The organism is Halomonas flagellata (assembly GCF_022487945.1).
Classification (GTDB): domain Bacteria; phylum Pseudomonadota; class Gammaproteobacteria; order Pseudomonadales; family Halomonadaceae; genus Halomonas; species Halomonas flagellata.
The window spans coordinates 55,956-167,071 of record NZ_JAKVPY010000006.1; the positions used below are offsets into that span (position 1 = coordinate 55,956).

The 111,116-nt window shown below is 68.5% G+C and carries 104 protein-coding genes and 1 tRNA gene (1 of these 105 only partly in view); 46 read left to right on the top strand and 59 right to left on the bottom strand.

The window, feature by feature from the left end:
* Nucleotides 1–62: 62 nt before the first annotated feature.
* From MKP05_RS06405 to MKP05_RS06420, 4 genes are all read left to right on the top strand, one after another.
* Nucleotides 63–1,775 (top strand): glutamine--tRNA ligase/YqeY domain fusion protein, encoded by a 1,713-nt coding sequence (locus tag MKP05_RS06405; protein ID WP_240567515.1) that lies wholly within the window; start codon nt 63–65, stop codon nt 1,773–1,775.
* Nucleotide 1,776: 1 nt separating this feature from the next.
* Complete coding sequence (cysS, locus tag MKP05_RS06410) at nt 1,777–3,198, top strand: cysteine--tRNA ligase (protein WP_240567516.1); 1,422 nt, start codon at nt 1,777–1,779, stop codon at nt 3,196–3,198.
* A 219-nt stretch (nt 3,199–3,417) separates the two neighbouring features.
* Nucleotides 3,418–4,764: a type II toxin-antitoxin system HipA family toxin gene (locus MKP05_RS06415; RefSeq protein WP_240567517.1), complete on the top strand. Its 1,347-nt coding sequence runs from the start codon at nt 3,418–3,420 to the stop codon at nt 4,762–4,764.
* Nucleotides 4,761–5,084, top strand: coding sequence for a helix-turn-helix domain-containing protein (locus MKP05_RS06420; protein ID WP_110285075.1), 324 nt, complete (start codon nt 4,761–4,763; stop codon nt 5,082–5,084). The genes MKP05_RS06415 and MKP05_RS06420 overlap by 4 nt, the downstream gene beginning before the upstream one ends.
* On the opposite strand, the gene MKP05_RS06425 is transcribed toward MKP05_RS06420, so the two are convergent.
* Nucleotides 5,030–6,067 (bottom strand): DUF1853 family protein, encoded by a 1,038-nt coding sequence (locus MKP05_RS06425; protein WP_240567518.1) that lies wholly within the window; start codon nt 6,065–6,067, stop codon nt 5,030–5,032. The two genes, MKP05_RS06420 and MKP05_RS06425, sit on opposite strands and share 55 nt — an antisense overlap.
* A 92-nt stretch (nt 6,068–6,159) precedes the next feature.
* On the opposite strand from MKP05_RS06425, the gene osmF reads away from it, so the two are divergent.
* The 8 genes from osmF (at nt 6,160) to MKP05_RS06465 (ending at nt 15,832) form a co-directional block, all read left to right on the top strand.
* On the top strand, nt 6,160–7,071 hold the full coding sequence (osmF, locus tag MKP05_RS06430; protein ID WP_240567519.1) for a glycine betaine ABC transporter substrate-binding protein OsmF: 912 nt from the start codon (nt 6,160–6,162) through the stop codon (nt 7,069–7,071).
* Between the two features lie 8 nt (nt 7,072–7,079).
* Nucleotides 7,080–8,246 carry an ABC transporter permease gene (locus tag MKP05_RS06435; protein ID WP_240567521.1) on the top strand — a complete coding sequence of 389 codons (1,167 nt, stop codon included), beginning with the start codon at nt 7,080–7,082 and terminating at the stop codon, nt 8,244–8,246.
* Nucleotides 8,243–9,187, top strand: coding sequence for an ABC transporter ATP-binding protein (locus MKP05_RS06440; RefSeq protein WP_240567523.1), 945 nt, complete (start codon nt 8,243–8,245; stop codon nt 9,185–9,187). Before MKP05_RS06435 ends, MKP05_RS06440 begins: the two co-directional genes overlap by 4 nt.
* On the top strand, nt 9,180–9,935 hold the full coding sequence (locus MKP05_RS06445; RefSeq protein ID WP_240567524.1) for an ABC transporter permease: 756 nt from the start codon (nt 9,180–9,182) through the stop codon (nt 9,933–9,935). Before MKP05_RS06440 ends, MKP05_RS06445 begins: the two co-directional genes overlap by 8 nt.
* Before the next feature lie 206 nt (nt 9,936–10,141).
* Entirely contained in the window at nt 10,142–11,356 is a 1,215-nt protein-coding gene (locus MKP05_RS06450) for a thiamine pyrophosphate-dependent dehydrogenase E1 component subunit alpha (protein WP_110285080.1), read from the top strand.
* A gap of 1 nt (nt 11,357) precedes the next feature.
* On the top strand, nt 11,358–12,335 hold the full coding sequence (locus MKP05_RS06455; RefSeq protein WP_110285081.1) for an alpha-ketoacid dehydrogenase subunit beta: 978 nt from the start codon (nt 11,358–11,360) through the stop codon (nt 12,333–12,335).
* A gap of 29 nt (nt 12,336–12,364) precedes the next feature.
* Nucleotides 12,365–13,975, top strand: a complete 1,611-nt coding sequence (locus tag MKP05_RS06460; protein WP_240567526.1) for a dihydrolipoyllysine-residue acetyltransferase — start codon at nt 12,365–12,367, stop codon at nt 13,973–13,975.
* A 6-nt stretch (nt 13,976–13,981) separates the two neighbouring features.
* Nucleotides 13,982–15,832, top strand: coding sequence for a protein kinase domain-containing protein (locus tag MKP05_RS06465; protein WP_240567528.1), 1,851 nt, complete (start codon nt 13,982–13,984; stop codon nt 15,830–15,832).
* Between the two features lie 28 nt (nt 15,833–15,860).
* On the opposite strand, the gene MKP05_RS06470 is transcribed toward MKP05_RS06465, so the two are convergent.
* The 3 genes from MKP05_RS06470 to MKP05_RS06480 form a co-directional block, all read right to left on the bottom strand.
* Complete coding sequence (locus tag MKP05_RS06470; RefSeq protein ID WP_240567530.1) at nt 15,861–17,159, bottom strand: TRAP transporter large permease; 1,299 nt, start codon at nt 17,157–17,159, stop codon at nt 15,861–15,863.
* Between the two features lie 16 nt (nt 17,160–17,175).
* On the bottom strand, nt 17,176–17,727 hold the full coding sequence (locus MKP05_RS06475; RefSeq protein ID WP_240567532.1) for a TRAP transporter small permease: 552 nt from the start codon (nt 17,725–17,727) through the stop codon (nt 17,176–17,178).
* Between the two features lie 65 nt (nt 17,728–17,792).
* Entirely contained in the window at nt 17,793–18,797 is a 1,005-nt protein-coding gene (locus tag MKP05_RS06480) for a TRAP transporter substrate-binding protein (protein ID WP_240567534.1), read from the bottom strand.
* A gap of 235 nt (nt 18,798–19,032) precedes the next feature.
* Between MKP05_RS06480 and MKP05_RS06485 the strand changes: the two genes are divergently transcribed.
* The 3 genes from MKP05_RS06485 to MKP05_RS06495 are packed head-to-tail and all read left to right on the top strand — an operon-like array spanning nt 19,033 to nt 21,448.
* On the top strand, nt 19,033–19,788 hold the full coding sequence (locus tag MKP05_RS06485; protein WP_240567536.1) for a 5-oxoprolinase subunit PxpA: 756 nt from the start codon (nt 19,033–19,035) through the stop codon (nt 19,786–19,788).
* Entirely contained in the window at nt 19,785–20,513 is a 729-nt protein-coding gene (pxpB, locus tag MKP05_RS06490) for a 5-oxoprolinase subunit PxpB (RefSeq protein WP_240567539.1), read from the top strand. Before MKP05_RS06485 ends, pxpB begins: the two co-directional genes overlap by 4 nt.
* A complete protein-coding gene (locus MKP05_RS06495) occupies nt 20,510–21,448 on the top strand; it encodes a 5-oxoprolinase subunit C family protein (protein WP_240567542.1) in 939 nt (312 codons plus the stop codon). Before pxpB ends, MKP05_RS06495 begins: the two co-directional genes overlap by 4 nt.
* 18 nt (nt 21,449–21,466) lie before the next feature.
* On the opposite strand, the gene MKP05_RS06500 is transcribed toward MKP05_RS06495, so the two are convergent.
* Together MKP05_RS06500 and csiR are read right to left on the bottom strand one after the other, a co-directional pair.
* Nucleotides 21,467–21,679 carry a hypothetical protein gene (locus tag MKP05_RS06500; protein WP_240567544.1) on the bottom strand — a complete coding sequence of 71 codons (213 nt, stop codon included), beginning with the start codon at nt 21,677–21,679 and terminating at the stop codon, nt 21,467–21,469.
* Nucleotides 21,680–21,848: 169 nt separating this feature from the next.
* On the bottom strand, nt 21,849–22,535 hold the full coding sequence (gene csiR, locus MKP05_RS06505) for a DNA-binding transcriptional regulator CsiR (protein WP_240567546.1): 687 nt from the start codon (nt 22,533–22,535) through the stop codon (nt 21,849–21,851).
* A 152-nt stretch (nt 22,536–22,687) separates the two neighbouring features.
* Between csiR and lhgD the strand changes: the two genes are divergently transcribed.
* On the top strand, nt 22,688–23,884 hold the full coding sequence (lhgD, locus tag MKP05_RS06510) for an L-2-hydroxyglutarate dehydrogenase (protein ID WP_240567548.1): 1,197 nt from the start codon (nt 22,688–22,690) through the stop codon (nt 23,882–23,884).
* Between the two features lie 24 nt (nt 23,885–23,908).
* Here lhgD and MKP05_RS06515 read toward each other — a convergent pair whose 3' ends face one another.
* Nucleotides 23,909–25,621: a SulP family inorganic anion transporter gene (locus MKP05_RS06515; protein ID WP_240567550.1), complete on the bottom strand. Its 1,713-nt coding sequence runs from the start codon at nt 25,619–25,621 to the stop codon at nt 23,909–23,911.
* A gap of 266 nt (nt 25,622–25,887) precedes the next feature.
* On the opposite strand from MKP05_RS06515, the gene MKP05_RS06520 reads away from it, so the two are divergent.
* Entirely contained in the window at nt 25,888–27,573 is a 1,686-nt protein-coding gene (locus tag MKP05_RS06520) for a methyl-accepting chemotaxis protein (RefSeq protein WP_240567552.1), read from the top strand.
* On the opposite strand, the gene rarD is transcribed toward MKP05_RS06520, so the two are convergent.
* Nucleotides 27,461–28,348 (bottom strand): EamA family transporter RarD, encoded by an 888-nt coding sequence (gene rarD, locus MKP05_RS06525; RefSeq protein WP_240567554.1) that lies wholly within the window; start codon nt 28,346–28,348, stop codon nt 27,461–27,463. The two genes, MKP05_RS06520 and rarD, sit on opposite strands and share 113 nt — an antisense overlap.
* Before the next feature lie 127 nt (nt 28,349–28,475).
* Between rarD and MKP05_RS06530 the strand changes: the two genes are divergently transcribed.
* Together MKP05_RS06530 and MKP05_RS06535 are read left to right on the top strand one after the other, a co-directional pair.
* Entirely contained in the window at nt 28,476–29,291 is an 816-nt protein-coding gene (locus MKP05_RS06530) for an amidohydrolase (protein WP_240567556.1), read from the top strand.
* Complete coding sequence (locus tag MKP05_RS06535; RefSeq protein ID WP_240567558.1) at nt 29,291–29,992, top strand: pseudouridine synthase; 702 nt, start codon at nt 29,291–29,293, stop codon at nt 29,990–29,992. The genes MKP05_RS06530 and MKP05_RS06535 overlap by 1 nt, the downstream gene beginning before the upstream one ends.
* 8 nt (nt 29,993–30,000) lie before the next feature.
* Here MKP05_RS06535 and MKP05_RS06540 read toward each other — a convergent pair whose 3' ends face one another.
* From MKP05_RS06540 to gloB, 7 genes are all read right to left on the bottom strand, one after another.
* Nucleotides 30,001–31,746, bottom strand: a complete 1,746-nt coding sequence (locus MKP05_RS06540) for a GGDEF domain-containing protein (RefSeq protein ID WP_240567560.1) — start codon at nt 31,744–31,746, stop codon at nt 30,001–30,003.
* Nucleotides 31,747–31,759: 13 nt separating this feature from the next.
* On the bottom strand, nt 31,760–33,364 hold the full coding sequence (locus MKP05_RS06545) for an ABC transporter ATP-binding protein (RefSeq protein WP_240567562.1): 1,605 nt from the start codon (nt 33,362–33,364) through the stop codon (nt 31,760–31,762).
* The gene (locus MKP05_RS06550; protein ID WP_240567565.1) at nt 33,357–34,442 is read right to left on the bottom strand and encodes an ABC transporter permease; all 1,086 of its coding nucleotides are present in this window, start codon (nt 34,440–34,442) and stop codon (nt 33,357–33,359) included. The genes MKP05_RS06545 and MKP05_RS06550 overlap by 8 nt, the downstream gene beginning before the upstream one ends.
* A gap of 4 nt (nt 34,443–34,446) precedes the next feature.
* A complete protein-coding gene (locus tag MKP05_RS06555; RefSeq protein WP_110285101.1) occupies nt 34,447–35,520 on the bottom strand; it encodes a microcin C ABC transporter permease YejB in 1,074 nt (357 codons plus the stop codon).
* Between the two features lie 27 nt (nt 35,521–35,547).
* Nucleotides 35,548–37,389: an extracellular solute-binding protein gene (locus MKP05_RS06560; RefSeq protein ID WP_240567566.1), complete on the bottom strand. Its 1,842-nt coding sequence runs from the start codon at nt 37,387–37,389 to the stop codon at nt 35,548–35,550.
* A 119-nt stretch (nt 37,390–37,508) separates the two neighbouring features.
* Nucleotides 37,509–38,690: a transglycosylase SLT domain-containing protein gene (locus MKP05_RS06565; protein ID WP_240567567.1), complete on the bottom strand. Its 1,182-nt coding sequence runs from the start codon at nt 38,688–38,690 to the stop codon at nt 37,509–37,511.
* A 79-nt stretch (nt 38,691–38,769) separates the two neighbouring features.
* A complete protein-coding gene (gloB, locus tag MKP05_RS06570) occupies nt 38,770–39,537 on the bottom strand; it encodes a hydroxyacylglutathione hydrolase (protein WP_240567569.1) in 768 nt (255 codons plus the stop codon).
* Between the two features lie 157 nt (nt 39,538–39,694).
* Between gloB and MKP05_RS06575 the strand changes: the two genes are divergently transcribed.
* The 4 genes from MKP05_RS06575 to nudC are packed head-to-tail and all read left to right on the top strand — an operon-like array spanning nt 39,695 to nt 42,501.
* The gene (locus MKP05_RS06575) at nt 39,695–40,468 is read left to right on the top strand and encodes a class I SAM-dependent methyltransferase (protein ID WP_240567571.1); all 774 of its coding nucleotides are present in this window, start codon (nt 39,695–39,697) and stop codon (nt 40,466–40,468) included.
* Nucleotides 40,461–40,931, top strand: a complete 471-nt coding sequence (rnhA, locus tag MKP05_RS06580) for a ribonuclease HI (RefSeq protein ID WP_240567573.1) — start codon at nt 40,461–40,463, stop codon at nt 40,929–40,931. The genes MKP05_RS06575 and rnhA overlap by 8 nt, the downstream gene beginning before the upstream one ends.
* A 44-nt stretch (nt 40,932–40,975) precedes the next feature.
* Nucleotides 40,976–41,728: a DNA polymerase III subunit epsilon gene (dnaQ, locus tag MKP05_RS06585; RefSeq protein ID WP_240567574.1), complete on the top strand. Its 753-nt coding sequence runs from the start codon at nt 40,976–40,978 to the stop codon at nt 41,726–41,728.
* Nucleotides 41,728–42,501, top strand: a complete 774-nt coding sequence (nudC, locus tag MKP05_RS06590; protein ID WP_240567575.1) for an NAD(+) diphosphatase — start codon at nt 41,728–41,730, stop codon at nt 42,499–42,501. The genes dnaQ and nudC overlap by 1 nt, the downstream gene beginning before the upstream one ends.
* Before the next feature lie 27 nt (nt 42,502–42,528).
* On the opposite strand, the gene MKP05_RS06595 is transcribed toward nudC, so the two are convergent.
* Complete coding sequence (locus MKP05_RS06595) at nt 42,529–42,840, bottom strand: SCP2 sterol-binding domain-containing protein (protein WP_110285109.1); 312 nt, start codon at nt 42,838–42,840, stop codon at nt 42,529–42,531.
* A gap of 164 nt (nt 42,841–43,004) precedes the next feature.
* On the opposite strand from MKP05_RS06595, the gene sohB reads away from it, so the two are divergent.
* On the top strand, nt 43,005–44,045 hold the full coding sequence (gene sohB, locus MKP05_RS06600) for a protease SohB (protein ID WP_240567577.1): 1,041 nt from the start codon (nt 43,005–43,007) through the stop codon (nt 44,043–44,045).
* A gap of 9 nt (nt 44,046–44,054) precedes the next feature.
* Here the strand turns inward: sohB and MKP05_RS06605 are convergent, their stop codons facing one another.
* Nucleotides 44,055–44,384, bottom strand: a complete 330-nt coding sequence (locus MKP05_RS06605; protein ID WP_110285111.1) for an ArsR/SmtB family transcription factor — start codon at nt 44,382–44,384, stop codon at nt 44,055–44,057.
* A 381-nt stretch (nt 44,385–44,765) separates the two neighbouring features.
* Between MKP05_RS06605 and MKP05_RS06610 the strand changes: the two genes are divergently transcribed.
* On the top strand, nt 44,766–46,676 hold the full coding sequence (locus MKP05_RS06610; protein WP_240567578.1) for a propionyl-CoA synthetase: 1,911 nt from the start codon (nt 44,766–44,768) through the stop codon (nt 46,674–46,676).
* A gap of 144 nt (nt 46,677–46,820) precedes the next feature.
* Entirely contained in the window at nt 46,821–47,597 is a 777-nt protein-coding gene (locus MKP05_RS06615; RefSeq protein ID WP_240567581.1) for an alpha/beta fold hydrolase, read from the top strand.
* 7 nt (nt 47,598–47,604) lie between these two features.
* Here MKP05_RS06615 and MKP05_RS06620 read toward each other — a convergent pair whose 3' ends face one another.
* A complete protein-coding gene (locus MKP05_RS06620; protein WP_240567583.1) occupies nt 47,605–48,870 on the bottom strand; it encodes an ABC transporter substrate-binding protein in 1,266 nt (421 codons plus the stop codon).
* 165 nt (nt 48,871–49,035) lie between these two features.
* Here MKP05_RS06620 and MKP05_RS06625 point away from each other — a divergent pair, with 165 nt between their 5' ends.
* Nucleotides 49,036–50,742, top strand: coding sequence for a potassium/proton antiporter (locus tag MKP05_RS06625; RefSeq protein ID WP_240567585.1), 1,707 nt, complete (start codon nt 49,036–49,038; stop codon nt 50,740–50,742).
* Between the two features lie 28 nt (nt 50,743–50,770).
* Here the strand turns inward: MKP05_RS06625 and MKP05_RS06630 are convergent, their stop codons facing one another.
* The gene (locus MKP05_RS06630) at nt 50,771–51,325 is read right to left on the bottom strand and encodes a YaeQ family protein (protein ID WP_240567586.1); all 555 of its coding nucleotides are present in this window, start codon (nt 51,323–51,325) and stop codon (nt 50,771–50,773) included.
* A gap of 293 nt (nt 51,326–51,618) precedes the next feature.
* On the opposite strand from MKP05_RS06630, the gene MKP05_RS06635 reads away from it, so the two are divergent.
* Nucleotides 51,619–52,269, top strand: coding sequence for a metallophosphoesterase (locus MKP05_RS06635; RefSeq protein WP_240567588.1), 651 nt, complete (start codon nt 51,619–51,621; stop codon nt 52,267–52,269).
* Nucleotides 52,270–52,331: 62 nt separating this feature from the next.
* Here the strand turns inward: MKP05_RS06635 and MKP05_RS06640 are convergent.
* Nucleotides 52,332–52,421, bottom strand: a tRNA-Ser gene (locus MKP05_RS06640).
* 120 nt (nt 52,422–52,541) lie between these two features.
* On the opposite strand from MKP05_RS06640, the gene MKP05_RS06645 reads away from it, so the two are divergent.
* From MKP05_RS06645 to MKP05_RS06675, 7 genes are all read left to right on the top strand, one after another.
* Nucleotides 52,542–53,006 (top strand): NUDIX hydrolase, encoded by a 465-nt coding sequence (locus MKP05_RS06645; RefSeq protein WP_240567589.1) that lies wholly within the window; start codon nt 52,542–52,544, stop codon nt 53,004–53,006.
* A gap of 81 nt (nt 53,007–53,087) precedes the next feature.
* Complete coding sequence (locus MKP05_RS06650) at nt 53,088–53,756, top strand: Bax inhibitor-1/YccA family protein (RefSeq protein WP_110285118.1); 669 nt, start codon at nt 53,088–53,090, stop codon at nt 53,754–53,756.
* 67 nt (nt 53,757–53,823) lie between these two features.
* The gene (gene tusD / locus MKP05_RS06655) at nt 53,824–54,216 is read left to right on the top strand and encodes a sulfurtransferase complex subunit TusD (protein WP_240567590.1); all 393 of its coding nucleotides are present in this window, start codon (nt 53,824–53,826) and stop codon (nt 54,214–54,216) included.
* Nucleotides 54,217–54,242: 26 nt separating this feature from the next.
* The gene (locus tag MKP05_RS06660; protein WP_240567591.1) at nt 54,243–54,614 is read left to right on the top strand and encodes a DsrE family protein; all 372 of its coding nucleotides are present in this window, start codon (nt 54,243–54,245) and stop codon (nt 54,612–54,614) included.
* Between the two features lie 43 nt (nt 54,615–54,657).
* Complete coding sequence (gene tusB, locus MKP05_RS06665; protein WP_110285121.1) at nt 54,658–54,948, top strand: sulfurtransferase complex subunit TusB; 291 nt, start codon at nt 54,658–54,660, stop codon at nt 54,946–54,948.
* Nucleotides 54,948–55,301, top strand: a complete 354-nt coding sequence (locus tag MKP05_RS06670; RefSeq protein ID WP_240567592.1) for a TusE/DsrC/DsvC family sulfur relay protein — start codon at nt 54,948–54,950, stop codon at nt 55,299–55,301. Before tusB ends, MKP05_RS06670 begins: the two co-directional genes overlap by 1 nt.
* A gap of 12 nt (nt 55,302–55,313) precedes the next feature.
* Nucleotides 55,314–55,883 carry an acyl carrier protein phosphodiesterase gene (locus tag MKP05_RS06675; protein ID WP_240567593.1) on the top strand — a complete coding sequence of 190 codons (570 nt, stop codon included), beginning with the start codon at nt 55,314–55,316 and terminating at the stop codon, nt 55,881–55,883.
* A gap of 6 nt (nt 55,884–55,889) precedes the next feature.
* Here the strand turns inward: MKP05_RS06675 and MKP05_RS06680 are convergent, their stop codons facing one another.
* From MKP05_RS06680 to MKP05_RS06730, 11 genes are all read right to left on the bottom strand, one after another.
* Nucleotides 55,890–57,098 (bottom strand): molybdopterin molybdotransferase MoeA, encoded by a 1,209-nt coding sequence (locus tag MKP05_RS06680; protein ID WP_240567595.1) that lies wholly within the window; start codon nt 57,096–57,098, stop codon nt 55,890–55,892.
* 267 nt (nt 57,099–57,365) lie between these two features.
* The gene (moaB, locus tag MKP05_RS06685) at nt 57,366–57,896 is read right to left on the bottom strand and encodes a molybdenum cofactor biosynthesis protein B (protein WP_240567597.1); all 531 of its coding nucleotides are present in this window, start codon (nt 57,894–57,896) and stop codon (nt 57,366–57,368) included.
* On the bottom strand, nt 57,893–58,210 hold the full coding sequence (locus MKP05_RS06690; protein ID WP_240567599.1) for a DUF1244 domain-containing protein: 318 nt from the start codon (nt 58,208–58,210) through the stop codon (nt 57,893–57,895). Before MKP05_RS06690 ends, moaB begins: the two co-directional genes overlap by 4 nt.
* Before the next feature lie 99 nt (nt 58,211–58,309).
* Nucleotides 58,310–59,371: a formate dehydrogenase subunit gamma gene (locus MKP05_RS06695; protein ID WP_240567601.1), complete on the bottom strand. Its 1,062-nt coding sequence runs from the start codon at nt 59,369–59,371 to the stop codon at nt 58,310–58,312.
* Between the two features lie 9 nt (nt 59,372–59,380).
* A complete protein-coding gene (gene fdh3B / locus MKP05_RS06700) occupies nt 59,381–59,995 on the bottom strand; it encodes a formate dehydrogenase FDH3 subunit beta (RefSeq protein WP_110285129.1) in 615 nt (204 codons plus the stop codon).
* 10 nt (nt 59,996–60,005) lie between these two features.
* Nucleotides 60,006–62,858, bottom strand: coding sequence for a formate dehydrogenase subunit alpha (locus MKP05_RS06705; protein WP_240567602.1), 2,853 nt, complete (start codon nt 62,856–62,858; stop codon nt 60,006–60,008).
* 27 nt (nt 62,859–62,885) lie between these two features.
* Nucleotides 62,886–63,086 (bottom strand): twin-arginine translocation signal domain-containing protein, encoded by a 201-nt coding sequence (locus tag MKP05_RS06710; RefSeq protein ID WP_240567603.1) that lies wholly within the window; start codon nt 63,084–63,086, stop codon nt 62,886–62,888.
* Between the two features lie 96 nt (nt 63,087–63,182).
* Nucleotides 63,183–63,812, bottom strand: coding sequence for a TorD/DmsD family molecular chaperone (locus tag MKP05_RS06715; RefSeq protein WP_240567605.1), 630 nt, complete (start codon nt 63,810–63,812; stop codon nt 63,183–63,185).
* 4 nt (nt 63,813–63,816) lie between these two features.
* Nucleotides 63,817–65,538, bottom strand: coding sequence for a 4Fe-4S binding protein (locus MKP05_RS06720; RefSeq protein ID WP_240567607.1), 1,722 nt, complete (start codon nt 65,536–65,538; stop codon nt 63,817–63,819).
* A gap of 93 nt (nt 65,539–65,631) precedes the next feature.
* A complete protein-coding gene (locus tag MKP05_RS06725; RefSeq protein ID WP_240567609.1) occupies nt 65,632–66,180 on the bottom strand; it encodes a DUF3306 domain-containing protein in 549 nt (182 codons plus the stop codon).
* Nucleotides 66,177–66,608 (bottom strand): DUF3305 domain-containing protein, encoded by a 432-nt coding sequence (locus MKP05_RS06730; protein WP_110285135.1) that lies wholly within the window; start codon nt 66,606–66,608, stop codon nt 66,177–66,179. Before MKP05_RS06730 ends, MKP05_RS06725 begins: the two co-directional genes overlap by 4 nt.
* Nucleotides 66,609–66,702: 94 nt before the next feature.
* Between MKP05_RS06730 and MKP05_RS06735 the strand changes: the two genes are divergently transcribed.
* Complete coding sequence (locus MKP05_RS06735; RefSeq protein ID WP_240567610.1) at nt 66,703–67,542, top strand: formate dehydrogenase accessory sulfurtransferase FdhD; 840 nt, start codon at nt 66,703–66,705, stop codon at nt 67,540–67,542.
* Nucleotides 67,543–67,558: 16 nt separating this feature from the next.
* Here MKP05_RS06735 and MKP05_RS06740 read toward each other — a convergent pair whose 3' ends face one another.
* Entirely contained in the window at nt 67,559–68,194 is a 636-nt protein-coding gene (locus tag MKP05_RS06740) for a helix-turn-helix domain-containing protein (protein WP_110285137.1), read from the bottom strand.
* A gap of 172 nt (nt 68,195–68,366) precedes the next feature.
* A complete protein-coding gene (locus MKP05_RS06745; protein ID WP_240567612.1) occupies nt 68,367–69,302 on the bottom strand; it encodes a histone deacetylase family protein in 936 nt (311 codons plus the stop codon).
* 132 nt (nt 69,303–69,434) lie between these two features.
* Between MKP05_RS06745 and MKP05_RS06750 the strand changes: the two genes are divergently transcribed.
* Nucleotides 69,435–72,182 carry a bifunctional acetate--CoA ligase family protein/GNAT family N-acetyltransferase gene (locus MKP05_RS06750; protein WP_240567613.1) on the top strand — a complete coding sequence of 916 codons (2,748 nt, stop codon included), beginning with the start codon at nt 69,435–69,437 and terminating at the stop codon, nt 72,180–72,182.
* A gap of 39 nt (nt 72,183–72,221) precedes the next feature.
* Here the strand turns inward: MKP05_RS06750 and pdxH are convergent, their stop codons facing one another.
* The 5 genes from pdxH to MKP05_RS06775 all read right to left on the bottom strand — a co-directional run bounded on the left by pdxH (nt 72,222) and on the right by MKP05_RS06775 (nt 74,863).
* Complete coding sequence (pdxH, locus tag MKP05_RS06755) at nt 72,222–72,863, bottom strand: pyridoxamine 5'-phosphate oxidase (RefSeq protein WP_240567615.1); 642 nt, start codon at nt 72,861–72,863, stop codon at nt 72,222–72,224.
* A 91-nt stretch (nt 72,864–72,954) separates the two neighbouring features.
* Nucleotides 72,955–73,344 (bottom strand): DUF2069 domain-containing protein, encoded by a 390-nt coding sequence (locus tag MKP05_RS06760; protein ID WP_240567617.1) that lies wholly within the window; start codon nt 73,342–73,344, stop codon nt 72,955–72,957.
* Entirely contained in the window at nt 73,341–73,964 is a 624-nt protein-coding gene (gene wrbA / locus MKP05_RS06765) for an NAD(P)H:quinone oxidoreductase (RefSeq protein WP_240567619.1), read from the bottom strand. Before wrbA ends, MKP05_RS06760 begins: the two co-directional genes overlap by 4 nt.
* Before the next feature lie 42 nt (nt 73,965–74,006).
* Entirely contained in the window at nt 74,007–74,360 is a 354-nt protein-coding gene (gene arsC, locus MKP05_RS06770) for an arsenate reductase (glutaredoxin) (protein WP_110285143.1), read from the bottom strand.
* Complete coding sequence (locus MKP05_RS06775) at nt 74,357–74,863, bottom strand: gamma-glutamylcyclotransferase family protein (protein WP_240567620.1); 507 nt, start codon at nt 74,861–74,863, stop codon at nt 74,357–74,359. The genes arsC and MKP05_RS06775 overlap by 4 nt, the downstream gene beginning before the upstream one ends.
* Nucleotides 74,864–74,983: 120 nt before the next feature.
* Between MKP05_RS06775 and smrA the strand changes: the two genes are divergently transcribed.
* Nucleotides 74,984–75,577, top strand: a complete 594-nt coding sequence (gene smrA, locus MKP05_RS06780; RefSeq protein WP_240567621.1) for a DNA endonuclease SmrA — start codon at nt 74,984–74,986, stop codon at nt 75,575–75,577.
* Between the two features lie 62 nt (nt 75,578–75,639).
* On the opposite strand, the gene MKP05_RS06785 is transcribed toward smrA, so the two are convergent.
* The 4 genes from MKP05_RS06785 to metH all read right to left on the bottom strand — a co-directional run bounded on the left by MKP05_RS06785 (nt 75,640) and on the right by metH (nt 83,056).
* Nucleotides 75,640–76,170: a DUF934 domain-containing protein gene (locus MKP05_RS06785; RefSeq protein WP_240567622.1), complete on the bottom strand. Its 531-nt coding sequence runs from the start codon at nt 76,168–76,170 to the stop codon at nt 75,640–75,642.
* Entirely contained in the window at nt 76,163–77,815 is a 1,653-nt protein-coding gene (locus MKP05_RS06790; RefSeq protein ID WP_240567623.1) for a nitrite/sulfite reductase, read from the bottom strand. Before MKP05_RS06790 ends, MKP05_RS06785 begins: the two co-directional genes overlap by 8 nt.
* 127 nt (nt 77,816–77,942) lie before the next feature.
* Entirely contained in the window at nt 77,943–79,271 is a 1,329-nt protein-coding gene (locus tag MKP05_RS06795; protein ID WP_240567624.1) for an MATE family efflux transporter, read from the bottom strand.
* A 59-nt stretch (nt 79,272–79,330) separates the two neighbouring features.
* On the bottom strand, nt 79,331–83,056 hold the full coding sequence (metH, locus tag MKP05_RS06800; protein WP_240567625.1) for a methionine synthase: 3,726 nt from the start codon (nt 83,054–83,056) through the stop codon (nt 79,331–79,333).
* Nucleotides 83,057–83,415: 359 nt separating this feature from the next.
* On the opposite strand from metH, the gene nfuA reads away from it, so the two are divergent.
* Nucleotides 83,416–84,006: a Fe-S biogenesis protein NfuA gene (nfuA, locus tag MKP05_RS06805; protein WP_240567627.1), complete on the top strand. Its 591-nt coding sequence runs from the start codon at nt 83,416–83,418 to the stop codon at nt 84,004–84,006.
* Between the two features lie 23 nt (nt 84,007–84,029).
* Here the strand turns inward: nfuA and MKP05_RS06810 are convergent, their stop codons facing one another.
* Nucleotides 84,030–85,100 (bottom strand): DNA-binding protein, encoded by a 1,071-nt coding sequence (locus tag MKP05_RS06810; protein ID WP_240567629.1) that lies wholly within the window; start codon nt 85,098–85,100, stop codon nt 84,030–84,032.
* Nucleotides 85,101–85,343: 243 nt separating this feature from the next.
* Between MKP05_RS06810 and MKP05_RS06815 the strand changes: the two genes are divergently transcribed.
* Both MKP05_RS06815 and MKP05_RS06820 read left to right on the top strand, forming a co-directional pair.
* A complete protein-coding gene (locus MKP05_RS06815) occupies nt 85,344–86,588 on the top strand; it encodes a tyrosine-type recombinase/integrase (protein WP_240567630.1) in 1,245 nt (414 codons plus the stop codon).
* Between the two features lie 27 nt (nt 86,589–86,615).
* Nucleotides 86,616–87,041 carry a SufE family protein gene (locus MKP05_RS06820; RefSeq protein ID WP_110285153.1) on the top strand — a complete coding sequence of 142 codons (426 nt, stop codon included), beginning with the start codon at nt 86,616–86,618 and terminating at the stop codon, nt 87,039–87,041.
* Nucleotides 87,042–87,045: 4 nt separating this feature from the next.
* Here MKP05_RS06820 and yidD read toward each other — a convergent pair whose 3' ends face one another.
* From yidD to gorA, 10 genes are all read right to left on the bottom strand, one after another.
* A complete protein-coding gene (gene yidD / locus MKP05_RS06825) occupies nt 87,046–87,393 on the bottom strand; it encodes a membrane protein insertion efficiency factor YidD (RefSeq protein WP_110285154.1) in 348 nt (115 codons plus the stop codon).
* Between the two features lie 5 nt (nt 87,394–87,398).
* Nucleotides 87,399–87,851, bottom strand: a complete 453-nt coding sequence (gene hisI / locus MKP05_RS06830; protein ID WP_240567632.1) for a phosphoribosyl-AMP cyclohydrolase — start codon at nt 87,849–87,851, stop codon at nt 87,399–87,401.
* A 36-nt stretch (nt 87,852–87,887) separates the two neighbouring features.
* Nucleotides 87,888–88,343: a Fur family transcriptional regulator gene (locus MKP05_RS06835; protein ID WP_110285176.1), complete on the bottom strand. Its 456-nt coding sequence runs from the start codon at nt 88,341–88,343 to the stop codon at nt 87,888–87,890.
* A 146-nt stretch (nt 88,344–88,489) separates the two neighbouring features.
* Nucleotides 88,490–89,479 (bottom strand): alpha-L-glutamate ligase-like protein, encoded by a 990-nt coding sequence (locus MKP05_RS06840; RefSeq protein WP_110285156.1) that lies wholly within the window; start codon nt 89,477–89,479, stop codon nt 88,490–88,492.
* A 5-nt stretch (nt 89,480–89,484) separates the two neighbouring features.
* Complete coding sequence (locus MKP05_RS06845; protein WP_110285157.1) at nt 89,485–90,990, bottom strand: UUP1 family membrane protein; 1,506 nt, start codon at nt 90,988–90,990, stop codon at nt 89,485–89,487.
* 42 nt (nt 90,991–91,032) lie between these two features.
* Nucleotides 91,033–91,878 carry an ATP-dependent zinc protease family protein gene (locus MKP05_RS06850; protein WP_240567634.1) on the bottom strand — a complete coding sequence of 282 codons (846 nt, stop codon included), beginning with the start codon at nt 91,876–91,878 and terminating at the stop codon, nt 91,033–91,035.
* 292 nt (nt 91,879–92,170) lie between these two features.
* Entirely contained in the window at nt 92,171–92,581 is a 411-nt protein-coding gene (locus MKP05_RS06855; RefSeq protein WP_240567635.1) for an ectoine synthase, read from the bottom strand.
* Between the two features lie 100 nt (nt 92,582–92,681).
* The gene (gene ectB, locus MKP05_RS06860) at nt 92,682–93,947 is read right to left on the bottom strand and encodes a diaminobutyrate--2-oxoglutarate transaminase (protein ID WP_110285160.1); all 1,266 of its coding nucleotides are present in this window, start codon (nt 93,945–93,947) and stop codon (nt 92,682–92,684) included.
* 88 nt (nt 93,948–94,035) lie between these two features.
* Nucleotides 94,036–94,614: a diaminobutyrate acetyltransferase gene (ectA, locus tag MKP05_RS06865; protein WP_110285161.1), complete on the bottom strand. Its 579-nt coding sequence runs from the start codon at nt 94,612–94,614 to the stop codon at nt 94,036–94,038.
* A 312-nt stretch (nt 94,615–94,926) separates the two neighbouring features.
* Nucleotides 94,927–96,291: a glutathione-disulfide reductase gene (gene gorA, locus MKP05_RS06870; RefSeq protein ID WP_240567637.1), complete on the bottom strand. Its 1,365-nt coding sequence runs from the start codon at nt 96,289–96,291 to the stop codon at nt 94,927–94,929.
* 172 nt (nt 96,292–96,463) lie between these two features.
* Here gorA and can point away from each other — a divergent pair, with 172 nt between their 5' ends.
* From can to MKP05_RS06885, 3 genes are all read left to right on the top strand, one after another.
* Nucleotides 96,464–97,114, top strand: coding sequence for a carbonate dehydratase (can, locus tag MKP05_RS06875; protein WP_110285163.1), 651 nt, complete (start codon nt 96,464–96,466; stop codon nt 97,112–97,114).
* A 188-nt stretch (nt 97,115–97,302) separates the two neighbouring features.
* Entirely contained in the window at nt 97,303–98,607 is a 1,305-nt protein-coding gene (gene pepQ / locus MKP05_RS06880) for a Xaa-Pro dipeptidase (protein WP_240567638.1), read from the top strand.
* Entirely contained in the window at nt 98,594–99,655 is a 1,062-nt protein-coding gene (locus tag MKP05_RS06885) for a hydrolase (protein ID WP_240567639.1), read from the top strand. The genes pepQ and MKP05_RS06885 overlap by 14 nt, the downstream gene beginning before the upstream one ends.
* On the opposite strand, the gene msrA is transcribed toward MKP05_RS06885, so the two are convergent.
* From msrA to MKP05_RS06905, 4 genes are read right to left on the bottom strand one after another with little or no spacing between them, the layout of a single operon-like run.
* The gene (gene msrA / locus MKP05_RS06890) at nt 99,636–100,250 is read right to left on the bottom strand and encodes a peptide-methionine (S)-S-oxide reductase MsrA (protein WP_240567640.1); all 615 of its coding nucleotides are present in this window, start codon (nt 100,248–100,250) and stop codon (nt 99,636–99,638) included. The two genes, MKP05_RS06885 and msrA, sit on opposite strands and share 20 nt — an antisense overlap.
* Before the next feature lie 35 nt (nt 100,251–100,285).
* Nucleotides 100,286–104,284 (bottom strand): autotransporter assembly complex protein TamB, encoded by a 3,999-nt coding sequence (tamB, locus tag MKP05_RS06895; protein WP_240567641.1) that lies wholly within the window; start codon nt 104,282–104,284, stop codon nt 100,286–100,288.
* A gap of 20 nt (nt 104,285–104,304) precedes the next feature.
* Nucleotides 104,305–106,173 (bottom strand): autotransporter assembly complex protein TamA, encoded by a 1,869-nt coding sequence (gene tamA / locus MKP05_RS06900; RefSeq protein WP_240567642.1) that lies wholly within the window; start codon nt 106,171–106,173, stop codon nt 104,305–104,307.
* Between the two features lie 38 nt (nt 106,174–106,211).
* Nucleotides 106,212–107,123 carry a coiled-coil domain-containing protein gene (locus MKP05_RS06905; RefSeq protein ID WP_240567643.1) on the bottom strand — a complete coding sequence of 304 codons (912 nt, stop codon included), beginning with the start codon at nt 107,121–107,123 and terminating at the stop codon, nt 106,212–106,214.
* Between the two features lie 282 nt (nt 107,124–107,405).
* On the opposite strand from MKP05_RS06905, the gene MKP05_RS06910 reads away from it, so the two are divergent.
* Nucleotides 107,406–107,984 carry a superoxide dismutase gene (locus tag MKP05_RS06910; protein ID WP_110284852.1) on the top strand — a complete coding sequence of 193 codons (579 nt, stop codon included), beginning with the start codon at nt 107,406–107,408 and terminating at the stop codon, nt 107,982–107,984.
* 83 nt (nt 107,985–108,067) lie between these two features.
* Here MKP05_RS06910 and MKP05_RS06915 read toward each other — a convergent pair whose 3' ends face one another.
* Both MKP05_RS06915 and galU read right to left on the bottom strand, forming a co-directional pair.
* Nucleotides 108,068–109,375 (bottom strand): nucleotide sugar dehydrogenase, encoded by a 1,308-nt coding sequence (locus MKP05_RS06915; RefSeq protein ID WP_240567644.1) that lies wholly within the window; start codon nt 109,373–109,375, stop codon nt 108,068–108,070.
* 5 nt (nt 109,376–109,380) lie between these two features.
* Nucleotides 109,381–110,271 (bottom strand): UTP--glucose-1-phosphate uridylyltransferase GalU, encoded by an 891-nt coding sequence (galU, locus tag MKP05_RS06920; RefSeq protein ID WP_110284854.1) that lies wholly within the window; start codon nt 110,269–110,271, stop codon nt 109,381–109,383.
* 220 nt (nt 110,272–110,491) lie between these two features.
* On the opposite strand from galU, the gene ubiG reads away from it, so the two are divergent.
* Nucleotides 110,492–111,116, top strand: the 5' portion of a protein-coding gene (gene ubiG / locus MKP05_RS06925) for a bifunctional 2-polyprenyl-6-hydroxyphenol methylase/3-demethylubiquinol 3-O-methyltransferase UbiG (protein ID WP_110284855.1). The gene runs 101 nt beyond the window's last position; the window shows 625 of its 726 coding nt (coding positions 1–625); it begins with the start codon at nt 110,492–110,494; its stop codon lies off the right edge, out of view.

Here is a 111,116-nt window from a genome sequence, read left to right on the forward strand (position 1 = left end):
CACGGCCAAACCGCTCGGCTCTCCACGCCTGCACCTTTTAACCAGAGGCTGTTCTTCTCAACATGACCACCGATACCACCAGCGCGCCGAACTTCATCCGCAACCAGATTCGCGAGGAGATCGAGGCCGGCCGCGCCGGCAAGATCGTCACGCGCTTCCCGCCGGAGCCCAATGGCTTCCTGCACATCGGCCATGCCAAGTCGATCTGCCTGAATTTCGGGCTCGCCGAGCAGTTCGGGGGTGACTGTCACCTGCGCTTCGACGACACCAATCCGGCGAAGGAGGAGCAGGCCTACATCGATGCCATCAAGCAGGACGTCGCCTGGCTGGGGTTCGAGTGGGCCGGCCCGGTGCGCTTCGCCTCGGACTATTTCGACCAGCTCTACGCCTGGGCCCAGCACCTGGTGCGGGAGGGCAAGGCCTATGTCGACGACCTCTCGGCCGACGAGATCCGCGAGTACCGCGGCACCCTGACCGAAGCGGGGCGCCCCAGCCCCTATCGCGATCGCTCGCCCGAGGAGAGTCTCGACCTGCTCGAGCGCATGCGCATCGGCGAGTTCGCCGAGGGCGAGAAGGTGCTGCGGGCCAAGATCGACATGGCCTCGCCGAACATCAACCTGCGTGACCCCATCCTCTACCGCATCCGCCATGCCCACCATCACCAGACCGGCGACAAGTGGAAGATCTATCCCTCCTATGACTTCACCCATGGCCAGTCGGATGCCATCGAGGGCGTGACCCACTCGATCTGTACCCTGGAGTTCGAGGACCACCGCCCGCTCTACGAGTGGTTCCTCGACAACCTGCCGGTACCGGTGACGCCGCGCCAGATCGAGTTCGCCCGGCTCAACCTCAACTACACCCTGACCTCCAAGCGCAAGCTCAAGCTGCTGGTGGACGAGGGCATCGTCGACGGCTGGGACGACCCGCGCCTGCCGACCATCTCCGGCATGCGTCGCCGCGGCTATACCCCGGCGTCGATCCGCAAGTTCTGCGAGATGATCGGTGTGACGCGTGCCGACGGCGGCCTGGTCGATATCGCCATGCTCTACCACGCCATCCGCGCCGACCTCGAGGACAACGCCCCCCGCGCCATGGCCGTGCTCAAGCCCCTCAAGGTGGTGCTGACCAACGTGGCCGAGGACTTCAAGGAGGTCTATGAGGTGCCCGGGCACCCGGCCCGCGAGGACATGGGCGTGCGCGAGGTACCCTTCGCCCGCGAGCTCTATATCGACCAGGACGATTTCATGGAGGAGCCGCCGAAGAAGTTCTTCCGCCTGGCGCCGGGCAAGGAGGTGCGCCTGCGCAACAGCTATGTCATCCGCTGCGACGAGGTGATCAAGAACGAGGCCGGCGAGATCGAGGAGCTTCACTGCTCGGTGGATTTCGACACCCTCGGCAGGAACCCCGAAGGCCGCAAGGTGAAGGGCGTGATCCACTGGGTCAGCGCCGCCCATGGCGTGCCCATGGAGGTGCGCCTCTACGACAATCTCTTCCAGGTCGAGCAGCCCGACCGTGACAAGGACGCCGATTTCCTCGACCACCTCAATCCCGAGTCGCTGGTGGTGTGCCGGGCGATCGGCGAGCCGAGCCTGGCCGACGCCAGGCCCGAATCGCGCTTCCAGTTCGAGCGGGTGGGCTATTTCTGCGCCGACCGCCACGCCAGCCGGGGCGACAGGCTGGTGTTCAACCGCACCGTGGGGCTGAAGGACAGCTGGGCCAAGGTTCAGAAGCAAGAAGCCCAGAAAAAAGAGCAAGGCCAGAAGAAGGGGTGACATGCAGATCTACAACACGCTGACGCGTCGCAAGGAAGCCTTCACGCCCATCGAGCCGGGCCGGATCCGCATGTACGTCTGCGGCATGACCGTCTACGACTACTGCCACCTGGGCCACGCCCGGGTGATGGTGGCCTTCGATGTCATCACCCGCTACCTGCGCTGGCGCGGCTTCGATGTCACCTATGTGCGCAACATCACCGACATCGACGACAAGATCCTCAGGCGCGCCGACGAGAACGGCGAGTCGATCGATTCGCTCACCGAGCGCATGATCGCCGCCATGCACGAGGACGAGGCGCGGCTCTTCGTGCTGCGCCCGGATCACGAGCCCCGCGCCACCGGCCATATCGGCGAGATCGTCGCCATGATCGAGACGCTGATCGCCAAGGACTATGCCTATGCCGCGTACAACGGCGACGTCTACTACCGGGTGCGCCGGTTCGAGGGCTACGGCAAGCTCAACAACCGCGACCTCGACGAGATGCGCGCCGGCGCCAGGGTCGAGGTCGACGAGCACAAGGAGGACCCGCTCGACTTCGTGCTGTGGAAGGCGGCCAAGCCGGGGGAGGCCAGCTGGCCATCGCCCTGGGGCGAGGGGCGTCCGGGCTGGCACATCGAGTGCTCGGCGATGTCGACCTGCTGCCTGGGCGAGACCTTCGACATCCATGGCGGCGGGCCGGACCTGACCTTCCCCCACCATGAGAACGAGATCGCCCAGAGCGAGGCGGCCACCGGCAAGCCCTACGTCAACACCTGGATGCATGCCGGGGCGGTGCGGGTGGACCAGGAGAAGATGTCCAAGTCGCTGGGCAACTTCTTCACCATCCGCGAGGTGCTCGAGGTGCACGACCCGGAGGTGGTGCGCTACCTGCTGGTGGCGAGCCACTACCGCAGCCCGATCAACTACGCCCCGGAGTCGCTCTCGGAGGCGCGCAAGTCACTGGAGCGCTTCTACAACTCCCTTGAAGGCGTCTCGCTCGAAGGGCTGGCGCTCGAGGACACCGCAGCGGCCGAGGACGGGGTGGATGGTCGTTTCGAGGCGCGCTTCACCGCGGCCATGGACGACGACTTCAATACGGCGGAAGCGCTGTCGGTGCTCTTCGACCTGGCCCGCGAACTGAACCGGGCCAAGAAGGAGGCTCCCGGGCAGGCGCCGGCCCTGGCCCATGAGCTCAAGCGCCTGGGTGGGGTGCTGGGGCTGCTCACCCAGGACCCGACGGCCTTCCTCCAGGCCGGTGCCGGCGAATTGCCGCTGAGTGAGGACGAGATCGAGGCGAGGATCGCGGCCCGTGCCGAGGCCAAGAAGGCGAAGGACTTCGCCACGGCCGATGGCATCCGCGACGAGCTGGCCGCGCTCGGCATCATCCTCAAGGACGCCCGCGAGGGCACGACCTGGGTCTACGAGCAGCCCGCCGACTGACCCGCCCCCTGCCGCCTTGGCCACGACGCCCGGCGCCATCGACAGGATGGGCCGGGCGTTTTGCTGTCTGGCCGTCTGCCAGGGGAGAGGGCTAGCCTGGAAGGGGTGAGCAATATTCCGCTCAAAAAAGCTCGGATGCGTAGTTTTGGGGAATTATTTTTCTCAATATTGCCGAGAAGGCTATAATATGAGCAGAATAACTCACATCGATGGCCGGCCATGCAACTGACGCTACAACTCTATCTCGCACATCGCTGGCAGGATGCCGCCGTGCTGGAGTTCCCCGAGCCGGAGCGGGGCACCCGCGGCCGGGTCCGGCTGGGCTACCTGCAGGACCATGCACTGGAGTGGATGTTCCGTGACGATGAGCATGCCTGCAGCCTGACGCTGCCGGTGGAGCTGATGATGAAGCACCAGGCTCCGCGCTGGTTCGGCTTTCTCGAGGATATCATGCCGGCCGGCGCCAGCCGCCGTTACTGGGTCGAGCATCTCGGGCTCCAGGACGTACCGGTCGGCCAGCAGGACATGGCGCTGCTGAGGTACGGCACCATCGCCCCGGTCGGCAACCTGCGCATCAAGGAAGCCGTGCCGGAGGCTCCTGCCGGTTCCCGGTTGCCTCAACGGCGCTTCAGCCTGGCCGATGTCGTCGAGCGGCATGCGGACTTCCTCGAATATGCCCAGCAGATGGGGGCGGCCAGTGGCGGTGCCACCGGAGCCGGTGGCGAGGCCCCGAAGCTACTGCTGCGCCTGGGCCAGGGCGAGCAGGTGTGGATCGACACCTGGCAGGATGATCCCCGACAACCGGATCCGCATTACCTGGTGAAGTTTCCCCGCGGCCGCCGCAGCCAGGATGACTGTGACATCCTGCGCACCGAGTATCACTACTATCAGGAGTTGGCTTCTCTCGGTGTCGACACCATCGATACGGCTGCCATGCGCCTGATCGAGGGAGAGCGTTACCCGTCGCTGTGGTTGCCCCGCTTCGACGTCGAGATGCGTCCGGGGGGGCTGGTTCGTTGCGGACTGGAATCCATCTATGCCCTGGTCGGCGCCGCCCCCGGCACCCACTTGAACCACTTTACCGTGATTCGGCGGCTGGTCGAGCTGCTCGATGCCCAGTACCGCGTGGTGGAGCTTGGCGAGACGTTCGACAGGGAAGCCTTCGTCATCGAATGGGTCAAGCGCGACCTGCTGAATGTTGCCTTCGGCAACTCGGATAATCATGGACGCAACGCGGCGTTGCTGAAGCGACCGGAAGGTATCTGGCACTCTCCCGTCTTCGATTTTGCTCCCATGAAGGCCGACCCGGAGGGCGTGACGAGAACCACGCGCTGGGGCTCTCCCTTCGAGGAAGGCGGCGAGTTCGACTGGCAGGCCATCAGCGAGGCACTGGCCGACCTGGCGTCCCCCGCTCGGATGCTGCATGAGCTCATGGCCACGGCGGCAGGACTCGTGGGCCTCAGGGATCGCTTGCAGGACCGAGGGGTGCCCGAGCGTATCCTGACCATGCCGGCCGTCGGGTTGCGAGCGCTGGATGAGCGGCTCGGTCGATGGAGGCTGGCATGAAGCGTCGCGAGCATACGCCGGACGAGCGCGAAGCCAGGCTGGTGGCCCTGACGCGACAGCTGTTCGACGGCGAAATCAGCGAAGGGCAGCTGCTTCGAACCCTGCGCCGCGAGGTGCTGGGGTTCTCCCAGGAGGACTATGCGCGCCTCGTCGGCGTCAGTCGCCGCACCCTGTCGGACATGGAGGGGGACAAGGGGAACGTCTCGCTCGGCGTGATGAATCGCGTCTACCGGCCGCTCGGATTGCGGGTCGGGCTGATACCCCGTCAGTCGGCACTGCTCGAACGGCTACTTGGGCCAGACGAAGGCGCTACCGGATGAGCGGGGCGGGCATCGCGGTTCGGGGGAAGCGGAATCTGCCGCGGCCAGTCGTCGTCGACCAGGAAGAGTCGCTGCTTGCCGCCGCCCCTTCGTCCGAGCATGATCTGCACCGGTGGGGCGGGCTGGCCGAAGTGCTGTGCCAGCTGCGACTCGAGCTCGCGCAGTGGCAGCAGGTCGCCGGGACGGGGCAGGGCGAACCAGTGGGGCTTGTGCAGCCAGGCACCGCGGGTGCCGCGGGGCAGGCCGTCGCGGAACCGCCGCCAGTCGCGCCAGAACAGCCAGGTGCCGCGCAGGTGATCGACGGTGGCTTCTTCGGGTGGCGGCAGGTGGGTGTGCCAGGGGTAGAAGAGCACCCCGGGGATGGCCAGCCGTCGATGGAGCGCCGGCGCCCGGCGGGTGCCGGACATGTCGGGCTGCATCAGCGCGCGGATGGCCTCCCTGGCCTCGATGGTCTCGGTCAGGCGCAGTTGATGCTGATGCAGGTGCTCGCGCTTGGTAGCGAGGCTGTCGGCACCGCCGGGGCCGATCCAGCGTGCCTGGTCGGAGGGCGCCCCGGGGCCCTCCGGCAGGCCGAGATAGAACTTGATGGCGACTTCCAGGTGGACCGGTGTCGGATCCCCGCGATGACGATAGAGCAGGTCGAGCTCGCCCAGCGTCACCTTGTCCCGATGGATGCGCAGGTTGTGGGCCAGCAGCCGGGTGCCCGGTGCGGTTTCCAGCAGGAACTGCCAGAGGCATTCGTGGTAGAGGCCCATGCGGCCCCTGAGCGTCGCGCCGATACGGTGCGCCAGTGCGTCGGGGTTCGCCTCGAGCGCGTCGAGCCAGCCGGCCAGGGCCGCGTCGTCGGCGAGTCCCAGCTCGGCGCGGGTCGGTCGCCCGGTCCAGGGCATGTCGAGCAGGTCGGGGGCCAGCAGGACCCAGGCCAGGTCCCGGACCAGCGGGTCATGGCAGCGATCGAGCAGGTCGAGGGGCGACGGGATCATGATCGGGGGTTCCACGTTGAGTCCGCTGTCTGACAGTCAAGCTATACAGGCCTTATACTCCGGCTACAGTCACCAGCATACGGGTGGTACGCATGAACCGCACCCTGAACGGACTCGCGGCGCTGGTCGCCGGCACCTTCCTGACGCTAGCCACGGTTCGGGCCGATGATCCGGTCACGGTCTCCTCGAAGATCGATACCGAGGGCTCGGTGCTCGGCCAGCTGATCCTGCAGCGGCTCGAGGCCGGCGGCATCGAGGTGCAGGATCGCCTGCAGCTGGGTGGCACCAGCATCGTGCGCCAGGCGCTGCTGGCCGGCGAGATCGACCTCTACCCGGAATACACCGGGAACGGGGCCTTCTTCTTCGACATGACCGACAGCGACGTCTGGCACGATGCCGAGCGGGCCTACGAGACGGTGCGCGAACGCGACGCCGACAACGGCCTGGTGTGGCTGACGCCGGCCAGTGCCAACAACACCTGGGCGATGAGCGTGCGCGGGGACCTGGCCCGGGAACAGGGGCTCGCGACCCTCGAGGACCTGGCCGACTACCTGGCCGATGGCGGGGAGTTCAAGTTCGCCGCCAGCGCCGAGTTCGTCGAGTCCGAGCAGGCGCTGCCCGCCTTCCAGCAGGCCTATGGCTTCGAGCTCTCCGACGCGCAGCTGCTGGTGCTCTCCGGCGGCAACACCGCCGCCACCATGCGTGCCGCCGCCCAGCAGACCAGCGGGGTCAACGCGGCCATGACCTACGGCACCGACGGCGGCCTCGGCGCCCTGGGCCTGGTGGTGCTGGAGGACAGCCTGGGCGTGCAGCCGGTCTACCAGCCCGCCCCGGTGGTGCGCGAGAGCGTGCTGGCGGCCCACCCGGAGATCGAGTCGCTGCTGGCCCCGCTCTTCGAGGCCCTGGACCTCGAGACCCTGCAGCGCCTCAACGGCGAGGTGGCGGTCGACGGCCGCGATCCGCGTCGGGTGGCGGCGGACTTCCTCGACTACCTGGACGATTGAGCGACGCCATGCGCCGGGAGGTGCTGCGACCCAATCGGGTGCTGCCACTGCTGATGCTGGTCGCCCTGGCCGCCTGGCTGGGGCTCGAGGCGGTCAGCGTGGCGCCCAACCGCATCGTGCCCGGTAGCGGCTTCCGCGCCCATGAGGTGGTCGGCTGGACCGGGGCGCTTGCCGGCTGCCTGCCGCTGCTGGCGGTGGCGGCCCTGGCCTGGCGTCCCACCACGGGGCGGCTGCGCCTGGTGCTGGCCCTGGCCGTGCTGCTGCTGATGGCGATGCCGGCCTGGCTGGGTCTCGCGGTGACGCGGCTCGTCGACCCGGCCCAGCCCCAGGCGCGGCTGGGCCTCGGCGGCGCCTTCTGGGTGCTGCTGTTCCTGCTGCTGCTGGCGCTGATCGAGCTGCGTGCCCGGTTGCGCCTGCCGCGGCTCGCGGGCTGGGGGCTGCTGGTGCCGGTGCTGCTCGCCTGGTGGCTGGCCCTGGCGTCCTGGCTGGAGCCCCTGGCGCTGCTGCAGGAGTATCGGGGGCGCAGCGACCAGTTCGCCGCGGCGGTGGGGTACCACCTCGGCCTGGTCGGGGCGGCGGTGGGGGCGAGCCTGGTGATCGGGGTCGCGCTGGCGCTTCTCATGCGCCGGCATGCCGGCCTGCAGAAGGCCGGCTTCGGCGTGCTCAACTTCCTGCAGACCATCCCCAGCCTGGCGCTGTTCGGCCTGCTGCTGGCGCCGCTGGCCTGGCTGGCGGCCAATGTCGGGTGGCTGGCGGCCCTGGGCGTCCGCGGCATCGGCTGGGCGCCGGCCTTCCTTGCCCTGGTCGGCTACAGCCTGCTGCCCATGGTACGCAACACCTTCGTGGCGCTGGAGGGCGTGGACCCGGCGGTGATCGAGTCGGCCCGGGGGATGGGCATGAGCCCTCGCCAGGTGTTCCTGCAGGTGCGCCTGCCCCTGGCGCTGCCGGTGATGCTCGAGGGGCTGCGCATCACCACGGTGCAGGCCATCGGCCTCACGGCCGTGGCGGCGCTGATCGGGGCCGGCGGCCTGGGCGGCTTCATCTTCCTGGGGCTGGGCCAGGCCGCCATGGACCTGGTGCTGCTGGGGGCCCTGCCGATCCTCGTCATGGCGCTGGTGGCGGACGCGCTGCTGGGGGCGCTGACCGAACGACTGCACCCCGGGGGGACGAGATGATCGAGCTGTTCGACGTGACCAAGCGCTTCGGCAGCGAGACGGCCGTGGACGGTATCTCGCTGCGCGTCGAGCGGGGCGAGTTCTGTGCCCTGGTGGGCACCTCCGGCTGCGGCAAGTCGACCACCCTGCGCATGATCAACCGCCTCATCGAGCACAGCGCCGGCGAGATCCACCTCGATGGCCAGCCGGTGCGCAACTTCGACGAACAGACCCTGCGCCGGCGCATCGGCTATGTCATCCAGAGCACCGGCCTCTTTCCCCACTGGACGGTGGCCCGCAACATCGGCCTGGTGCCGCGGTTGCTGAAGTGGCCCCAGGCCAGGATCCAGGCGCGGGTCGAGGAACTGATGACACTGCTGGGGCTGCCGATGGAGAGCTTCGCCGACAAGTATCCCCACCAGCTCTCCGGTGGCCAGGCCCAGCGCGTCGGCGTCGCCCGCGCCCTGGCCGCCGACCCCGAGATCCTGCTGATGGACGAGCCCTTCGGGGCGCTGGACCCCATCACCCGGGACGCGCTGCAGGAGGAGCTGCGTGACCTCCAGTCGCGGCTGCACAAGACCATCGTCTTCGTCACCCACGACATGGACGAGGCGCTGCGACTGGCCGACCGACTGGTGGTGATGGATGCGGGACGCATCGTCCAGCAGGGGGTGCCGCTCGACCTGGTGCGCGAGCCCGCCGACGCCTTCGTCGCCTCGCTGCTGGGCGGCGACGACCGCGGCTTCAAGGAGGCGGCGCTGACCCGGGTCGGCGAACGGATGCTGCCGCTCTCGCCGCGGCTGATCGCCAGGGCCCGGGTGCATCGCGAGGCCTCCCTGCGCCAGGCGCTGGCGGTGATGTTCCGCGAGCACGCCGACCGGCTCACGGTGGTCGACGACGAGGACATGCCGGTGGGGGAACTCTCGCTGCGGCGCCTGGTGGGGGCGCGGCCGCATGAGTGAGAGGGCGCTGGCATTCGGCCTCGCCGCCGCGCTGCGGCACTGGTGGTTGCCCCTCGTGTGGCTCGGTTTGCTGTTGCTGGCGAGCCTGGGCATGGCCGAGCTGGAGGCCGGGTTCCGCTGGCTCGAGCCGGACTCGCGCGAGGTGATCTACCGGCGTACCGACTTCCTGACCCTGCTCGGCCGCCACCTGCTGGTGGTGGGGGTGGCCTCGCTGCTGGCGGGCTTGGCCGGGGTGGGGGCGGCGGTGCTGGTCACCCGCCCGTTCGGCCGCGATTTCCTGCCGCTGGTCGCCCAGCTCGCCTCCATGGGCCAGACCTTTCCGCCGGTGGCGGTCTTGGCGCTGGCGGTGCCGGTGCTCGGTTTCGGCACCCTGCCGATCATCGTCGCCCTGGTGCTCTACGGCCTGCTGCCCATCGTGCGCAACAGCCTGGCCGGGCTCCAGGGCATCGACCCGGCGGTGCAGGAAGCGGCTCGCGGCATGGGCATGAGCAAGGGGCAGGTACTGCGACAGGTGGAGCTGCCGCTGGCCGCACCGGTGATCCTGGCCGGGGTGCGCACCTCGGTAACCATCAACATCGCCACCGCCGCCCTCGGCGCCACCGTGGGGGCGAGCAACCTCGGCGACCCCATCATCTCCGGCATCGTCAACGGCAACACCGCCTATATCGTCCAGGGGGCGCTGCCGATCGGGCTGCTGGCGCTCACCGCCGACAGCGCCTTCGAGCGGCTGCTGCGTCACCTGCGTTAGCCGGGACACGGTCGTTGCCAGTGTTTTCACTTGGATTTCGCCTCGGGGCTAGCAAGATGGAGGCGTTTGATGGCATCTTACGTCAACGTCAACTGTTAGGCGTTGGCGGTGCGCTGGGGCAAACCTCTGGCGCCTGGCTACATTAGAGTCGACACTGCCCTCACAAGGGGCGGTAGCGCTCCTGCCACCACCCAAGGACCAGGACGATGACAACGACACAAGACATCCATTCGCCGGACTTCCTGGCCGGCGACGAGTTCACGATCCCCACCTTTCGCCTGCTGCAGCAGGACGGCACCCTGTTCGAGGGCGCCGAGGCGCCCGACCTCGAGCGCGACAAGGCGCGACGCATCTACCAGGCGATGGTCTTCACCCGGGTGCTCGACGAGCGCATGATGGCCGCCCAGCGCCAGGGGCGGCTGAGCTTCTACATGCAGTGCACCGGGGAGGAGGCCGCGGTGATCGGCGCCACGGCGGCGCTGGACGACGCCGACATGATCATGGCCCAGTACCGCGAGCAGGGCGCCCTGGCCTACCGCGGCTTCACCTTCGACGAGTTCATGAACCAGCTGTTCGGCAACGAGCTGGACTACGGCAAGGGGCGCCAGATGCCGATCCACTACGGGTCGCGCAAGCTCCACTACATGACCATCTCCTCGCCGCTGGCCACCCAGATTCCCCAGGCCACCGGCTATGCCTATGGCCAGAAGCTGGCCGGCGACGGCCACTGCACCACGGTATTCTTCGGCGAGGGGGCGGCCTCGGAGGGCGACTTCCATGCCGCCCTCAACATGGCGGCGGTGCACAAGGTCCCGGTGATCTTCTTCTGCCGCAACAACGGCTACGCCATCTCCACCCCCGCCGTCGAGCAGTTCGCCGCCGACGGCGTGGCGCCGCGGGCCTTCGGCTATCGCATGCACGTGATCCGTGTCGACGGCAACGACATCCTGGCGGTCTACCAGGCCACCCGGGAGGCCCGGCGCATCGCCGTGGAGGATAACCAGCCGGTGCTGATCGAGGCCATGACCTACCGCCTGGCGGCCCACTCCTCGTCGGACGACCCCTCGGGCTACCGCTCGAAGAAGGAGGAGGAGGCCTGGCGCGAGAAGGACCCCATCCTGCGCATGCGGCACTGGCTGAATGATCGCGACTGGTGGAGCGAGGACGAGGAGAAGGAACTCCAGGAGCGGCTGCGCCGCGAGGTGCTGGAGACCATGAAGCGCGCCGAGAAGCGCCCGCCGCCGCCGCTGGACAGCCTGGTCACCGACGTCTACGCCGACGTCACCCCGGCGCTGCAGCGCCAGCTCGATCACCTCAAGACCCATATCCGCCAGTACCCGGACGCCTACCCGCGAGGGGCGCGGTCGCTCGACCCCGACGTGGTCGCCGGCGATGACGCCGCCGTGAAGGGAGGGGAGTGAGATGCCGAAGATGAACATGCTGCAGGCGATCAACAACGCCCTGGACATCGCCATGGCCGAGGACGAGAAGGTGATCTGCTTCGGCGAGGACGTGGGCTTCTTCGGCGGCGTCTTCCGTGCCACCAGTCATCTGCAGGAGAAGTACGGCAGGGCGCGATGCTTCAATACGCCGCTGGTCGAGCAGGGGATCATCGGCTTCGCCAATGGCCTGGCCGCCCAGGGATCGGTGCCGGTGGCCGAGATCCAGTTCGCCGACTACATCTTTCCGGCCTTCGACCAGATCGTCAACGAGACGGCCAAGTTCCGCTACCGCTCCGGTGACCTGTTCAATGTCGGTGGCCTGACCATCCGTGCGCCCTATGGCGGCGGGATCGCCGGCGGCCACTATCACTCCCAGTCGCCGGAGGCCTACTTCGCCCACACCCCGGGCCTCAAGGTCGTGGTGCCGCGCAACCCCTACCAGGCCAAGGGACTGCTGCTCTCGGCGATCCGCGACCCCGACCCGGTGCTGTACTTCGAGCCCAAGCGGCTCTACCGCGCCTCCACCGGCGAGGTGCCCGAGGAGGACTACCAGCTGCCCATCGGCGAGGCCGAGGTGACCAAGGAGGGCGCCGACATCACCCTGCTCGGCTGGGGCGCGCAGATGGAGGTGATCGACCGCGCCGTGGAACTCGCCGAGAGGGAGGGCATCTCCTGCGAGGTGATCGACCTGCGCTCCATCCTGCCCTGGGACGAGGACACCGTCGTCGAGTCGGTGCTCAAGACCGGCCGCCTGGTGATCACCCACGAGGCGCCGCTGACCGGCGGCTTCGCCGGCGAGATCGCCGCTACCGTCCAGGAGCGCTGCTTCCTGTACCTGGAGTCGCCCATTGCCCGGGTGACCGGCCTCGATACCCCCTTCCCGCTGACCCTGGAGAAGGAGTACATGCCGGACCATCTGAAGATCTTCGAGGCGATCAAGGCCACCCTGGCCTATTGACGACCGATATCCGGACAGGAGAGGACGAGATGAGTGACTTCATGCTGCCCGATATCGGCGAAGGTATCGTGGAATGCGAAGTGGTCGAATGGCGGGTCGCCGAGGGCGACGCCATCGAGGAGGACCAGCCCGTGGTCGAGGTGATGACCGACAAGGCGCTGGTGGAAATCACCGCCCCGGAGGCGGGGCGGGTCACCCGGCTCTACGTGCCCAGGGGCGAGATCGCCAAGGTGCACGAGCCGCTGTTTGCCTACGAGAGCGAAGGTGAAGTGGAAGCCGCGAAAGCCCAGGACGAGCGGCAGACCGCTGCCGTGGGGAAGCCGACGCCTGCCGGGGCGGAACCGTCGTCTGCGCCCGTTGCCGCCGCCAAGGATTTCATCCTCCCCGATATCGGCGAGGGGATCGTGGAGTGCGAGGTGGTCGAGTGGCGGGTCGCCGAGGGCGACGCCATCGAGGAGGATCAGCCGCTGGTCGACGTCATGACCGACAAGGCGCTGGTGGAGATCACCGCCCCCGAGGCGGGCACCATCAGCCGGCTGCATGTGCCCAAGGGCGAGATCGCCCGCGTGCATGCGCCGCTGTTCGCCTATGTGCCGGCGCGGGCCGGGGAGGGCGAAGGTGCCTCGGCGGAACCGCCGGCGTCGACCGGGCGTCCGGCGGAACGCGCCGCGCCCGCGCCCGTGACGGCCGCGCCGGTGGCCACCGGCGGGCGCGGCCCCTATGGTCGCATTCCCGCCAGCCCCGCGGTGCGTCGCCTGCTGCGCGAGCACGGCCTGGCGCTGGAGGCGGTGCCCGGCTCGGGCAAGGATGGCCGGGTGCTCAAGGAGGACGTGTTGCGCGCGCTCGACGCGGGCGGTGCCGAGCCGGGGCGGCCCGAAACGGCCGCGGCGCGTCCGGCAGCCGACGAGGCCGCCCGCGAGATGCCGGAGGGCGGCGAGGTCCGGGTGGAGCCGCTGCGCGGCATCCGCGCGGTCATGGCGCGGCGCATGGTCGAGGCGGCCACGACCATTCCGCACTTCCAGTATGGCGAGGAGATCGATGTCACCGCGTTGCTGGCGTTGCGCGAGCGACTCAAGACCGCGGCCGAAGCGGGGAACACACGCCTGACGCTGATGCCCTTCTTCATGAAGGCCATGGCGCTGGCGGTGCGCGAGGAGCCGATCCTCAACGCCCGGCTCGATGAGGCGGTCACCGAGATCCACTACCAGTCGTCGGTCAATGTCGGCATGGCGGTGGACAGCCGCTCGGGGCTGATCGTGCCCAACGTCAAGGGCGTGGAGCGGCGCACCCTGCTGGACGTGGCTCGCGAGATCCAGCGCCTGACCGGCGATGCCCGCGAAGGCAAGGTGGCCCAGGCCGACCTCAAGGGGGGAACCATCAGCATCTCCAACATCGGTGCCCTGGGCGGGACCTATGCCGCGCCGATCATCAATGCGCCCGAGGTGGCGATCGTCGCCATCGGCAAGAGCCAGTGGCTGCCGCGCTTCGACGCGCATGGCGAGGTGACCCGGCGGGCGATCATGACCGTCACCTGGGCCGGCGACCATCGCATCATCGACGGCGGCACCATCGCCCGCTTCTGCAACGCCTGGAAGGGGTACCTGGAAGCGCCGGAGACGATGTTATTGCATCTGGGGTGAAGCGTAATGTCCCATGCTCCACTGCAGCAGTTCTATATCCCGGAAGAGCAGTCGATCTACCTGCTCAGCCACGACGACGCCCGCAAGCTCAAGGAGTGGGTGGCGCTGTGTCAGGCCCAGCTCGAGCAGCTGGGCTACCGGGACATCGAGCTGATCGGCAAGGGGGCCTACGGCTTCGTCTTCGCCGGGGTGACGGCGCTGGGCGACGAGTACGTCTTCAAGTTCACCCGGGTCAACCTGCCCCAGCATCTGCAGGACCGCCTCGAGGAGGAGGCCTTCATGCTGGAGCAGGTCGACCACCCCCGGGTGCCCAGGCTGATCGCCTACCAGCGCGTGCGCCACCAGTCGATCCTGGTGATGCAGCGGGCGCCGGGGATCAACCTGGAGGAGGTCTCGCTGCGCGAGGGGCGGCTGTCGCCGCGCCTGGTGGTGCGCATCGCCGACCAGCTGGCGGATATCCTGCGCGGGCTCCGGCGCGAGTCGGGCCCGGCGGGCAGGCCGGTGGTGCACGGCGACATCAAGCCCTCCAACCTGGTGTTCGACGCCGCCACCGAGCGCATCGCCTTGATCGACTGGGGCTCCTCGGTGTTCGCCCAGCTCGATGCCAACCAGCAGTTCGTGGCGGCCAACGTCATGGAACTGATGTCGGACAACCTGCAGCAGACCAACGCCCGCCTGGGCGATGTCTATTTCATCGGCGAGGAGCAGTTGAACGGCGCCCTGTCGTCGCCCCGCTTCGACGAGCAGGGCGCCGCCGGCACCCTCTACGCCCTGGCCTCGGCCCAGTCCTGCCGCTTCGGCCACCGGGCCATTCCCGCGACCTCCCTGGGGCTGCCCATGGAGTTCGCCCGCATGCTCGACGGCATGCTCGACCCGGATCCGCGGGTGCGCCTGAAGGCCGGCGATCACTTCATCCGCGCGATGCCCAGGCTCGCGCGGCTGGTGATGCTCGACCTGCCCGAGCCACCGCCGACCGCGCTGGTGCCGGTCTGGGGGCGACCGGCGAGCCGCGAGATCGACACCGTGGTCTACAGCTCGCGCAAGGCCTTCCTGCGCGAGGAGGGCGGTCGCGAGACGCTCAACGACGTCAACGACGTCCAGCTCGACCGCTACTACAGGAACTTCATGCAGGGCATGGGCGAGACCGAGAAGGCCTTCCTCGCCGCGGTGAGCCGGCTGGGTCGCTACCCGGTGGTGGGCGGGCTGGCGGTGCGCTGGGAGGTCGACGGGGTCTATATCGATACCTCGCTCAACCTGCACGACCCGTCGCTCAAGCCGGCCTTCGTCGCCGCGGTGAACAACATGGTGCACCTGGCCCGGGCGATCTATCGCCAGGGCATCTTCAAGAGCTGCCTGTTCAACGCCCGCGATACCCTGCACCTGGACCGCGAGGGGCCGGACCGCCCTTTCGTCGTCGAGCCGGGCATGCGCCTGGCCTACGAGGTCAGCGCGGTGCCCGAGCTCGAGGATCGCAGCCGGCTGCACAGCTACTTCGAGGACGGGCCCGACCCGGAGGAGTTCCTGGTGCTGCCCGAGGCGATCATCGCCTCGCTGGAGGCGCTCAACGACATCCACCACACCGGCATGATCATCTTCGAGGCGCTACCCGAGCACCTCAAGATCCACAGCTATTACCGGCTGCTCGACCCCTCCCGGGAAGCGGAGTTCCGGCGCCGCCTCGAGGACATCCTCGCCGCGGTGGACCTGATCGAGGGGCTCGGTGTGTCGGGCTTCATGAAGATGCCCTACAAGGACACCCGCTTCTTTCCCCATGTGGAGCGCCAGCCGGAGCGCTTCTATCCCCGCGACCCCCGAGCGGTGCTGGCCGAGACGGCGGCGGGCCCGCGCGGCGTGTAGTGGCCGGTCATCGGGGACTCCTTGCGCATCACCGGTTGCCCATGGCGTCCGGTAGCCAGGTGACGATGCCGGGGAAGAGGCTGATCAGCACCACGCCGAGCATCATCAGGAAGAAGAACGGCATGGCCGCCCAGGCGATGGCGAGGATATTGCGGCCGGTCATGCCCTGCAGCACGAAGAGGTTGAAGCCCACCGGCGGGGTGATCTGCGACATCTCCACCACGATCACCAGGTAGATGCCGAACCAGATCAGGTCGATGTCGGCGGCCTCCACCATGGGCAGCATGATCGAGGTGGTCAGCACCACCACCGAGATGCCGTCCAGGAAGCAGCCCAGCAGGATGAAGAAGACCGTCAGCGCCGCCAGCAGCATGAAGGGCGAGAGGCCCTGGGTGGCGATCCAGGCCGCGAGCTCCCGGGGCAGGCCGGTGAAACCCATGGCGGCGGTGAGGAAGCTCGCCCCGGCGAGGATGAAGGCGATCATGGTCGAGGTGCGCACCGCGCCGAGCAGGGCGTCGCGGAACACCAGGCGGCCCATGGTGCCCTGGACCCGGGCCAGCAGCAGCGAGAGCACCACCCCCACGGCGGCGGCCTCGGTGGGCGAGGCCAGGCCGGTGTAGATGGAACCGATGACGCCGACGATCAGCGCCAGCATGGGAATCAGCCGGCGGGCCCGGCGCAGCTTCTCGCCCAGCGGCAGGCCGGCCTCGGCGGGTGGTATGCGGTCGGGAAAGCGCCAGGCCCAGAGCATCAGGTAGGCGGCGAACAGCGAGACCAGCAGCAGGCCGGGCAAGATGCCGGCCACGAACAGGCGGGCGATGGACTGGTCGGTGGCCACCCCGAAGACGATCAGGATGATCGAGGGCGGGATCAGCAGCCCCAGGGTGGCCGAGCCGGCCAGGGTGCCGATGACCAGGCGCTCGTCGTAGCCGCGGCGGGTGAGCTCGGGGATGGTCATCCTGCCCATGGTGGCGCAGGTCGCCGCCGAGGAGCCGGAGACGGCGGCGAACAGTCCGCAGCCCACCACGTTGGTGTGCAGCAGCCGCCCGGGGATGCGCTGCATCCAGGGCGACAGGCCGGTGAACATGTCGTCGGCGAGTTTCGAGCGGAACAGGATCTCGCCCATCCAGATGAACATCGGCAGGGCGGTGAGCTCCCAGCTGTAGCTGGAGCCCCAGATGTTCGAGGCCATGACGTCGCCGGTGGGGATAGAGGTGAACTGGGAGAGCCCCAGCCAGCCGAGCCCGAGCAGCGAGAAGGCCACCCAGACGCCGCTGCCGAGCAGCAGCAGCAGGGCCGCGAAGAGGATCGTCATCATCAGGAGCATGGTCGGTCTCCGGGGCTCACTCGTGGCCGCTGTCGTCGATGGTGAAGGCCGAAGGCCGGGTAGTGGCGGTACGCAGCGTGGCGAGCCAGGTCTCGAGCAGCGCCAGGCAGAACAGCACCACGCCGGCGAGCATGGCCGACTGGGGGATCCACAGCGGAATGCGCAGCAGGCCGTAGGAGGTCTCGTTGAAGGCGATGCTGTCCTCGAGCAGCCAGTAGAGGTTCCAGGCGAGGTAGAGGCAGAGTGCCAGGGCCACGCTCAGGCAGAAGGCCTCGACGAAGACCCGGGTGGCGGGCGGAAGCCGGCCGATCAGCAGGGTCACGCGGATATGGCCGCCGTGGACGAAGGTGTAGGCCAGCCCGAGGAAGGTGGCGCCGACCAGCAGGAAGCCGGAGATCTCGGCGAGGCCGGGAATGGCCAGGCCGATGCGATCGCCGCCCACCCGGGTGGCGATGAGATCGATGATGCGCCCGAGGATCTGGGCGGTGATCAGGCCGCAGATCAGGCACAGGCAGGCGGCGGCCAGGTAGCCGCCCAGGTCGTAGAGCGGACGGAGTCGGTAACGCATGAGACTTCACCCTGTGCGAGGGCCGGAGACCCCCGGTGGTGGGCACCGGGGCGCTCGGAGCGGAATCAGGGACGGGCGGCTTCGTAGGCCTCGAGGATGGCGGCGCCCTGGTCGCCGGCACGCTCGGACCACTCCTCGGTCATGGTCTCGCCGATCTCGGCGAGCAGCTCGGCCAGCTCGGGGGTCGGCTCGCTGACCTCGATGCCGTGCTCGCGCAGCACCGCGAGGGCGTCGTCGGTCTCCTGGCGGCTCATCTCCCAGCCGCGCTCCTCGGCGGCCGCGGCGGCCTCGAGCACCGCCTCCCGCGTGGCCTCGTCGAGGCGCGAGAAGGCCTGCTCGCTGACGATTACCATGTTCTTGGGCAGCCACAGCTGGGCATGGTTGAAGTGGCTCAGGTAGTCCCAGGCCTTGGTATCGGCGCCGGTGGCCGGGGAGGTGACCATGGCGTCGACACGCCCGGTGCTGAAGGCGGTGGGAATGTCGGGCACCTCGACCTGGGTGGGCACGGCGCCGACGAGCTGGGCCAGCCGCTCGCTGGCGGTGTTGTAGGCGCGCATGCTGAGGTTGCGCAGGTCATCCGGGCCTTCCACCGCCTGCTGGGTGTAGATGCCCTGGGGCGGCCAGGGCACGGCGAAGAGGATCCGCAGGCCCTGCTGGGCGAGCTCCTCGGCGATGATCTCGCGGGAGGCTTCCCATAGCGCCCAGGCCTCCTCGTAGCTGGCCGCCAGATAGGGCACCGAGTCGACCTCGTAGATCGGGTTCTCGTTGGCCAGCCGCGACATGATCAACTCGCCGATGGGCACGATGCCGCGACGCACCGAGTTCTTGATCTCGGGATGGCCGATCAGCGAACCGTTGGCGTGCACGGTGATGTCGAGCTCGCCGTCGGTGCGCTCGCGCACGTCGTCGGCGAACTCGCGGATATTCACGGTATGGAAGGTCCGGTCGCCGTAGGGCGTCGGCATGTCCCACTCGGTGGCGGCCTGGGCCGAGACGCTCAGGGTGGTCAGGCCGAGGCTCAGGGCGGCAACCGACGTCAGGCCGGCCAGCAGCGGTGTCCTGGCAGTCATGGTGAAGTCTCCTTCTGAAATCTTGTTGTCGGCTGATGAGGGGCAATACCCTCGCGGCACCGCCCCCTCGGGTCCATCCTGAGCATAGTGGCCTTTTCACTCGGGCACGCATGTCGCTAGACCCGCATGCGTGTTACACGTTATATCAATGTTTTTTATCCTAAATGCCTCTGTTTTATTGTCAATTTATCGATAAATCGCTTTCGACGGCTCGACCGCTTGTCAGGAGATCGCCATGCCACGACTGCTGCTCAACGCCGACATGGGAGAGAGCTTCGGCCCCTGGGTGATGGGGCTCGACCACGAGGTGATGCCTTGTGTGGACCTGGCCAACGTCGCCTGCGGCTTCCACGCCTCCGACCCCGACGTGATGCGCCGGACGGTCCGCCTGGCCAGGGAGCACGGCGTCACCGTGGGGGCGCACCCGGCCTACCCGGACCTGGTCGGTTTCGGCCGCCGCTCCCTGGCCTGCTCCGCGGGGGAGGTCGAGAACCTGGTGCTCTATCAGGTCGGCGCCCTGGCCGGTATCGCCCGGGCCGAGGGGCTCGAGGTGGGCTACGTCAAGCCCCATGGGGCGCTCTACAACGACATGGCCCGCGACCCCGGGATCCTCTCGGCGGTGATGCGGGCGGTCCTCGCCTACGATGCCCGGCTGCCGCTGATGGCGATGGCGACCCGCGACACCGCGGCGATGCGCGAGCTGGCCGAACAGCAGGGCGTGACGCTGTGGTTCGAGGCCTTCGCCGACCGCGCCTACGATGGCCAGGGGCGGCTGGTCCCACGTCGCGAGCCGGGGGCGGTGCACCACGACCCGGCGGTGATCGTCGACCAGGCGTGCCGCATCGCCAGCGGGGAAGCGATCACGGCCAGCGACGGCAGCGAGCTGGTGCTGGCGGCGGATACGCTCTGCGTGCATGGCGACAACCCGGAGTCCATCGCCGCGGTGAAGGCGATCCGCGAGGCGCTGGATCGGCTCGAGCCGCCGTCATGACCGGGCAGGTCGCGATGCCGTTGCCCCGCCTCGAGGCCGCCGGCCTGGATGCCTGGCTGATCAGGCTGTTCGATGCCATCGACGAGGCCAACCTGCCCTGGCTCACCGCCCTGACGCGGCAGTGCGAGGCGGCCCTCGGTGCCGACCTGGTGGACCTGGTGCCGTCCTATACCACGCTGCTGGTGGTCTTCGACCCGCTCAAGCTCGACCCCGAGCTGGCCCGGCGTCGCCTCGGGGAGGTGCTCGCCGGACTCACGCCGGATGCCGACACCGTGGGTGGCGAGATCCGCGAGCTGCCCACCTGGTACGACGAGAGCGTCGGGCCGGAGCTTGCCCGGCTGGCCGAGCGCGCCGGCCTGTCGGTGGCGGCGGTGATCGACTGCCATAGCGAGCGGCTCTATCGGGTCTTCGCCCTGGGCTTCGCGCCCGGGTTCGCCTTCATGGGGCTGCTCGACGAGCGGCTCGAGTGCCCGAGGCTGGACACGCCACGTCAGCGGGTGCCGCTGGGCAGCGTGGCGGTGGCGGGGCGGCAGACCGCGGCCTATCCGGCGGTCACCCCCGGTGGCTGGAACCTGATCGGGCGTACCTCGGCCCGGCTCTTCGATCGCGGGCGCGAGGGCTTCAGCCTGTTGCGCCTGGGGGACCGGGTGCGTTTCGTGCCCATCGACCGGGCCGAGTTCGAGCGCCAGGGGGGCGACCCCCGCCCGATGGAGGCAGAGCGATGACGGCTGCGGTTTCCGGCCTGAGCGTGAGGCGTGCCGGCCCCCTGGCGCTGCTGCAGGATGCCGGCCGCTTCGGGGTGCGCCAGCTGGGAGTGACCCAGGGCGGTCCGGCCGACCCGCACGGCTGGGCCTGGGCCAACTGGCTGGTCGGCAACCCCTGGGGGGCCGCGGCGCTGGAGATCACCTTCGGCGGTATCGAGCTGGTGGCCGAGCGCGGCCTGACGGTGGCGGTCGCCGGGGCAGACCTCGGGGCGACCCTCGACGGCGAGGCGCTGCCGGGTTGGCGGCCGGTCGCGATCCGTGAGGGGCAGGTGCTGGCCTTCGCGCAGCCGCTCAATGGCCTGCGCGCCTACCTGGCGGTGGTCGGTGGCTTCCGGGCCGAACCGGTGCTGGGCAGCGTGGCCTGCGTGGTGCGCGAGGGGCTGGGGGGCCATGATGGCCTGGGGCACAAGCTGGCCGCGGGCGACTCGCTGAGGGTCGGAGAGGAGGCCGGCCGGGCGGTGCCGCCGCGAGAGGCGCCGGAGGCCGAGCGCCCCGACTACCGGGGCGCCGCGCGGCTGGCGCTGCTGCCGGGGGCGCAGATCGGGGAGTTCCGCGGGGCGAGCCTGTTCGATGCCTTCAATGCCGCCTGGCGAGTGGACGACCGCGCCGACCGCATGGGGGTGCGCCTGACCGGCCCGCGGCTGCATTGCCGGGTGACCAGCATGATCTCCGAGGGCATCGGCCTGGGCGCGGTCCAGGTGCCGCCCGACGGCCAGCCCATCGCGCTGCTCAACGACCGCCAGACCATCGGCGGCTATCCGCGCCTGGGGGCGCTGACCCCGCTGGCGGCCGGTCGACTCGCCCAGTGCCTGCCGGGTCAGGAGGTGCGCCTGGTGGCAGTGGCCCGCGAACGCGCGCTGGCCGACTACCGACGCTTTCGCGCCGCCTTCGCGTGAGTCGTGTGACGCAAGGGCTCAGGCGCCGAGGCCGCTCTCGCGCAGCAATTGATCGATGCTGCGTTCCGCTCGGGCAGCACCGGCGGTCTCCAGCAGCAACTGGGCCTCGAGGGCCGCCACGCCGTCGTTGACGCAGCGCTCGATCAGCGCGGCCTTGCTCAGCCCGGTCTGCTGGCTGAGGCGCTCGAGGCGGGCTTCGAGATCACGGGAAAATCGCAACAGATGAGGCATGGGTATGTCTCCAGGGTCTGGCGCCGCATCTCGATGGCGCACCGGGTCTCGTTCTGAGTGTAACACCGCCGGTTGGCCTGGCGGTGCCTGTCGAGCAGTTTCATACCCGGGGGTGACGTGCGTATGACAACCGATGTCGTTGGCAGGCGAGTGACGTCAACCGGTGGCCTCAGGCCAGGCCGCGGCGGTGCATCACCTCGGTGATGATGGGAACGGGGGTCATCAGGTGCTCGCGCATCATCTCGGCGGCGCGCTCGGCGTCGCGGGCCAGGATGACCTCCACCAGCGCCGCGTGCTCCTGGCGCTTGCGCTCCAGGGCCTCGTCGGAGAAGACCGTCTCGCGCAGCCAGAGGTGCCGATAGCGCTCGACCTGGTTGAACAGGGTCTCGCGCACCTGCAGCAGGTGGGGGGAGTTGCAGCCACCGACGATGGCGGTGTGGAAGTCCTTGTGGCGGGCATCCCAGATGTCCAGCAGCTCGTCGGGACCGTTCACCTCCATCACCTTGGCCAGCGTATGGGCGCGGCCGAGTATGCCGGCCTCCCAGGCGTCGTCGCCACGCTCGATGGCCAGGCGCAGCATCATCGCCTCGATCTGCGCACGGGCATCGTAGAGGTCGGCCAGCTCGGCCAGGGACATCGGCGCCACCCGGTAGCCGCGCTGGCTGATGGCGACCACCAGTCGCTCGGCCACCAGTTGCGAGAGGGCCTCCCGCAGGGGGCCGATGCCCAGGTCGTAGCGCTCCTTGAGCCGGCTCATCAGCAGCTTCTCGCCGGGCTGGAAGGCGCCGCGGATGATGTCGCGCTTGAGCCAGTGATAGGCACTGATGCCCAGGTTCTGTCGGGGGGAGCTCTCCATGATGTCGCCATTCCTTGATTCGCCTGCCATGATACCCGATTGTCGGTACTCGCGATAATCGTGACCACTTCTTCAGGATAATGGAAACTCGGCGGGATGATGGATATTCTGCCTGTGTCCCCTGATCGCGATCCCGAACCTCGAGGTGTGCCGTGTTCGACTTCATCATCATCGGTGGCGGCATCCTCGGCATGTCCACCGCCATGCAACTCGCCGAGGCCTTCCCCGAGCGCCGCCTGCTGCTGCTGGAGAAGGAGGAGGGGCCGGCGCGCCACCAGTCCGGTCACAACAGCGGCGTGATCCATGCCGGGGTCTACTACAGGCCGGGCAGCCTCAAGGCTCGTTTCTGCCGCGAGGGCAACCGTACCACCCGCGAGTTCTGCCAGGCCCACGGCATCGAGCATGACATCTGCGGCAAGCTGCTGGTGGCCACCAACGACCTCGAGTTGCAGCGCATGGAGGCGCTCTGGGAGCGCATCGCCGCCAGCGGCCTGGAGCGCGAATGGCTCGACGCCGAGGCACTGCGCGAGCGGGAACCCCATATCACCGGGCTGGGTGCCATCTTCGTGCCGTCGAGCGGCATCGTCGACTTCGCCCGGGTCACCGAGGCGATGGCGGAGGAGTTCGAGCGCCGCGGCGGGCAGTTGCGTTACGGGCATCGGGTCACCGGCCTGGACGAGCGCCACGGCGAGGTGGTGGTGCGCACCTCCCGGGGGGAGTTCAGCGCCCGCTACCTGGTCACCTGCGCCGGCCTGATGGCCGACCGGGTGGTCCGCATGCTGGGCCGGAACCCCGGCTTCACCATCTGTCCCTTCCGGGGCGAGTACTATCGGCTGCCCGCGAAGCACGATCGCATCGTCAACCACCTGATCTACCCGATTCCCGACCCGGCCATGCCCTTCCTCGGCGTGCACCTGACCCGCATGATCGACGGCGGCGTGACCGTCGGCCCCAATGCCGTGCTGGCGCTCAAGCGCGAGGGCTATCACAAGAACGATGTCTCGCTGACCGACATGGCGCGGATGTTCAGCAACCCGGGCATTCTCAAGGCCCTCGGACGGAGCCTGAGGCCGGGCCTGTCGGAAATGAAGAATTCGCTGTTCAAGCGGAGCTATCTGGAGCAGGTGCGCAAGTATTGCCCGAGCCTGACCCTCGAGGATCTCGAGCCCTGGCCGGCCGGGGTGCGCGCCCAGGCGGTATCCCGCGGCGGCAAGCTCATCGACGACTTCCTGTTCGTCAACACCCGGCGCACCGTCAATGTCTGCAACGCGCCGTCGCCGGCGGCCACGTCGGCGATCCCCATCGGCGCGCATATCGTCGACAAGGTGAAGGAGCAGGCGCGGCTCTAAGGTGGAGACGCTCCGCGGCCGTTTTCACTCCTCCTGCCGGCGCAGCTCGCACCAGGCGGCATAGGTGCTGAGGAAGACCCGGCCGGTGAGGTCGTCGAGGAAGTCGCTGTTCTTCAGCTGGTCCATCACCGGCCCCTTGATCTCGGCCAGGTGCAGGGTGACCCCGGAGTCCTTGAGGCGGGCGTTGATGGCGTCCAGGCTCTCCAGTGCCGAGGCGTCGATGAGGTTGACCGCCGAGCAGATCAGCACCACGTGTTCCAGCTCCGGCCGGCTCGCCACCAGGGCATAGACGGTGTCCTCGAGGTAGCGGGCGTTGGCGAAGTAGAGGCTCTCGTCGATGCGCAGCAGCGCGACATGGCTGGCCGTCTCGGTGTCGTGGCGCTCGATGTTGCGGAAGTGCTCGGTACCCGGGATGCGGCCGACCAGGGCGCTGTGGGGTCGGCTGGTGCGGTAGAGGAAGAGCCCGATGGAGAGCAGCACGCCGGCGACGATCCCGGCCTCTACGCCTTCCACCAGGGTCAGCAGGATGGTCGCCGCCATGGCCGAGAAGTCGCTCTTCGAGTAGCGCCAGGTCTGGCGGATCATGGGGATGTCGACCAGGGTGAGGATCGCCACCGTGATGGTGGCGGCCAGGGTGGCGATGGGCAGGTGATGGAGCAGCGGGGTCAGGGCCAGGGTCACCAGGCCGATGCCGAGGGCCGCGAAGAAGCCGGCCATGGGCGTCTGGGCGCCGGCCTCGAAGTTGATCACGGTACGCGACAGCCCGCCGGTGACCGGCATGCCGGCGGTGAAGGCGGCGGCGAGGTTGGCGCCTCCCAGGCCGATCAGCTCCTGGTTGGGCGAGATGCGCTGGCGCCGCTTGGCGGCGAGCATCTGCGCCATGGAGACCGACTCCACGAAGCCCACCAGGCTGATCAGCAGCGCCGGCACCAGCAGGGTGCGCCACAGCGAGAGATCGAAGCCCGGCAGGGTCAGCGGCGGCAGGCCCCGCGGGATGTCGCCGACCACCGCCACGCCCTTGCTCGCCAGGTCGAGCTGCCAGGTGAGCAGGGTGGTGGCCACCACGGCGAGGACCGGGCCGGCCCTGGCGAGCAGGGCGGCGATGCCCTCGGGCAGCCCCAGGCGTTGCAGCGCCGTCTTGCCTGCATGGCGCACTGCCACCAGGAAGGCCAGGCTGCCGGCAGCGATGGCGAGCGTCGGCCAGTGGGTGCCGGCGAGGTTGCCGGCCAGGCTCAGCCCGAGCTTGGCCACGGTATAGCCGTTGGCCTCGATGCCGAGCAGGTGGGCCGCCTGGCTGGCGGCGATCAGGATGCCCGAGGCGGAGAGGAAGCCGGCGATCACCGGGTGGCTCAGGAAGTTGGTGAAGAAGCCCATCCTCATCAGCCCCATGAGGGTGAGCATGCCGCCCGAGAGCAGCGAGAGGACCAGGGCGGCCTGGAGGTACTCCGGGCTGCCCGGGGTGGCGACCCCGGCCAGGGCGGCGCCGGTCATCAGGGCGATGATCGCCACCGGCCCCACCGCCAGGGTGCTGCTGGTGCCGAGCAGGGTGTAGGCGAGCAGCGGCAGGATGCTGGCATAGAGGCCGACCACCGCGGGCAGGCCGGCGAGGATGGCGTAGGCCAGCGACTGGGGAATCACCATGATGGTGACGATGATGCCGGCGAGCAGGTCGGCACCGCATAGCCGGCGGTTGTAATGGGGCAGCCAGGTGAGGATCGGCAGATAGCGCTTGAGCATCCGGTCTCGTCGTCGTCGAAGGAACACCCGGCCACGCGGGCCGCTGAAAGGCTACCAGACTAAACGATATTGGGGGCCGGGTTGAGTCTTGGTTGCCTTTGCCCGGGCAGGGAGCGCCAATATCGGCCGATCGGGAGATAGCTTGAGTGCGACCTTGGTGTGTCAGGCCAAAGTGCAGGACAGCCCCGCCCGTCAAGGCGTTATGCTTCATCCTCGAAGAGCGTTCCAATAACGAATCATCCCACTCTGATCGAGTCTTGACCGCGATGCGTATCCTGATGTCTTTGGCCGCCCTGGTGACGGCCGCAGCGGCTCTCCTGCCGCTGTTCTTCCTGAGCGCCGACTGGCCGTTCTATCTCGCCCTGGGGTTTGCCTGGTTGTCCGGTGGGCTGCTGTTCATCACGGGCATGTCGGCCGTGCATGCCGCCGGTGCCGATGCCCTGAAACAGGGCGGGCTGCGCGGCTGGCTGCCGCCGGTGCGCGACTATCTGTCGCTGCGCCGCATGGCCCACGACCTGGTGGAGCGGGCCGGCAGTACGGCCATCGCCTCGGCCGAGGTGTCGCACCACGCCGATCGCATGGACCAGCGCCTGGCGCGTCAGGAGGGGGTGGTGCGCGAGGCCTCCTCCAGCATGAGCGCCATCACCAGCGCCATCGAGCAGGTCGCCAGTGGCACCGCCGAACTGGCCTCGGTGGCCAGCCGCTCCCGGGCCTCCAGCCACGAGAGCCGCGAGGCCCTCGACCGGGTGGTGGTGGACATGCAGGCCCTGGCAGAACGCTCGCGTGAGGCCCTGGGGCTGCTCGCGGCGCTGGAGCAGAAGGCCGACAGCGTGCGCAGCGTGACCTCGCTGATCGAGGAGATCGCCGAGCAGACCAACCTGCTGTCGTTGAACGCCTCCATCGAGGCGGCGCGTGCCGGCGAGCACGGGCGGGGCTTCGCCGTGGTCGCCGGCGAGGTGCGCGAGCTGGCACGACGGACCGCCGAGGCGACGCGCAGCGTGGAGTCGCTGGTGGGGGACATCGGCGGCAGCAGCCACCAGGTGGTGGATACCATCGGCCACCTGATGGGCCGAGTGGGTGATCGTGCCACCGAGATGCAGCAGGTGGGCGAGCAGCTCACGGCGATGACCGGGGACTTCGATCGCGTCGAGGGCGAGATCGCCGCCATCGCCGAGGCGATGGAAGACACCCGCCGCCACAGCCGTCGCGTCGCCGGGACCCTGTCGTCGCTCGAGCGCGAGGTCGACGAGGGCAATCGCGACATGCACGACCTGGCCAGCCAGGCGCGCGCCCTGATGGCGGCGGCCGAGGCCGTGGATGCCTCCCTGGCCCAGCAGCGGCTCGAGGGACGCCACCAGCAGGTGTTCCGGGCGGCGCGGGAGGCCGCCGACCAGTTCGGCCGGTTGCTGGAGAAGGCCGTCGAGCGTGGTGAGCTGACCCTGGCCGCACTGTTCGAGCCCCGCTACGATCCCTTGCCGGACACCCAGCCCCCCAAGTACCGTACCGGCTTCGACGCCTTCACCGACCAGCACCTGCCGGCCATCCAGGAGCCCCTGCTGGAGCGTCTCAGCCTCGCCTACGCCATCAGCTGCGATCGCAACGGCTACGTGCCGACCCACAACCTGACGGTCAGCCAGCCGCCGACCGGCGACCCCGAGCACGACCTGCAGTTCAGCCGCAGCAAGCGTATCTTCGACGACCCCACCGGACGGCGTTGCGGGGCGCATCAGGACACCCTGCTGCTGCAGACCTACAAGCGCGATACCGGCGAGATCATGCACGACCTCTCGGTGCCGGTGTTCGTCAATGGCCGTCACTGGGGGGCTTCCGAATCGGCTATCAGCCGGAGCGCCAGGCCGACCAGGAGTAGAGGGCCAGCCCGACCCAGATCAGCAGGAAGGTGCCGAGCTGGACCGGCGAGAGTGGCTCGCGGAACACCAGCAGGGCGATGAAGAACTGGATGCTGGGGTTGAGGTACATCAAAAAGCCCAGGGTGGCCAGGCGCAGCCGGCGCGCCGCACCGGCGAAGGCCAGCAGCGGCAGGGCGGTGACCACGCCGCTGGCGACCAGCAGCAGGGTGACGTCCGTGGCCCCGAGGAAATGGGAGAGGCCGGCCTGGTCGAGCCAGGTCAGGGCCAGGAGCCCCAGCGGCAGCAGCAGCAGGGTCTCGACGAAGAGCCCCGAGAGGCCATCCAGCGGCACCTGCTTGCGCAGCAGGCCATAGGTGCCGAAGGAGAGCGCCAGGGCCAGGCTGATCCAGGGCAGCTCGCCGAGCAGTACCAGTTGGATGACGATGGCCAGGGCGGCGAGCCCCACGGCCACGGCCTGCAGCCGGTGCATGACCTCGCGCAGCACCAGCATGCCGAGGGCGACGTTGACCAGCGGGGTCATGAAGTAGCCGAGGCTCGCCTGGAACACCTGGCGGGTCTCCACGGCGTAGATGTAGAGCCCCCAGTTCAGCGCGATCAGCAGGGCACCGCCCAGCACCCGACCCAGCCGATGCGGCTTGCGCAGCGCCTGGCGGATGGGGGACCAGCGGCCGAGCAGGGTGACCAGCCCGACCAGGAAGACGCAGGACCAGATCACCCGATGGATCAGGACCTCGAATGCCGGCACGCCCTCGAACAGCGCAAAGAACAGCGGGAAGCAGCCCCACAGGACGTAGGCGGTCAGCCCGAAGGCAACCCCCTTGCCGGTTTCCTGGTCGGGAGCGGTGGTGGTGGTCATGCAGGCCTCGACGGCAGAAAAGCGCTAACTTAGCAGGCTATTGGCCTGGCTGCCATGCCGGCTGACGCCGGGCCGACGCTGGGTTACGCTGATGCCATGCCACTTCACCTGGACGGGAGCCCCCTGCATGAGCGAATTGAGAACCACCCTGGTGCAGTGCGATCTGCGCTGGGAAGATCCCGACGCCAACTGCCGGATGCTGGAAGAGACCCTGGGCGAGCTGGGGGGCGACGACACCGACCTGATCGTGCTGCCGGAGATGTTCGCCACCGGCTTCACCATGAACTCCCGGGAGATGGCCGAGCCCATGGAGGAGAGCGCTACCGTGGCCTGGTTGAAGGACCAGGCATGCGGGCGTGGCTGCGTGGTCACCGGTAGCGTCGCCGTGGTGGAGAACGGCGACTACTTCAACCGGCTGATCTGGGCACGGCCCGATGGCAGCCTGGTGCATTACGACAAGCGCCATCTGTTCCGCATGGCCGGCGAGCACGAGCGCTACGCCATGGGGCACGAACGGGTGATCGTCGAGCTCAAGGGCTTTCGGGTCCTGCTCAGCGTCTGCTACGACCTGCGCTTCCCGGTCTGGCTGCGCCAGCAGCCGGCGCCCGGCGAGCATTTCGAGTATGACCTGCTGCTCTGCGTGGCCAACTGGCCGGCACCGCGGCGTCACCCCTGGCGCATCCTGCTGCAGGCGCGGGCCATCGAGAACCTCTGCCCGGTGATCGGCGTCAACCGGGTCGGCGAGGATGCCAAGGGACTCGCCTATGCCGGCGACTCCATGCTGGTCGACTTCAAGGGCGAGGCGGTGATCGACGAGCCGAGGGACACGCCCTTCGTGCGCACCGCGAGCCTCGACCGGGGCGAGCTCGACGCCTTCCGCGAGAAGTTCCCCGCCTGGCGCGACGCCGACCACTTCGGCCTCGCCGACGGAGTCGGCTTCTGATGCGGCTGGACCGATTTCTCACCGAGACCACCGCGCTGACCCGCAGCCTGGCCAAGAAGGCGATGCATCGCGAGGAGGTTCGCGTGGATGGCGAGGTGGTCAAGAACCCCGCGACCCAGGTCGACGAACGGAGTGTGGTGACCTGGAACGGCGAGCGCCTGGCGCTGGTGGGGCTGCGCTACGTGATGCTCAACAAGCCGTCGGGAGTCGAGTGCAGTGCTCGCCGGGGGCTCTATCCGCTGGTCAGGGAGCTGATCGACCTGCCCCATGTCGAGCGGCTGCAGACGGTGGGCCGCCTGGACGTGGACACCACCGGCCTGGTGCTGCTCACCGACGACGGCCAGTGGTCCCATCGGGTCACCTCGCCGCGTCGCCGCTGCGGCAAGGTCTACCGGGTGAGCCTGGCCGACCCCCTGGTCGGCGATGCCCTGGCCCACGCGGTGACGCGCTTCGCCGAGGGGATCGAGCTCGAGGGCGAGGAGAAGACCACGCGTCCCGCCGAGCTGGTCATGCGCTCCGCCACCGAGGCCGAGCTGACCCTCCACGAGGGCAAGTACCACCAGGTGAAGCGCATGTTTGCCGCCATCGGCCATCATGTGGAGGCCCTGCACCGGGAGTCGATCGGCCCGCTGGTGCTCGATGAGCGACTGGCGCCCGGGGAGTGGCGTGAACTCACCGAGGCGGAAGTGGCCCAGTTCTGAGCCGGCGCTCACGACACCGCGTAGGTCTCGCTGCGGTCACGCCCGCGGTGCTTGGCGCGATAGAGCGCCTCGTCGGCCAGCCGGGTCAGCGCCAGTGGGTCCTCGGCATGCTCGGGCCAGGCGGCGATGCCGCAGGAGAGGGTGATGCCGTCGAGCTCGATATCGCGATGCCGGAAACGGCACTCGCGGATGCCGTGCAACAGTATCCGGATGCGCGCCTCGGCCCTGGCCGCGGTGGCGCCGGGCATGATCACCACGAACTCCTCGCCCCCCAGCCGGCAGACCACATCGGCATCGCGGAAGTGCTCCCGCAGCAGCCCGCCCACGGCGGCCAGCACCGCATCCCCCGCCTCGTGGCCATGGTGGTCGTTGAAGCGCTTGAAGTGATCGATGTCGACCATCACCAGCGCCAGCGGGGTGCCGTGGCGGCGTGCGGCGGCCGCCTCGTGGGTGAGGAACTCGTCGAAGTGACGCCGGTTCTTCAGGCCGGTGAGCGGGTCCTGGTACGAGAACTCCCTGAGCCGTTCCACCATGGCTTCCAGCTCACGGGTCCGGGCGGTGACCTCCTGCTGCAGGTCGCGGTTGAGGCGCCGGATCTCGCGCTGGGTGCGGGCGTAGTCGGCCACCGAGATCGCCACCAGGGCGAGCGAGAAGGCCAGGGCGCCGAGGCTGACGGGAACCCGTTGCCACGGCAGCAGGCCATGGGCCACCGCCATGTCGGCGACCAGCAGCAGCCCGAAGAGGGCGTAGGTGGCGATGATCACCTTCTGCTCCGACACCAGGGCGCCCCACTGGATGACGATGGCGCCGAACATGATCGTCAGGCTGACCAGCAGCAGGGCATCGAAGGGGGGGTAGGTGCTGGAGAGATCGAGAACGCCAGCCAGCGACAGCCCCAGGGCGACCACGGCATAGAGCAGGTGCCCCTGCCACAGGCGCCGCATCAGCAGCGGGTGCTGGCAAGCGAACCAGTGTTCCAGCAGCAGCGCCATGGCCACCGGCAGCATGAAGTAGGCGCCGGCGGCGAGGGTGTCCCACAGCAGCGGGGCCTCGAGCAGCAACTGGCTGGCCTGGCTCTCGGCGAGGATCATCATCCCCGAGGCCAGCGAGAAGAGGCCGATGCCGGCGAAGCTGCGCCGGTTGGCCTGGAGCACGGCGAGGATGAAGGCGAGCAGGGCGATCAGCAGGGAGAAGCCGCTGACCACCAGGGCCTGGGCGGATTGCCCCAGGATGTAGAGGATGAGGTCGGGGCGCTCCATCAGCTTGACCTCGCCCCATAGCCCGATATCGGTGTAGTCGGAGAAGACGCGGAAGTGGAGACGCTGGCCGGCGAACGCCTCCGGCAGTTCGATCATGTGCCAGGGCCAGCCTTCGAAACGTCCTTCACCTCGCTCGTCGAAGTGGCCGTACTGGTAGATGAGCTCCGAGCCCAGGTAGGCCTGCACGATCAGGTCGACGCTGTAGATATAGAGCACCGGATCGCGCCAGTCGCCGTCGGGAAGCGGGATGCGGAACCAGGCATGGTGCCGTCCCTCGCGCCCCGGGGGGTTGGAGGGGAAGGCAATGGGATGCCACTCGGCGGGGGCTTCCTGACGCGTCCAGAGGGGCGTGCCGGCGCCATCGAAGGGGGAGTCGCCCCAGCGATATTGCCAATCCGTGTCGAGGGGCAGCGTCGACGAATCCGCCTGCAGCGAGGGGCTGGCCAGCAACGAAAGCAACAGGACCCAGATCAGGGGGATGAGTGTCGGACGCATCGGGACCAGGTCCTCAGGTGGTGGGCGATGAGGCAACGAAAGCGGAGAGCCCGGCGGCCTCGACCAGCGCCCGGGTGTAGTCGGTCCTGGGCTGTCCGAGGACCTCCAGGCAATCTCCCTGCTCCACGACCTCGCCTTCCTTGAGCACCATCACGCGATGCGCCATCGCCCGGATCACGGCCAGGTCATGGCTGATGAACAGGTAACTCAGGCCGCGCCGCTGCTGGAGGTCGCGCAGCAGCTCGACGAGTTGCTTCTGTACGGTGCGATCCAGCGCCGAGGTGGGCTCGTCGAGCACCACCACCTCGGGCTCGAGGATGATGGCGCGGGCGACCGCGATGCGCTGGCGCTGGCCACCGGAGAATTCGTGGGGATAGCGCGAGGCGCAGTCCAGCGGTAGCCCGACCTCCTTCAGTGAGACCTGGACACGGCGTGTCACCTCGGCCTCGTCGAGCTCCGGGTAGTGGAAGCGCAGTCCCTCGCTGATGATCTCGGAGACCGGCAGGCGTGGCGACAACGAGCCGTAGGGGTCCTGGAAGACCACCTGGAGACGCCGGCGCTGTTGTCGCAGGTCGTTGCCGGTGAGCCGGTCGAGACGGGCCTCGCCGAAGCGGATCTCGCCCTCGCTCGTGGCCAGCCGCAGCAGGGCGAGGGCGAGGGTGGTCTTGCCGGAGCCGGATTCGCCGACGATGCCCAGGGTCTCGCCGCGGGCCAGGGTGAGCGACAGGGGCTGCACGGCGACGAAGGGCGCCGGTCGGCGAGCGAAGAGGCGCCTGGGCCGCTGGAAGGCGACGCTCAGGCGACTGGCCTCGAGCAGTGGCTGGCGCGTGGCCAGCGCGACCGGGCGCCCCCGCGGCTCGGCATCGAGCAGGAGGCGGGTGTAATCGCTGCCCGGCGTGCGGAACACCGCCTCGACCGGCCCGGTCTCCTGCTCCCGTCCCTCGTAGAGCACGCAGACCCGGTCGGCATGGCGCCGTACCAGGTTGAGGTCGTGGGTGATGAACAGCATGCCCATGCCGTGACGGTCGCGCAGTTCGGCGAGCAGGGCGAGGATCTCCTGCTGCACGGTGACGTCGAGCGCCGTGGTGGGCTCATCGGCGATCAGCAGCTCCGGGTCGTTGGCGATGGCCATGGCGATCATCACCCGCTGGCGCTGGCCGCCGGAGAGCTGGTGGGGCCAGGCGTCGAGCAGCTCGTCGGGGCGCGGCAGCTTGACCTGGGTGAGCAGTTCCCTGGCCCGGGCGCGGGCGGACTTGCCGCTCAGCCCCTGGTGCAGCCGCAGTGTCTCGCCGATCTGCTTGGCCACGGTGTGCAGGGGATTGAGCGAGGTCATCGGCTCCTGGAAGACGAAGCCGACCCGGGCGCCCCGCAGCGACTGCCAGTCGCGTCGCTTGAGGCGCGTCAGGTCGGTCGTCCCCAGCCAGCGGCCGCCCTCGACCCGGGCGTTGGCCGGCAGCAGGTTCATCGCCCCGAGGGCGCTGACCGACTTGCCGGAGCCGGACTCGCCCACCAGGGCCAGGGTCTCGCCGCGGCGTACCTCCAGCGAGAGGCGATCGACCACCATGGCGTCGTCGAAGGCGATGCTCAGTTCATCGAGGCGCAGCAGGGAGTCAGGCATGGGGCGGAGTCCTTGGCGTCGGGGCGCTGGGGGCGGCGTACTGGATATGGCGCGGATCGAAGGCGTCGCGCAGTCCCTCGCCGATGAATACCAGCAGCGAGAGCATCAGCGACAGGCTGACGAAGGCGGTGATGCCGAGCCAGGGGGCATGGAGGTTGTTCTTGCCCTGGGCGACCAGTTCGCCCAGCGACGGCGACCCCGGCGGCAGGCCGAAGCCGAGGAAGTCGAGTGCCGTGAGGGTGGTGATCGCCCCGGTGAAGAGAAAGGGGATGAAGGTGAGGGTGGCGACCATGGCGTTGGGCAAGACGTGACGCCACATGATCAGCCGCGGGGTCAGCCCCATGGCCTTGGCGGCGCGCACGTACTCCAGGTTGCGTGCGCGCAGGAACTCGGCGCGCACCACATCGACCAGCCCCAGCCAGGAGAACAGCAGCATGATCCCCAGCAACCACCAGAAGCCGGGCTGCACGAAACTCGCCAGGATGATCAGCAGGAAGAGCACCGGCAGCCCCGACCAGATCTCGGTGAGGCGCTGGCCGATCAGGTCGGTCTTGCCGCCGAAGTAGCCCTGGACGCCGCCGATGGCCACGCCCATCACCAGGGAGCCGGCGGTGAGCACCAGGGCGAAGGCCACCGACAGTCGGAAGCCGTAGATGACGCGGGCCAGGACGTCGCGGCCCTGGTCGTCGGTACCCAGCCAGTGGCGGCCGTCGGGGGGCGCCGGAGAGGGCTGCATCATCTGCATGTCCAGGGTCTGGTAGGAGAACGGGATCGGCGGCCACAGGGCCCAGCCGTGTTCGTCGATCCGCGCCTGGATGAAGGGGTCGTGGTAGTCGGTGCGGGTGGGCAGGAAACCGCCGAACTCGGTTTCCGGGTAGTCGACCAGCAACGGCGTATACCACTGGCCGTCGATCTTCATGACGAGCGGCTTGTCGTTGGCGATCAGCTCGGCGGCGAGGCTCAGGCCGAACAGCGCCAGGAAGATCCACAGCGACACCCAGGCGCGTTGGTTGTGGCGGAACACCGACAGCCGCCGCCGGGCGATGGGGGAGAGCTTGGAGGAAAACGCGAAGGTCATCGTCTCAGGACTCCCGGGTCTCGAAATCGATACGAGGATCCACCCACACATAGGTGAGGTCGGAGATCAGCTTCAGGAGCAGGCCGATCAGGGTGTAGAGGAACAGCGTGCCGAAGATCACCGGGTAGTCGCGTTGCATCACCGCCTCGAAGCCGAGCAGCCCCAGCCCTTCCAGCGAGAAGATGACCTCGATCAGCAGCGACCCGGTGAAGAAGATGGTCACCAGCGCCCCGGGCAGGCCGGCGATGATGATCAGCATGGCGTTGCGGAACACGTGGCCGTAGAGGGTCTGGCGGTCGCTCGCTCCCTTGGCGCGGGCGGTGAGCACGTACTGCTTGTGGATCTCGTCGAGGAAGCTGTTCTTGGTCAGCATGGTCAGGGTGGCGAAGCTGCCGATGGTCATGGCCACCACCGGCAGGGTGATGTGCCAGAAGTAGTCCTTGACCTTGCCCCAGGCCGAGAGCTCGGCGAAGTCCGGCGAGGTCAGTCCGCGCAGCGGGAAGAGGTCCCAGTAGCTGCCGCCGGCGAACAGCACGATGAGCAGGATCGCGAACAGGAAGCCGGGGATCGCGTAGCCGACGATCACCAGCCCCGAGGTCCAGACATCGAAGCGCGAGCCGTGGCGCAGCGCCTTGCGGATGCCCAGCGGAATCGAGATCAGGTAGACCAGCAGGGTGGTCCAGAGGCCCAGCGAGATCGACACGGGGAGACGTTCGATCATCAGCTCGACCACGGGGCGGTCGCGGAAGAAGCTGTTGCCGAAATCGAAGGTGACGTAGTCACGGATCATGCCGGCGAAACGCAGGTGGGCCGGCTGGTCGAAGCCGAACTGCTGCTCGAGCTGCTCGATGAAACGCGGGTCGATGCCGCGGGAACCCCGGGATTCGTCGCGCACCACGACATCGCCGCCACCGGCATCGAGTCGCGTGCTGACCATGCTGTCGATGCCTTCGAAGCGGGCCAGCATCTGGTCGATGGGGCCGCCGGGGGCGGCCTGCACGATGATGAAGTTGAGCAGCATGATCCCCAGCAAGGTGGGAATCATCAACAGCAGACGGCGCAGGATATAGCGGGTCACGGTGCGTCCTTGTCGGCAAGGGTGGTGTCAGCGACCGCGTAGCCGACGGTTGAGTTCGGCCTCGCGCTCGGCATCGACCCACCAGGCGGCGAGGTCCATGCCGTACTCGGGAAAGGGTTCGGGCCAGGCGAACTTGTCCCATACCGCGATGCGGGTCTCCCCGGAATGATACTGGGGAATCAGGTAGAAGCCCCACAGCAGCACGCGATCCAGGGCGCGGGTGATGGTATTGAGCTCCTCGCGGCTGTCGGCGCGAATCAGTCGTTCGACCAGGTCGTCGACCACCGGGTTGGCGAGCCCCATGAGGTTGCGGCTCTGGGGACTCTCGGCGAAGTCGCTGGTCCAGAACTCGCGTTGCTCGTTGCCGGGGTTGTTGGATTGCGGGAACTGACCGATGACCATGTCGAAGTCGAAGCTGCGCAGACGGTTGAGGTACTGGTTGATGTCGACGATGCGGATGCTGCCCTGCACGCCGAGGCGCGCCATGTTGCGCAGCATCGGCTGGACCACCCGCTCCATGCCGGTATCGAACAGCAGGACCTCGAGGGAGAGCGGCCGGCCGGTGTCGGTGTGCACCAGCACGCCATCCTCGACCTCGTAGCCGGCCTCGCGCAGCAGCTCCAGCGCCAGGCGCAGTCGCTCACGCAGGTCCTGCGGGTGGTCGATGGGTACCTCGGCCTCGAAGACCCGCTCGGGCAGCGCCTCGCGGTGGGGCTCGAGCAGTTCGAGCTCCGCCTCGCTGGGCAGCCCCCGGGCGGCCATCTCGGAGTTCTGGAAGAAGCTCTCGGTACGCCGGTAGGTGTCGTAGAAGAGGTTGGCGTTCAGCCAGGGAAAGTCGAAGGTCAGGGAGAGCGCCTCGCGGACCCGCGGATCCTGGAACTTGTCGCGGCGCAGGTTGAAGACGAAGGCCTGCATGGGGGCGGGTTGGCCGTCGGGTACGGTGATGCGCTTGACCAGGCCGTCGTGGTAGGCGGGGAAGTCGTAGCCGATGGCCCAGGTGGCGGCCCGGGCATCGGTGCGGTAATCCATCACGCCGGCCTTGAAGGCTTCCCAGGCGATGTCGCGGTCGCGGTAGTAGTCGTAGACCAGCCGGTCGATGTTGTGGCGGCCACGATTGACTGCCAGGTCCCGCCCCCAGTAGTCCTCGACCCGCTGGTAGACGATGCGTCTCCCGGGTTCCACCTCGGCGATGCGGTAGGGGCCGGAGCCAGGGTGGCGGGCCAGCGTCGGGGCGGTGAAGTCGCGCTCCTGCCAATAGTGGCGTGGCAGGACGGGCAGCTGACCGACGATCAGCGGCAGTTCGCGGGAGTGATTGTTGGCGAACTCGAAGCGAACGGTATGGGCGTCGAGCGCCACGACGCTCTCGACAGCGGCATAGTAGGCGCCGTAGAAGGGGTTGCCCTGTTCGGTCAGCAGCTCGAAGCTGAACACCACGTCGTCGGCGGTCACCGGTTCGCCATCGTGGAAGCGGGCCTCGGGGCGCAGGTCGAACTCGATCCAGTGACGCTCCGGGTCGAGGCGGATGCCCTCGGCGAGCAGGCCATAGGCGCTGAAGGGCTCGTCGGGATTGCCCTCGAGCAGGGTGTCGTAGATCTGGGACAGGCCGATGGCCGGCGTGCCGCGGATGATGAAGGGATTGGTGGAGTCGAAACTGCTGCCGACGGCGGCACGGGTCATGGTGCCGCCCTTGGGCGCATCGGGTTCGACGTAGGGAAAGTGCTCGAAGCCCGGGGCGAGGGCCGGCTCGTCGTAGAGCGCCAGGCCGTGGACGGTGGGGACTTCCTCGGCGTCGCCGGCCAGCGCCGCCGAACTTATCAGCCAGCCGCTAGCCAGGGCGCTGAGCAGGAGACAGCGTACGACGGTCGACATCGATGACATCCTTGGTCGGGTCCACTCCCCGGATGGCCGGGGCAGGTTCATCCATAAGGTGTCAGGCTACCGTTATCTTGTAAACCTCCGTGATCAGCGAAGATTCCCCCCTGGCCGGCTCAGCGGGCGGCCAGGCTGCGCTGTGGCATCTCGAGCACCTGGCCGGCGTGAATGACGTCACCGTTCAGGCCGTTGTGCTGACGGATCTCACCGACGCTGAGCCCATGACGCGAGGCGATGACCGAGAGACTGTCGCCGCTGCGCACCACGTAGCGGTCGTCGCCGACGGGCTGGCCGCTCGGGTCGGGGGCCGCGGCAGGGCGCTCCAGCCGGGAGATCATTGCCTCCTCGCGATCGGCAGGGACCAGCAGCACCCGCGCATGGCGGGGATTGGCGCTGCCGTTGATCAGTCCCGGGTTGAGCTCGGCCAATTCGTCGCGGCTCACGCCGGCGAGGCGAGCGGCTTCGGTCAGGTCCAGCGAGCGGGTCAGCGGAATTTTGGCGAAGGCCGGGGCGTCCTCGATGTCGGGAAGGGCGACCTGGTACTCGTCAGGATCGTTGATGATCGCAGCGATGGCCTTGAGCTTGGGCAGGTAGTTCATGGTCTCGCGGGGCAGCCGCAGGCTCCAGTAGTCACCGCGCTCGCCACGGGAGAGGGCGGCGTTGCGGGCCCGGTTCACGGTGCCGGCGCCGGCGTTGTAGGCGGCCAGCGAGAGCTCGATGTCGCCGTCGTACCACTGCTCGGCCTGGAGTTCGATGTAGTCCAGTGCCGCCTTGGTCGAGCTGACCACGTCGAGTCGGCCGTCATAGGTGCCGTTGCGGCGCAGGCCCAGGGCGTCGGCGGTGCCGGGCATGAACTGCCAGAGACCGGCCGCGCCGCGATGGCTGCGTGCCTGGGGATCGAAGGAGCTCTCGACGAAGGGAATCAGGGCGATCTCGCCGGGCAGGCCGCGGGACTCGATCTGCTCGGTGATCCAGGCCAGCCAGGGGCGGGCGCGCTCGGTGATCTCGATGATGTTCCGGGGGTTGGCACGGTAGTGGTCGATCCAGTGCCGGACCCGCTCGTTGTAGCGATCGTCCTGCCACTGGAAGCTGTCGCGCAGACGGCTCCAGGCATCCCGCGGCTCGAGGGCCAGGGCCTCCCAGAAAGGCGCGCCGGCGACGAAGCCGCCGTTTCCCCCGCCACTGGCAGCCGGGAGGGCCGAGGCCTGAGAGGCGGTGCCGGCCGCTATCAGCGAGCCGAGCAGGGCAAGGGTGCTGGTCAAACCGAGAAGTCGTCGGCGCGTGGTGTGGTAGGTCATCTATCCGTGGCCTCCTGGTCGCAGGAGGGCCCGGCGGTTGGCCGGGCCCTCGGCAGGCGTCCGTAGCGTGTCGTGTCGTTCAGAAGTGGTCTTTCCAGGCACGCAGGGTGGCGAAGGTCGCCTCGCTGGTGTCGGTGTCGCCATGGGCCGAGGCGGCCCGGCGAACGCTGTCGGCATCACAGCGCAGGAAAGGATTGATGCGTTTCTCCCGGCCCAGGGAGCTGGGCAGGGTCGGGCGGTCGAGCTCCCTGGCCCGGCGGCACTCCTCCACGGCCTGCTCCACGTCCGGGTTCTCCGGATCGGCGGCCCGGGCGAAGTTCAGGTTGGCCAGGGTGTACTCGTGGGCAGCGAACACCAGGGTGTCGTCGGGCAGGGTGGCGAGGCGTGCCAGCGACGCATGCATCTGGTCGGGCGTGCCCTCGAACAGCCGACCGCAGCCGGCGCTGAAGAGGGTGTCGCCGCAGAACAGCAGTGGCGGAATCCCCGCGGTGAAGTAGGCGATATGATCCAGGGTATGGCCGGGCACGGCATGCACCTCGAGTAGCCGCCCCATGACCCGGATCTCGTCGCCGTCGCCCACGGTCTCGTCGATGCCGGCAATGCTCGGGTTGTCCGGGCCGATCACCCGGGGGGAATAGCGCTCGATCAGCTCGGGCAGACCTCCGGTATGATCATGGTGGTGATGGGTGATCAGCACCGTGGAGAGAGTCCGCCTCTCGCGCTCGAGCAGGTCGATGACGGGCGCCGCATCACCCGGGTCGACCACGCAGACTTCCGGGGTCGAATCCTGGCGCAACAGCCAGATATAGTTGTCGCTAAAGGCGGGGATCGGTGTCACGCTCAGCATGGGCATGGAGTCCTGATGGACATGACTCACCGCTGCCGACCAGGTCTGCCGCCCGCCGGGCGACGCACAAGAACCTCGCCGGCTCTCGTCATGGTCAGACGCTGCCGTGAATCGGAACGGGTTGCAAAGCCACGCATCTTGGAGGGAAGCGCACACCATGTCAACTTCGTCACCCGCTACCGACCTGGCCCGGCTGGTACGGGATGGCCGCCGCTATTGGGTGAGCCCGGCCGGGCAGGCCGTCTGGCAGGCCGAGCGCGCCTGCCTGGGGCCGGTGTGCGAGCGGCTGTTCGGTGCGCATAGTCTGGAGCTGGGCATGGCCAGTGCCCTGGCCGACATGTGTCCGGTGCGACACGCCATGCGCTGGGCACCGACCCGGGAGCTGGCCGAGCAGGCGGCGACCCTCGTCTGTCCGCCCGATGCCCTGCCGCTGCGCGACGACAGCCTCAGCCTGGTGGTGATCCACCATCTGCTGGAGGTGCTGCCCGACCCCCATCACATGCTGCAGGAGGCGGCCCGGGTCACCGCCGATGACGGCCGATTGATCATCTTCGGCTGGGCACCGCTCGGCCCGGCCGGTCTGTCCCGGGTCTGGCCGGGGCAGCGGCGCCGGTTGCCCTGGCGAGGTCACTGGCGCACGCCGGGGCGACTCAAGGACTGGCTGACATTTGTCGACTTCGAGATCGAGCGGGTAGACTACTGTGGCTTTCATCTGCCCGGCAGCCTGCCGCGCAACGCCATGCTGGAGACCCTCGGGCGGCGTCACAACCTGCCATTGGGCGACAGTTACATGATTCACGCACGCCGCAAGCCGCACCTGGCCCAGACCCAAGGCTCCCGCCTGACCTTCGCCCGACCGCTGGGCGGATCGGCACTGGGCGGCGCCACGCGGCTCGAGCAGCAAAAGGAAAGGATGACCGAGGGTGACTGAAACACGCCAGACCGAGGCACTTCCACGGGTCACCATCTATACCGACGGTGCCTGCCGCGGCAACCCGGGTCCCGGTGGCTGGGGCGCACTGCTGGTGAGCGGGAGCCACGAGAAGGCGCTCAACGGCTTCGAGGCCACCACCACCAACAATCGCATGGAGCTGATGGCGGCGATCATGGCCCTGCGCGAGCTCAAGCGTCCCTGCGAGGTGGCGCTGTGGACCGACTCCGAGTACCTGCGCCGCGGCATCACCGAGTGGATCCACGGCTGGATCAAGCGCGGCTGGAAGACCGCCAGCCGCACGCCGGTAAAGAATGCCGAGCTGTGGCGTGAGCTCCATGAGGAGACCCACCGCCACCGGATCGAGTGGCACTGGGTCAAGGGCCACAGCGGCCACCCGGGCAACGAGCGCGCCGATGCCCTGGCCAACGGGGCCATCGACCGGCACCGGGCGCGCGCCTGAACCACCTTTCATACCCTTGCAAGCCGAGCTGACGAGACCCCACCATGCGCCAGATCATCCTGGATACCGAGACCACCGGCATCGACCCGCGTGACGGTCACCGGCTGGTCGAGATAGGGGCGGTCGAGATGGTCAACCGCCGCCTCACCGGCAACACCTATCACCAGTACATCAACCCCGAGCGGGAGATCGAGGCCGAGGCCGTGGCGGTGCACGGCATCACCAACGAGCGAGTCGCCGACGAGCCGATCTTCGCCGCGATCGCCGACGATTTCTGGGCCTTCATCAAGGGGGCGGAACTGGTGATCCACAACGCCCCCTTCGACGTCGGCTTCATGGATCACGAGTTCGAGATGCTCAACCGCCGGCGCGGCGAGCCGCGGCTGGGTCCGGTCGCCGAGCATTGCCGGATCCTCGACACCCTGCAGATGGCCCGGGACAAGCACCCCGGCCAGCGCAATAACCTCGATGCGCTGTGCAAGCGCTACGAGATCGACAACGGTCACCGGGTGCTCCACGGCGCCCTGCTCGACGCCGAGATCCTCGCGGATGTCTATCTGGCGATGACCGGTGGCCAGACGGCGCTTTCGCTCGATGCCTCCGCCAGCGGTGAGGGAACGACGAATGGCAGCACGGGCCTGGTCATCCGGCGCCTCGCCCTGGAGCCGGGTCGGCTGCGGGTGCTGCGTCCGAGCGAACCCGAGCTGGCGGCTCATCAGGCCAAGCTGGCGCGTATCCGCGAGGCCGCCGGCGAGTGCCGCTGGGACCGGCTCGCCGAGGATGAGGACGCGAGCTGATGCTGCGTCGCGACCTCCCTGCCGGCGTCGGCAGCGGCCATGTCATCCGTCTCGCCGAGGGGCGCATCGCCCCGGCACCGGACGGGGGCATCCTGCAGCCACCGTGCCCCTGGACCCCCGAGATGCAGCCGCTCTGCTACTGGCACGACGCCCCGGTCGCGCTCAGCCTCGAGGACAGGGCGGACTCGGCATGGCCCGACGGGCGTGACTGGCTCGGCCGACTGCCGGAATCCTGGTTCGCCCTGCTCTCCACGGCCCTGCAGGTGGGGGCCTGGTTGCGCGATCACCGCTTCTGCGGTCGCTGCGGAGCTCCTGCCGCCCGGCTGGACGCCGAGTTCGCCATGCACTGCGAACGCTGTGGCCACCGCAACTACCCGCGCATCTCGCCTTGCATCATCACCCTGGTCACCCACGGCGAATCGCTGTTACTGGCCCGCAGCCCGCGGTTTGCGCCCGGGCGATACTCGACCCTGGCCGGCTTCATCGAGCCGGGGGAGTCCGCCGAGGAGGCGGTGCGGCGCGAGATCTTCGAGGAGGTGGGGCTGACGGTGGGGCGGGTGCGCTACTTCAAGAGCCAGGCCTGGCCCTTTCCCCACGCGCTGATGCTGGGCTATTTTGCCGAGGCGGCGAGCCGTCGCATCCGCATCGACGGGGTCGAGATCTCCGATGCGGCCTGGTTCAGCCCGCGGCGTCTCCCGCAGTTGCCGCCGCTCTACTCGATCTCGCGGGCGCTGATCGAGACGCACCTCAATGAGGTACGGGTGGCGCCATGACGATGGGCCGCCCGTGCGGCGGGGTGCTCAGTCGGCGGGAAAGAGGCTGCCCAGCCGGGTCGCCAGCATGACGTTCCCTGTGGCCTTCAGCTTGCCGGTCATGAAGGCGGTCATGCCGTTGATTTCGCCGTTCATGACCCCCTTGAGGGTATCGGTGCTCATGCTCAGGGTCACGGAAGGGGCGTCGTGCTCGCCCTCCTCGACGGCGAGGCTGCCATCCTTCACCACCAGGTAGTGGCTGCCGGCATCGCTGAAGTGGAACTGGAAGACCTCGTCCATGCCGCTGGCGGCCTGGGGGTCGAAACGAGTCTGCAGCTTGTCGAGGGTGGAAGGGGTCATGTCGGGTCCTTGGTCGGTAGGGCCGTGGATCGGGGGAAGGGCGCGGGCGCCGTCGTCGAGATGCCCGAGGATATTTAAAACGATCGTTTCAATCAAGTATTGCTCCCGTTCCCGCTTCATGCTTGGCTGGGAGACGACGAGAACCGCGACGCGAGGAGAGCCCGGTGAACGAGTGGTTGACGGATTTCGGCATGTTCCTGGCCCAGGTGCTGAGCCTGGTGGTGATTGGCGGCCTGGTGGTGGCCGTGGCCGTGAAGGCCCGTGGCGAAGTGGGTGAACGCACCCGGCTGCGCATCGAGGAACTCAACGCGAACCGCGAATACCGACGCCGCCGCCTGGCCATGGCCGCCAGCGAGCCCGGCGAACGCAAGCGCCTGCTCAAGGGCTTTCGCCGGGATGACAAGTCCCGCAGCCGGCGTGGTCGCAAGGGGCGAGGGGAGCCGCGGCAGACGGTGTGGGTACTCGATTTTCATGGTGACATCCGGGCCAGTGCGACCGGGCGCCTCGGCGAGGAAGTCTCGGCGCTGCTCGATACCGCCGGGGAGGGTGACGAGGTGGTGATACGCCTGGAGTCGGCCGGGGGGTTGGTGCATGCCTATGGCCTGGCCGCCGCCGAGCTCGACCGCCTGCGCGCGGCGAAGTTGCGGACCACCGTCTGCGTCGACAAGGTGGCTGCCAGCGGCGGTTACCTGATGGCCTGCGCCGCCGATCAGCTGCGGGCGGCACCCTTCGCGGTGCTCGGCTCCATCGGTGTGGTCGCCCAGTTGCCCAATGTCCACCGCCTGCTCAAGCGTCACGACATCGACGTGGAACTGCTCACCGCCGGACGCTACAAGCGCACCCTGACGGTCTTCGGCGAGAATACCGAGGAGGGGCGCGCGAAGTTTCGCGAGGACCTGGAGACCATTCATTCCCTGTTCAAGCGCCATGTGGCCGAGCGCCGCCGGCATCTCGATATCGAGACGGTGGCCACCGGCGAGGTGTGGTATGGCAGTGAGGCGCTCGAGCAGGGGCTGGTCGACGCCCTGGGCACCAGCGAGGCCTATCTGGCCGAGCGGATGAAGGATGCCCGGGTGATCAGCCTGAAACTGGAGCCGAAGCGCAAGCTGAGCGAGCGCCTCGGCCTGGCGGTCTCTCGCGGCGTGGAGCGGGCGGTCGAGCGTGGCCTCGAGGTGCTGGAAGCCGGTCGCTGGCAGAAGCGCTGACGGGCCCCCTCATGGCGTCGTGTCGAAGCCCAGGCGCCCGAGTGCCTCGATCACGGTACGGGCACTCTCGCCGTGCAGCGAGTAGTAGATGGTCTGGGAGGCGCGTCGGGTGCTGACCAGGCCCTCGCGGCGCAGGATCGCCAGGTGCTGAGAGAGGGCCGACTGGCTCAGGCTGAGCCGTTGGTTGAGCTCCGTCACCGACAATTCATTGCCGTCGAGCAGGCACAGGATCCGCAAGCGATTGTCATTGGCCATGGCCTTGAGCAGTGTGGTTGCCTGGTCGATGACCGGATCTCCTCCATCGAGCAGGCGAGAGGCGACGCTGTTAGAGGTGCTCATGGTGTCCCCCCTGCGTTGACAGGCCCTGTGGCCCCGGCTCTATGCCCTGCAACCCGGCCGTCGCCGGCAGTTGAGGCGTTGCTGACGTTTGCCCGGCCCTCCCTGACTGACTCCGCCCTGGTCTTTCCCGGCAACCAGGCATTTCCTGTTTTAATCATTGCTCAAGCATAGCTCACAGCAAGCCGGAGCAGGGCCCCGTTTTCACGATGGTTCAATGGCCAACGCCGACAGTTTGTGCTTTTCCCTGGCTCGTTGTCGACAATAAGGGGCGAGGACCTTCATCTTTTGTCGCAGATTAGCCGATGGTATGAGGGCGTCAGCAAAAAACTCCTCTAGAGTGTCAACAATTCCCGCCGTCATCCGATTGCAGACAGGACGCACATGAGCACCTATCATCGCGAATTCCACCGCTCCATCGAGCAGCCCGAAGCCTTCTGGGCCGAACAGGCTCGCCGGCTTCCCTGGTTCACGCCGCCGACGACCATCCTCGAGTACGACGAGGCAGGGCATGCCCGCTGGTTCGTCGATGGCGAGATCAATATCTGCCACGCGGCCCTGGACCACCATGTGGAGCAGGGCCGTGGTGACCAGCCGGCGATCTTCTGGGATTCGCCGGTCACCGCCGGCAAGCGGGTGATCACCTATGCCGAGATGCGCGACCAGGTGGCCCGTTTCGCCGGAGCACTCAAGGGGCTCGGTGTGGAGAAGGGCGACCGGGTGGTGATCTACATGCCCATGGTGCCCGAGGCCCTGGTGGCGATGTATGCCTGTGCCCGTCTCGGTGCGGTGCATTCGGTGGTGTTCGGCGGCTTCGCCCCCCACGAGCTGGCGGTGCGCATCGAGGATGCCGAGCCCCGGGTGGTGGTGGCCGCCTCCTGCGGCGTCGAGGTCGACCGGGTCATTTCCTACAAGCCGATCATCGACGCCGCCATCGAGCAGAGCGCCCACAAGCCGGAGGCCTGCGTGGTACTGCAGCGCGAAGAGCTGACTGCCGAGCTGACCGGGCGTGATCATGACTGGGAGGCCCTGGTGGCCGCCGCCACGCCGGCCGACTGCGTGCCGGTGAAGGGCGGTGCCCCGCTCTACGTGCTCTACACCTCGGGCACCACCGGCAAGCCCAAGGGGGTGGTGCGCGACACCGCGGGCTACGCGGTGGCGCTGCACTACTCCATGGAGACCATCTACGACATGGCCCCGGGGGAGGTGTTCTTCTCGGCCTCCGACGTGGGCTGGGTAGTCGGGCACTCCTACATCGTCTATGCCCCGCTGCTGCGCGGCTGCACCACTGTGGTCTACGAGGGCAAGCCGGTGAAGACCCCGGATGCCGGCGCCTTCTGGCGCTTGATCAGCGAGTATCGGGTGAAGAGCTTCTTCACCGCGCCGACCGCCTTCCGCGCCATCAAGAAGGAGGACCCGGACGGCCAGCGGCTAGCGCAGCACGATATCTCCTGCCTCGAGGCGCTGTTCCTCGCCGGTGAGCGACTCGACCCGCCGACCTTCCACTGGCTCGACGACCTGCTCGACGTGCCGGTGATCGACCACTGGTGGCAGACCGAGACCGGCTGGCCCATCGCCGCCAATCTGCACGGCCTCGAACCCATGCCCACCAAGGCCGGTTCGGCCACGGTGCCGGTACCCGGCTTCGACGTGCAGATCCTCGACCGCGAGGGCGAGCAGGCCGCGGCCATGGAGCAGGGCAGCGTGGTGATCAAGCAACCCTTGCCTCCGGGCTGCCTGGTGGGGGTATGGCGCGACCCGCAGCGCTTCCACAGCGCCTACATGGCGGCCTTCCCGGGCTACTACCTCACCGGTGATGGCGGCTACTTCGACGAGGACGGCTATCTCTTCATCATGGGGCGCACCGATGACGTCATCAACATTGCCGGCCATCGCCTCTCCACCGGCGAGATGGAGGAGGTGGTCGGTGCGCACCCGGCGGTCGCCGAGTGCGCGGTGATCGGCATCCATGATGCCCTCAAGGGGCAGGTCCCGGTGGGGCTGGTGATCCCCAAGGATGGTTTCGACGGTGACGAGGTGGCCCTGGAGGAAGCGCTGATCGCCCTGGTGCGCGAGAAGATCGGCCCCATCGCCTGCTTCAAGCAGGTGCTGGTGGTCGACCGGCTGCCCAAGACCCGCTCCGGCAAGATCCTGCGCAAGCTGCTGCGCAACATCGCCGATGGGAAGGAGTACGGCGTGCCCTCGACCATCGATGACCCGGCAAGCCTGCAGGACGTCCACGAGGCGATGAAGGAGCGCTCGGTGGGGGCGGCCCACGAGGCCCGCCAGGTCTGACGGTCGGAACGGTTGAGCGACCCGCGCCGCCCCTGGAGGGCGGCGCGGTCGTCTGGGGCCGGCGCGGACATGGCCAGGCGCCCCACGAGGCCGTATAATGCGCGCCCTGCTCGCCCCAGAAGCCACCGCACCGAGGAGATTGCCATGCCCATCGCACTCAATCATGTGGATACCGGAGGAGCGGGCATTCCGCTGGTGGTCGTCCATGGCCTGTTCGGCAGCGCCGACAACTGGCGCTCCCACGTGAAGGCATGGCAGGAGGGGCGCCGGGTGATCACGGTGGACCTGCGCAACCACGGCCGTTCTCCCCATGCGGTGGGCATGGGCTATGACGCGATGGCCGCCGATCTGATCGCACTGCTGGACCGCCTCGGCATCGCGCGGGCTCACCTGCTGGGTCACTCCATGGGCGGCAAGGTAGTGATCAGCCTGGCACGACTCGCCCCGGAACGGGTGGCCTCGCTGATCGTCGCCGACATCGCGCCGCGCGCCTATGGCCATGACCACGACGCCGTCTTCGCCGCGCTGCGCCGGGTCTCCGAGGGCCGGCCCGCCAATCGTCGCGAGGCCGATGAGCTGCTCGCCGAGCATGTCGAGGAGCGCGGCGTGCGACTCTTCCTGGCCACCAATCTCGAACGGGCCGAGGAGGGCGGCCTGCAGCTGCGTCTGGGGCTCGACGAGATCCAGGAGGACTACGAGGCGATCATGGGGGCGCCGGCCGGTGAAGGGGCCTACACCGGACCGACCCTGGTGCTGCGGGGAGCGAACTCGCCTTACGTCACCGACGCGATGCTGCCCGAGCTTCGCGAGGTGTTGCCCGAGGCCCGTGTGGTGACCCTGGACGCCGGGCATTGGCTGCATGCCGAGCAGCCCGAGGCGTTTCGCCAGGCGGTGGACGACTTCCTGGCCGTACCGGCCTGATCCGGCCTCAGAAGGTACCCGGGTCGAGGGCCAGGCGCTCCACCGGGGTCAGGTGCTCGACCAGGCCGGCCTCGTGCAGGAACTTCTCGAAGCGCGCATAGCGGCCATGGTCGACGGCCGCAGGGCTTGCGCTGAGGTGCAGCAGGATGTCCGGCCAGGCCGCCAGGTTGGCCGGTGTCTCCAGTCCCGGCTCGGTGGCCAGCAACCGGGCCCAGGCCTCGGCGGGGTGCGCCAGGATCCAGGCGGTGGCTTCCTCCAGCGCTTCCACCAGGTGACGGATGGCCTCGCGCTGGCCGTTGAGCCGATCGCGGTTGGCGAGCAGGATCAGGCCATCGTGCAACGGCACGCCGTGCTCCTCCACACGCATCAGGCGGGTGGCGACTCCCTCGTCGCCGAGCTGACGGGGCAGTAGATGGCGCATGGCGCCGATCACGCCATCCACCCGGTCCTCGCTCATCGCACGCGCCAGGCCGAAATTGACGTCACGCATCTCCACCTCGGCTCGCTTGACGCCATGGGGACGCAGCAGCATAGCGAGCAGGATGTCCCGGCTGTCCTCGTCGGCATGGCCGATGCGCCGTCCCGCCAGGTCGGCAGGCGAGTCGATGCCCAGGCCGTCACGGACGACCAGCGCGGCCAGTGAGCCGTCGACCAGGGTCGCGACCCGGATCAGCGGCAGGCCCTGATCGACCTTGAGGTGCAGCAGTGGCTGGCGGGTCAGGGCGAGATCCACCCGTGAGGCGGCGAGCAGCCTGGTCGGTACGTTGGGGTCGGCCGGTGTCGACAGTCTTACCTCGAGGCCTCGCCGCGCGAACATGCCCTTGTCGCGTGCGACGATCAGGGCGGCATGCTGGGGGCTCGGGTACCAGTCGAGCATCACGTCCAGCTCCGTGACCGGCGGCGGCGCGATGGGCTCGGCCGGAGCCTGGGCGGTGCTGGGTACCGGAGGACCGGGTTCCTCGTCGAGCCGTCCGGGCGGTGTCGCCATGGGCGCCTCGCCCGCCCCGCGACGCCGCACTTCAGGCGGCGGCGCGGCAGGCCCGGTCGTCGTCATGCCCTCGCTACTGCCACCGACCGTCTCCGCCGACGGCGCCGGCGGGGCATCGCCCAGCACGGGCACCATCACCTCGGTGCCCAGGGGCGGGTGGCCCAGGGGGGGAGCCGGCAATGGCTCGCCGCCGCCCCCGGCGGACGGCGAGGACAGCAGGGCCAGCGCCACGAGGCATGACAGGACGAATCCCCAGCTCGGCAGGCGGCGAGCGCGAGTGGTCATTGAGGGGGCTCCAACGGCTGGACACGACAGGTGCGCCCGTGGCGCGGCGCCAGTTTAGCCCCTGGCGCTTTGCCGTGGCCAGTTCGAGGCGCGACGGCTCGTCATCGCGACGGGCAACGGGGGGGCGTGCGATAATCGCGCTTCCAGTTGTCGGGGCAGGACGCCATGGATGTCATCAATTCCCTCTTTCTGCTCAGCGGTTTCCTGATTGCCCTGAGCGTGCTCGCCAGCCGGCTCTCCACCCTGGTGGGGCTGCCGCTGCTGTTGATCTTCCTGGGGCTCGGCATGCTGGCCGGGGAAGAGGGGCTGCTCGGCATCCAGTTCGACGACTATTCGCTCGCCTTCCTGATCGGCCACCTGGCACTGGCCATGATCCTCCTCGACGGCGGGCTGCGCACCCGGCTGAAGACCTTCCGGGTCGGCTTCCGGCCGGCGCTCTCGCTGGCCACCTTCGGGGTCTTCATCACCAGCGCCGTGGTCGGGGCGATCGCGATGTGGATCTTCGACCTGACCCTGGTGCAGGGGCTGCTGGTGGGGGCCATCGTCGGCTCGACCGACGCCGCCGCCGTGTTCTCGATGCTCAGTGGGCGCGGCATCAACCTCAACGAGCGCGTCGGTGCCACCCTGGAGATCGAGTCCGGCACCAACGATCCCATGGCCATCTTCCTGACCATCATGCTGGTCGAACTGCTGGTCGGGGAGATCGGTGACGTGATGAGCACCAGCCTGTTCCTGGTGCAGCAGTTCGGCTTCGGGTTGGTCATCGGGCTGGGGGGCGGCTGGTTGATCGCCAGGCTGCTGCGCTGGGTCGACCTGGCCCCCGGTCTCTACTCGCTGCTGGCCCTGGCCCTGGGGTTCTGCGTCTTCGGCCTGACCAGCGTGCTGGGCGGCAGCGGCTTCCTGGCGATCTACCTCGCCGGCCTGATGATCGGCAACCAGCCCGGGCGGCACCTCAATTTCATCCTGCCGGTGCACGACGGCCTGGCCTGGCTCAGCCAGATCGGGCTGTTTCTGGTGCTGGGCCTGCTGGTCACTCCCAGCGAGATGCTCGAGTACGCCCTTCCGGCCTTGCTGGTGGCCCTGGCACTGATCTTCGTGGCGCGCCCGCTGGCGGTACTGATCACCATCAAGCCGTTCTTCAAGTTCCGCTGGCGTGAGGTGGGATTCATCGCCTGGGTGGGACTGCGCGGGGCGGTGCCCATCGTGCTGGCGATCTTCCCGGTGATCGGGGGCGTGGAGAATGCCTCGCTCTATTTCAACGTCGCCTTCGCGGTGGTGCTGATGTCGCTGCTGATCCAGGGGGGGACGCTGTCCTGGATGGCTCGCTGGATGAAGGTCGAGGTGCCTCGCAGCGTGACGCCGAACCTGCGCGGCCCGCTCGGCGTGCTGCCGGAGAACGACTACGAGATGTTCGTCTACGAGGTCGAGAATTCCGACCTCGAGGACGTGCCGATCCGCCTGCTGCGCTTCCCTTCCGGGGCCCTGATCTCGGCGCTGTTCCGCGAGCATGCCATGCTGCACCCCAAGGGCAGCACCCGGCTGCAGCTCGGCGACGTGATCTGCGTGATCGGTCGCACCGATGACCTGCCGGCCCTCAACCGGCTGTTCAATGGCGAGGCCAAGCTCAAGCGGGAGCGTGCCTTCTTCGGCACCTTTACCTTCGACGGCGACGCCCGGATGCAGGATATCGCCGATGTCTACGGCCTGACCCTGAGCCCGGGCGAGAAGGAGATGACCCTGGACCAGTTCATCTCGCTGCGGGTCGGTGGTCACCCGGTGGTGGGCGACGACGTCGACTGGCACGGCATCCACTGGGTGGTCAGCGAAGTCGAGGGCGACAGGATCACCCGGGTGGGGCTGCGCCTCTACTGAGCCGGCGCCAGCAGGCTGCGGGTCGCCTTCAACGAGGTGTCCGCGGGTGCTTGCGTACGGCGAGCTCGATCTCCACCGACGCTTCCGGGCTGGTCAGCCGGACGGCGCCATCCTGCACCGTGCAGCTCAGCGTCATGCTCTTCGTCGCCAGCGATGCCAGGGCCTGCACCGATGCCGGGGCAATGTCGACGACCGCGAGGTTGTCGAGGGTGGCACACTTGCCGGCGATCTGCTCCCACCAGATCGTGGCGCCGTGGCCGCTATAGGTGTAGAGGATCACGCGGCCGGCCCGGCCACAGGCGCGGCGAATGGCCTTTTCGTCGGGCTGCCCCAACTGGATCCAGAGGTCGATGTCGCCGGTCAGGTTCTTCTGCCACAGGTCGGGTTCGTCATCGGTGCTCACTCCCCGGCCGAAGGCCAGGGAGTCATCGGCGTGGAGCGCAAATGCCAGCAGTCGCACCATCATGCGCTCATCGGTTTCCGAGGGATGGCGAGCTACGGTCAGCGTGTGGTCTGCATAGTAATGCCGGTCCATGTCGGCGATCTGGAACTGGACCCTGTGAATCATTGCCTTCAATGCCATCTGTCTACGTCACCCGACCGTCTGGAAAATAGTACCTGCCATGATGACATAGTCGGCGGTATCGAGGGGTGATGGGTGGGGGGCTCGGCCGCAGATGGTCGGTGTACAATGTCGCGAGGAGCCTGTCGGATTTGACCGATCGTCGCGAGAGACACGGATTTCGAGACAAGTTTATCGATCTGATGAGGCGAATAGCGGGCTATTTAACGAAGCAGATCGAATGAAATTGGCCGAAAGCCCGGGTATCGCAGTAGGTCAGCGTTACGTCTGACAGGCTCCGAGGAGGTCGTGTCATGCTGATGATGCACGAAGCGAACACCCGGGGCCGCGATTTCTTCGTGGGTGACATTCACGGCCAGTACCGGTTGCTGGGGGAGGCGCTGCGGCGTGTCGCCTTCAGCAGGACGGATGACCGCCTGTTTTCCGTCGGCGACCTCGTCGACCGCGGTGCCGATTCGCTCGATTGCCTGCTGCTCGTCTTCCAGCCGTGGTTTCACGCCGTGCGCGGCAATCATGAGGAGCTGGCCCGGAATGCGCTGCAGGAAGGCGAGGGCAGCAACGCCTGGGCGCTGTGGATGATCAATGGCGGTGGCTGGGTCGTCGAGAGCGGCGCGAGCGAGGCGCGGAGGGTCCTGGAAGCGGCGCTGCGCCGCCTGCCCCATGCGCGGGAGGTCACGATCGACGGGGAGCGCGTCGGCATGGTTCACGCCGAGCCACCGGCCGACTGGTCGCGTATCGAGGAGGCCGACCCGGAAGCGCTGGTCTGGGGGCGCTCCCGCATCCAGCGGGGCGACGAGACGCCGGTGGCGGGCATCGACGCCGTCGTCGTCGGCCACACCATCGTGGAACGGCCGCTGACCCTGGGCAACGTCCATTACATCGACACCGGAGCCTTCTGCACCGGACGCCTGACGCTGGTCGATGCCCGCGAGCTGCTGACGTGAAAGGGCCAGGATGTGGGTACCATGAAAAAAGCGCCCGCAGGCGCTTGATTCATGAAGCATAATGGCGGAGGGACAGGGATTCGAACCCTGGGAAGGCTCTCACCTTCGCCGGTTTTCAAGACCGGTGCATTCAACCGCTCTGCCATCCCTCCGGCTCACGGGTGGGCATATTACCAGTTTTCGAGGTCGGGTCAAGAGGCCCTTGGGATCAAGGCGTTAGCGGGCCCGATCGATATGGGCCAGAATGAGGTGAGCGAGCCCCGGGAGGCAGCATGAACCGCGACCCTTCAGCACCCTTCCGCCCCGTTGCCGCCGTCTCGGCGGCGCTGGTGCGCGAGGGGCGACTCCTGATGGTCCGCCGGCGCAATCCGCCCAATGCCGGTCGCCTGGCACTGCCCGGTGGCAAGGTCGAAGCCGGCGAGTGCCTGCAGGAGGCGGTCGTTCGCGAGTTGCGCGAGGAGACCGGGGTGCATGCCACGCCACGCGAGGTGCTCACGGCCATCGATGTCCTCGACCATGACCGGGAGGGGCGGCTACGGGCCCATTACGTCGTCGTGGTGATCCGCATGGCGTGGCGGGGCGGGAACGAGGCGGCGGCCGACGACGCCAGCGAGCTATACTGGATGGACCGGGCGGCGCTGGAGGCCGCCGGCGACGAGGTCTGCCGCACGGCCGCCGAGGTGGCGCGGCGGGTTCTCGCCGGCGCAAGGGAGGAATCACCGTTGAGGCATGGATAGACAAGGGCTTGCGCCGGGAACGTCGAGTGGGCATGCTAGGTCGCGTGCCCAGATCAACAACACTCAGGGAGTTCTGGATCGATGGCTTACCAAGACACTCAGCTGACGCAGCAGCAGACACAGGCGATCAGCACCAGCAAGGTGCTGCGCAACACCTACGGCCTGTTGGCCATGACACTGCTGTTCTCCGCTGTGACTGCCGGTGCCGCCATGGCCATGGGCATCGAGCGGATGAACATCCTGGTGTTCCTCATCGGCGCCTACGGCCTGATGTTCCTGGTACACAAGACCGCCAACTCGGCGATGGGGCTGCTCTCCACCTTCGCCTTCACCGGCTTCATGGGCTTCACCCTGGGGCCGATCCTCAGCGCCTATCTGGCCCTGCCCAACGGCGCGGCGCTGATCATGAACGCCCTGGCGATGACCGGCCTGACCTTCATCGGCCTCTCCGCCGTGGCGCTGGTGACCAAGAAGGACTTCAGCTTCCTGGGCAACTTCCTGCTGGCCGGTGCCATCGTGCTGATCCTGGCCATGGTGGCGGGGCTGGTGTTCCAGATCCCGACCCTGATGCTGATGGTCTCCGCCGGCTTCGTGCTGTTCGCTTCGGCGGCGATTCTCTACCAGACCAGCGAGATCGTGCACCGGGCGGGCGAGACCAACTACATCCTCGCCACCATCACGCTCTATGTGTCGATCTACAACCTGTTCGTCAGCCTGCTGTCCCTGCTCGGCATCATGAGCAGCGACTGATTCCCGCTCGGCTGGATCCTGCTGGCCCCGCCTCCCGGTGGGGCCAGACCGTTTCCGGAGACCCTCCATGCGCTATGCCATCCTGCTGCTGGGCGCCCCGTACAGCTGCCAGGCCTCCCACTCCGCGCTGCGTTTCGCCCGCGCCCTGGTGGACAGGGGGCACCGCCTCGAGACGGTGTTCTTCTACCATGACGGCGTGCACAACGCGGCCCGGCTGGCCGCCCCTCCCCAGGACGAGCCCCATCTGGTCGATGCCTGGGTGGCGCTGAGCACCGAGCACGGCACCGCGCTGCAGGTCTGCATCGCCGCTGCCCTGCGCCGCGGGCTGCTCGACCCGCGCGAGGCGGCGCGTCATGGCAAGCAGGGCCACAGCGTCGAGGCCCCCTTCGAGCTGACCGGACTGGGCCAGCTGGTCGACCTCGGGCTGAGCTGTGACCGCCTGGTCACCTTCGGCCCCTGAGCCCCTACCGAGTCGAGGAAGTGACCATGAGCGCGCCATCCCCGTCCGACCTGCTGGTGATCCTGCGTCACGGTTCCCACGGCACGAACTGGCTGCGCGAGGGGCTCGATGCGGCCCTGGTCGCGGCCGCCTTCGGCCGCGGGGTCTCGCTGCTGTTCATGGGCGAGGGCGTGACCGCCTTGCTCCGGGACCAGCAGGTCGGTCCCCTCGGCCAGAAGGGCACCAGCGCGACCCTGGAGATGCTGGCGATGTATGATATCGAGACGCTGCTGGTGGAAGAGGCCGCCCTCGAGCGCTTTGGTCTCACCGCGGCGGACCTGATGCTCCCCGTGCGCCTGCTGTCCGCCGAGGCCATCGCCGCCCAGCCGGGAGCCCACCGCCTGGTGCTGACCTTCTGACCGCGCTCCCGGCGATGCCATCCGCTGTACCGAGGATCCCCGCATGCTGCTGCACATTCTGAATCGCTCCCCGGCCACCAGCCGGGTCTACCAGCAGGCGCTGGTGTCCATGGCCCCGGAGGATCGATTGCTGCTGATCGAGGACGGGGTCCAGGGGGCACTGCCCCAACTGGTGCGCTACTTCGACGGCTTGCAGGGGCGGCTGTTCGCGCTGCGCGAGGACCTGGTGGCACGCGGTCTCGAGGGGCGCTGTGAGGCGTCTGTGCAGGTGGTCGACGTGGATGGCTTCGTGGCCCTGACCGAGGAAGCCGAACGCACGGTGAGCTGGTACTGATGGCAACGACGGCAATCGCACGCGTGGTGGAGGTGGAGGGTGAGCGGATCGGCCTGGATCCCGAGGGGTACCTGGTCGACCTCGCCGATTGGTCGCCGGCGGTGGCGTTCGCCCTGGCGGAAGAGGAGGGGCTGTCACTGACCGACGAGCACTGGGAAGTGATCGAGGTGCTGCGGGGCTTCTACGAGCGCTTCGAGATGGCGCCGGCCATGCGGCCCCTGGTCAAGGCGGTGGGGCAGGCGCTTGGCCCCGAGAAGGGGCGCTCGATCCACTTGATGCGGCTCTTTCCCGGCAGCCCGGCCAAGGTGGCGGCCCGCCTGGCGGGCCTGCCCAAGCCGACCCACTGCCTGTGAACGGCCCCTGAGATGAATTTCCTGGCCCATGCCTGGCTGGCCCGTGGCGGCAGCGACGACTTCCTGTTCGGCAACCTGATCGCCGACGGCGTCAAGGGGCCGGACCTCTCCGGCTGGCCCGACGGGATCGCCGCCGGCATTCGCCATCACCGCCGGGTGGACGCCTTCGTCGATTCCCACCCGGTCGTCCAGGGGGTGCGGGAACGGGTACCGAGGGCCCAGCGGCGCTATGCCGCCATCGCCCTCGACCTGGTCTGGGATCACTTCATCGCCCGCGACCTCGGGCTCGACGTGACGGAATCGGCGCTGGTCGCGCGCAGCTATCGCCTGCTGGCGAGCCGTCCGGCGCCGGCCCGCCTGGCCACCCTGATGCCGGTGCTGGTGGAGCAGGACTGGCTGCATGGCTATGCCGACTTCGCCTTCACCTGCCGCGCCATCCGCGGCATCGGCCAGCGGCTTTCCGGTCCCAACCGCCTCGCCGACCTGGTGCCCTGGCTCGAGGCGGATTACGCCAACCTGGCGTCCGACTTCGCCCGGCTGTGGCCCGCGGTCATCGACGCACTCGAGGTTCCTGTCCCCTGACCCGGCTCAATCGACCCTGAGCCACAGGCAGTCGATGCCGTCCCCCGGTTCGATCCGCGACTCGGCGGGCACCACCGCCAGGGCATCGGCCCCGACGCAGGACGACAGCACCGCCGAGTTCTGGTCACGAAACGCCTTCGCCACAATCCCTTCCTCGCCGAATTCGAGTGCCACGCGCATATAGTGACGACGCGGGCCGGTGGTGGTCGCGAAGTCGGCCCGGGCGGCGAGGCGGGGCAGGGCCTCCAGGGCCGGGCACGCCAGCAGGGCACCGATCAGCGGGCGCAGGAAGAGCCAGGCGCCGACGAACCCCGACACCGGGTTGCCGGGCAGGCCGATGAAGTGGGCCTCGCGGCCGGCCGGCCTGGGCAGCCGGCCCAGCGCCAGGGGCTTGCCCGGGCGAATGGCCAGGCGCCAGAGGTCGAGCCGGCCCAGGGCCTGCAGCGCCGCCTTGACATGATCCTCCTCGCCGACGCTGACCCCGCCGGTGGTGACCACCACCTCGGCCCGCTGGGCCGCCTCCTGGAGCATCTGCAGGGTAGCTTCGCGGCTGTCGGGCACCGAGGCGGCCCACACCACCTCGGCGCCGAAGCGCTCGAGCAGGCGCCTGAGCATCGGCCGGTTGGAGTTGTAGAGCTGGCCCGGCGCCAGCGGTTGGCCGGGGTCGACGATCTCGTCACCGGTGGAGAGCAGGGCCACCCGGGGGCGACGGCGCACCGCCACCTCGGTGATGCCCTGGCCGGCGAGATGGCCGAGTGCGGCGGCCTCGAGCCGCTCACCGGCGGGTAGCAGTGGGGTGCCGGCCCGGACGTCGCGGCCGCGGCGGCGGACATTGTCGCCGGCGGGCAGCCCCTCGGGCATGCGGGCCCGGTCGCCATCCACCTCGACACGCTCCTGCATCACCACGCAGTCGGCCCCGGGGGGGAGCTCGCCGCCGGTGAAGATGCGCGCACAGCTGCCCGGTGCCAGTGGTGCGGCCGGCGTTCCGGCGGCGATGCGCTGGCTGATCGGCAGCCAGGCCCCGGCATCCTCGTGGCGCAGGGCATAGCCGTCCATGGCGCTGTTGTCGAAGCCGGGAACGTCGAGGCGGGCGGTGACCGTCTCGGCCAGCACCCGGCCCGCGGCCGACTCCACGGCCAGGGTCTCGGCCGCCGTGGGCACGACCCCGTCGAGCAGGGCCGCCAGCGCCGCCTCGACGGGCTTCAGCTCAGCCATGCTGGCCTCGCTCGGTCAGTACCCGACTCGCCCGATGGTGCAAGGTGTCGACGGGTCGCCAACGCTGGCGGTGCCTATGGGGTCTGACCCCCGGGACGTCGAGGTTGCCGAGGAAGGCCATGTCGGTGGCTCCAGTCGAGCACGGGGTCAGACCCCATAGGTGCGGCCTCGGCACCTGAATCGAACGGTCATCGCCTGCCATGGCGTCATCATCAACCATGCTGGCCTCGCGGAGAGTTACAGGGCTTGTGACGGCTGTCGGTGATCTCAACCATGCTGGCCTCGCTCGGGGATGACCAGGTTGGCGAAGTTACAGGGTTTATGGCGGCTGTCGAGCTGCTCGGCGAGGATGCCGTCCCAGGCGGTGCGGCAGGCGCCGGTGGAGCCGGGCAGGCAGAACACCACGGTGGCGTTGGCCAGCCCCCCGAGGCAGCGGCTCTGGATGGTGGAGCTGCCGATCTCCTGCCAGGAGAGGTGGCGGAAGAGCTCGCCGAAGCCCTCGATCTGCTTGTCGAGCAGCACCGAGATCGCCTCGGGTGTCGAGTCGCGGCCGGTGAAGCCGGTGCCGCCGGTGGTCAGGATCACCTGCACCCCGGGGTCGGCGATCCAGCCCGCCACCACGGCGCGGATGCGGTAGACGTCGTCGATGACGATCTGCTTGTCGGCCAGCCGATGGCCGGCGCCGGTGAGGCGCTCGACCAGGGCCTGGCCGCTGCGGTCGGTCTCGTCGGTGCGGGTATCGGAGACCGTGAGAACCGCGACCTTCAGCGGGACGAAACCGTCGCGATCGTCGCTCATGCCTGTCCCTTCTTCTGCTGTTGCCGAGCCTCGAGGGCGGCGAGTTGTTCCGGGGTGGCCGGGGCTTGATACTTCTCCTTCCACTCCGCGTAGGGCATGCCGTAGACGTAGTCGCGGGCGGCGTCATAGTCGAGCTCGGCACCGCGCTCCTCGGCGGCGGCCACCAGCCACTTCGAGAGGCAGTTGCGGCAGAAGTCGGCCAGGATCATCAGCTCGATGTTCTGCACCTCCTTGTGCTCGTCGAGGTGCCTGAGCAGGCGGCGGAAGGCTGCCGCCTCGAGTTCGGTACGGGTGGCATCGTCGAGATGCTGCATGGGGTATCTCCCTGCCTGTCGTGAAGGGTTCGTGAGTGCCGCCAGCATAACAAAAGACACCGCCCGGGGGCGGTGTCGAAGCATCGCGATGAGGCCGAATCATCCCGAGCGGGGCGTCGGTTCCTCGCCGCCGCCGGAGGGCTTGCCACCGGCGGCGAGCTGCTCCTCGGGAATCGCCTCGTCCTTGACCTCCTCATACCAGAGGTTGTGGTGATCCCTGGCCCAGGTCTCGTCCACATAGCCGGTGGTCATCCCCTCCAGGGCCCCCTCGGTGCCGATGGTGCCGATGTAGATGTGGCCCAGTGCCACGGCGGTCAGGCCCAGCGCGCCCACGGCGTGGATGAGGTTGGCCCACTGCATGGTGTCGCGGCCCTGGCCGTAGTTGGGGAAGTCGAGCACGAAACCGCTGGCGATCACCACGATGCCCGCCGTGGCCAGCAGCCAGAACCAGACCTTCTCGCCACCGTTGGCGAAGCCGGCATCGACATGTGTCTTGCCGACCATGCCGCCTCCCTTCTTGAACCACGCCAGGTCGTGCTTCTTCGGCCAGTTGTGTTTCAGCACCCGGGCCAGCAGCACGATCAGCAGGATGCCGAACAGCGGCCCCAGATAGTTGTGGATCAGCTTGGTGCCCGACATCATCGCCGCCCAGAAGCCGTCACCGAACAGCGACCGGAAGACGAACTTGCCGTAGAGCAGGTTGAGCCCGGTCAGCGCGAGCACGATGAACAGGCTCGCCACCGTCCAGTGGATCGCACGGACGACCAGCGGCCAGCGCAACAGCTTGCGCCCCGTGCGCGGTTCGCTGAGGTCCTTGCGGCCGATGACCAGGTAGAAGAGCGCGATCACCACGATCATGCCGCCGATGGCGATCAGCCCGAAGGGCGAGACCCAGCGGTTGCGCAGCTGCCGCCAGCGCTCGCCGCTGGCATTGACCAGGTTGTAGTTGGAGCCGGCCCGGCTGTCGCGGAAGTTGGCCCCGGTCTCGCCACTGCGTACCAGGCGCCAGGTGTCGGCATCAAGCGCCGGCACGGCGGTAGCCGCCTCGCCCGCGGGGTCCGCCTGGGCCAGCACCGGCTGGGCGACCCCCAGGCCGACCAGCAGCGCCAGGGTGAAGACCGCCACCCGCCAGAACCCAGGCCATGCATTGGAAATGTACATGCAGCCTCCTTACCCCTGGCGGGTGGCGTCATAGGCGAGGTTGTCGGTGTCGGCGCGGGGGTTGCCCGACCAGGCGCCGTCCGGGTGTCCGCGCTGGACCACCCGCTGGCGGAAGATGTCGGCAATCGTCTGGGCATCGCCGGCGAGCAGCGCCTTGGTGGAGCACATCTCGGCGCATAGCGGCAGCTTGCCCTCGTCGATACGGTTGGCGCCGTATTTCTGGTATTCCTCCTCCTTGGTTTCCGCCGGGCCGCCGGCGCAGAAGGTGCACTTGTCCATCTTGCCGCGCTCGCCGAAGGCGTTCTGCTGCGGGAACTGGGGCGCACCGAAGGGACAGGCGTAGAGGCAGTAGCCGCAGCCGATGCACAGGTCCTTGTCGTGCAGCACGATGCCGTCATCGCGCTGATACAGCGTCTCGGTAGGACAGACGGCGATGCAGGGCGCATCGTCGCAGTGCATGCAGGCCACCGAGATCGACACCTCGGTGGGTTCGCCGTCGTCGAGGGTGACCACCCGGCGGCGCTGGATGCCCCATTCGACGTCGTTGGCGTTCTTGCAGGCGGTGACGCAACCGTTGCACTCGATGCAGCGTTCGGCGTCGCACATGAACTTCATAGTGGCCATGTTGTTCTCCTCAGCTGGCCTTCTCGATACGACACAGGGTGCACTTGGTTTCCTGCATCTGCGTCACCGAGTCATAGCCGTAGGTGGTGGCGGTGTTGGCCGCCTCGCCGAGCACATAGGGCGCGGAGCCTTCCGGGTAGCGGTCATGCAGGCTCTCGCCCTGGAACATGCCACCGAAGTGGAAGGGCATGAACACCACTTCGCGGGCCACCCGGGGCGTGACCAGGGCCTTGACCCGCACGCGCCCACCCTCGGCGCCCTCGACCCAGACGTCGTCGCCGTCGGCCACCGCCAGGTCGTTGGCCAGCGCCGGGTTGATCTCGACGAACATCTCCTGCTGCAGTTCGGCGAGCCAGGACATGGAGCGCGTCTCCTCGCCGCCCCCCTCGAACTCCACCAGGCGCCCGGAGGTCAGGATGATCGGGTAGCGATCCGAGTTGTCGTTGTCCTGGATGCTCTTGTAGAGGGTCGGCAGCCGGTAGTGCGAGGCCACGTCGTCCCAGGTGGGATAGTCGGCGACCAGGTCGCGGCGGCTGGTGTAGAGCGGCTCGCGGTGCTTGGGGATGGGGTCGGGGAAGGTCCAGACGTTGCAACGCGCCTTGGCATTGCCGAAGGGGGCGCACTCGTGGGCGATGGCCACCCGCTGGATGCCGCCGGAGAGGTCGGTCTTCCAGTTCCTGCCATCCGCTTCCGCCTGTTCCTCCTCGCTGAGGTCATCCCACCAGCCGAGGTCCTTGAGCATGACGTCGGTGAATTCGGGATAGCCGTCGTTGAGCTCGGAGCCCTGGCTGAACACGCCGTCGGCCAGGATGTTCTCGCCGTTGCGTTCGATGCCGAAGCGGGCGCGGAAGGTCAGGCCGCCTTCGGAGACCTTCTTGCTGGTGTCATAGAGGATCGGCGTGCCGGGGTGGCCCATCTCGGCGGTGCCCCAGCAGGGCCACGGCAGGCCATAGTAGTCGCCATCGGCGGGACCGCCCTCGGCCTGCAGGGTATGGAAGCTGAAGGTGTGCCAGTTCTGCTGGTGGGCCTTGAGGCGCTCCGGGCTCTGGCCGGTGTAGCCCACGGTCCACATGCCGCGGTTGAACTCGCGGGTGATGTCCTCGATGAGCGGCTCGGTGCCGTTGACCTCGATATGCTTGAACAGCTCGTCGGCGAAGCCCAGTTTGCGGGCCAGCAGGTACATGATCTCGTGGTCCGGCTTGGACTCGAACAGCGGCTCGATCACCCTGTCGCGCCACTGGAGGGCACGGTTGGTGGCGGTCACGCTGCCGGTGGTCTCGAACTGGGTGGCCGCCGGCAGCAGGTAGACACCGTCGCTGCGGCCATGCATCACCCCGGCCACGGTGGGGTAGGGGTCGACGATGACCATCATCTCGAGCTGCTGCATGGCCTTCTGCATCTCGGGGCCACGGGTCTGGGAGTTGACCGCATGCCCCCAGTAGAACATCGCCTTGAGCCGGGTACGCTGGGAGATGGCCTCCTCCTTCTCGAGCACCCCGTCGACCCAGCGCGACACCGTGATGCCGTTGGTGTACATCGGCTGGCCATCGGCGTACTCGATCTGGTCGAAGCGGCCCTTGAGCCAGTCGAGGTCGAGGTCCCAGACACGGGCCCAGTGTGCCCAGGCGCCCTCGGCCAGGCCGTAGTAGCCGGGCAGGGAGTGAGACATCAGCCCCAGGTCGGTGGCGCCCTGGACGTTGTCGTGGCCACGGAAGATGTTGGCGCCGCCACCGGAGACGCCGATATTGCCCAGCGCCAGCTCGAGGATGCAGTAGGCCCGGGTATTGTTGTTGCCGGTGGTGTGCTGGGTACCGCCCATGCACCAGACGATGCAGCCCGGCCGGTTCTCGGCCAGGCGCCGAGCGGTGTCGTGCATCACGCCCTCGGGGACGCCGGTGATGCGCTCCACCTCGGAGGGGGGGAAGGCCGCCACCTCTTCACGCACCTCGTCCATGGCATAGACGCGCTGGTCGATGTACTCCCGATCCTCCCAGCCATTCTCGAAGATGTGCCACAGCAGGCCCCAGATGAAGGCCACGTCGGAGCCGGGGCGAAGGCGCACGTAACTGTCGGCCTTGGCCGCCGTGCGGGTGAAGCGCGGGTCGACGACGATGATCTGGGCCTGGCTGCGCTCCTTGGCCAGCAGGATGTGCTGCATGGCCACCGGATGAGCCTCGCAGGGGTTGGAGCCGATGAACATGATCGCCTTGCTGTTCTGAATGTCGTTGAGCGAGTTGGTCATCGCCCCGTAGCCCCAGGTGTTGGCCACCCCCGCCACGGTGGTGGAGTGGCAGATGCGCGCCTGGTGATCGGTGTTGTTGGTGCCGGCCAGGGCGGCGAACTTGCGCATCAGGTAGGCCTGTTCGTTGCTGAACTTGGCCGACCCCAGCCAGTAGACGCTGTCGGGCCCGTGTTCCTCGGTCAGGGCCAGCACCTTGTCGCCGATCTCCTCGATGGCGTCGTCCCAGCTCAGGCGCTGCCACTCGCCGCCGACCAGCTTCATGGGGTACTTGAGGCGGCGGCTGGAATGGCCGTGCTGACGCAACGAGGCGCCCTTGGCACAGTGGGCGCCGCGGTTGATGGGGTGGTCGAAGGCGGGCTCCTGCCGGGTCCAGATGCCCTCCTGGACCTCGGCGTAGACGCCACAGCCCACCGAGCAGTGTGAACAGATGGTGCGCTTGGTCTCCACCGGCGAGTCGAGTACCGGCGTCTTGTTGGCGGCCTCGGTGCGGCGCATCATCGGGGCGCCCATGAAGCCGGCGGCGGCCAGGCCGCCGGTGGCCCCGCTGCGCTTGAGGAACTGGCGGCGGGAGATGCCCAGTCCGGCAGCCTTCGGGGCATCACTTTTACGAGTCAGACGCATGGCTGTGATCTCCTGGCTGTCGAGCCGTCAGTCCCGCAGGGTGGCGTAGAAGGCACGGATATGGTCGGTCTCCCGGTAGTGGCGGGAGGTGTCGGCCAGCGGTTCGTCGGCGGTCTCGGCCTGGGCCAGGGTGACGTGACCGACGGCGGCCGCTGCCCCGGCGGCGGCGGTGCCGACCCCGAGGGTCTTGAGGAAGCGGCGGCGCTGCGGGTTGCGAGTCTTGTTCATGGGAGTCTCCTCGATCATGCCGTGGCCTTGAGTTGGCGTTGTTGTCATGTCCATGGGCGCTCTTGCGATGATGTCGTCGGGTGCTCTCTCCAGGCATCAGGGCTCGACGAGCCTGACGGGGTCCTGCGCTGCCTCACCGGCGAGCAGCGCCTCTTCCTTGTCGATGAAGGCCCGGCCGAGCCGGCCGAGTCGGGAATAGAAGGGCGATGCGACCGCGGCCAGGTCGGCCAGGCAGTGCGCGGCCCAGGGCGCCAGGTGCGCCATGAAGAACCGCGCCTCGGCGGGGGAGCGGGCCTCGATGAGCAGGGCCATCACTTCGCAGAGTGCGGCCAGGTGGTCTTCCGGGTCGCGGGTCCGCTCGCTGCGCTCGAATCCCAGCACCTTGAGGTCCCGGCGCAGGGCCACCAGGGCCTCGTCCAGCAGTTCGCCGTTGCGGTACCAGGAGGCGTAGGGCGTCACCTCCCCCTGGATGACGCCGACGAGATGGCGGAAATGGGCGCGGGTCAGCTCTTCGATGGAGGCGTCGCCTGCCGAGGCGATGAGCTCGCGCCAGGGGCTGGCGAGGGCGCTGCCGTCGTCCTCGACCTCCAGCCCGGCGAGCCAGTCGAGCAGCGCGGTATCCGGTGGCTCGCGCAGCAGGCGTGCCAGCAGCCGGTAGACATCGGCCCGCAGGGCATGGAACTCGTCGAGTTCGGGGGCCACCCGGGGCGTGACAGTATCGGTCATTGGCTCACACCTTCAGTTGCGATTCGGGATTCCGCGCCAGTTCGTGCCATACGTCCCTTACGCGACAGTCCTCGCACATCTCCAGCCGGGCCAGGGCATCGCCGGCGAAATACGGGTGGTCGGCGAGCTTGGCCTTGATCGTGGCGATGGTGCTGGCGGTGGCGAAGGGCTTGCCGCAACGGATGCAGTGGAAGGCCTCCTCCTCGTGGCACACCCGGCGCTGGTCCCGGGCCGGGTCGGCCAGGAAGCCGGGCAGCAGGGTGATGGCATCCTCCGGGCAGGCCTCGGCACAGAGCCCGCACTGCACGCAGTCGGCCTCGCGGAAGCTCAGCTGCGGACTGTCGGTTCCGGCCGCCAGGGCCGGGGTAGGACAGCCGGCCACGCAGGCCATGCACAGGGTGCAGGCGGCACTGTCCACGTCGAGATCGCCATAGGCGGCACCCGCGGGCATCGCATGGCGCCTGCCATCCGTCTCGCCGCACTCGAGTAGTCGGGTCAGCACGACGTTCAGGCGGTCGCGCTTGCCGGCGGTATCGAAGGCCAGGGGCGCCTCGACCAGGGGGGGATGCGTCGGCAGGGCGTCGCGGCCGGCCGTGTCGCCGGCGTCGAGGCAGGTCACGCGTTCGGGGGCGTGCCCCAGTGCCTCGAGCAGGGCCCGGGCCTGGGCGAGCTGGTCGTCGATGAAGGCGGAGAGCCGTTCGGGCATCTGCGGATGGCGCTGGATGCGCACCTCGGCGGCACCGCCGGCCAGGGCGGTCAGCCACTGGTCGTGGCCCGCGGCCCCCAGCTCCGCGAGCGGGACGTCGAGGACATGGCCGGCCGGGTCGCTGTCAGCGGCGAGGTGTTCGGCTTCGCCGAAACGCACCACCGGCAGGGTGCCGCCGGCACGGCGGTAGGCGTCGAGCCAGGCCAGCAGGGTCTCCTGCTGGCGATGGGTGTCCGGTAACCGGAACTGGATGGCCCCCGTGGGACAGGCACTGCTGCAGCTGCCGACGCCGTGGCAACGGAAGGGGTCGATCTCGATCCAGGCCGCTATGCGCCCCTGCTGGCTGGCGATGGCATCGGCCGGACAGACCTCGAGGCAGCGGGTGCAGCCGGTGTTGCCGCTGGCGGCATGCGCGCAGAGGTCGTGGTTGATCTGGAAGTAGCGCGGCTTGTCGAACTCGCCCACCAGGTCGGCGAAGGCCTCGAGCCGGAGGGCACGATCGGGCTCGGCCCAGCGCGTGGCGACATAACCGGGCGGTGGCAGCTCCAGTGACAGCACCGGTCTCTCGCCGAGATCCAGGACCAGGTCGAAGTGGTCGCGGTCGGCCAGCGCCCGGGCCAGGTTGAGCGGCTGCTCGCGGGCGATCATGGCCGAGAAGCGGCCCAGGTAGCCCTCGATGTGCAGGCTGGCGGCCTGCTCGCGGCTCAGGGCCTGGCAGGTCAGGTGCCGGGTATCGGCCAGCAGGGTGTCGTCGTCGCTGTCATCTGCTGTCGGATCGCTGGCTTCGGCGACGGGCTCGGTGAAGGCGAGCGTCAGCGAGGCCAGCCCCCGGTCCTGCAGCGCTCGGGCGGCCCGACGGGCATCCCGCTCGTTGCCCAGGATCAGGGCGTGCCCCTCACTCACATAGCCGACGCTGGCCGGGGTGAGGTTGAGCGGCCAGGAAACCTGGCGGTGCGTCGCCTCCCTCGCCCGACGATTGCCGGTGTCGTCCACCGGCAGCATCTCGATGCGCTGGTTCATGCCACCTCACGGTCAGTGATACTTTGTTATTGTATGGTGATGCTAATGTTGCAGTCTGGTTGGTTTTCGTGATGACGCCAGACCACCCTTGGTCTAATCCTCCCCCTTCGCGGGCGGAGTGCCGGTCTCGGCGCTGGCCGCGACAACACGCCGGGCATCCACGGTGTCCTCGTCGGGGGCGGGCATCGCCTCCCGCTGCTCCTCGCCTTCGGCGATCCCCGCCTCCCCGGCAGGGTCGGCCACTGCCGGCTCGAGTTCACTCTCGTCGAGCTTGCGGGTCCACTGCCTCAGGCGCTGGGCCAGCTCACTGGCCAGGGGCTTGAGACGCTCCCGGTAATCGTCGTCGTAGTCGTCCAGGCCGTCGCGGATCCCGTACCGCTCGCCGGAAAACATCCGCCGCAGGGCGCGCCGGCGCAGGCCGTCGCTGACCCCCCGCTGCATGAATGCCGTGAAGTCGCTGCCGGCGGGCAGGGTGTCGGGATCGGGCAGGGAGGCGTCCAGGCTGCCGGCTTCCGGAGGCCGCGTATCGGCGCCGGGGCTCTCCGGTGCCGGCTCCACGGTGGTAGCTGCGGGCTCGGGCAGTTCGACGTCTTCGGTCTGCTCGCCCAGCTTGCGGCGTGACCAGCGACTCAGTCGGTTCATGCGCGCTGCTCCCGGGCGCGGCCCGCGCCGTGGCGTTTCTTCTTGCGCCCTTCATCCGGCGCTTCCCCGTGGCGGGCGAGATAGGCCTCCAGCCAGGCCTGGAGCGCCAGCGGCATCTCGACTTCCAGCACCTGCTGCTCGCCATCGAGCCAGGAGGCCGCGACGTCCTGGCTGGCCGTGATCGCCGAGGGGCGGGGAGGCAAGCCGCTCTCGCCGCAGCGCACGAACAACCGGGGAGTGCCGGCATCGAGGTTGAAACGGTAGGCGGCCCGCTCGGTGAGGTACAGCTGCAGTTCCAACACCCAGGGTCCGCCATCCCCGGGGGCCAGGTCGACGATCCGCCATCGGGTGGAGCTGAAGCCCTTGACACGCCGGGACTCGCTCGCGAGATCGAGACTCAGGACTCGATGGCTGCTGACGTGGGTCATGGATGCCGCTCTCGCCAAAGTTGTCGATTCAGTAAAGACACTGGACGGAGGGAATGCCATCATCATCTATCAACGCTTTGTCGAGGAGCCGTGGATGCACGACATCAGCCTGAGCCAGGCGCGCCTGCCCGCCACCCTGGAGATCGAGGTGCTCGACGAATTCGGCGAGGCTCGTCCCCAGGCCATCGCCGCCGAGCGCGCCCTGACCGTCTACCTCAACAGGCGCGAGATCGTCACCCTGATGACCCTGGGGGCGGACCCCGAGGCGCTGGTGGTAGGCTACCTGCGCAATCAGGGGCTGCTCGTCGCCCGCGAAGATCTCGAGGCGGTGCACGTGGACTGGGAGGTGGAGGCGGCCGCGGTGGTCACGCGCCACCTGCCCGAGGATCTCGAGGAACGTCTCGGGCAGCGCACCGTGACCACCGGGTGCGGCCAGGGCACGGTGTTCGGTCGCCTGCTCGAGGCCACCTCGCTCCATGTGCTGCCGGCCACCCGGCTGCGCCAGTCGGTGCTCTACCAGCTGCTCGAGAACCTCGGCGCCTACAACGAGACCTATCGCAGCGCCGGCGCCGTGCACGGCTGTGCGCTCTGCCGACAGGAGACGGTGCTGGATTTCGTCGAGGACGTGGGGCGCCACAACGCCGTGGACACCCTGGCGGGACGCCAGTGGCTGGGGGAGGCGGCAAGCGCCGATGCGGATATCTTCTACACCACCGGTCGACTGACCTCGGAGATGGTGCTCAAGGTGGCCCAGATGGGCATCGGGGTACTGGTGTCGCGCTCCGGGGTGACCCAGAAGGGCGTGGAGCTCGCCGAACGTTTCGGGGTGCTGCTGATCGCCCGGGCCAAGGGACGCCACTTCCAGGCGATCAACACCGGCGAGCGCCTCGACCTGGACGCCATTCCGCCGCGGCGCCCGGGCGACCGCCGCTAGGAGCCTACGTGGTGGTTCATGGAGAGTTCTCGCTCCGGGTGCAGACGGAGAGCACCACGGCATCCTCCTCGCTGACCGACACCAGGGCGTGGCCCATGTCGCTGTCGAAGTAGATGCTGTCGCCCTGCACCAGCTGGAGTGGCTCGTAGAACTCGGTATAGAGCAGGATCTCGCCGTCGAGCACCATCAGGAACTCCTCGCCGTCGTGGCGCACCCATTCGTTGAATTCGTCGAAGCTACGCGCCCGCACGATGGTCTTGAAGGGGATCATGCGCTTCTGGGCCAGTTCGCAGCTGAGCAGTTCGTGCTCGTAGGTGGGGGTGGGGTGCTGCTGGCCGTGCCCGCGGCGGGTCAGGTCGCGACGCCCCATGGTGCGGGTCTGGGCCCGGGGCGGCGAGAGCAGCTGGGGCAGGTCGATGCCGAGCCCGCCGATCAGCTTCTGCACGGCGGTGAAGGTGGGAGAGATCTGATCGTTCTCGATCTTGGACAGCGTGGAGCGTGCCAGGCCCGTGCGCTGGCTCACGTCCTCCAGGGTCCACTGGTTGGCCAGGCGGATTTCCTTGAGGCGCTCCCCCAGGCGCAGCGGCTCGACGAAGGGCTTGCGCCCCGAGGCGATACGCAGGGCAGCGTCCTGATCGGTGGTGGCGGTCATGGTCGGTTCACTATCGGAAACAGAGTTTCCACCAGCCTACCACAATGGCTGCCCCGCGCCTCGCGTGAACGACCCGAAATGGTGCCGATTGCGACGTGATTCGCGGCGGCCTGATCCGCCGCCGGTATCCGCCATGCTGCCGTATCACGTTTCCCCGATGCTGGAAACGGCGTCAGCCGTGGAAGGGCTGGCCGAGCAGGGCCTTGACGTGGGCCTCCGCACTGCGCCCCAGGGCGTCCAGGTGATAGCCGCCCTCGAGCACCGAGACCAGTCGGTTGTCGGCATAGAGGGCGGCGATCTCCATCGCCAGGCGGGTGACCCAGTGGAAATCCTCGTCCTCGAGGCAGAGCTCGGCGAGGGGGTCGTCGCGGTGGGCATCGAAGCCCGCCGAGACCAGCACGATCTCCGGCTTGAAGGCGTGCAGGGCCGGCAGCCAGTCGTCCTCGATGGCCCGGCGGAAGGCGCCGCTGCCGGTGCCGGCCGGCAGCGGGGTGTTGACCACGTTCTGCCACTCGCTGCGCAGGTAGCGCCAGGGGTAGAAGGGGTACTGGAAGCTGGTACAGACCAGCACCTCGGGATCATCCTTGAAGATGTCGATGGTGCCGTTGCCCTGGTGGACGTCGAAGTCGAGAATGGCGATCTTGCGGGCGCCGTACTTCGCCCTGGCATGGGCCGCCCCCACCGCCACGTTGTTGTAGAAGCAGAAGCCCATGGCATCGGTGGCCTCGGCATGATGGCCCGGCGGGCGCACCGCGCAGAAGACGTTGTCGGCCTGGCCACGGAACACCTGGTCGACGCCGCGGATGACCGCGCCGGCCGCCATCCGTGCGGCCTGCAGGCTGTCGGGGTTCATCAGGGTGTCACTGTCCAGGGTGACGATGCCCTGTTCGGGCACGCACTTGTCGAGCGCCTGCAGGTGACGCAGCGGGTGCACCCTGGCGAGTTCCTCCCGGGTGGCTTCCCGGGCGTCCGACTGCATGGTCTGCTGCAGCACCCCGGCAAGAGCCAGCCGCGCACGAATCGCCTCCAGTCGCAGGGGGCTCTCGGGGTGCTCGGGCCCCATGTGATGCAGGTGGCAATCGGGATGGGTGATATAGGCGGTGATCATGCACGAACTCCAGGCTGACTGGTGACACGATAAGCGCCACAGCCCCTTGCACGACAGTGTCAATAGGTCGTACACAGGGGAATGGCCAACCATCGGAATCATCCGTCACGGGGACACCCCGGGGAGAGAGCCTTGAGCACCCGTTTCCTGCGCCACTTCTTCGAGCCGCGTACCCTGGCGGTGATCGGTGCGTCCGAAAAACCCCACTCCCTGGGCGGCCAGGTGATCCGCAATCTCCAGGAGGCCGGCTTTCCCGGCACCCTCTGGGCGGTCAACCCCAAGGGCTACGAGACGGTCTTCGGCCAGCCCTGCGTGGCGCGTGTCACGCAGTTGCCCGAGATACCCGACCTGGCGGTGATCTGCTCGCCGGTCGAGACCGTGCCGGGACGTATCGCCCGGCTGGGTCGCTTCGGGGTCAAGGCCGCCCTGGTGCTCTCGGGCGGTGCCCATCTGGACGACGACCGCGGCGACCGGGGCTCGATCCGCAGCCGCATGCTGGCCGCCGCCCGGGAGTCGGGGATTCGCGTGCTGGGACCGGAGTGCATGGGCCTGATCGTGCCCGGGCGCCAGCTCAATGCCTCCTATGCCAGCCAGCCGGTCAAGGCCGGTCGGGTCGCCTACCTTGGCCAGTCCGGCATGCTCGGCAACGCCATGATCGACTGGGCCGCGGGGCGCGGCATCGGTTTCTCGCACCTGATCACCGTCGGCGACAGCGTCGACGTGATGCTTCCCGACCTGATCGACTACATCAACCAGTACGCCCCCGCTCAGGCGATCCTGCTGCACCTGGAGCGCATCCTCGATGCCCAGCACTTCATGACCGCGGTGCGTGACGCTTCGCGGCATCGTCTGGTGCTGGCGATCAAGAGCGGGCGCACCGCGGCGTCCGACCTCACCGGCCTGCCGCCGACGCCCGGGGTCGCCAATCGCGACCAGATATTCGACGCCGCCTTCTCCCGGGCCGGGGTGGTACGGGTCAACGACTCCGACGAGCTGTTCGACGCCCTGGAGACCCTGTCGCGGATGAAACCGCTGCGCGGCGATCGCCTGGCCATCGTCGCCAACGGCCTGGGGCCGGCGCTGCTGGCCATCGACAAGCTGGTCAGCGCCGGCGGCAAGCTGGCCGCCTTCAGCGAGGAGACCCACCAGGCGCTGCTCGAGGGCGGCTTCGACATGAGCCGCCCCGGCGACAATCCGGTGGACCTGGGGGGGAATGCCACCCCGGAGAAGCTGGTGGATGCCCTGGAGATCGTCGCCGCCGACCCCGGCGTCGATGCCGTGCTGGTGGTCCATGCCCCGACCCGATTGGCCCCCTCGAAGACCACGGCCCAGGCGATCATCGCCAATCGCAAGCGCTTCCGACGCAACCTGCTGACCAGCTGGATGGGGCTGCAAGAGGCGCTGTCGGCTCGCCACGAGTGCAACCTGGCCGGGATCCCCACCTATCTCTCGCCGGAGAAGGCGGTGAAGGCCTTCATGCACATGGTCGACTACCAGCGTGTGCAGGCGCTGCTGCAGGAGACCCCGCCGAGCCTGCCATTCACCACCACGGCGGAGATCCGGCGGCGCTGCCGCACGCTGATTGAAGAGGCCAGGGCCAGCGGGCGCGAGTGCCTCTCCCATTCGCAGACTGCCCAGGTGCTCGAGGCCTACGGCATCCCCGTGGCGCCCGGCCGCTACGTGAAGACGCCGGAGGAGGGGGCCGCGGCGGCGGCCGAGATCGACGGCCCCCTGGCCCTCAAGGTGGTACACGAGGGCAACTGCCGGCCGTTCCGCTACCGCAAGCACCCACACAAGCTCTCTGCCGGCCTGCTGCAGGACCTGGGCTCCCCGGAGCAGGTCGCCGAGGGCATGCGCCGGCTCGAGGAGAAGGGGAGCGAGAAGTTTCCTGCTTTCGAGATCCGCGAGTACTGTCTCCAGCCGATGCAGCGCGGCAAGCACTCGATGCAGCTCTGCGCCGGCATCACCCGCGACCCGGTGTTCGGGCCGGTGATCGTGTTCGGCATCGGCGGCTACAAGGTCAATATCCTGGCCGACCGCCAGGTAGCGCTGCCGCCGCTCAACATGCGCCTGGCGGAGGACATGATCGGACGCACCCATGCGGCGCGCCTGATCCGCGAACACTCCAGCGATCCGGACCGGGACATCGAGCGGCTCTGCCAACTGCTGGTCAAGCTGTCGCAGATGGCCAGCGACCTGCTCGAACTGCGCGGCCTCGAGCTCAACCCGCTGCTGCTCAACCGCGACGGCATGGTGGCGGTGGACTTCGCCCTGGACCTGGCCCCCCCGGCACGCTTCGCGATCATGCCCTACCCGGAAGAGCTGCGTGAGTGGGTCACCCTCAACAATGGCTGGGAGGTGGAGGTGCGGCCGATCCGCGCCGAGGATGCCCCGCTGATCACCAGTTTCCATACTCAGCTCTCCGAGGAGAGCATCCGCTTTCGCTATTTCCACAACAAGTCGGACCTGACCCAGCGCGACCTGTCGATCCTCTCCCACATCAACTACGACCGGCAGATGGCCTTTATCGCCGAGCACCTGCGCGACGACGGCAGCAAGGAGATGCTGGGCGTGGTGCGGGTATGGAACGACCCGGACAACATCCGCACCGAGTTCTCGATCATCATCCGCGACGACCTCCAGGGGCTCGGCATCGGCAGCCTGCTGATGAACAAGATGATCGCCTACTGCAGGAGCGTCGGCACCCTGGAGATGATCGGCAAGATCATGGTCGACAACCATCCCATGCGGGCGCTGATGAAGCACCTGGGGTTCCGCTGCCGCTACAACATGGAGGAGCAGGTGGTGGACGCGGTGCTGAGGCTCAACGAGCCCGAGAGCGAGTGGCAGCGGCACCGTCTGGAGAGCCAGCCCGATTGAGGACGGGGCCCGCGGTGGGCAGGCCCGCGGAGGTCCTGTTCAGGGTGCCAGGCGGAAGTGGCTCCACTCGCCGTCGCGCTGCTCGTAGCGGATGCGGTCGTGCAGGCGGCTCGGCTGACCTTGCCAGAACTCGATCATCTCGGGAATGACGCGGTAGCCGCCCCAGTGCACCGGCCGGGGAATTTCCTGGCCCTCGTAGGCCTGCTCGAAGCGTTTCTCGCGCTCCTCGATCCAGGTGCGGTCGGGAATCACCACGCTCTGGGTGGCGACCCAGGCGCCCAGTTGGCTGGCTCGGGGCCGGCTGGCGAAATAGGCGTCCGATTCCGCTTCGCTGACCTGCTCCACGCGACCCTCGACACGCACCTGACGCGACAGCGAGGGCCACCAGAACACCAGGGCGGCATGGGGCACATTGGTGAGCTCGCTGCCCTTGTGGCTATGGTAGTTGGTGTAGAAGACCAGGCCCTGCTCGTCGATGCCCTTGAGCAGCACCACCCGGGCATGGGGCAGCCCCTGGCTATCGACGGTGGCCAGCGTCATGGTATTGCCGTCCTCGCCTTCCGTTTCCAGCGCCAGCGTCAGCCACTCGTCGAACAGCACCATGGGATCACCGGTGACCTGGGCCTCGTCCAGGTTTCCCCCCTCGTAGTCGCGTCGGATATCGGCGATGTTGCGTGTCATGTCGTTCTCCTCGAGATTTGTTCCATGGTCGCCGCTCGCGGGGTAGAGCTCAACACCTTCACGGCAACGGCAGGCATTTTCTTGGGCCAAGCTAGCCGGCGCGCAGCTGGCGGCTGCGGAAGCGGGCATAGCCCATGCAGCCAGTGAACAGGGCCAGCGACACCAGGGCCTCGAGCAGGCCGCGCAGACCCTGGCCCGGCAGGGTGGCGACCATCACTCCCTGGGTGAAGTAGAGCAGGCTGACGAAGGCCAGCCAGGCATGGCCTCGCGGTCGACGGCCGAGGATCGACGGCAGGAAGAGCACCAGCGGCAGCACGAAGGCGATCAGCGGGCCCAGGGCGACTTCGCTCTGCACGGCGACGCCACGGTAGAGCATCAGCAGCAGGAGCAGGACATAGCTGCCGAGCACCAGCTTGCGGGAGCGTTCGGTGAGGGTGTCGAGGCCGCGCCGGGCCTCGAGCCCTTCGAGCCACTGTCTCATGGGGCCTCCCGGCGCATGGCGTCCAGGGCCAGGGTGAGCCTGGCCAGGCGGCGCCCCTGGGCACGGACCAGGTGGCGTTCGTGGTCGTCGAGCGGGCGGTCGCTGCGCTTGCCGGCCAGGTGGCTCGCGCCATAGGGGGTGCCGCCGCTGGTGGTGTCCATCACCTCGGTCTCGCTGTAGGGCAGGCCGGCATAGACCATGCCGTGGTGCAGCAGTGGCAGCAGCATCGAGATCAGGGTGGTCTCCTGACCGCCGTGGAGGCTGGAGGTGGAGGTGAAGGCGCTGGCCGGCTTGTCGACCAGGGTGCCGCCCAGCCACAGCTCGCTGGTGGAGTCGATGAAGTGCTTGAGGGGGGCGGCCATGTTGCCGAACCGCGTCGGGCTGCCGATGGCCAGGCCGGCACAGTGGCGCAGGTCGTCGAGGCCGGCGTAGACCGCTCCCTCGGCGGGGATCTCCGGATCCACGGCCTCGCAGGTGGGGGAGACCGGCGGCACGGTACGCAGCCGGGCCTCGATGCCGCGGCACGACTCGACGCCGGCGGCGAGCTGTTCGGCCATGGCCCGGGTGGCACCATAGCGGGAGTAGTAGAGGATCAGCACATAGGGCAGGGGGGCGCTCATCGGGGCTCCAGACGACGAATGAAGGGAAGGGCGGAGGCGGACTCAGCGTCCGTCGATCAGGCCCAGGACATCTTCCGGAGGGCGACCGATCATGGCACGCTGGCCGTCATCGGCGATGGGCCGCTCCATGAGCCGGGGGTGGGCGACGATCGCCGCGATGACCTGCTCCTGATCCTGGAGGTCGACGTCCAGCGTCTTCCACTCCTGCTCCCCGGTGCGCACCAGCGCCTCGCCGTCGGCGTCGAGCCGCGACATCAGCTCGCGCAGTTCGCCCTCGTCGAGGGGCTCGTCGAGATAGCGGCGCACCCTGACCTCGGCGCCACGCTCCTCGAGCAGGGCGAGCGCCTGGCGCGACTTGGAGCAGCGCGGGTTATGGTAGAGGGTGATGGTGGTCATGCGGACTCCTTGGTCCCGGCGATGAAGAGGCGGCCATTGTAGAAGGCCGCCAGGTCGGGCCACAACCGTGCGCCCGACGGCGCCTCCTCGAGCAGGCGGCGATAGACCCAGACCTCGCGGCCATCGACGAGCTCGACGGTGACCCGTTCGTAGCGGAGTCCCAGGCGCTCGTAGCGATCGAGCCGGGCGAGCTCCTCGGCAGAGACGTCGATCACCTCGCCCTCGACGCGCGCGCCGGGGGCCTCGACGAGGTCGAGCCCCTCGCGGCGGAAGTCTTCCAGCACCGCCGGCGTCGACTCGCCGATGCGGCCGGTGACCACCCAGCGCACCAGTCCCGAGCGCAGGGTGCCGTAGACGAACACCTCATGGCGGCCGTCGGCGATCGCCGGCAGGTCGTCCGGCGGGTCGTAGGTGAAGGGACTGAGCAGGGCCAGCCATAGCCAGCCCGCCACGGCGAGTGGCAGGCCGACCAGGGTCAGCAGCAGGAGGCGCAATCGTGTCATGGTCGCTCCAGGCGCGCCGGTAAGAGACCATCGTGCCATGGGCGGGCGGCGCTGTCCGGCTTAAGCCGTCCGACAGGCTCTGCTAGGATGGAGATTCCCCTGACGACCGGGAGGTGGCCCATGACACAGTCGGCACGCGATGATCTGGATTTCAGGGCCCTGATGGGCGATGTGCGCCCCCTCGGGCGGGCACGCAACCGGGCCGACCCCGGCCATGCCACGCGCGGCCCCAGCGAGGCCCAGCTCGCCCGCCGGGAGAGCGCCGCCGCCGAGCCGCAGGGCCGCGACTTCCTTTCCGACGACTTCGTCGACCTGATTCCCCCCTTCGACCCGCTCGAGTACCGCCGCGACGGCATCCAGCAGGGGGTGGTGGACCGCCTGCGCCACGGCGGGTATGCGGCGCAGGCCCAGCTGCACCTGCTGCGTCGTCCGCTCGAGGAGTGCCGCCGGGCCTTGCCGCCCTTCATCCGGGAGGCCCGCGCCCATGACCTGCGCTCGGTGCTGATCATCCATGGCCGGGGGCGCGAGATCGACAGCGCCCCCAACGTGCTGCGCTCCTACCTCGCCAAGTGGCTGGCCCAGTTCGAGGAGGTCCAGGCCTATGTCTCGGCGGGGCAGGCCGACGGTGGCCTGGGTGCGACCTGGGTGATGCTGCGCAAGAGCGAACGCGCCAGGGCGGCCAACCGCGAACGGCAGCAGAAGCGGCGCGGTTGACGGTCGGGGCTGATCCGGGCCCCCGTAATGCCGTGGCCCGGTTCAGGATACGCTCAGCTGTTTCAGGCGCCGCCGTTCTCGCGCAGGCGGCGTTCGAAGAGGGCTTCTGACTGGTCCACCGCCGGCTGATAGCTGACGCTGAAGGCTCCCAGGGCGCGCAGGGCGTCGTCGAGGTGTTGGTCCTCGCGCAGCGCCAGGGCGTCGAAGCCGCAGCGGGTCATGTAGAACAGCTGATCGACCAGGACGTCTCCGATGGCGCGGACCTCGCCCTCGTAGCCATGGCGTTCCCGCAGCAGCCGGGCCAGGGTATAGCCGCGACCGTCGGTGAAGGCGGGGAAGTCGATGGCGACCAGCGGCGCCTTCACCAGCTCGAGCGCCAGGGCATCGGTGAGCTCGGTGTCGCTGGGCAGCCAGGGCGCCAGGCCCTCTTCGTCGGCATGCTCGCGCCGCTGTTCAAGCCACAGCGCGAGCGGCACGATCACCGGCCGGCGGGTCGGCAGGGCCTCCTCGAGACGCGACAGCGCCCACTCGTCCTGCTCCGGCTGCCCCATCTTGATCAGGGTGCGGGCGTGTTCCAGTTGTTGATCAGGCATAGACCCGCTCCTTGAACGGCTTGAGGCCGATTCGGCGATAGGTGTCGAGGAAGCGCTCGTCCTCGTGCCGCTGCTCCACGTAGACCTGCAGCACCTTGTCGATCACCTCGGGCACGTCCTCGCGGAAGAAGGAGGGGCCGAGGATCTTGCCGAGCGAGGCGTCATCGGTGGCGTTGCCGCCGAGCGAGATCTGGTAGTACTCCTCGCCCTTCTTGTCGACGCCGAGGATGCCGATATGGCCGACGTGGTGGTGGCCGCAGGCATTCATGCAGCCGGAGATATTGAGGTCCAGCGGCCCCAGGTCGTAGAGGAAGTCGAGGTCCTCGAAACGCTCCTGCAGCGCCTGGGCGATGGGGATCGACACCGCATTGGCCAGGCCGCAGTAGTCGCCGCCGGGGCAGCAGATGATGTCGTTGAGGGTGCCCACGGTGGGGTTGGCCATGCCGAGTTCCTCGAGTTCCCGCCACAGCGTCTCGAGCTCGTCCACCGGCACGTCGGAGAGCACCAGGTTCTGCTCGTGGGTGACCCGCATCTCGCCGAAGCTGAAACGGTCGGCGAGATCGGCGACGGCCTCCATCTGGTCGGCGGTGACATCGCCCGGGGCGTGCTCGCGCCGCTTGAGCGACAGGGTCACCGCCTTGTAGCCCGGCACCTTGTGGTCGGTGACGTTGTTGGTGACGAAGCGCGAGAAGGCGCGATTCTCGGCGCGCAGCCGCTCGAAGTCGGCGATGGCGGCTTCGGCGACCGGACGCCGATCGGGCTCGGGGAAGTGGGCCCGGGCGGCTTCCACCGCGGCCGGCGTGAGGGTCTGGGGGCCATCCTTGAGATGGGCCCACTCGGCCTCGACGCGGCGGCGGAACTCCTCGATGCCCAGCGCCTTGACCAGGATCTTGATGCGCGCCTTGAACTTGTTGTCACGGCGGCCGAACTGGTTGTAGACCCGTACGCAGGCTTCCAGGTAGGTGAGCAGGTGCTGCCAGGGCAGATCCTCGCGCACCACGTCACCGATCATCGGCGTACGGCCCAGGCCCCCCCCGGCGAGCACCTTCACCCGCAACTCGCCGCGGTCGTCGCGCCACAGGCGCAGGCCGATGTCGTGGACCTGGATGGCGGCACGGTCCTCGGCGGCACCGGAGACGGCGATCTTGAACTTGCGCGGCAGGAAGGCGAACTCCGGGTGCAGGGTCGACCACTGGCGGATCAGTTCGCACCAGGGCCGCGGATCCTCCACCTCGTCACCGGCGATGCCGGCGAACTGGTCGCTGGTGGTGTTGCGGATGCAGTTGCCGCTGGTCTGGATGGCGTGCATCTGGACTTCGGCGAGCTCGCCGAGGATATCCGGCACGTCCTCCAGCGCCGGCCAGTTGAGCTGCAGGTTCTGGCGGGTGGTGAAGTGGCCATAACCGCGATCGTAGCGGCGCGTGATGGCGGCCAGGCGCCTGAGCTGATGGCTGCCGAGCATGCCGTAGGGGATGGCGATGCGCAGCATGGGCGCATGCTTCTGGATATAGAGGCCGTTCTGCAGTCGCAGCGGGCGGAACTCATCCTCCCCGAGACGGCCGGCCAGATGACGGTCCATCTGGTCCCGGAACTGGGCGACGCGCTCATCCACGAGGGTCTGGTCGTAGGTGTCGTACCGATACATTCAGGCGTGTCCTGCTGTCGGAGCGGGTGAAGGAATATGCCGTAAAGGCACCATACTCCTCTTCCTATATTCTATGAAAGAATAAATGATCATAGAATTCGAGTGAAGGGTTATTAAGGTCGGGGGGTCAGACCAGTAGCTGCAGCCAGCGTCGTCGCTGCCAGATCACGGCGAACCAGGCCGAGTTGAGGCAGCGATAGCCCAGCTGCACCCACCAGATGCCGAGCAGGCCATGGTCCAGCACCACCCCGACCCACCACGCCAGCGGCAGGAACACCAGCCACTGCATGGTCAGGGTTGCTGTCATTACCATACGGTTGGCGCCGGCACCAAGCAACGCCTGGGCCAGGACCAGGGCGGCGGCATCGAGCACGATCATGGCCGCGGTCAGCTGCAGCGGCGCCCGGCCCAGCGCGATCAGCGCCGGGTCGTGCAGGAAGAGCCCCAGCACCGCGTCGGGGAAGAGCGCCATCGGCAGCGCCAGGGCCGCCAGGCAGGGCCAGGCCAGGTGCACCACCTCCCAGCCCCAGCGATGGGCGTCCCGATGCGCCTGGCGGCCGAGCGCCTGGCCGACCAGGCTCATCGCCGCCATGCCCAGGCCCACGCCGGGCAGGATCAGCAGCAGCGACAGGTTCACCAGCACGTGGCCCACCGCCACGCTGCCGGTGTCGATGCGCCCGAGCATCCAGAACAGCACGGCATAACCGGCGGCGAACCACAGCTGCTGGAAGGAGTGGGGGGTGGCCAGGCGCAGGGTGGTGAGCATGGTCAGTCGTTGTGGCAGGCCGGCCAGGAAACCGCTGGTGGTGGCGTGGCGGGTGCTGAGCAGGGCCCAGATCGCCAGGCCGACGAACAGCGACAGGCTGGTGCCGGCCCCGGCGCCGGCGGCGCCCATGGCCGGCAGGCCGAACAGGCCGAAGATCAGGCCGATACTCGCGATCACGTTGACCAGGTGCATGAACAGGATGATGCGCAGGTAGATGCCGGTCTGCTGGATGCCGTTCCAGTAGCCGCGGAAGCAGAAGATCATCGCCACCGGGACGAGGGAGACTACCCGCCAGCGGAAATACGCCACCGCCACCGCATTGACCGCCGGGTCCTGGTTGATCAGCGCCAGCAGGCGCGGTGCCTGCCACAGGCAGAGCAGCGCCAGCGGGCCGGCGACCGTCAGGGCGATCAGCAGGCCGGCGTTGAGCGCCATCGCCCGCCGCCCCCAGTCCTCCTCGCCGTGGCGGCGGGCGGTCTGGGCCTGGACGCCGGAGGAGAGCCCGAAGACCACGGCGGTGATCAGGAACATGGCGTAGCCGCCGATGCCGACGCCGGCCAGGGGGACCTCGCCCAGCGATCCCACCAGGGCCGCATCGACCAGGTTGAGCAGGCTCTGGGAGAGCATCCCGGCGATGATCGGCAGGGACAGGCGCAGGATCGTCTGGCGGCGGGTGGTCTCGGGCAGCATCCGTCTTCCGGTCGGTGGTGAAGGCGGGCCCGCTCGTGAGCGGGCCCGGCGCCTGGCTCTCAGTCGGGGTCGTAGGAGAGTACCGGCGCGAGCCAGCGCTCGAGCTCGGCGAGCGTCATTCCCTTGCGGCTGGCCAGCACCTCGACCTGGTCGCGGGTGATCTTGCCCGTCGAGAAGTACTTCGACTGGGGATGCGAGAAGTACCAGCCGGCCACCGCAGCGGCGGGCCACATGGCGAAGTTCTCGGTGAGGGCGAGGCCGCTGTGGACCTCGGCCTCGAGCAGCCGGAACAGGGTGGCCTTCTCGGTATGGTCGGGGCAGGCCGGGTAGCCCGGCGCCGGGCGGATGCCCTGGTACTTCTCGCCGATCAGTGCATCGTTGTCGAGCGACTCCTCGGGCACATAGCCCCAGAACTCCTTGCGTACCCGCTCGTGGAGGCGCTCGGCGAAGGCCTCGGCCAGGCGGTCGGCCAGTGCCTGCACCAGAATGGCGTTGTAGTCGTCGCCGGCGGCCTCGTAGGCCTTGCTGAGTTCCTCGACGCCGTGGCCGGCGGTGACCGCGAAGCCGCCGATCCAGTCCGGCTTGCCACTCGGCTCTCCATTGGCGTCATAGCGGGGCGCGATGAAGTCGGCCAGGCTATGGCAGACGCCGTCGCGGTTCTTGGTGGTCTGCTGGCGGATATGGTGCAACCGCTCGATCACCTCCGTGCGCGACTCGTCGGCATAGACCTCGATGACGTCGTCGTCGACGCTGTTGGCCGGCCACAGGCCGATCACGCCCCGAGCCTGGATGCGCTTCTCGTCGATCAGCTTGCGCAGCATCGCCTGGGCATCCTCGAAGAGGCTGCGCGCCGCCTCGCCGACCACGGCGTCGTCGAGGATCTTCGGGTACTTGCCGGACAGTTGCCAGCTCATGAAGAAGGGTGTCCAGTCGATGCGCTCGACGAGCTCCTCGAGGTCGTAGTCGTCGAAGGCCATGAGGCCGGTGACGGCGGGGCGGGGCGGCGTGTAGTCCGTCCAGTCGATCGCCGGCTTGCGCTTGCATGCCTCTTCATAGCTGAGGTCGGCGGCCTTGGGGCGGCGCCTGGCATTGCGCTCGCGCACCGTCTCGTACTCGGCACGGATCTCGGCCACATAGGCCGGCTTCTGGCTTGGAGAAAGCAGCTTGCCGGCCACCCCCACGGCCCGCGAGGCATCCGCGACGTAGATCACCGGGTGCTCGTAGCCGGGCTCGATCTTCACCGCGGTATGGGCCTTGGAGGTGGTGGCGCCGCCGATCAGCAGCGGCAGGCTGAAGCCCTGGCGCTGCATCTCCCTGGCCACGTGGACCATCTCGTCCAGCGAGGGGGTGATCAGGCCGGAGAGCCCGATGATGTCGGCGTTCTCGTCGCGGGCGGTCCGCAGGATCTTCTCGGCGGGCACCATCACGCCCAGATCGATCACCTCGTAGTTGTTGCACTGCAGGACCACACCGACGATGTTCTTGCCGATGTCGTGGACGTCGCCCTTGACCGTGGCCATGACGATCTTGCCCTTGGCCTGGGTGTCCTCGTTTTTTGCCTTCTCCGCCTCGATGTAGGGGATCAGGTAGGCCACCGCCTGCTTCATGACCCGGGCCGACTTGACCACCTGGGGAAGGAACATCTTGCCGGCGCCGAACAGATCGCCGACCACGTTCATGCCGTCCATCAGCGGCCCCTCGATCACCTCGATGGGCCGCTCGGCCCGCTGGCGGGCGAGCTCGGTGTCCTCCTCGATGAAGGCGGTGATGCCCTTGATCAGGGCGTGCTCGATGCGCTTCTCGACCTCCCAGGAGCGCCACTCCAGGTCCTCCTTCCTGGCCGGGCCGCTGCCATCGCCCTTGTACTTGTCGGCCAGGTCGACCAGCCGCTCGGTGGAGTCGCTGCGCCGGTTGAGCACCACGTCTTCCACCGCCTCGCGCAGCTCCGCCGGCAGGTCGTCGTAGACGGCGAGCTGGCCGGCATTGACGATGCCCATGGTCAGGCCGGCGCGGATGGCGTAGTAGAGGAAGACCGAATGGATCGCCTCGCGCACCGGGTTGTTGCCGCGGAACGAGAAGGAGACGTTGGAGACGCCGCCGGAGACCAGGGCGTGGGGCAGGTGCTCGCGGATCCACTGGGTCGCCTCGATGAAGTCGACGGCGTAGTTGTCGTGCTCCTCGATGCCGGTGGCGATGGCGAAGATGTTGGGGTCGAAGATGATGTCTTCCGGCGGGAAGTCGAGCTCATCGACGAGGATGCGGTAGGCGCGCTCGCAGATCTCGGTCTTGCGGGCGAAGGTGTCGGCCTGGCCGGCCTCGTCGAAGGCCATCACCACCACGGCGGCGCCGAAGCGCCGACAGGCCGTGGCCTGCTCGCGGAAGGCGTCCTCGCCCTCCTTCATCGAGATCGAGTTGACCACCGCCTTGCCCTGCACGCACTTCAGTCCCGCCTCGATGATTTCCCACTTGGAGGAGTCGATCATGATCGGCACCCGGGCGATGTCGGGCTCGCCGGCGATCAGGTTGAGGAAGCGCACCATGGCCTCCTCGGACTCGAGCATCCCCTCGTCCATGTTGATGTCGATGAGCTGGGCGCCGTTCTCGACCTGCTCCAGCGCCACTTCGAGGGCGGTGGTGAAGTCCTCCTCGACGATCAGCCGCTTGAAGCGTGCCGAGCCGGTGACGTTGGTGCGCTCGCCGACGTTGACGAACAGCGAGTCGGCCTCGATGTTGAAGGGCTCCAGGCCCGACAGGCGGCAGGCGTGGGGGCGCTCGGGCACCCGGCGCGGGGCCAGGCCCTGGATCGCGCGGTGGATCGCCGCGATATGCTCCGGCGTCGAGCCGCAGCAGCCGCCGATGATGTTGACCAGGCCGCTCTCGGCGAACTCGGCGACGATGGCCGCCATCTCCTCCGGGGTCTGGTCGTACTCGCCGAACTCGTTGGGCAGGCCGGCGTTGGGGTGGGCCGAGACGAAGGTGTCGGCCTTGGTGGAGAGCTCCTCGACGTAGGGGCGCAATTCCTCGGCCCCGAGGGCGCAGTTGAGCCCGATGGCGAGCGGGCGGGCGTGGCGCACCGAGTTCCAGAACGCCTCGGTGGTCTGGCCCGAGAGGGTGCGGCCGGAGGCGTCGGTGATGGTGCCGGAGATCATCACCGGCAACCGTTCGCCGCGGGCCTCGAACAGCTCCTCCAGGGCATAGATCGCCGCCTTGGCATTGAGGGTGTCGAAGATGGTCTCGATGAGGATCAGGTCCGACCCGCCCTCGATCAGCGCCGTGGCCGCCTCGTGATAGTTCTCGCGCAGCTGGTCGAAGGTGACGTTGCGCCTGGCCGGGTCGTTGACGTCCGGCGACAGCGAGGCGGTACGCGAGGTCGGCCCCAGCACCCCGGCCACGTAGCGTGGCACGCCGGTCTCGGCGGCCACGGCATCGCACACCTCACGGGCCAGGCGCGCCGACTCCCGGTTGAGTTCCGGCACCAGGTCTTCCATCCCGTAGTCGGCCTGGGAGAGGCGGGTGCTGTTGAAGGTGTTGGTCTCGACGATGTCGGCGCCGGCCTCCAGGTACTCGCGGTGGATGCGGGTCACCAGGTCGGGGCAGGTCAGCGCCAGCAGGTCGTTGTTGCCCTTGAGGTCGGAGGGCCAGTCGCTGAAGCGCTCGCCGCGGAAATCGGCTTCCCCCAGGCTGGCGTTCTGCAGCATGGTCCCCATGCCCCCGTCGAGCATCAGGATGCGCCGGGAGAGGCTGTCGGTGAGCGTGGCGGTCAGGGCAGTGGGAACGGCGGCCATGGGTCGGGTCTGTCTCCAGCGTGGGAAGCGTCGGGAATCTCTCGGACTGGCCGCGGGGCGCCTTGTTCGTCTCACCGGGGTGAGCGCATGCGGTCCAGTGGCAGGCTCTCCACCCTCGGGTCGGGTGGTACAGCGGCCGAATCAGCCCGTCATGGTAGCAAAAGCCGGCGCCATGGGGCAGGGGGAGCACGCAGGCGGGTCGTACCGAGGGGGATGCGGCTATAACCGAGCAATTCACTCGGGATTGTCTCGCGACGCGTGCTCGCTTACCATGAGAGGCATGACATTCCCGGCGCGCGGCGCCCCGACCGGGAGCGGTGGACTCCCCGCCGTGCCGCGGCCCGACCAGCGAGAGCATCATGAGCGACAGCATTCAGATCACCGACAGCGCCCAGGACTACCTTGCCGAACTGCTCGAGAAGCAGAACGTCGAGGGCATTGCCGTGCGCATCTTCATCACCCAGCCGGGCACGCCCTACGCCGAGACCTGCCTGGCCTACTGCCGGCCCGGCGAGGAAGAGCCCAGCGACGAGCGTCTCGACCTCGAGAAGCTCGCCGTCTATCTCGACAAGCACAGCATCCCGTTCCTCGAGGAGGCGGTGGTCGACTTCAACGCCGACCGCATGGGCGGCCAGCTGACCATCAAGGCCCCCAATGCCAAGATGCCCAAGGTCAATGCCGACAGCCCGCTGGAGGATCGCGTCAACTATATCCTCTACAGTGAGATCAACCCCGGGCTCGCCGCTCACGGCGGCGAGATCAAGCTGGTCGAGCTCACCGAGAACCAGGTGGCGGTGCTGGCCTTCGGCGGCGGCTGCCAGGGTTGTGCCGCGGTCGACCTGACCCTCAAGGAGGGCGTCGAGCGGACCCTGATGGAGCGTATCCCGGAGCTGGCCGGCATCCGCGACGTGACCGACCATACGGACACGACCAACGCCTATTATCGGTGAGGGGTGAGGCGCAAGGGGGGCGCCTAGCGCCGCCCCCTTGCTTCCCCGGCAGGCTCCTCTGAAGGCTCCGCATCGGCGGGGCCTTCGTCGTTGTCGGGCTCGGCCGCCGGCTTCGGCTCGACGCCCCGCGCCGTCACCGGGGTCTGCCAGAGGCAGCGGTTGAGCTGTGCCTCCAGCTCGCGCAGCCGGCGCACCTGATCCTCCAGCAGCCGCTTCTGCTCGTCGATGCGTGCCTGCAGCAGGACCTGCTCATGCTGCAGTGTCCGGGTTCGCTCCTCGGCCTGATGGCGAGCCCACTCGGTCTCCCGGTGACGCTTCTCCTCCTCGGCCAGGGCGCCACGTGCTTCCTGCACCAACTGCTGCGCCCGCTCCAGTCGCGCCTCGAGTTGCTGCAGTCGCTGGGCATGGCTCTTGTCGGCGGCCTGTCGCTCCCGGCGCGCCTCGTCGAGCAGGGACATCAGCCGCGCCTCGGCGCTCTCGTGGCGCTCCTCCTCCTGGGCCAGCCGCTCGCGATGCTGCGTCTCGCGCTCCGCCAGCGCCTGCTGGTGCTCGTGCGCCCGACGCTCGTTCTCCGCCTGCAGGCGCGCCAGCTGCTCCTCGAGCCGGTCGGCACGGGTGGCGAGGCGTGCCTGCTGCTCCGCCAGCGCCTCGCGCTCGGCCTCGCTTCGTGCCAGGGCAGCGCTGCGCTCCTCCAGTCGTTGTTCGGTGCTGGCCAGATGGGTGGCCAGGGCCGACTCGCGCTGTTCGGCATCCTCCGCCTGGCGCCTGGCCTCGCCGACCTCGTCCCGGGCCGCCTTCACCTGCTGGTTGGCCTCCTCGCGATAGTGGCCCAGCGCCTCCCCGGCGGCTTCCTGGGCCCTGTCCCACAACGCCTCGGCCAGCTCCTGCAGCCCCTCGGGCATGCCGCGGGGCGGGGGCAGGTCACGGTTCTCTTCCCGGCGGGCGCGCCAATGGCGCAGGTGCTCGCTGATGGTGGTGAAACTCCCGGTCCCCAGCACCTCACGCACCTTCTGCACACTGGGTGACTCGCCCCGGGCCAGCAGATCATCGATCGCCCGTTGCACGTCCTCGTAACGCACTCCACTGCGTGCCATGCGGTTCTCCTTGGTCGGTCGCTCGGCCGGGTGACGCCGGCGAGCCGTCGGGGCGGCTGTCGCCCTCCCTTTCCCTTCGCAGGATACCCCATGGCGCCACACCAGGGAAGGTTATTACATAATACGTAAAACGTAATTTTATTTACGACAAAGGCAATAAAAGCAAGATTACGCGGCTTATCTTGATTATATTTCACTATGGCCGGACAATCTGCCGGCAGCAAACGGGCCGCTGGGAGGCCGATGGCGAAGGAGGGAGAGGGCGATGCGAACGAGGAGGCGAGCATGAGCGATGGCCGGGAAGGGCCGGCAGACCGCGCGATAGCCGACGACTCTGCCGACACGGCGATCCTGTTGTCGCGCCCCCGGCCGCCAGCCGGTGTGCGCATCGAGGCCGGCAGCGATGCCGAGGCCGTGGCCCGGTGGCTGGCGGAATACCGCGCCAGCCACCGGACCCGGGCGGCCTATCGTCGCGAGGCCGAGCGGCTGCTGTTGTGGCTGCAGGGTCACGGGCTCGGCCTCGGCGGGGTGCGCCGCGAGCATCTCGACGCCTTCGAGGCCTTCCTCGCCGACCCGCGCCCGGCCCACCGCTGGGTGGGGCCGCCGCGCCCGCGACACAGTCCCGACTGGCGCCCCTTTCGTGGCCCGCTGTCGCCGGCCAGCCGCCGCCAGAGCCTGGTGATCCTCCAGGGGCTCTTCGCCTGGCTGGTGGAGGCCGGCTGGGTCGACCACAACCCCTTCCGGCTGATGCGCGACAAGCGGCGGCGGCTCGACAACCGCCAGGGCGGGATCGAGCGCTACCTGGAGAAGCCGCTATGGGATTGGCTATGGGGCTGGCTCACCAGGCCGCTGGAGGAGGGCGCCTCGCGACGGCGGCGCTTCGAGGCCGAGCGCCGGCGCTTCGCGTTCGGCTTTGCCTACCTGCTGGCCCCGCGGGTCGGCGAGATGGCCGCGGCGCGCATGGGTGACTTCGTGCGCCGCGAAGGGCGCTGGTGGTGGCGGGTGGTGGGCAAGGGCGACAAGGCGGCACGGATCCCGGTGCCGCCCGACATGCTGGCCCTGCTGGCAGCGTGGCGAGCCGCGCTGGGACTGTCGCCGCATCCGGAACCGGACGACGACGGTCCGCTGCTGCGGGCCCTGGATGGCAGGCGCGGCCTCGGCGACAACCGGCTCTACCGGTTGATCCGCGAGACCTTCCGCGACGCCGCCACCGCGCTGGAGAGGGAGCTGGGGGAGGGCGCCCGGGCCGAGGTGCTGTGCCTGCGTCGTGCCACCCCGCACTGGCTGCGGCATACCGCCCTGACCCACCAGGCCCAGGCCGGGGTGGAGCTGCGCTACCTCGCCGGCACCGCGCGCCATGCGCGGCTCGATACCACGGCCCGTTACCTGCACGCCGAGGACGAGGAGTGGCATCGCCAGCAGTCGGCCCATGGCCTGGCGCCCCGCGCCGTTACCAGAGATCGAGATGGCGGCCCCGACACGTTATAATGGTGACAACCCCTTCAAGGAGGCGTCATGAGTTCCGAGATCACCGCCGAACAGGCCCAGCGGGAGCTGCTGGACGAGTTCGAGATATTCGACAACTGGATGGATCGCTACCAGTACATCATCGACATGGGCAAGCAGCTGCCTGATTTCCCCGAGGAGTGGAAGACCCCCGAGCGGAAGATCCAGGGCTGCCAGTCCAATGTCTGGATGCACCATTGTCGCGACGGCGAGGTGCTCCATTTCGATGCCGTCTCGGATGCCGCCATCGTTTCCGGGCTGATCGCCGTGCTGATGCGCATCTACAACGACCGCCCGGCGACCGAGATCCGTTCCACCAGCCCGCACTTCCTCAAGGACCTGGGGCTCGACAAGCATCTCTCGCCGACCCGCAGCAACGGCCTGAACAGCATGCTGGCACGCATCTACGAGGTCGCGGAGCGGGAAGCGGCCTGAACGGTCACTGCCGGCGCCGGCCCTGCGGCCGGCAGGAGAAGTGCTCGTCCAGCTCGTCGTCTTCGCGACACAGCGCCTCGCTGGGCCCGCCCGGCACCGGGTCGATGCCGCCGTCGCTGCCGGGGTGACAGCGCACGATGCGTCTCGCCGCCAGCCAGCCCCCCTTGAAGGGTCCGTGCACCCGGATCGCCTCCACCGTGTAGTGGGAGCAGCTCGGCCAGAAGCGACAGCGAGGGCCGAGCAGGGGGCTGATCAGGTACTGATAGACCCTTACCAGGCCGACCATGACCAGCCCCAGGGCACGGCCGAGCAGGCGGAGCGGCCGGCGCAGCCAGGCGGCGAGGCAGGGCATGGGGCTCAGCCCTCTTTCCCGGACCGGCCGTAGAGGGTGGCCGGGTCGATCAGCGGGTCACTGGTGATGCGCGCGCGGTCCTCCTCGAGCGCCACGTAGAAGCAGCTGCGCCGACCGGTATGGCAGGCGGGACCGGTCTGGTCGACCTGCAGCAGCAGGGTGTCGCCGTCACAATCCAGCGCCGCACCCGCGAGATGCTGCTGTTGGCCGGAGGACTCGCCCTTGCGCCACAGCTTGCCGCGGGAACGCGACCAGTAGCAGACACGCCGGGTGCGTAGCGTCTCCTCCAGCGCCTCGCGGTTCATCCAGGCCATCATCAGTACCTCGCCGCTGTCGTGCTGCTGGGCGATGGCGGGGATCAGGCCGTCGGCATTGAAGCGTACCGCGGCGAGTATCTCGGCCAGGGGGTGCCGGCTGTCGACGGTGGCCTGCTCGAGGCGCTTGAAGGTGTCACTCATGCGGACTCCGGGTGATGGCTCGAAAGGGAAGGGCGCTCACTGCTCGCCGGCGACGGCCTGGAGGCAGGCCTCGCAACGGCCAAGCAGCTCGATGGTCTGGCGGTCGACACGAAACCCCAGGTCTCGGGCGCGCCGTACCAGTTGGGCATTGACGTCGTCCAGGTGGAGTTCCTCGACGCGGCCGCAATGGCGGCAGATCAGCAGTTGGAAGCCGTGGGCATGCTCGGGACAGGGGCAGGCCACGTAGGCGTTGAGCGACTCGATGCGATGCACCAGTCCCTGGTCGATGAGAAACTCCAGGGCCCGGTAGATGGTCGGCGGCCGAGCCGCGGCGTGCTCCGTCGCCAGCCGGTCGAGGAGATCATAGGCCTTGAGGCCGCCGGGGGAGTCGGCGATCATCTCCAGCACGCGCCGCCGGATCGGCGTGAAGCGCGCGCCGCGACGCTGGCATTGCCGTTCGGCCTGATGCATCAGGGCACGGGAGTCGGTCATGGTGGCCATGCGGTGACTGAGTGGAATGCCATATTCTACGCGGCGGGCGGCGAGGGAGCCAGTCGGCGCCCCTCAGCCCCAGGGCAATCGCCGTTACCCAAAGCGAGAGGCGCCGGGGACGTTACCGCCATCTGCGATAGCCCTGCTCAGCCCACGGCAACGGCCGGCAGCTCCGGTTCGGTCTCGCGCAGCTCGCTCTGCCGGGCGAAGTGCTGCTGGGCGAAGGCCACCCGCTGCTCGGGTGTGCTGCCTTCCGGCTGTCGCTCGATCAGGTCGAGGCGGGGCCTGAGCCCCTCGCCATTGGCCATCTGGATGGCCAGCCCGGGGCGGGCATTGAGCTCCAGCAGCATGGGGCCGAGATCCCGGTCGAGGACCATGTCGGTGCCGAGATACCCGAGCCCGGTCATCTCGTAGCAGCCGGCGGCCATCAACAGCAGGGTGCGCCAGCCCGGGATCCGCAGGCTGACCAGCTCGTGGCCGGTATCCGGATGGTCGTGGCGGGTGCGGTCGAACTGCACGCTGCGGATGGCGGTGCCGCTGGCGATGTCGAGCCCCACGCCCACCGCGCCCTGGTGCAGGTTGGCCTTGCCATCGGAGGCGGCCGTGGAAAGGCGCATCATGGCCATGACCGGAAAGCCGCGGAAGACGATCACCCGGATGTCCGGGACCCCTTCGTAGGTGTACTCCGAGAGACTCTCGTCGAAGTTGATCAGCGCCTCGACCACCGCCACGTCCGGTGACCCCCCCAGGGAGTAGAGCCCGGAGAGGATGTTGGAGACGTGGCGCTCGATGTCCTCGAGCCTGAGCTGGGCGCCGCTGGGTTTGACGTAGAGACCGTCGGCGCTGTGCTCGATGACCAGGATCCCCTTGCCGCCGCTGCCCTTGGCCGGCTTGATGACGAAGCCGTGGTGGCCCTCGAGCATGGTGCGCAGCTGCTTGACACCGAACTGGGTCGTCACGGTGCCGATCAGCGCCGGCGTGGTGATGCCGTGCTCCTGGGCCAGCAGCTTGGTCTTGAGCTTGTCGTCCACCAGCGGATAGAGCCGTCGGCTGTTGTAACGGCCGATATAGCGGATGTTGCGCCGATTCATGCCGATGATGCCCTTGGTGCGAAGCTTTTCGGGGGTCGTCCACATGGGGCTCAATCCTCGGTGACGGGCTTGAAGCGGCGCAACTCCAGCAAGCGGTAGCCGGTATAGTTGCCGAGCAGCAGGATCAGTGCCATCAGTATCAGCTGGACCCCCAGGAAATTAAAGGTGATATGACGGATCCAGGGGTTGTTCATGGCCAGGTAGGCGAGCACCGCGGTGAGCAGGCTGCCGCCGCCCTGGATCAGCACCTCCTTGGGCCCCTCTTCTTCCCACAGGATCGACATCCGCTCGATGGTCCAGGAGAGGATGATCATCGGGAAGAAGGTGATGGTCAGGCCGGCGTTGAGGCCGAAGCGGTACGAGAGCACCGAGAACAGCGAGATGATGGCGATCACCGTGATGATCACCGCCGTCACCCTCGCCACCAGCAGCAGGTTCAGATAGGACAGGTAACTTCGGATCACCAGGCCCACGGCGACGACCAGCAGGAAACCGACCAGCCCCGTGATCAGGGTGGTCTGGATGAAGGCCAGTGCAATCAGCACGGGCATGAAGGTGCCCGACGTCTTGATGCCGACCAGCACCCTGAGAATCACCACCACCAGGGCACCGATGGGGATCAGCAGGATGGTCTGAAACAGTGCCTGCTCCTCGAGCGGTAGGCTGTGGATCGAGAAGTTGAGCAGGGTGTCGTCGGCCAGTTGATTGCGCACCGCGGCGGCGGCGGGCTGGTTGTGGGTGAGCATCGAAAAGGTCACCCGGGAGTTGGTCGCCCCCTGGACCTCCAGCACCGCCTGGCCGGCGGACTCCCAGAGCAACAGGTTGTCGGGGCGGCCCTGCTCGCCGGTCGCCGGGTTGAACAGCGCCCACTCCTCTTCATCGAAGACCTGCACCCAGGAGGTCAGGCTCTGGCGTCGCCGGCCATCCTCGAGCATCAGGCCGCTGACCTCCCGAGCCGGCACCCCGGCCTGGTTGAGCAGGCGGACCAGCAGGGGGCTGCGCTCGAACTGGGTCAACAGCAGGCGAGCGTTCTCGCCCTGACGCTCATCGCCGAAGTCGCGGATCAGCTCGCGGGCGAAGGTGAAGGCGTCGGCACTGCGCCCCCAGGCACGCTCGATCACCTGGGCCGCGGCGGTGTCGTAGGGGCGCTCCCAGACGATGTCGCGCTGCAGGGGAGGGGGCTCGACCTCCGGCGCCCGCGCGCCCGGGGCCACCAGCAACTGTGCGGTGTAGTAGAGCTGCTGGTCGCCGGCCGCCTCGCGGATCGACCACTGGGCGCGTCGGCCACGCTCGTCCTCGAGGAAGGCCAGCCCGAAACCGGGGGAGGCCGTGTTCTCGGTCAGCAGCCGGAAGCCCTGCTGGTTGGCGGGCAGGGCCATGTCGACCTTGACCGGGCCATTCTGGGCGTTGAAATTGACCTGGGCCTCGACCTCCCAGACCTGGCGCTGCTCGCCGGGCGTCCAGGGAACCTCGAGCTGTACGTGTCGATGCAGGCTCATGGCGATACCGACTACCAGCAGCAGGCCGACGATCAGATAGAAGGGCAGTCGTGACATGGATCATCCTTGGAAGGGTCGGGCGCCTGGTCAGCCGGCGCTTCAGGCTTCTTCTTCGTCATCTCGGTCCCCGGTCTCGTCGCGGTCGGCTTCCTCTGCCGGACGCCCGCCGGGAAATTCCGGGCGCTCATGCAGGTAGTTCTCCGCCACATCGATCACCGCGATATCCATCAGGAAGCGCCGTCCCAGCAGCACCGGGTAGTTGAGATGCGAGCGGTCGTTGAGGGTGAATTCCACCGTCTCGCGTATCGGCCCCAGGGTCATCAGCAGGCTGACCACCGGCCTGGAGTGCTCGCCGGTCGCCTGGTGGATGCGCACGCGACGCTCTATCGGTGCCTCGATCCAGTCGTCGCGAACCCCTTCGACGGCCACGTCCTTCTCGCCCAGGCCGAGCTTGAACCGCACCCAGTCCTCGCCGTCACGCTCGAAGCGAGTTACCTCGGTGGCCGAGAGCGAGGAGGTGTTGGCCCCGGAGTCGACTCGCGCCTTGAGGTAGGTGCCGACATCCGGCAGGCCGACCCACTCACTGCGGCCGACCACGGCCTTGTTGGCCAGCCCGAGCTCGTCGGCGGCGCACTCCCGGGACATGACGACCGGTTCGCCATCGCCATGCTCCAGGCGCTCGATGTCGGCACGCAAGTGGCCCAGCAGGCTGCCGAGCTCACGCACTTCGGTATGCATCAGGTCCTGGCGGTGGAACTGTTCGGCGAGCCGCTCCTGCTGCACGTCACAGCGAGAGGCCAGGTCGGTCTCCAGGCGGTCGATGCGCATCGCGAATTCATCGGGTGTCAGCACCGGCGGCGGCTCGGGGCGGTCGCTTGGCAGGGCGCAGCCGGTCACCAGCAGGGCGAGGGATAGGGCTCCGGTGTGCAGCAGGCGTTGTCGCATGGGGTGAGGAAGATCCTATGAATGGTGGCGTGATGATAAGGAGTCGCTGGCTGCCTTGTCCAACGTCCAACGCCGGATGCTGGAGCGCCGAGGTTGAGTTGGCTCCATGCGGGGACGCGAGCCAGTCATGATTTAACATAATATACATTATGCGAACCCGCGGCTGGCCTGGTCCCGGATGAGTCGCTCGCTGGCCCGGCTCTCGCTCGACGAATCCTCCCTGAACCATACGACGTCGCCCCCGGCTCATGCGAACCAGGGGCGACGTCGAGGCGCTTCGCGCCGTCGGGGCTCAGAGCGGCTTGTCGTCGTCGGCTTCGGCGGGCGCGTAGGAGCCATCCTCGCGATGCACCTCGTGACCGGTCAGGCCCGGTGTGAAGACGCATGCCAGGTGCATGGTCTTGCTGGCCCGCAGCAGATGCTCGTCATGTTGATCGAGGATATAGATGTCGCCCGGCTTGATCGGCCAGATCTTGCCGTCGGCCAGGGTCTCCACCTCGCCTTCGCCCTCGATGCAGTAGACCGCCTCGAAGTGGTGCTTGTAGTGGATGTGGGTTTCGGTCCCTGCGTAGATCCGCGTGATATGGAAGGAACAGTTGCCGCCATCGTCGGCCAGCGACAGGCGGGTGCTGTCCCAGTTGCCGTTCTCGGCCTTGACCAGGCGGTCGGTCTGGCGCGCTTCCTCGAGATTGCGAACGATCATGGATGAGCTCCGATGTATGGGGTATCGATGACGGGCCGGTCGTCCAGGGACCGGCCGATGACCGGGCCGCCGCCGAATCGGCGCGCGGCCCTCCAGACTATCAGCTCAGCGCCTGCTTGACGCTGGTCTCGAGGATGTCCAGGCCTTCCAGCAGATCCTCGTCGGTGATGGTCAGGGGGCAGAGGCACTTGACCACTTCGCCGTCCTGGCCACTGGTCTCGATCACCAGGCCGTTCTCGAAGGCCCTGGCGGTGATCTTGTCGGCGATCTCGCCGCTGCCCACGTCGATGCCGCGCATCAGGCCGCGGCCACGTTCGGAGGCCTCGATGCCCTGCTCGCTGATCCAGGCGGCGATCTGCTGGAAGCGCTCGGCGACCACCCTGCCCTTGCGCTGGACATCACGCTCGAAGCTGTCGTCGCGCCAGTAGTGCTTGAGTGCCGCCGCGGCGGTGGTGAAGGCCAGGGCGAAGCCGCGGAAGGTGCCGTTGTACTGGCCGGGCTTCCACTGGTCGAGCTCGGGGCGCATGAGCACATGGGAGAACGGCAGGCCGAGCCCGGACAGCGACTTGGAGTTGGTGACGATGTCGGGTACGACGCCGGCATGCTCGAAGCTGAAGAACTTGCCGGTACGGCCGCAGCCGGCCTGGATGTCGTCGATGATCAGCAGGATGTCGTGCTCGCGACAGATGCCTTCCAGGCGCTTGAGCCACTCGAGACCGGCGACGTTGATGCCGCCCTCGCCCTGCACGGTCTCGACGATCACCCCGGCCGGTACGTCCAGGCCACCGGATTTGTCGCCGAGCAGCTTCTCGAAGTAGTCCAGGGTGTCGGTGGCGTTGCCCAGGTAGCCGTCGTAGGGCATGAAGGTGCCGCCCACGGTCGGTACGCCGCCGGTGGCCTCACGGAACTTGCGGTTGCCGGTGGTGGCCAGGGCGCCCATGGTCACGCCGTGGAAGCCGTTGGTGAAGGTGACGATGTTGTGCCGTCCCTTGGCATTGCGGGCCAGGCGAATGGCGGCCTCGACGGCGTTGGTGCCGGTCGGCCCCGGGAACTGGACCTTGTAGTCCAGGCCGCGCGGCTTGAGGATCAGCTCCTCGAGGGTCTCGAGATAGTCGCGCTTGGCGGCGGTCCAGAAGTCCAGGCCGTGGATGATGTTGTCCTCGGCGAGGTAATCGAGCAGTGCCTGCTTGATCTTCGGATTGTTGTGGCCGTAGTTGAGGGTGCCGGCGCCGGCGAGAAAGTCGATGTATTCGCGACCGTCCTCATCGGTCAGACGGGCATTGCGCGCCTGGGTGAAGACCACTGGAAAGGAGCGGGAATAGGTCCGGACTTCGGATTCCATGCGTTCGAGGATCTGGGTCTGCATCTGGCGACCTCCTTGTGTGAAGACGAATCGGATAGGCATGGCGGGGTCGACCTGCGACCACACGCCAGGCAGGAAAGTGCGGGGTGACTCAGAGGCGATCGGTCTGGAAGGGACCGATGCGCACCAGGTTCTCCGGGTCGTGCTCGCCGCCGAGTTGATCGGTGGAGAAGTACTCGCGGCTGTTGAGCGGGGCCTGCCAGCGGTCGGCCAGGCGGCGGAACAGCCCCCAGGAAGCCTGGTTGTCGGGGGTGATGGTGGTCTCGAGGTGGTGAACCTCGGCCAGCTCGGCACGGCTCATGACGGCTTCCACCAGGCGGCGTGCCAGCCCGGTGCCGCGGGCCTTCTCGCCCACCGCCACCTGCCACAGGAAGTAGGTGTCCGGGGCATTGCTCTTCACGTAGCCGGAAACGAAGCCGACGATCTCGCCCTCCTCGTTGGTGGCCACCGCGCAGGTATCACGGAACTGGGTGGCCAGGAGCAGATAGGCGTAGGCGGAATTCACGTCCAGCGGCGGACAAGACTTGACCAGCTCGTAGATACCCCAGCCGTCATCGGGGTTGGGCTTGCGGATGAACAGGGGCATCGCATCGAACCCTACCACGGCATCGGCCACGCTGGGGCGTGCCAGATCGGCGGAGGGTGTGAAGGGCTCTGTCGTTGTATTCATGGTGGCGTTTCGCTGTAGCGAATTTGCTGGGCATTATAACAGCGGCTTATTTCATTTCAAAGCGGCGATTATTCTGTCGCACCATATCCATAACGGAAAATTATACTGGCGATGATCGACCGCCTGAAACGCCTCGTGTCGGGTCGGGGTCAGGTCCGACGGGGCACTAGCCTCAGTCTAGCCCGTTTTTCACCACTCTCCCGGTCGGTCGACTGTTGAATGCCCTTCCCGGTCACCTCCCGGTCACCTCCCGGTCACCGCCACGGGCCACCCGGAGGGGCGGCCCGTGGTGCTCGTATGGCGCGGGACGATTCAGCGGCGGGTCGGGGTCCCCATGGTGACGAACTCCTCGGCGCCGGTGGGATGAATGCCCACGGTGGCATCGAAATCGGCCTTGGTGAGCCCGGCACGCACGGCGATGCCGATGCCCTGGATCACCTCCCCCGCCTCCTCGCCCACCATGTGGGCGCCGACGACCACGTCGCTCTGGTCATCGACGATCAGCTTCATAAGGCAGCGCTCGCTGCTGCCGGACAGGGTGTGCTTCAGGGGGCGGAAATCGGCGGTATAGACACGGATCTCCCCGCACGCCTCGCGGGCCTGTTCCTCGGAGAGGCCCACGGTGCCGATATTGGGATGGCAGAACACCGCGGTGGCGATATTGCGGTAGTCGAGTGGCGCCTTCGGTGGTGTCTCGCCGAAGTGGTGCTGCACCATGTGCATCGCCTCGGCCAGCGCCACGGGGGTCAGCTCCGGGCCGCCGGTGACGTCGCCCAGCGCCAGGATCGAGGGCACCGAGGTCTCGAAGCGATCATTGACACGCAGGTGCCCCCCCTCGGTCAGCTCGATGCCGAGGCCGTCGAGGCCGAGTCCCTCGAGGTGTGGCTTGCGGCCGGTCGCGGCCAGCACCGCGTCGACCTCGAGCTGTTCGCCGTTGGTCAGGGTCACCAGCAGGCCGTCGTCGACCTTCTCGATCGACTCCACGTTGGCCTCGAAGTGCAGGTCGACGCCCTTCTTGGCCATCTCGTCCCGGGTGAACTCGCGCACCTCGTGGTCGAAGCCGCGCAAAAAGAGCTTCCCGCGATAGACCAGGTGGGTCTCGCTGCCCAGGCCGTTGAAGATGCTGGCGAACTCGACGGCGATATAGCCGCCGCCGAGCACCAGGAAGCGGCGCGGGAAGGTGTCCAGGTCGAAGATCTGGTTGGAGTTGAGTGTCAGCTCGCTGCCCGGGAACTCGGGGACCCAGGGCCAGCCCCCCACGGCGACCAGGATCCTGGCGGCACTGATCGTCTCGCCGGCGACCTCCACGCGGTGGGCATCCACCACCCGGGCGCGGCCGTTGATCAGGCGTACCCCGGCAGTGTCGAGCAGCCGGCCGTAGATGCCGTTGAGGCGCTTGATCTCGCCGATCTTGTTGTCGCGCAGGGTCGCCCAGTCGAACTCGGGCGCTGTCGGCAGCCGCCAGCCGAAGCCGCCGGCATCCTCGAAGGTGTCATGGAAGTGGGCCGCATGGGAATACAGCTTCTTCGGCACGCAGCCCACGTTGACGCAGGTGCCGCCCAGGTAGCGATCCTCGGCCACGGCGACGCGGGCCCCGGTGGCTGCCGCGGTGCGGGCGGCACGCACGCCGCCGGATCCCGCGCCGATGACGAAAAGATCGTAGTCGAACTCGGACACGTGATTCTCCTGCTCAGGGATGGGCCGCAAGGTAGCCCGGGAAACGAAATGCCGCCATGATACCAGCCCAGCCACCGCCCCGGGAGGGCTGGCGGTTGACCGCTCGGGAGCGTAGCGGTAAAAGGGGCTGCCCCGCGCCCGTCACCCACCCACCACTCGAGGGAATGCCGCCATGAACAAGGACATCCAGGACCTGCTCGAGAACAACCGCGCCTGGGCCGAGCGCATGTGCCGGGAGGATCCCGACTACTTCTCGCGACTCTCGCAGCAGCAGAACCCCGACTATCTCTGGATCGGCTGCTCCGACAGCCGGGTGCCGGCCAACCAGATCATCTCGCTGCCCCCGGGCGAGGTGTTCGTCCATCGCAACGTGGCCAACCTGCTCCACCACAACGACCTCAATGCCTTGTCGGTATTGCAGTACGCCGTGGAGGTGCTCAAGGTGCGCCACATCATGGTGGTCGGCCACTACGGCTGCGGCGGGATACGCGCCGTGGTCGGTGGTGGCGACAACGGCATGGTGGACATCTGGCTGCACTCGGTACGCGAGCTCTATGCCCGCCACCGCGAGGAGTTGGCCTCCCTTGCCCCGGACGCCCAGGTGGACCGCATGTGCGAGCTCAACGTCAAGGCCCAGGTCTCCAACCTGTGCTGCACCAAGATCGTCCAGCACGCCTGGCAGCGCGGCCAGGAGCTGGCGGTGCACGGCTGGGTCTACGGCCTGGCCGACGGGCGCGTCAAGGACCTCGACTGCACGGTCTCCGGCCTCGACCAGGCCACCACCCTCTATCGCATCGACCGGCTGACCCCCGCCGGCGATTGAGGCGAGTCGCGGCAGCCGCTGCTGCTCAACCTGATCGCCAAGCCCGGCTATATCGCCGGCGGCAGCATCCGCTTCGATGGCCAGGAGCTCCCCGGACGTGGCCTGCGCCCCATGTGGCGCAGCCTGCCCGCCCAGGTCGATAATGACGATGTTCCCTGGCCCTTCGATGACCCAAGACGGAGTCCGTGATGCCCACCCCCGACCTCGCCGCCGCCCAAGGACGCCACCTGGACGCCCTGGCCCGGGCCTACGCGAAGATCCTGACCGCCGAAGGCTATGATGGGGTGTTGCTCTACAGCGGTCACGCCCACCGTCACTTCGGCGACGACCAGACCGCCAGCTTCGCCGCGTTCGGCCACTTCCTGCACTGGGTGCCGATGGCCGGCCTGGAGCATGGCTGGCTGCTGATTCGTCCCGGAGCCAGGCCGACGCTCTATTTCCATGCCCCGGCGGACTTCTGGCACCTGACGCCTCGGCTGCCCGAGGAGGCCTGGGTCGAGGCCTTCGAGGTCGAGTTACGCTCCGAGACGGCCCCGCCGTCGCTACCCGCCGGGCGCTTCGCGATACTCGGCGAGGTCGATGCCGAGCTGGCCTCGTCGCTGGGCGCCGAGGCCAACCCCGAGGCCCTGACCCGGGCCCTGAACGAGCTGCGGGTACACAAGAGCGATTACGAGGTGGCCTGCCTGCGCGAGGCCAATCGCCGGGCCCTGACCGGCCATCGGGCGGCCCGGGAGGTCTTCCTGGCCGGGGGCGCCGAGCTGGACTGCCAGCTCGCCTACCTGGGGGCCGCCCGGGTCCGCGAGAGCGAGCTGCCCTACCAGAACATCGTCGGCCTCAATGCCCACGGCGGCGTACTGCACTACCAGCACTACACCATCGACGCCCCGGCCCGGCGCCGCAGCCTGCTGCTCGACGGCGGCCACCGTTACCGCGGCTACTGTGCCGACATCACCCGCACCTGGCCCGGCCCCGACGCCGACCCGGCCTTCGCCCCGTTGGTCGAGGGTGTCACGACCCTGCAACAGCGGCTGATCGCCGCCCTGCGCCCCGGGGTGAGCTATGTCGAGCTCCATGAGCGGATGCACGCGGGTCTCGGGGAACTGCTGGCCGAACACGGCCTGGTGCGGTGTTCACCGGGAGCGGCGGTGGCCACGGGCATCACCCGGGCCTTCTGCCCTCACGGCCTGGGCCACCTGCTCGGGCTGCAGGTCCACGACGTGGCCGGGCGGGTCGCCGCCGATGGTAGCCCCCTTCCTCCGCCGGCCGGCCATCCGGCCCTGCGCCTGACACGGGAACTGGAAGCGGGCATGGTGGTCACCATGGAACCGGGGCTGTACATCATTCCCATGCTGCTCGAACGGTTCCGTGACACCCACGACATCGACTGGCACAGGGTCGAGGGGCTGGCCGACCACGGCGGCGTCCGCATCGAGGACAACGTGCTGGTCACCGTCCATGGGCCCGATAACCTGACGCTTCATGACGCCGAGTGACACCGCCATGTCCGGCCGATTGCATCACGCCACCTTTCGACCACCCACGGGGCTCGCCAACCGCCACGTCCAGACCCTGCTGCCGCGACTGCTGCCGCGTCCCGGCGTCAAGCGCGACGTCGAGATCCTCGAGCTGCCGGATGGCGACTTCGTCGAGCTGGCGTGGGTGCGCCCGGCACCGGCCCGAGCGGACGCCCCCCTGTTCGTGCTCTTCCACGGCCTGGAGGGCTCCTTCGACTCGCCCTACGCGCGCCATCTGCTGGGCATGGCCGCGGGGCTGGGCTGGCGCGCCGTGCTCATGCACTTCCGCGGCTGTGGCGGCACCCCCAACCGACTGCCGCGGGCCTATCACAGTGGCGACACCGCCGATGCCTACTGGCTGATCGGCCAACTCGCCCACCGTTACCCACGTGCCCTCAAGGTCGCGGCCGGGGTCTCGCTGGGGGCCAACATGCTGGTCAAGCTGGTGGCCGAACAGGGTGGTGACGGCCTCGACCTGGCCGGCGCCATCGCCATCGGCGCCCCGCTCGACCTGGCGGCCTGCGCCGATACCCTGCACCAGGGCGTCGCGCGTCTCTACGAGCGCCACCTGCTGGCCTCGTTGAAGGCCAAGGTGGCGCCCCGGCTGCAGGCCGGCGAACTGCCGCTGGCCCTGGATCGACGCCGGCTCGCCGGGCTCGACAGCCTGCGCGCCTACGACGATGCCGTGACCGCGCCGCTGCATGGTTTCGACGGCGCCGCCGACTACTACCGACGCGCCTCGGCCGGCCCCCTGCTCGGCGAGCTCGAGCTCCCTACCCTGCTGCTTCACGCCGATGACGACCCCTTCATGCCGGCGGGGTTGTTCGAGCGACTGCCCGCCCCCTCGGCCTCGGTACGGGTGGAGATCGCCCACCATGGGGGACACCTGGGCTTCATGGAGTGGCGAGACGGACGCCTGCGCTCCTGGTTGTCACGCCGGGTGGGCCGGCAACTGGAGGACTGGGCCAGCCCCGCGGGACAGGAGGTCTGGCCGGCTCTTCGACGGGTCACCCGGTCGGACAGCTGACCCCGGTGCCTCGCAGGCCACAGTAGCCCCCGGGATTCTTGGCCAGGTACTGCTGGTGATACTCCTCGGCGTAGTAGAACGCCTCGAGGGGGGCGATCTCGGTGGTGATCCTGCCCCCGCCGGCGCGCTGCAGCGCTTGCTGGTAGGCATCACGGGTGCGGCGGGCCAGCACCAGTTGGTCGTCGTCCGTCACGTAGATCGCCGAACGGTACTGGGGGCCGATGTCATTGCCCTGGCGGTTGCCCTGTGTCGGGTCGTGGGCCTCCCAGAACACCCGCAGCAGCCGTTCCAGGTCGATCTCGACGGGATCGAAGATCACCCGTACCACCTCGGCATGGCCGGTCAGGCCGGTGCAGGTCTCGTCATAGGTCGGGTTCGGGGTGGCGCCACCGGCATAGCCCACCGCCGTGACATGGACCCCGGGCAGCTGCCAGAAGAGGCGCTCGGCCCCCCAGAAGCAGCCCAGCCCCAGCACGATCTCGCGAAGGTTCTCCGCAAACGGCGGCACCAGGGAGCGGCCAGTGACGCCATGGATGCCGCTGATCTCCATCGGCGTATCGCGCCCCGGCAGGGCGCGGGCAGGGTCGATACTCATCACGGACTCCTCCTGGATTGGATGCTCGGGTTCGATCAATCATTCGGCGTGGGTGGCCTCCCCGGCCGGCTGAAGGTGTAGACGAGATCCACCGCCTGTGCGGCACCGGACACCGCCTCGAGGTAGAGGTTCCGCCACAGGGTATAGCGCACCGTCAGTTCGGCGATCGGCGAGAAGACCCCCACCCCGTAGCTGACCCGCAGATCCTCGGTGAGCTGGCCACTCACTCGCACCTGGCTCTCGTCGCCGACGCCGGCGGTCTCCAGCGTCAGGTCATCGATGCCGAAGGCCTCGCCGATGGCACCCACGGCCCCGCCGGTGCGGCCCAGGGTCAGGCCCAGCAGCGCCGACGCCAGCGCCCCCTCGGTATCGCTGTCCCCGGGCGGGCGACCGCGCAGCAGGTAGGAGAGCGCCCGCGCCTCGTCCATGGCCGGCTCGGAGAACACCCGCAGCCGGGGCTCGGCGGCGGTACCGGTAACCCTCAGGCCGGCGATCACCTCGTCCTGGGTCGCCGCGGGGTTGCGGATCGCCTCGAAATCGAGCAGCGGCTGGTCGGGGGGGCCGCTGAACAGCAGCTTGCCCCGGCGGATCAGCAGGTCCTGGCCATAGGCGCGGAAGCGCCCGTCGACCAGGTTGACGTCGCCGAACAACTGCACCGGCCCGTTCTGCTGGCGGACCTCCAGGATACCGGCCAGGCCCGATTCCAGGCCATAGGCCTGGAGTTGCATGTCGGGACCGAGCCGAAGGCTGATCTGCACGTCCACGGCCATGCCCGCCTCGGCCAGCGCCCGGGCCGCCGACGCGTCGGCGGCCTCCTCGCCCGCCTCGGCGGCGCGTTCGGCCCGGCGCGCGGCCCGCCGCTCGTCGCGGCGGGTGATGATCACCTCATCCGGGCTCGGCGTCACCGCCGACTCCGGCATCTCACCCACCTCGAGCCGTGCCCAGGGGACCTGGACCTGGCCGCGTATCTGCAGGCGATCCGGCCTGACCCGCACCCGCACATCCGGGGCGACCCTCAGGCGGCCGAATTCCGGCAATACCGCCAGCAATGGTCGCTCACGGGCATCCAGGTTCACGGCGATGCGCCAGTCGTCGGGACTCGGCCAGCCGACATCGCCATCGATCTCCAGCCGCCCTTCCTCGGCGGCGACGAACCCGCTGATCCGCCCCCGGTCGCCGGCGAGGCGCACCTCGAGCTCGCCGTCACGCACCTCCAGCGGCACCTCGCTCCCGACCACCTGCAGGCCGCTGAGCCCGATGGTGCCATCGAGGACCGGCGTCTCACGGTTGCCACCGATGCGCACGTCTCCCTCCAGCACCCCTTCGAGGGTGTCCATGCCGGCCACCAGGGCGCGATAGCGGGAGAGCCGGAAGCCGTCGAGGGAGAGCCGGCCGTCCAGGTCTCCGCTGCCAACGGGGTCATCGATCCGCAGCACCAGGCGCAGGTCGCCGGCCTCGGCGAGGCTCAGCGCCAGATCGAGATCGGCACTCGCCTGGTCGGCGGCCAGGCTCAGCGAGAGCCGCGAGGCGGGCAGCTCCCAGGGCTGGCCGTAGGCGTCCAGGCCACGCACGGCCAACTCGCTGGCCAGCTCCAGCTCGGCCTGCCAGCGTGCACCGCCCTGGCGCCACTCGGCGATCAGCGTGGCCTCGGTGGCACCGGCCAGTTCCCAGTCCTCGGGCACCGCCGCCTCGATCAGCGACATCGGCAACTCGCGGATCGCCAGCAACGCCCGCCCCCGCTCGGCCGAGGCCTGCAGGGACTCCTCGAGGCAGAGGACGCCACCCTGCGCACGCCCCAGGCAGAAGGGCTGGATCCGTACGCTGCCGCCCGGCAGGTCGGCCTCGAAGGCCAGGGCCTCGGCCAGGCGAATATCGCCGTAGTCGGTATCGACCTCCAGCGGCATCAGGCGCCCGGCATAGCGTTGGCGATCGGCGCCCATGGCGCCCTCCAGGACCAGGGCGGCCCGGGTGAGCGGCATGCCCCGGCCGGCGGTGGCGTCCAGGCTCAGGCGATGGGCGGAGAGTCGGCCATCGAGGCGCAGGCCGACCTCGCTGAAGCGCTGGCCGCCGGCATCGAGCCGCTCGATATCGAGCCGCAGGTCCAGCTCGGGATCGTCCACGCCGCTGACCCGGCCGGCCAGGCGCAGCCGCTCGAGGCGGTGCTCGGCGAAGCGCAGGGCCTGGCCGGTCAGGTCCAGGTCAAGCCGTGGCGAGGCCAGGGTGCCGGAGCCGGTGAACTCGCCGGCCAGGCTGCCCGAGAGCTCCTCGTGCAGGCTGGCCAGGGCCGGCAGGTCCAGCTCACCGGCGAGGTCGATGGCCCGTTCGCTGACCCGGCCGGCGGCCGTCAGGCGATTGTCGCCCTGCCGGAAGTCCAGGGAGTCGATCCGCCAGCGCATCTCGTTGTCGCCGACGAGACTCGCCCGCAGCGACATCGGCAGCTCCTGCAGCTCGCCGTCGATGGCAAGCCGGGGAACCCGCAGTTGCCAGCCCGCCGGCGACTGGACGAAGCCCAGTTCGGCGTCGCCATCCAGCCGCCCCGTGATGCCGTCGACGAAATCGCCAGGGTCGAGATTGTCCAGGCGTACCACCGCCTCGACACCGAGCTCCTCGGCCCAGTCGACCCGGCCGCGGGTGACCACCGAGGCGCGGCCGAGGCTCACCGACAGCGGTGTCCAGGCAAAGTGTTCGAAATCGCCGGTGCCGGTGAGGGCGACCCGGGTATAGGGGATCTCGGGCCCCTCCGCCATCAGCGAGGCGGCGACTCGATAGGCCAGCAGGCTGCCCTCCAGGCGCAAGGTGAGGTCCTCCACCAGGTATGGCTTCGCCGGCGCGGCGGCGACCTCCTCTGCCGCCTCGTCCCGAGTGGACAGCGTCCCGGGGAGGGGCCACTGGAGCAGGTCGCTCCCCAGGGAGGCCGTGAACGGCAGGGTCGGGTCCAGGGCGTCCAGGCGGGCCTCGAGGGTGGCGGTGACCGGGCCGGCTAGCCCCAGGCGGACGCCGAGATCGCCGAGGTCGCCGTCGAGCGCCAGGTCGACGCGCTCCCCGGCCAGTTCGGGCATCACCTCGGGCAGCCAGAGGGCGGCGTCGAGCCGCGCCTCGAGGGGATAGTCGTCACGCAGCTCGATGCTGGCCGTCAGCCGGGCGTCGGCATCCACCGTCGTCACCTCGAGCGGGGCAACCTCGACCCGATGCCCCTCGGCGGTCAGCGTCAGGTCCAGGCGCCGCAGCCCGTAATCCACCGGGCCGGCGACGGCGAAGTCCTCCACCCGCAGCTCCGGTACCTCGATGCGCAGCGGCAGGCGTACCTCGGGCAATGTGCGCCGCGGCTGCTCCTCCAACGGCAGGCCGGCCAGTCCCTCGAGCTCGGCCGCGACCGCCGCGGGCAGCGGCGAGCGTGCCGCGATGGCGGCATCGATCGCCTCGGCACTGAGCCGTGGTCCCTCATGCTCGGCCTCGCTGAGGGCAAGGCGGGCCCCAGGCGAGAGTGGCAACAGGAACCGTGCGCCGACCAGTCGCGTCGGCAGCAGGGTCAGGGTGTCCGCCTCGGCCACCGCGCCGGTGCTGAAGCGCTCCCAGGTGAGCCGGCTGCCATCGGCCAGTTGCACCTCCACGTCGAGCAGGGCGAGGGAGCGGATCTCCACCGGGAAGGGCAGCGAGAGGGTCCCGGGCGGCTCCCGCGGTTCGCGGTCGTCCGCCTCTGCCAGGCGGATCCGCGCGCCCTCGACGACGAGCGCATCGAGGCACAGCCGTCCGCCGAGCAGGCAGTCGTCGGCCCAGGCCAGTTCGAGGCGCTCGGCGGCGACCCTGGCCGGCCCCGCCTCGAGGCGCAGCCCGTGCAGTACCAGGGTATCGAGCGGCGCGCCCTCGACGGCCTCCAGCTCGAAGAAGCCGCGCTTGGCGCCCTCCTCGAGCAACAGCCCGGTGCCCCAGGGCGACAGCGCCAGGCCGAGGCCCAGCACCGCCAGGCCCAGCAACCACAGGGGAAGCAGGATCAGCAGGCGAACCAGCGCCCAGGTCAATACTCGTGCTCTCATGCCTCTACTCAAGGGGGCCATCAGAACTCGGGACCAATGGCGAAGTGAATCCGAAAGTCGTTGTCCTCGTCATCGAAGGGGTGTGCCACGTCGAAGCGGATCGGTCCGACCGGCGAGATCCAGCGCACGCCGAGGCCGGCACCGGTATTGAGGGCATCCGGCAACCACTCATCGAAGGCATCGCCGGTGTCGACGAAGGCCGCGCCCCACCAGGCCCCGGTGACCCGGCGCTGCAGCTCGACGCTGGCGGTGAGCAGCTGCTGGCCACCGCGCAGCTCGCCCTCCTCGTTGCGCGGGGCCAGGCCCTCGTAGGCGTAACCGCGCACGCTGCGATCGCCCCCGGTAAAGAAGCGCAGCGAGGGGGGGATCTTGTCGAAGTCGTCGGTCTCGATGGCGCCGAGACCGAGCCGGGTGACGAAGCGGGTGTCCTCGCCGAACATGCGGATCCACTGGGTCTCGCCGGTCATGCGCAGGAAGTCGGCGTCGGAACCCCACAGGCCGTCGGACACCTCGAAGGCGATGCGCTGGCTATCCCCCCAATTGGGGAAAGTGGGATTGCGGGTACGGGTGCGCGACCAACTGATGCCGGGGTAGAGAATCACCACCTGCGCTTCCTCGTCCCCCTGGGTGAAGTCCTCGAAGGTGGTACGCACAAAGAGCGTCTGCACCCAGAGGTTCTCGAACTCCCAGCGTCGGGCGGCTTCCAGGGTCGCCTCCAGGGAGCGGGTATCCTCGTTGTCGCGCTGACGAAAGCCGTACTGGAAGCGATAGCTGTCACGTAGCGGGTTGGCCAGCGGCATGTTGTAGGTGCCGGTGAAGCGTTGATCGGGTGCGGCGAGGGACAGGCTGTGGTCGAGTCCGTGCCCGTAGCGGTTGATCCAGGGCTGTTTCCAGGCGAAGCGGGTGCGTGGCCCCACGTCGGTGGCGTAGCCCACCCCGATCTCGAACCTGTGGCGATCGGCCGGGGTCACGCTGATGTCGATGGGGATCTCGGGCCGCTCGGGGCGATGCAGGGCCGTGGCACCCTCGAGCGCCGGGCCGCTCAGCCTCGGGCCGTCGGCGCCCGCTGCCCGACTGGCCAGCTCGCCACCGGCGACTTCCACCTCGTTCCAGAAGCCGAGCCGGGGCTCCGGCAGGGCCAGGCTCGCCGCCTCGCCGAGCCGTGGGCGTACGGCGATGGAGCCGAACCAGCCGGTCTGTCCCAGGCGCTGGTTGTAACGGGCCAGTTCACTCGCCAGGTAAGGCTCGCCGGGAGTGAACGGCAGCATGCGCCGCAACCGCTCCTCCACGATATGACTGCCGTCGATGCTGACCTCGCCGAAGCGGTGGCGAGGACCGCTGTCCAGGGCCAGGAAGAGGCGGGCACTCTCGGCGTGGGGGCGCACCTCCATGCGGCGCTCGACGAAACGCCAGTCGAAGTAGCCGCGTTCCAGCGAGAGGTTGGCCAGCCGGCTGCGAAGCCGATCGTAGGGGGCGTGCACCAGAGGGTCACCCTCGGCCAGCGGAAAGGCCGCAACGGCCTCGCGGAACCTCGGATCCTCGGCGGCATCGCCTTCGACGCGAATGTCGAGGGTCTCGATTCTCACCCGCGGGCCCGGCTCGATCATCAGCTCCACGTACCCGGGCGGGTCGCCCTCGGCCAACCGGTGGGTCACCTGAGGCGAGTAGTAGCCGTAGACCCGCATCGCCTCGCGGGTGCGTCGCTGCACCTCGCCCTCGACTCGCGAGCGGCTGTACTGCGCGGCATCGAGCCCATCCAGGTAGTAACGGACATTCGCCGCAACATCGCCGCCTACGCCGTCGATGCGCGCCTCGAGGCCCAATGCCGAGTGAATCATGCCAAGACACAAGGCCGCTGCCCCCAGGCGTGTGAACACGCGATTACCCATCTCAACGGCTTCCCTAGCTTGGCGTTGGCACCCTTACCTCAGCGCCGCAGGGCCTCGATCCGGGCACTCAGGGCGACTTGCGAGCGGCGCAACTCGCCAAGCTCGGCTTCCAGCGCGCCCAGTCTGCCCGCCACGGCATCGGTGCGCTGCGCTTCATCATCCCGTGATGCCGCCGCGGCTTCAACCTCGTCGACGAGCCCCGCCACCCGCGCGGCCAACTCGTCGAGGCGCTCCTGCAGCTGGCGCTCCTCGCGGGTCAGGCGCTCCTCGAGCTCGCCGTGGGCCATCGCCAGTTCCGCCTGGGCGGACTCGAGCCTGGCCAGGGTCTCGCCCTGCCCCGCCTCGGCTTCCAGCGACTCCAGCCGCTCATCCAGGCCGGCGAGGCCCTCCTCATCACGTTCGCGGGCATCACGCAGCGCCTCGAGGCGCTCGTCCAACGCGGCCCGTCCCTCGTCGCCGGCGCGTTCCAGGGCATCGAGGGAACGTCGGGTCGCGGCCAGCACGGCATCGCGGGTCGCGGCCTCCTCGGCGAGGCTCGCCTGCCGTTGCTGCAGTTCGTCGATGCGCTCGTCGATGGCCGCGAGTCGAGCCGGGATGCTCTCCTCCTGGCCTGCCAGGCGTTCCTCGAGCTCCGCGTCCCGGCTTGCCAGGCCATCGAGGCGCGACTCGAGACGCTCGAGGGCCTCGCCGCGCCCCTCCTCCGCGTCGAAGCGGGCATGGACATTGGACACCTCGCCGGAGATCCGCGCGAGCTCACGCTCGAAGCGGGCCCGCTCCTCCCAGCCGGCCCAGGCCAGGGCGCCAAAAGCGGCGATCAGCGCCAGGACCAGCAGCCACAGCGGCCAGACACGCGGCGGCGGCGGGGGACGCAGACGATGGGGTGCCAGGCTGGAATCCGGGTCCGGGACGATCGGTCGCGCATGCCGGCGGTCATCCGGGCGCTCTGCCATGGCGAACTCCTTAACTCTCGAGCGATGAAACCTGCCTCGGACGGCAGGCGTGGCAGCCTTGTGACGGAACCCCGAGCCTGACGATCGGATTGGCGCCTTCCGACCCGGGTGCTATGATGCCGCGACAATAGTTGCACAGCGTTTGCTTAGTGTAAGGTTTTTTTCGCCCCGAACGCACGGGCCAGCGCCAACGCCCTCGAGGCCGGCCCTTGCAGTGGCGGCGATGAATCCTTCACCATGAGGCGCTGTTTCATCACCGTGACGACAAAGGAGAGTCCCTGAATGGCATTTGAACTTCCCGCCCTGCCGTACGAGAAGAACGCGCTGGAACCGCACATCTCCGCCGAGACCCTCGACTACCATTACGGCAAGCACCACCAGGCCTACGTCACCAAGCTCAACGAGCTGGTCGCGGGCACCGAGAACGCCGACAAGTCCCTGGAAGAGATCATCAAGTCCTCCTCCGGCGGCCTGTTCAACCAGGCGGCTCAGGTCTGGAACCACACCTTCTACTGGCACTGCCTGTCGCCCAACGGTGGCGGCGAGCCCACCGGCGCCCTGGCGGACGCCATCAACGCCAAGTTTGGCTCCTTCGAGAAGTTCAAGGAGACCTTCAACGCCAATGCCATCGGCAACTTCGGTTCCGGCTGGACCTGGCTGATCAAGACCGATGACGGCGGCGTCGACATCGTCAACACCAGCAATGCCGACACCCCCATCGCCCATGGCCAGACCCCGCTGCTGACCATCGACGTGTGGGAGCACGCCTACTACATCGACTACCGCAACGCCCGTCCCAAGTACATGGAGAGCGTGTGGGCCCTGATCAACTGGGACTTCGTCGCCCAGAACTTCGGCTGATGTCCTGACGCCCTGGCGTCACCACCACCGAACGTAAACGGTCCCGCCAAATGGCGGGACCGTTTACGTTTCAGGGCCGGGTGTCATGGGGCAGCAACGGGATCCGCTCTTCTCCCGATTCCCCGGTAATACAGCCCCTGGGATGCGGCCCAGGCCGGATCATAGATATTGCGGCCGTCGAGCAGCAGCCTCTCGCCGAGCAACCCCGTGAGCCGCGGCCAGTCGGGATTCCAGTACTCCTTCCACTCGGTGACCAGCATCAGGGCATCGGCCCCCTTGCAGGCCTCATAGGGATCCCCCTCGAACACCTCGAGCAGTGGATGCTCACCGACCTCGGCCAGCAGGGCGTGGACGGCCGAGGGGTCGTGCAGCCGCACCCTGACCCCCTGGGCCCAGAGGGAGCGCAGCAGCGTCAGGACCGGGGCGTGATCGATGCGCGCGGTGCCGGGCTTGAAGGCCGCCCCCCAGATCGCCACGGTGCGCCCCTGCAGGCGGCCGTGGAAGTGGGTCCAGAGCTTGCGGAACAGCGTCTCCTTCTTGTGCTCATTGATGTCGAGCACCTGCTCGAGCAACGCCGAGTGGCGTCCGCTGGCCGACTGCACATCGGCCAGCCGCATCAGGTCGCGGGAGAAATTGGGACCACCGAAGCCACAACCGGGATAGAGGTACTCGTAGCCGATCCGCGAGTCGGCCCCCATGCCGCGACGCACGTACTCGACATCGACCCCCAGGCTGTCGGCCAGACCGGCGATCTCGTTCATGTAGCTGATGCGGGTCGCCAGCATGCCGTTGATCGCCAGCTTGGCCAGCTCGGCGGCGCGCCGCGGCATGCGCTGGAACACTTCGCTGCGGCGGTTGAAGGCCCGCAGCAACTCGCGGACCCGGTGCTCGGCCGCGTCGTCGTCGCAGCCCAGCAGCCAGCGACCGGGGCGGGTGAAGGTCTCCCAGCCGCGCCCCTCTTCCAGCAGGTCGGGGAGTGCCACGGCCACGCCGCGGCCGTTCAGCAGCGCCTCCAGCCGCTCGGTCTCGCCCACCGGAAAGGTGGAGTTGTTGACCAGCACCAGGCCGTCGGCGGCCCGTTCGGCGACCGTACCGACCGGCGTGGCGAGATCGCCGCGTTGCTCGGGCGAGAGAGCCAGCCAGAGCACCTCGGTGCCCTCGCCGTCGTCCGGCGCCAGGGCCTCGGCCTCGACCAGGCGCAGGCTTCCCCGGGCGATGCCCTCCTCGAGCTGCTGGACCAGCCGGGGTTCACGGTTGAGCCACTCCGCACGCGCGAGCCGAGCCCAGGGGGCGCTGGCATGGGGCACCCAGGTCACCCGGTGTCCCACCCAGGAGAGCGCCGCCGCGGCGGTGGCGGCAGAGAGTTCACTGCCATGGATCAGTACCCGCATGGGACTCACTCCTCGGTGGCGTAGCGAGCGAGCAGCTCGCGGAAGCCCTGACCGTAACGCGGATGCCGGCGGCCGTAGGCGAGGATCGCCTCCAGGTAGCCGAGCTGATGGCCGCAGTCATAGGTCTTGCCGCGCATTCGCCAGGCATCCACGCCCTCGGCCCGGCGCAGGGTCTCGATGGCGTCGGTGAGCTGTATCTCGTTACCGGCGCCCGGGGGCGTCTCGGCGAGGAGCGGAAAGATCCTGCCCGGCAGCACGTAGCGGCCGATCACCGCCAGGTCGGAGGGCGCCGCCTCGACGGCCGGCTTCTCGACGACGCCCTGAAGCGGGCGCGACTCGCCGGGGCCGGGAATCTCGCCGCCGGTATCCACGATGCCGTACTTGTAGACCAGGTCAAAGGGGACCTCCTCGACCATCAGCTGGGAGCGCTGGGTACGCTCGAAGGCGTCGAGCATGCCGGCCAGGTCGTTGCGCTCGAGCCCCTCGCAATCGACCAGCACGTCGGGCAGCAGCACCGCGAAGGGTTCGTGGTCGCCCACCACCGGGCGGGCGCAGAGCACGGCGTGGCCCAGCCCCAGCGGCTCCGACTGGCGCACGCTGATGATGTTGACGTCCCCGGGCACGATGGAGCGCAGTTCCTCCAGGAGCTCCTGCTTGCCCTTGGCCTCGAGGCTCGCCTCGAGCTCGAAGTGCTTGTCGAAGTGGTTCTCGATGGCGCCCTTGCTGCCGTGAGTCACCAGCACGATGTCACGGATGCCGGCGGCCACCGCCTCTTCCACCACGTACTGGATCACCGGTCGGTCGACGATGGTGATCATCTCCTTGGGAATCGCCTTGGAAGCCGGCAGGCAGCGGGTGCCGAAGCCGGCGACGGGAAGCACGGCCTTGTTGATCATGGTGCAATCCTTGTCCTGTGAGTAATCGTCGGTGCATGTCGATGTGTGACGCTTGCCACCGGATGAGACGCACCGGTGAAACAACCCTCTCGCCCCGCGGCAGGTCATGGGAATGCGGTCCCCGGAGCGGGTAGAATACGTCATGATACCGAACGAGCACCGACCTGCCACCGTGTCGGCTCGGCGACAACTCAAGTTGGTTCCAGAACGGAGAGCTCAGATGGGCGCAAGTCACACGGAAGCGGGCAATGTCGATCCCGGCGAGATCGCCAAGTTCGAGGCCCTGGCCGAACGCTGGTGGGATCCGGAGAGCGAGTTCAAGCCGTTGCACGATATCAACCCCCTGCGCCTCGACTTCATCGATGCCCGCGCCGGCCTGGCCGGACGGCGGGTGGTCGACGTGGGCTGTGGCGGCGGCATCCTCGCCGAGGCCATGGCCCACCGGGGCGCCATCGTCACCGGCATCGACCTGGGCGAGGCCCCCCTGGCCGTGGCGCGCCTGCATGCCGCCGAGAGTGGCGTCGAGCTGGAGTACCGCAACGTCAGCGTCGAGGCCCTGGCCGAGGAGCGGCCCGGCACCTTCGACGTGGTGACCTGCCTGGAGATGCTAGAGCACGTGCCCGACCCGGCCTCGGTGGTGCGCGCCTGCGCCCGGCTGGTCAAGCCCGGTGGCCAGGTGTTCTTCTCGACCCTGAACCGCAACCCCAAGGCCTACGCCCTGGCGATTCTCGGCGCCGAGTACCTGTTGCGGATGCTGCCTCGCGGTACCCACGACTACGCGAAGTTCATTCGCCCCTCGGAGCTGGCCGGCTGGTGTCGCGAGGCGGGACTCGAGGTGCGCGAGC

Excerpts from the sequence above, each read along its gene's own strand:
- MKP05_RS06405 (WP_240567515.1), top strand. The coding sequence starts at position 63 with ATGACCACCGATACCACCAGCGCGCCGAACTTCATCCGCAACCAGATT.
- cysS (WP_240567516.1), top strand. The coding sequence starts at position 1,777 with ATGCAGATCTACAACACGCTGACGCGTCGCAAGGAAGCCTTCACGCCC.
- MKP05_RS06415 (WP_240567517.1), top strand. The coding sequence starts at position 3,418 with ATGCAACTGACGCTACAACTCTATCTCGCACATCGCTGGCAGGATGCC.
- MKP05_RS06420 (WP_110285075.1), top strand. The coding sequence starts at position 4,761 with ATGAAGCGTCGCGAGCATACGCCGGACGAGCGCGAAGCCAGGCTGGTG.
- MKP05_RS06425 (WP_240567518.1), bottom strand. The coding sequence starts at position 6,067 with ATGATCCCGTCGCCCCTCGACCTGCTCGATCGCTGCCATGACCCGCTG.
- osmF (WP_240567519.1), top strand. The coding sequence starts at position 6,160 with ATGAACCGCACCCTGAACGGACTCGCGGCGCTGGTCGCCGGCACCTTC.
- MKP05_RS06435 (WP_240567521.1), top strand. The coding sequence starts at position 7,080 with ATGCGCCGGGAGGTGCTGCGACCCAATCGGGTGCTGCCACTGCTGATG.
- MKP05_RS06440 (WP_240567523.1), top strand. The coding sequence starts at position 8,243 with ATGATCGAGCTGTTCGACGTGACCAAGCGCTTCGGCAGCGAGACGGCC.
- MKP05_RS06445 (WP_240567524.1), top strand. The coding sequence starts at position 9,180 with ATGAGTGAGAGGGCGCTGGCATTCGGCCTCGCCGCCGCGCTGCGGCAC.
- MKP05_RS06450 (WP_110285080.1), top strand. The coding sequence starts at position 10,142 with ATGACAACGACACAAGACATCCATTCGCCGGACTTCCTGGCCGGCGAC.
- MKP05_RS06455 (WP_110285081.1), top strand. The coding sequence starts at position 11,358 with ATGCCGAAGATGAACATGCTGCAGGCGATCAACAACGCCCTGGACATC.
- MKP05_RS06460 (WP_240567526.1), top strand. The coding sequence starts at position 12,365 with ATGAGTGACTTCATGCTGCCCGATATCGGCGAAGGTATCGTGGAATGC.
- MKP05_RS06465 (WP_240567528.1), top strand. The coding sequence starts at position 13,982 with ATGTCCCATGCTCCACTGCAGCAGTTCTATATCCCGGAAGAGCAGTCG.
- MKP05_RS06470 (WP_240567530.1), bottom strand. The coding sequence starts at position 17,159 with ATGCTCCTGATGATGACGATCCTCTTCGCGGCCCTGCTGCTGCTGCTC.
- MKP05_RS06475 (WP_240567532.1), bottom strand. The coding sequence starts at position 17,727 with ATGCGTTACCGACTCCGTCCGCTCTACGACCTGGGCGGCTACCTGGCC.
- MKP05_RS06480 (WP_240567534.1), bottom strand. The coding sequence starts at position 18,797 with ATGACTGCCAGGACACCGCTGCTGGCCGGCCTGACGTCGGTTGCCGCC.
- MKP05_RS06485 (WP_240567536.1), top strand. The coding sequence starts at position 19,033 with ATGCCACGACTGCTGCTCAACGCCGACATGGGAGAGAGCTTCGGCCCC.
- pxpB (WP_240567539.1), top strand. The coding sequence starts at position 19,785 with ATGACCGGGCAGGTCGCGATGCCGTTGCCCCGCCTCGAGGCCGCCGGC.
- MKP05_RS06495 (WP_240567542.1), top strand. The coding sequence starts at position 20,510 with ATGACGGCTGCGGTTTCCGGCCTGAGCGTGAGGCGTGCCGGCCCCCTG.
- MKP05_RS06500 (WP_240567544.1), bottom strand. The coding sequence starts at position 21,679 with ATGCCTCATCTGTTGCGATTTTCCCGTGATCTCGAAGCCCGCCTCGAG.
- csiR (WP_240567546.1), bottom strand. The coding sequence starts at position 22,535 with ATGGAGAGCTCCCCCCGACAGAACCTGGGCATCAGTGCCTATCACTGG.
- MKP05_RS06515 (WP_240567550.1), bottom strand. The coding sequence starts at position 25,621 with ATGCTCAAGCGCTATCTGCCGATCCTCACCTGGCTGCCCCATTACAAC.
- MKP05_RS06520 (WP_240567552.1), top strand. The coding sequence starts at position 25,888 with ATGCGTATCCTGATGTCTTTGGCCGCCCTGGTGACGGCCGCAGCGGCT.
- rarD (WP_240567554.1), bottom strand. The coding sequence starts at position 28,348 with ATGACCACCACCACCGCTCCCGACCAGGAAACCGGCAAGGGGGTTGCC.
- MKP05_RS06530 (WP_240567556.1), top strand. The coding sequence starts at position 28,476 with ATGAGCGAATTGAGAACCACCCTGGTGCAGTGCGATCTGCGCTGGGAA.
- MKP05_RS06535 (WP_240567558.1), top strand. The coding sequence starts at position 29,291 with ATGCGGCTGGACCGATTTCTCACCGAGACCACCGCGCTGACCCGCAGC.
- MKP05_RS06540 (WP_240567560.1), bottom strand. The coding sequence starts at position 31,746 with ATGCGTCCGACACTCATCCCCCTGATCTGGGTCCTGTTGCTTTCGTTG.
- MKP05_RS06545 (WP_240567562.1), bottom strand. The coding sequence starts at position 33,364 with ATGCCTGACTCCCTGCTGCGCCTCGATGAACTGAGCATCGCCTTCGAC.
- MKP05_RS06550 (WP_240567565.1), bottom strand. The coding sequence starts at position 34,442 with ATGACCTTCGCGTTTTCCTCCAAGCTCTCCCCCATCGCCCGGCGGCGG.
- MKP05_RS06560 (WP_240567566.1), bottom strand. The coding sequence starts at position 37,389 with ATGTCGACCGTCGTACGCTGTCTCCTGCTCAGCGCCCTGGCTAGCGGC.
- MKP05_RS06565 (WP_240567567.1), bottom strand. The coding sequence starts at position 38,690 with ATGACCTACCACACCACGCGCCGACGACTTCTCGGTTTGACCAGCACC.
- gloB (WP_240567569.1), bottom strand. The coding sequence starts at position 39,537 with ATGCTGAGCGTGACACCGATCCCCGCCTTTAGCGACAACTATATCTGG.
- MKP05_RS06575 (WP_240567571.1), top strand. The coding sequence starts at position 39,695 with ATGTCAACTTCGTCACCCGCTACCGACCTGGCCCGGCTGGTACGGGAT.
- dnaQ (WP_240567574.1), top strand. The coding sequence starts at position 40,976 with ATGCGCCAGATCATCCTGGATACCGAGACCACCGGCATCGACCCGCGT.
- nudC (WP_240567575.1), top strand. The coding sequence starts at position 41,728 with ATGCTGCGTCGCGACCTCCCTGCCGGCGTCGGCAGCGGCCATGTCATC.
- MKP05_RS06595 (WP_110285109.1), bottom strand. The coding sequence starts at position 42,840 with ATGACCCCTTCCACCCTCGACAAGCTGCAGACTCGTTTCGACCCCCAG.
- MKP05_RS06605 (WP_110285111.1), bottom strand. The coding sequence starts at position 44,384 with ATGAGCACCTCTAACAGCGTCGCCTCTCGCCTGCTCGATGGAGGAGAT.
- MKP05_RS06610 (WP_240567578.1), top strand. The coding sequence starts at position 44,766 with ATGAGCACCTATCATCGCGAATTCCACCGCTCCATCGAGCAGCCCGAA.
- MKP05_RS06615 (WP_240567581.1), top strand. The coding sequence starts at position 46,821 with ATGCCCATCGCACTCAATCATGTGGATACCGGAGGAGCGGGCATTCCG.
- MKP05_RS06620 (WP_240567583.1), bottom strand. The coding sequence starts at position 48,870 with ATGACCACTCGCGCTCGCCGCCTGCCGAGCTGGGGATTCGTCCTGTCA.
- MKP05_RS06625 (WP_240567585.1), top strand. The coding sequence starts at position 49,036 with ATGGATGTCATCAATTCCCTCTTTCTGCTCAGCGGTTTCCTGATTGCC.
- MKP05_RS06630 (WP_240567586.1), bottom strand. The coding sequence starts at position 51,325 with ATGGCATTGAAGGCAATGATTCACAGGGTCCAGTTCCAGATCGCCGAC.
- MKP05_RS06635 (WP_240567588.1), top strand. The coding sequence starts at position 51,619 with ATGCTGATGATGCACGAAGCGAACACCCGGGGCCGCGATTTCTTCGTG.
- MKP05_RS06645 (WP_240567589.1), top strand. The coding sequence starts at position 52,542 with ATGAACCGCGACCCTTCAGCACCCTTCCGCCCCGTTGCCGCCGTCTCG.
- MKP05_RS06650 (WP_110285118.1), top strand. The coding sequence starts at position 53,088 with ATGGCTTACCAAGACACTCAGCTGACGCAGCAGCAGACACAGGCGATC.
- tusD (WP_240567590.1), top strand. The coding sequence starts at position 53,824 with ATGCGCTATGCCATCCTGCTGCTGGGCGCCCCGTACAGCTGCCAGGCC.
- MKP05_RS06660 (WP_240567591.1), top strand. The coding sequence starts at position 54,243 with ATGAGCGCGCCATCCCCGTCCGACCTGCTGGTGATCCTGCGTCACGGT.
- tusB (WP_110285121.1), top strand. The coding sequence starts at position 54,658 with ATGCTGCTGCACATTCTGAATCGCTCCCCGGCCACCAGCCGGGTCTAC.
- MKP05_RS06670 (WP_240567592.1), top strand. The coding sequence starts at position 54,948 with ATGGCAACGACGGCAATCGCACGCGTGGTGGAGGTGGAGGGTGAGCGG.
- MKP05_RS06675 (WP_240567593.1), top strand. The coding sequence starts at position 55,314 with ATGAATTTCCTGGCCCATGCCTGGCTGGCCCGTGGCGGCAGCGACGAC.
- MKP05_RS06680 (WP_240567595.1), bottom strand. The coding sequence starts at position 57,098 with ATGGCTGAGCTGAAGCCCGTCGAGGCGGCGCTGGCGGCCCTGCTCGAC.
- moaB (WP_240567597.1), bottom strand. The coding sequence starts at position 57,896 with ATGAGCGACGATCGCGACGGTTTCGTCCCGCTGAAGGTCGCGGTTCTC.
- MKP05_RS06690 (WP_240567599.1), bottom strand. The coding sequence starts at position 58,210 with ATGCAGCATCTCGACGATGCCACCCGTACCGAACTCGAGGCGGCAGCC.
- MKP05_RS06695 (WP_240567601.1), bottom strand. The coding sequence starts at position 59,371 with ATGTACATTTCCAATGCATGGCCTGGGTTCTGGCGGGTGGCGGTCTTC.
- fdh3B (WP_110285129.1), bottom strand. The coding sequence starts at position 59,995 with ATGGCCACTATGAAGTTCATGTGCGACGCCGAACGCTGCATCGAGTGC.
- MKP05_RS06705 (WP_240567602.1), bottom strand. The coding sequence starts at position 62,858 with ATGCGTCTGACTCGTAAAAGTGATGCCCCGAAGGCTGCCGGACTGGGC.
- MKP05_RS06710 (WP_240567603.1), bottom strand. The coding sequence starts at position 63,086 with ATGAACAAGACTCGCAACCCGCAGCGCCGCCGCTTCCTCAAGACCCTC.
- MKP05_RS06715 (WP_240567605.1), bottom strand. The coding sequence starts at position 63,812 with ATGACCGATACTGTCACGCCCCGGGTGGCCCCCGAACTCGACGAGTTC.
- MKP05_RS06720 (WP_240567607.1), bottom strand. The coding sequence starts at position 65,538 with ATGAACCAGCGCATCGAGATGCTGCCGGTGGACGACACCGGCAATCGT.
- MKP05_RS06725 (WP_240567609.1), bottom strand. The coding sequence starts at position 66,180 with ATGAACCGACTGAGTCGCTGGTCACGCCGCAAGCTGGGCGAGCAGACC.
- MKP05_RS06730 (WP_110285135.1), bottom strand. The coding sequence starts at position 66,608 with ATGACCCACGTCAGCAGCCATCGAGTCCTGAGTCTCGATCTCGCGAGC.
- MKP05_RS06735 (WP_240567610.1), top strand. The coding sequence starts at position 66,703 with ATGCACGACATCAGCCTGAGCCAGGCGCGCCTGCCCGCCACCCTGGAG.
- MKP05_RS06740 (WP_110285137.1), bottom strand. The coding sequence starts at position 68,194 with ATGACCGCCACCACCGATCAGGACGCTGCCCTGCGTATCGCCTCGGGG.
- MKP05_RS06745 (WP_240567612.1), bottom strand. The coding sequence starts at position 69,302 with ATGATCACCGCCTATATCACCCATCCCGATTGCCACCTGCATCACATG.
- pdxH (WP_240567615.1), bottom strand. The coding sequence starts at position 72,863 with ATGACACGCAACATCGCCGATATCCGACGCGACTACGAGGGGGGAAAC.
- MKP05_RS06760 (WP_240567617.1), bottom strand. The coding sequence starts at position 73,344 with ATGAGACAGTGGCTCGAAGGGCTCGAGGCCCGGCGCGGCCTCGACACC.
- wrbA (WP_240567619.1), bottom strand. The coding sequence starts at position 73,964 with ATGAGCGCCCCCCTGCCCTATGTGCTGATCCTCTACTACTCCCGCTAT.
- arsC (WP_110285143.1), bottom strand. The coding sequence starts at position 74,360 with ATGACCACCATCACCCTCTACCATAACCCGCGCTGCTCCAAGTCGCGC.
- MKP05_RS06775 (WP_240567620.1), bottom strand. The coding sequence starts at position 74,863 with ATGACACGATTGCGCCTCCTGCTGCTGACCCTGGTCGGCCTGCCACTC.
- smrA (WP_240567621.1), top strand. The coding sequence starts at position 74,984 with ATGACACAGTCGGCACGCGATGATCTGGATTTCAGGGCCCTGATGGGC.
- MKP05_RS06785 (WP_240567622.1), bottom strand. The coding sequence starts at position 76,170 with ATGCCTGATCAACAACTGGAACACGCCCGCACCCTGATCAAGATGGGG.
- MKP05_RS06790 (WP_240567623.1), bottom strand. The coding sequence starts at position 77,815 with ATGTATCGGTACGACACCTACGACCAGACCCTCGTGGATGAGCGCGTC.
- MKP05_RS06795 (WP_240567624.1), bottom strand. The coding sequence starts at position 79,271 with ATGCTGCCCGAGACCACCCGCCGCCAGACGATCCTGCGCCTGTCCCTG.
- metH (WP_240567625.1), bottom strand. The coding sequence starts at position 83,056 with ATGGCCGCCGTTCCCACTGCCCTGACCGCCACGCTCACCGACAGCCTC.
- nfuA (WP_240567627.1), top strand. The coding sequence starts at position 83,416 with ATGAGCGACAGCATTCAGATCACCGACAGCGCCCAGGACTACCTTGCC.
- MKP05_RS06810 (WP_240567629.1), bottom strand. The coding sequence starts at position 85,100 with ATGGCACGCAGTGGAGTGCGTTACGAGGACGTGCAACGGGCGATCGAT.
- MKP05_RS06815 (WP_240567630.1), top strand. The coding sequence starts at position 85,344 with ATGGCGAAGGAGGGAGAGGGCGATGCGAACGAGGAGGCGAGCATGAGC.
- MKP05_RS06820 (WP_110285153.1), top strand. The coding sequence starts at position 86,616 with ATGAGTTCCGAGATCACCGCCGAACAGGCCCAGCGGGAGCTGCTGGAC.
- yidD (WP_110285154.1), bottom strand. The coding sequence starts at position 87,393 with ATGCCCTGCCTCGCCGCCTGGCTGCGCCGGCCGCTCCGCCTGCTCGGC.
- hisI (WP_240567632.1), bottom strand. The coding sequence starts at position 87,851 with ATGAGTGACACCTTCAAGCGCCTCGAGCAGGCCACCGTCGACAGCCGG.
- MKP05_RS06835 (WP_110285176.1), bottom strand. The coding sequence starts at position 88,343 with ATGACCGACTCCCGTGCCCTGATGCATCAGGCCGAACGGCAATGCCAG.
- MKP05_RS06840 (WP_110285156.1), bottom strand. The coding sequence starts at position 89,479 with ATGTGGACGACCCCCGAAAAGCTTCGCACCAAGGGCATCATCGGCATG.
- MKP05_RS06845 (WP_110285157.1), bottom strand. The coding sequence starts at position 90,990 with ATGTCACGACTGCCCTTCTATCTGATCGTCGGCCTGCTGCTGGTAGTC.
- MKP05_RS06850 (WP_240567634.1), bottom strand. The coding sequence starts at position 91,878 with ATGCGACAACGCCTGCTGCACACCGGAGCCCTATCCCTCGCCCTGCTG.
- MKP05_RS06855 (WP_240567635.1), bottom strand. The coding sequence starts at position 92,581 with ATGATCGTTCGCAATCTCGAGGAAGCGCGCCAGACCGACCGCCTGGTC.
- ectB (WP_110285160.1), bottom strand. The coding sequence starts at position 93,947 with ATGCAGACCCAGATCCTCGAACGCATGGAATCCGAAGTCCGGACCTAT.
- ectA (WP_110285161.1), bottom strand. The coding sequence starts at position 94,614 with ATGAATACAACGACAGAGCCCTTCACACCCTCCGCCGATCTGGCACGC.
- can (WP_110285163.1), top strand. The coding sequence starts at position 96,464 with ATGAACAAGGACATCCAGGACCTGCTCGAGAACAACCGCGCCTGGGCC.
- pepQ (WP_240567638.1), top strand. The coding sequence starts at position 97,303 with ATGCCCACCCCCGACCTCGCCGCCGCCCAAGGACGCCACCTGGACGCC.
- MKP05_RS06885 (WP_240567639.1), top strand. The coding sequence starts at position 98,594 with ATGACGCCGAGTGACACCGCCATGTCCGGCCGATTGCATCACGCCACC.
- msrA (WP_240567640.1), bottom strand. The coding sequence starts at position 100,250 with ATGAGTATCGACCCTGCCCGCGCCCTGCCGGGGCGCGATACGCCGATG.
- tamB (WP_240567641.1), bottom strand. The coding sequence starts at position 104,284 with ATGAGAGCACGAGTATTGACCTGGGCGCTGGTTCGCCTGCTGATCCTG.
- tamA (WP_240567642.1), bottom strand. The coding sequence starts at position 106,173 with ATGGGTAATCGCGTGTTCACACGCCTGGGGGCAGCGGCCTTGTGTCTT.
- MKP05_RS06905 (WP_240567643.1), bottom strand. The coding sequence starts at position 107,123 with ATGGCAGAGCGCCCGGATGACCGCCGGCATGCGCGACCGATCGTCCCG.
- MKP05_RS06910 (WP_110284852.1), top strand. The coding sequence starts at position 107,406 with ATGGCATTTGAACTTCCCGCCCTGCCGTACGAGAAGAACGCGCTGGAA.
- MKP05_RS06915 (WP_240567644.1), bottom strand. The coding sequence starts at position 109,375 with ATGCGGGTACTGATCCATGGCAGTGAACTCTCTGCCGCCACCGCCGCG.
- galU (WP_110284854.1), bottom strand. The coding sequence starts at position 110,271 with ATGATCAACAAGGCCGTGCTTCCCGTCGCCGGCTTCGGCACCCGCTGC.